Source organism: Belnapia arida, assembly GCF_016773205.1.
Lineage (GTDB): Bacteria > Pseudomonadota > Alphaproteobacteria > Acetobacterales > Acetobacteraceae > Belnapia > Belnapia arida.
This window is the reverse complement of record NZ_JAETWB010000020.1, coordinates 1-83780: the sequence shown is the minus strand read 5'-3', so window position 1 is coordinate 83780 and position 83780 is coordinate 1. Positions and strand designations below refer to the sequence as shown.

The window sequence follows — 83780 nt, the reverse complement described above, 5'->3', positions numbered from 1 at the left end:
GGTACTGCAGCTCAAGCTGCGGGAGAGTCGGTCGCCGCCGGGCCACCCAACAGGATCCCAGGATACTAACCATACCAAAGCCGCCGACCTCTTACAGGGTCGGCGGCTTTCGGCGTTTCAGGGCACTCCGCACGTCCACAACATCGATGGCCCAGCGTGTGCAACCTGCTGCATATCTCGCCGTTCGGCCCTTACGTCCCGGCGAAGGAGCCTGACATGCTGACTGCCCTCCTCGTCATTCTCGTAGCCGTCGTTGCATTGGTGCTGTTGCAGCGCCTTGAATTCCGGAGCGTCTTCTCCCGCCGCGACCGCCAGGACAAGCCCTAGGCAGGTTTGGAAGGGCTTCACGCTGCCATCGGGCTTCCCTGCGCGCGAAGTCATTGCCGATCTCGGCACAGCATCGGCTTCCTGATGGATCCTCGGGCGGATGCAGCTCTTCACCAAGCAGACCGTCGTCGCCGTCCTGCCGGTGATGGCGGCGCCCTTATGGCGGAAACTCAGCGGTGCGGCCCGGCTCTGGGGTTTCCTGATCGCTTCCGTCGCCTGGATCCGCGCCGGCGTCACCACTGGCGACTTCGCCATCATCTTGGTGCTGACCTATGCGATTGCCCATGGCGACTTCACGCATGTCATCGCCGGCGCCGCCGAGACCTTCCTGCCGCTCTTCGCCGGTGAGGTCGGCCTCGGCCAGGCGCTCGGCGGAATGATCCTGCCGGCGCTGATCGGCAACGTCCCCGGCGGCACGGGCCTCTTTGCCCTCCTCGTCCATGCCCAGGTGCGACGCGCGATGAAGGGCCGGGTCAGGGCTGCCCCGACCCACCCCCCGCGCCATAAATCTGGCCGGTCGCATAGCTGGCATCGGACGCCGCAAGCTGGACGTAGATCGAGGCCAGTTCCGCTGGCTGTCCCGGCCGGCCCATCGGCGTCGTGCCGCCGAACTTCTCCAGCTTCTCCATCGTGGCCCCGCCGCTGACCTGCAGCGGCGTCCAGATCGGCCCCGGCGCAACGCCGTTGACGCGGATGCCCTTCGGCCCGAGCTGCTTCGCCAGCGACTTCACGAAATTCATCGTCGCCGCCTTGGTCTGCGCATAGTCGTAGAGTTCGGCCGAAGGATCGTAGGCCTGCTCGGAGGTGGTGGCGATGATCGCCGCCCCCGGCTTCAGATGCGCCAGCGCTGCCTTGATGAGCCAGAACGGTGCGTAAATATTCGTTTTCATCGTCGCGTCGAAATCCTCCGTGCTCACGTCGAGGATCGAGGCCCGCGTCTGCTGCCGCGCCGCATTGCTGACGAGGATGTCGAGGCCGCCGAGCCCCCGCGCCGCATCGGCGATCAACCGGTTGCAGAAACCCTCGTGCTGCAGGTCACCCGGCAGGGCGAGGCCGAGCCGTCCCTCCGCCTTGATCAGTGCGATCACCTCCCCCGCATCCGCCTCCTCGCTGGGGAGGTAGTTGATGGCGACATCTGCGCCCTCGCGCGCATAGGCGATGGCCGCCCGTCCCATGCCGGAATCGCCGCCGGTGATGAGCGCCTTGCGCCCCGCCAGCCGGCCGGAGCCGCGATAGCTCGTCTCGCCATGATCCGGCCGCGGCTCCATGCGGCTGGCGAGGCCGGGCCAGGGCTGCGATTGCTTCTGGAAGGGCGGCTTCGGGTAGCGCGTCGTCGGGTCGGTCATCGGTTGCGCGGCGTCCCGCGGCTGCGCCTGCGCCGAGGCGGAGGCCGCTGCCACGGCGAGGCCGAGCCCGGCGCTGCCGACGGCCTTGCGCCGCGACATGGAAGTGTCGTCGTTCATGCTGATCTCGCTTTGCCGGGGGTTCGTCAGGCCGAACGTGTCAGGCGCCGCCCCAGTTCATCGTCAGCCCGCCATCCATCACCCAGGTCTGCCCGGTGACGTAATCCGCCGCGTCGGAGGCGAGGAAGACGGCAAGCTCCGCGATCTCCTCCGGCCGGCCCGGGCGGCGCCAGGGGATGGCCTTCATGCTCTCCTCGCGCGCCTTCGGGTCGTCCATCCGCTTCTGGGTCATCGGCGTCTCGATCAGGCCGGGCGCGATGGCGTTGACGTTGATCCGGTCGCCGGCCAGCTCCACCGACAGGCTGCGCACCAGCGAGTTGAGCCCTGCCTTCGCCATGCCGTAGGGGGCGCTGCCCGGCGTCGGCAGATGCCCGGCGACCGAGCCGGTGAAGACGATGCGCCCGGCCCCGCCGGCTGCGCGGCGCTGGCGGATGAAGGCGCGGGCGCAGAAGAGCGGGCCCATCAGGTCGGTCCGCAGCACCTGCTCCATCTTCGCGTCGTCCATGTCGGCGACGGGCATGCCGCTCATCCCCGTCCCCGCATTGGCGAAGAGGATATGCGGCACACCCAGCGCCCGCGCCGCGCCGTCGAACAGTGCCTGGACGGAGGCCGGGTCGCCCACATCCGCCTGCGCCACATGCGCACGCCGCCCCGCGGCCTCCACGCGCCGCCGCGTCTCGCCGGCGCCCTCCGCATCGCTGTGATAGGCGATGGCGACATCCGCCCCGGCCCGTGCGAAGGCCTCGGCCGCGGCCTGGCCGATCCCGCTATCGGCCCCCGTGATGACGGCGATCCTGTCCTGCAGCGTCATGGTCCGGCTCCTCTCTCGATCTGGAGAGAAGCAACTCGCGCCGCTCGCCGGGGCGCCATGACATGACGGAGAGGGCAGCGCTAACGCAAGCGGCCCAGCACCCGGTCGATGAAGGCCTCCGTGCTGCCGAGATAACCGCTGGGGTCGGTCAGCCGAGCGATCTCCTCCGCCGGCAGCCGGCCCTTGACCTCCGCCTCCGCCATCAGCGCCTCGGCCAGCGGGATGCCCTGGGCCAGCGCCACGTCGCAGGCCTGATTGACGGCATGATGCGCCGCCTCGCGCCCGAGCACCAGCGCGAGGCCCATCATCACCGCCTCGGCGACGATCAGCCCGCCGGTGCTCTCGAGGTTGCGCCGCATGCGCGCGGCATCGACCGTCAGCCCCTCGGCCAGCACCCGCGCCTGGGCCAGCGCCCCATGCGCCAGCAGGAAGGCCTGGCCGATCGCCAGCGGCTCCGCCTGCCAGGGTCCGGTGCCGCGCTCCTGGTCCTGCGCCATCGCCGCCTGCATCTGCGGCACCAGGGCGTGGACGCCGCGCGACTGGGCGATGATGTACTCGCAGGAGATCGGGTTGCGCTTCTGCGGCATGGTGGAGGACCCGCCACGCCCCTCCTGATGCGGCTCCGCGACCTCCGCCACCTCGGTCTGCATCATCAGGATCACATCGGTGGCGATCTTCAAGAGCGCGCCGCAGAGCAGGCCGAGGAAGGAGACCGCTTCGGCGATGCCGTCCCGCGCCACGTGCCAGGGGATGTCCGGCACGGCGAGGCGCAGCTCCCGCGCCAGCTCCTCCTGCACGGCGAGGCCCTGCGCGCCGAGCGAGGCCAGCGTCCCCGCCGCGCCGCCGAATTGAAGCCGCTCCAGCCGCGGGCGAAGCTGGTCCAGCCGCTCCACCATGGTGATGAGCGGCGAGAGCCAGACAGCGACCTTGTAGCCGAAGGTGATGGGCAGCGCGTGCTGGAGATGCGTCCGCCCTGCCATGACCGTGCCGCGATGCCGCACCGCCAGCGCTGCCAGCCCCGCATTCACCGCCAGCAGCTCCGCGCGGACCAGGTCGAGCCCCGCCCGCATCTGCAACACCACGGCCGTGTCCATGATATCCTGCGTGGTCGCGCCCCAATGCGTCCAGCGCCCCGCTTCCGCCCCTGCGAGCCGGCTGAGTTGCCGCACCAGCCCGACCACCGGATAGCCCGTGTTCCGTGTCGCTGCCGCCAGCGCCGCGAGATCGAGCCGTTCCGCCCGCGCCGCCGCCCTGATCGCCGCCGCGGCCTCCGCCGGGACGATGCCAAGCCGCGCCTGGGCGTGCGCCAGTGCCGCCTCCACATCCAGCATGTGCTGCAGCAGCGCCATCTCGCCCATGCAGGCGCGCATGGCCTCCGTCCCGTAGAGGGCGCCGAAGACGGGGCTGTCGGCCGGATTCACGGGCATCGCGTCAGACCTCGAAGAACACTGTCTCGCTCTCGCCCTGCAGGCGCAGGTCGAGCCGCCAGCTCCCGTCCGTCGCCCGCTGCGCGATGACGGTGCCGCGCCGCGCGGCCGGGATGGCGTTGAGGATCGCATCCTGCTCGTTCAGCTTCTCGCCGGCGAAGTAGAGCCGGGTGACGAGCTGCTTCAGCAGGCCCCGGGCGAAGAGCGAGATGGCGACATGCGGCGCCTGGAAGGCGTTCCCCTCCGCCCGCACCGGCCCCGGCTTCAGCGTGACGAAGCGGAAGCGCCCGTCCTTGTCCGTGCCGCAGCGGCCATAGCCATGGAACTCGCCCTCGTAGCTGCCTGCCGGATCGGCCTGCCAGATCTCCACCATGACATCGGCGCAGGGCGCGCCGTCGCCATCGGTGACCGTGCCCTCGATGGCGATGCGCTCGCCCTCGATCGCCGCATTCGGCCCGTTGGAGCGCAGCAGGTCGGCCCATTCCGGGAAGTCGATCAGGTGCCAGTAGGGGCCGGCTGTTTGGGAGGCCGTGGCGGGCAGGCTCATGCCGGGTTCTCCATCGGCGTGGCATCCCGCCCGCGCAGCACGATGTCGAAGCGGTAGCCGAGCGCATAGTCCGGCTCGGTCACGTCGAGGTCGAAGGCGGCCACCAGACGCTCCCGCGCCGCCGGGTCGGGGACGCAGTTGAAGATCGGGTCGAGCGGCAGCAGCGGGTCGCCCGGGAAGTACATCTGGGTGATCAGCCGCTGCGCGAAGCCGGCGCCGAAGAGGCTGTAATGGATATGCACCGGCCGCCAGGCATTGTGGTGGTTGCGCCAGGGATAGGCACCGGGCCGGATCGTCGTGTAGCGGTACCAGCCCTCCGCATCGGTGAAGACGCGGCCCTCGCCCTTGAAATTCGGGTCGAGCGGCGCGTCGTGCTGGTCGCGTTCATGGTTGTAGCGGCCGGCGGCATTGGCCTGCCAGACCTCGACCATGGCGCCGGGGATGGGCCGGCCATCCTCGTCCAGCACCCGCCCGGCGACGGTGATGCGCTCGCCCTGCGCCTCCCAGCCCGGCCCCTTGGCCAGGTTGTGCGTCGTCTCGTAAAGCGCCGGCCGCATGCGCGGCGCGCTGGTTTCGGTCAGCGTCTGCGGCACGCGCAGTAGGGGCTGCTTCGGGTGGCGCTTGTGCGTGCTGCCGTATTCGGGCGCGTCGTAGGGCGGCTGGGTGCCCGGCGCCGGCTGGCGGTAGCTCATCCCTCCATCTCCTTCAGGATGTCCTTGGCGAGGCGGAGGGCGGTGTTGGCCGTCGGCACGCCGGCATAGGCGGCGACCTGCAGCAGCACCTCGCCGATCTCCTCCGCCGTCACGCCGGTGTTGCGCGTCGCCCGCACATGCAGCCGGAATTCGTCGTGGTGGCCGAGCGCGGCCAGCACGCCGAGGCAGAGCAGGCTGCGGTCGCGGTGGGAGAGGCCCGGCCGCGTCCAGACCCGGCCCCAGACACCCTCCAGGATGAAGTCGCGGAAGGGAAGGTCGAGCGGCGTGAGCGCCGCCTCGGAGCGATCCACATGCGCATCGCCCAGCACCCGCCGGCGCACCGCCATCCCGGCCTCGGCGGCGGTCTCCGGCAGTGCCGTGGCGAGCTTCATATGGGCGAGGACGGCGCGCGTCATCGCCTCCTCCCGCTCGAGATTGGGGATGTGTCCCGCTTCGGCGATGACGACGAGCCTGCTCTCGGGTATCGCGGCATGGATCGCCTGCGCCGCCGCGACGGGCGTCGATTCGTCCCGGTCGCCGACGATGACCGTCGTCGGGCCGCGCACCCGCCACTCGGCAGGCGGGGCGAGGTCGCGCAGCGCCGCGGCGCAGCCGAGCCAGCCGGCGGGGTCGGTTGCCAGCAGCATCCGGCGGAGCCCCTTCGAGGAGGCGAGCGAGCGAGCCGTTACCCAGCGCCCGAGCGTCGCATCGGCGATGGCGGCCATCCCGCCCGCGGCGACCGCATCCATCCGCCCCTGCCAATTGGCCGGCCCGCCGAAATCCATCGCCGTGTCGCAGGCCATGACCGAGAGCACCCGCTCCGGCGCCTGCGCCGCCATGCGCAGCGCGATATGCCCGCCGATGGAGACGCCGCCCACATGCGCCGCGCCGATGCCGAGCGCCTGCAGCAGCGCCAGCGCATCCTTCACCAGCCGGTCCATCGTATAGGGGCCGGGCGTCGCCTCGGTCAGCCCATGGCCGCGCATGTCCATGCGGATGACGCGGTGGCGCCTGGCCAGCGCCTCCGCCTGCGGGTCCCACATATGCAGGCTGGTCCCGAGGCTGTGCAGCAGCAGCACCGGCGCTCCCGAGGCCGGGCCCGAAACCTCGGCATGGACGGCGATGTCGTCGAGCTGGATGAACATTCCTGCTCCCTCTCCCTTGGCCTCGAAACTCGCCTGCCGGTCCGGGCGGGTCAATGGCCGTCGCCATGCAATCAAACCCGGGTGAGCAAGGTGGGAAACCGTAACGGCGTATCAACCATGACATGACATGATCGGGCCATGCATTCCTCCATGACGACAGTTCTGGCACCCAGGACCTCCCGCGACACCGGTCCGTCCTGCGGCGGCTGCCGCGGCGGCACCGGGCTCGGCTTCGATCTGGCGATGGCCTTCCAGCCCATCCTCGACGCCGATCGCGGCGGCCAGGTCCTGGCGCAGGAGGCCCTCGTCCGCGGGCCGGAGGGCCAGGGCGCCGGCTGGGTGATCGACCAGGTCCCGCCCGAGGGGCTCTATGCCTTCGACCAGGCCTGCCGCGTCGCCGCCATCGAGGAGGCGGGCCGCCTCCGCCTGGCCGAGACCAGCGCCCGGCTTTCCATCAATTTCCTGCCGAACGCGGTCTACAACCCCCTTGCCTGCATCCAGGCGACGCTCCGTGCAGCGGAACGCACCGGCTTCCCGCCCAGCCGGCTGATCTTCGAGGTCAGCGAGCGGGAGCCGGTGCAGGACCCCTCCCACCTGCTGCGCATCTTCCAGGCCTATCGCCAGATGGGCTTCACCCTGGCGATCGACGATTTCGGTGCCGGCCATGCCGGCCTTGCCCTGCTGGCCGACCTGCCGGTCGATCTGGTGAAGCTCGATATGGGCCTCATCCGCGGCTGCGACACGCATCGCCCCCGCCAGGTGATCCTCGCCAGCATCACCGCCGCCTGCCGCGAACTCGGCGTACAGGTAGTGGCCGAGGGCATCGAGACGGCGGAGGAATGCGCCACCCTGCGCGGCATGGGCATCGGCCTGTTCCAGGGCTACCTCTTCGCCCGCCCGGGCTTCCGCAGCCTGCCCGTGCCCGCCGCGGTCGCCGCCCTCAGGCCAGCAGCCGCACCAGCCACAGGCTGAGCGCCGGGAATAGTACGCAGAGCGCCAGCCGGACGAGATCCGTCGCCAGGAAGGGCAGCACGCCCCGATAGGTCCGGGCGATTGGCACGTCCCGCGCCAGCGAGGAGACGACGAAGACGTTGAGCCCGATGGGCGGCGCCGTCAGCCCGATGCCCACCACGATCAGCACCAGGATGCCGAACCAGATCGCCGTCTCCTCCGTGCTGGCCAGGCCGAAATCCAGCGCCGTCACCACGGGGAAGAAGATCGGCAGGGTAAGCAGGATCATCGCCAGCTCGTCCATCACCGCGCCGAGCACGATGTAGGCGAAGAGCAGCAGCGCCAGCACGCCATAGGCCGGGTAGCTCTGCTCCGCGATCCAGAGCGCCAGCAGCTCCGGCGCCGAGGTCAGGGCGAGGAAGGCGTTGAACACCTCCGCCCCGAGCAGGATGACGAAGATCATCGCCGTTGTCTCAGCCGTCGCCAGCAGCGCCTCGCCCGCCTGGCGCAGGCTGAGCGTCCGCCGCGCCAGGCCCACGGCCAGCGTTGCGATGCAGCCGATGGCCGCGCTCTCGGTCGGGGTGAAGACGCCGCCATAGATGCCGCCCACCACGACGACGGCGATCAGCATCACCGGGATGACGCTGAGCAGCGCCGCCCGCCTTGCTGCGGGTAAGACGCGCGCTGCCGCCGGCATCAGCCCCGGCCGCAGCCGCGCCAGCGCGGCGATGGCGAGGATGTAGAACCCAGTCGCCAGCAAGCCGGGAACCAGCGCCGCCATGAACAGCTTGGCGATGTTCTGCTCCGTGCTGATCGCATAGACGACGAGGATGACCGAGGGCGGGATGAGGATGCCGAGCGTCCCGCCGACCGCAATCGTCCCCGTCGACAGCCCGGCATCGTAGCCGAAGCGCCGCAGCTCCGGCAGCGCCGCCCGGCCGAAGGTCGCCGTGGTGGCGACGCTGCTGCCGCAGACCGCGCCGAAGCAGGCGCAGGCGCCGATGACGCCCATCGCCATCCCGCCCGGCTTGTGCCCGAACAGCGCATTCGCCGCGGCGAAGAGGTCCCGCGCCAGCCCGCCCCGCTCCGCCAGCGCCCCCATCAGGATGAAAAGTGGGATGACGGAGAGGGTGTAGTTGGCGAAGAGGAAGTAGGGCGTCGTCTTCAGGTAGTTCAGCAGCGTCGCCGCATCGACGAGGGTGACGTAGCCGCCCATGCCGACCAGCAGCATGGCGAGCCCCACCGGGCAGCGCAGCGCGATCAACCCCAGCAGCGCGGCGAAGCCGAGCGCCGCCTGCAGGAATTCCGGCGCCATCACTCATCCCCCCGCGCCAGCCGCACCACCCAGATGGCCGCGACCACCGCCGTCAGCGCGAAGCCGAAGGCGCCGAAACCCACCGCCCACCAGGTCGGCAGGCCGAGCACCATCGTCGTCGTGCCTGAGCGAAGCGTCTCCCTCGCCCCGACCAGGAGCCGCTCCGCCAGCACCAGGGCGACCGCGGCCCAGACCAGCATCCAGAACGCATCGACGATCCGGGCAGCCCGCCGCGGCAGCCAGGTGGTGAAGCTGTCCACCAGGATGTTGGTCCGCCGCAGCGTGCCATAGGCGAGGAAGGCCAGCACCGCGAGGCCGGAGCCGAGCGAGACCAGCTCGAAATCCCCCTGCACCGGCTGGCTCGTCGCCCAGCGCCGCGCCACGCTGAAGCTGGTCAGCAGCGCCGTCGCCAGCAGGGCAAGGCCGCCCAGCGCCGCGACCAGGGTGGCAGCCCCGGCAACCACGCCCCGCCGGCCGGCCATGCGCGCCTCAGCCCGCGCCCTGGCCGTGCTGCGCAACCAGCGCCCGTGCCTCCTCGAGCAGCTTGCCGCCGTCGATGTTCCGCTCCTTCATCGCGGCGACCCAGGCATCGATGACGGGGGCGGTCTGCCTCTGCCAGCGGTTCCGCTCCTCCTCGGAGAGCTCGATGATGGCGTTGCCGCGCTTGCGGACCATCTCCTCGACCTTCGGCCCCTCCTCGTCCCAGGGCCTGGCCGCCATCCTCGCCGCCGCCATGCCGCTGTTGGCGTCGATGACGGCGCGGAGGTCGGCCGGCAGCCCCTCGTACTTCGCCTTGTTCATGGCGAGGACGAAGGTGGCGATGTAGAGCGTCGGCGAGCCGGTGATCTCGGTGTGGAATTTCGCCATCTCGTGCAGGCGGATGCTGGGCACCACCTCCCAGGGCACGACGGCGCCGTCGATGACGCCCTGGCTCAGCGCCTCCGGGATCTGCGGGACCGGCATACCCACCGGCGCGGCGCCGAGCGCACGCAGCGCCTCGCCCGTCTGCCGCGTCGGGAAGCGCAGCTTGAGGCCGCCCAGATCCTCCATCCGCCGCACCTCGCGCCGCGTATGGATGACGCCGGCATCATGCCCCCAGGCGGTGATGATCTGCGTTTCGGCGAATTCCTGCCGCATCTCCCGCTCGTAGAGCGCCTGCACCGCCTGCACGTTCACCGCCGCGCGGCGATGCGCGACGAAGGGCAGCTCGAAGACCTCGATCCGCGGGAAGCGCCCCGGCGTGTTCCCCGGCAGTGTCCAGACGATGTCGGCGACGCCATCCCGGGCCTGGTCGTAAAGCTGCGGCGGCGCCCCACCGAGCTGCATCGCCGGGAAGACCTGGATGCGGATGCGGCCCCCGCTCTCTGCCTGCACCTTCTGCACCCAGGGCATGATGAAGAAGCGGTGCACGTTGGAGACGGCGGGCAGGAAGTGGTGCAGCCGGAGTGTCACCTCCTGCGCCCGCGCCGCGCCGGGGCGCAGGAGAGCGGGCAAGGCAAGGGCGGCGGCGACCAGCGGGCGGCGTTGCAGCATGGACGTATCCCAGGGACGCAGTTCTTGGCCGGTATGGCGGGTTCGCCACCCTTGCCACGCTTTCCGCCGAAACCGAAGCCCCGATGTTACGGCCTCAGCCGATCGCCGCCCGCAGAGCCGCCGCCCGCTGGCCCACCACCGCCGCCGGATCGCCCGGCTTGTAGAGCGAGGAGCCGATGCCGAATCCCGTGGCCCCGGCCGCCCGCCAGGCCGGGATGGTCTCCACCCCCATGCCGCCGACCGGCAGCACCGCCGTGCCCTTCGGCAGCACCGCGAGCATCGCCTTCAGCACGGCGGGCGAGGCCGCCTCGGCCGGAAAGAGTTTCACTGCATCCGCCCCCGCCGCGAGCAATGCAAAGGCCTCCGTCGGGGTGAAGAAGCCGGGTGCCGCCAGCATGCCGAGGCGCTTCGCCTGCCGCACCAGCGCCACATCGGCATGCGGCGTCACCAGCAGACGCCCGCCGGCCCCGGCCACCTCGGCGAGCTGCCCCTCCGTCATCACCGTCCCGGCGCCGACCAGCGCGCGCTCGCCGCAATGCGCCGCCATGCGGCGGATGCTCTCGACCGGCTCCGGCGAGTTCAGCGGCACTTCGAGGATGGTGATGCCGGCGCCGACCAGCGCCTCCGCCACGGGCACTGCCTCGTCCGGCGTGATGCCGCGCAGGATGGCGACGAGCGGGCAGCGGGCCAACCAGTCTTTCAGCGTCATTGCAGCGTCTCCGCGATCAGCATCAGGCCGCGCAGGGCGAGGTCCGGGTCGTGCAGCCGGTGCTCCAGGCCGAAGGCGCCGAAGGCCAGCGCATAGGCCCGGGTGAGGGTTGCCGAGCCGGCCAGGTGGATCGGCCCGTCGGGCACGCCCTCGGCCAGCGCCGCCGTCACCTCATGCCCGATCAGCAGGCCGGAGAGGTAGCTGCCGGTCGCCTCGGCCGTCAGCTCGCCCATCAGCCCAAGCCCCCGCGTGCCGAAGAGGTGGTGCAGCAGCCCTCCCGGCTCCCGCGCCCGGGCCACGCCGCGCAGGAAGGCCGCCTCGTCCGTGGGCGCGTCCTTCGCCAGCCGGCCGAGGATGCTGTGCTCCAGCAGCACCGCGCGTACCTCGCCGGTCATCTGCGTGGCGAAATGCGCGATCCGCCCGCCGGAGAGCCGGGCCCATTTGGCATGCGTCCCCGGCAGGCAGGCCACCGCCTCCGCCGTGCCGAACTCCGCCAGCAGACCGATAAGCTTGGTCTCCTCGCCCCGCATCACATCCGGCACGCCGCCCGCATCGCGCGTGGTGAGGCCGGGGACGAGCAGGCACCGCGCGCCGTCGAAGGGAAGGGGGGTGAGGGCGCCGGCGATCTCGGCCGGACCGGCCGGGCAGGGGAGGTAGGGTGCCTCCACCCAGCCCTGCCGGCTGCCGACCATGCCGCAGAGCAGGACGAGGCGCTCGCCCTCGGCGAGCCAGGGCCCGATGGCGGCCGAGAGCGCCGCCGGGAAGCCGCCGGCCGGGACGGAGAGGATGCCCCCCTCGCTTTCCCGCCGGTCGAGGATGGTGCCGCCGGGGGCGAGGCGGTAGGCGCGGAAGGCGGTGGTGCCCCAGTCGATGCCGATCATGCGGGAGTCCTGCGCTGCCCTTGGCCGGGATGCAACGCAGAACTCCGCCCTGGACGCCGCCTAGCGCAGGACGATCTCGACCCGCCGGTTCTGCGGCTCGCGCACGCCGTCGGCGGTCGGCACCAGCGGCCGGCTCTCGCCATAGGCGGTGATGCCGATCTCGTTGCGGCTGATGCCCTGCCGCACCAGCTCCGCCGCCACCGCCTGCGCGCGCCGCTCGGAGAGGCGCTGGTTGTACTGCGGCGTGCCGGAGCGGTCGGCATGGCCGGCCACTTCGATCTTGGTCGAGGAGACGCGCCGCGCCGCGCCCGCCGCCTCGGTGATGATCTGGCGCGCGCGGTCGGTCAGGTCCGCCCGGTCCCAGTCGAAGAAGACGAGGTAGGTGCGGGCGACCTCGGGTTGCGCCTGGGTCACCGGGGCCTCGACCACCGGCGGCGGCGGCGCGGGCTGGTTGAAGGCATAGCGCAGGCCGAAGAGCAGGCTGTGGTTCTCGCCCTCCGGCCGGTACTTGCCGGGCACGCCCGGGGCGCCCGGCCCCGCCGTCCGCGCCACCCGCAGGTCGGGCTGCATGACGTCGAAGTAGCGATACTCGACCGTCAGCGCGAGGCCCGGCGCGACGCCGACCGCGCCGCCGAGGATCGCCTGCCAGGCGAAGGCGCCGCCGGTGTCGTCGATCAGGTAGCGGCTGCCGCCGGTGGCGAAGCTCGCCCGGCTGTACTCGGTCCAGGCATAGCCGGCGCCGGCGCCGAAATAGGGCATGAAGCGGCTCGGCGCGACGCCGAAGCTCGAGAGGTCGAAGTCGAAGAGCAGGTTCGCCATGGCGCCGTAGCGGTCGACATAGCCGCTGCGCCCGGCCTGCACGTCGTTGAAGGAGAGCCGCTTGATCTCCTGGTTGCGGTAGTTGCCCTCGACCTCCGCCCGCAGCCCGTTGCCGAAGCCCCAGCCGATGGAGGCGACCGCGGCCAGGCCAATGTCGTTATCATGGACATGGATGCCGCGGTTCTTGTTGTCGAGCCAGTTGTTGAGCCCCGCGCCGGCCCCGACATAAAGGCCCGAAACCGGCTGTGCCTGGCCGGCGGCGGGCACGGCGACTGCCGCCAGCAGGGCGGTGGCCAGCAGGGATTGGCGCAAGGTCATCGGTGACTCCGCAAGCAAGGGCAGTCCTGCCGAGCAGGCAGGGAAACGGTTCCTGCCTTTTTGCTTAATCCCGCTCCCGCTGCACATCAAATAACCGGGTGTAACTTTCTCTTCTTGGGCGATACCGCATTCAACGCCGCGGCCAGGTGCCGCACATCCTCGGCCGCGGACGTCAGCGGATGCCGCGTCAGCAGCGGCGCCTGATGGCGAATCGCTTCCGGCACGCGCTGGTCCCGCCGGACGATGCCGGCGAGCGGCACCCCGGCGCCGAGGAAGCGCAGGCAAGCCGTCTCCAGGCTGCGCCATACCCGCTCGCCCGCGGCCGCATCCTCCGCCAGGTTGACCACCACCCGCTGGTCGCCCGCCGGCCGGTCGCGGCGGTGCAGCTTCAGCACTGCATAGGCATCGGTCAGGCTGGTCGGCTCGCCCGTCGCCACCACCAGCAGCGTGTCGGCGAGCGCGGCGAGGCCGCGCACCGCCGGCTCGATCCCCGCACCGCAATCGAGCAGCACCGCATCCCACGCCGCCGCCGCTTCGCGCAGCATCGCCCCAAGCCGCCCGGCTGCCGCCTCGCCGAGCCCCGCCAGGCTGCCGCAGCCCGATCGCCCCGGCAGCAGGTCGAACCCTGCCGCATGCCGCCGCACCGCAGCACCAAGGCCGCACCGCCCGGCCAGCACCTCGCCCAGGTCCGGCCCCGGCGGCAGGCCGAGCTGCACGTCGATATTGGCGAGGCCGAAATCCGCATCGACCAGCAGCACGCGCTGCCCCGCCTCCGCCAGCGCCTGCGCCAGGCTGATGGCGAGCCAGGTCTTGCCGACCCCGCCCTTGCCCGAGGCGATGGCGATGATCCGGCTGCTCTCGTTTCCGCTCATGCCGCACTTTCCAGTCGAGGGGGGCCGGCCAGCCGCTGCGCCAGCCAGGCAGCATCAACCGGGGTCAGTCCATCGGCGACACCGGGCCCGGTGCCCGCCTCGCCGAGCGCCAGCCCCGCCGCGGCCGCGGCCAGCACGCCGCCGAGGCGCCGTGCCGCGTCCAGCCGCGTCGGCAGCAGGTGCCGCGCGCCGAGCGCCATGAAGGCAGCCGCCGTCTCCGCCGCCTCGGCGGGGTCGAGCCCGGCCGGCATCACCACCACCATCTCCGCCCCGATGGCGAGCGCCATCCCCCGCAGCCAGGCCGCCTGCACCGCATCGAAGGGGTCGCAGCCCGCGCTGTCGATCAGAACCGGCTGCGCCGGCCCCCGCCGCGCCAGCGCCCGCGCCAGCATCTCCGGCTCCGTCGCCATGGCGAGCGGAAGGCCGAGCAGCCGGGTGAAGGCTGCCAGCTGCTCCGCCGCCCCGGCGCGCAGCCCATCCGTGCTGGCCACCAGTGGCGGCGCCCCGGCGAGCACCAGCCGTGTCGCCAGCTTGGCGCAGCTCAGCGTCTTTCCCGCCCCCGGTGGCCCGACCAGCATCAACGGCCGCCCACGCCCGTCCGGCAGCGGAGCGAAGCGCAGGGCCGCCGCCAGCCCCTCGGCCAGCGGCCCCTCTGACAGCCGCGCCGCCAGCGCCGCCGGCAGGTTGTGCCGCGCGAGGCCGGGCGCGGGCGAGGGCGGTGCGGCCGGCGCCAGCACCACCGGCTCCGCCGCGCGGTCGAGCGCCGCCGTCACCTCCACCCCGCCCTTGACCCGGCGGCTGTCGAGGATGACGGCATCCGGCCCCAGCTCGGCCCGCACCGCCGCCATCGCCTCCGCCATGCCCGCCGCCTGGAAGAGCCTGAGGCGCATCGGCTATACCGTCGCCACGGTGCGGATGCGGCAGCGCGGATGGATCTCCGTCTGGCTCAGCACCGTCGTCGAGGGGCGGAAGCGCTCCACGATCGCCCGCACATGCGCCCGGATGCCGGCCGAGCAGACCAGCACCGGCGCCTCGCCCGCGGCGCTGTCCAGCACCTCCCGCACCCGCTGCATGAACTCCTGCAGCCGCGAGGGCGCCATGGCGAGCTGGCGCTCCTCCGGCGGCCCGGTCAGGCTTTCGGCGAAGGCCAGCTCCCATTCCGCCGAGAGCGGCACCAGCGGCACATAGCCCTGCGGCCCCCGCGCCGCCTCGGAGAGCTGCCGCGCCAGCCGCGCCCGGACGGCCGCGAGGATCGCGCCCATCCCCCGCGCCCCGCCGGAGACCGCCTCCTGCACCCCCTCAAGGATGGTCGGCAGGTCGCGGATCGACACTCGCTCGGCCAGCAGCGCCTGCAGCACCCGCTGCAGGGCACCGAGGCCGATCTGCGCCGGGATGACATCGGCGACGAGCTTCTTGTGCTCCGTGGGCAGCTCGTCGAGCAGCTTCTGCGTCTCGGCGAAGGAGAGCAGTTCCGGCATGTTGTCGCGCACCGTCTCCGTCAGATGCGTCGCCAGCACGCCCGCGCAGTCGACGACGGTGCAGCCGCGCGCTAAGGCCTCGTCGCGCAGCGCCTCCTCGATCCAGAGCGCGGGCAGGCCGAAGGTCGGCTCGTTGGTCCGCTCGCCCGGCATCGCCGGCACCTGGCCCGAGGGGTCGATGGCAAGGTGCAGGGGCGGCCGCAGCCGGCCCCGCGCCGCCTCGATCTCCTTCACCCGCAGCACGTATTCGTCGGGCGGCAGTTCCAGGTTGTCCTGGATGCGCACGCTGGGCAGCACGAAGCCCATCTCGCTCGCCATGGTGCGGCGGAGGCTCCTGATCTGCTCGGTCAGCCGCGGCGCCTCGCCGGCGGCCAGAGACAGCAGCCCATAGCCCAGCTCCAGCCGCAGCAGGTCGAGCCGCAAGGCCTCGGCCACCGGCGGCTCGCCGGGCGGCGGGGGCGGGGGAGGGGGCGCCTCGGCCGCGCGCCGCTCCGCTTCGCGCCGGTTCCAGGCCAGCGCCCCGCCGCCTGCCGCGAGCGCAAGGAAGGGCGCCAGCGGCATCCCCGGCATCAGCGCGAGGAAGCCAGCGGCGCCGGAGGCCAGCGCCATCGGCTTCCACCCGCCGCCAAGCTGCCGGCCCATCACTTCGTCCGCCCGCTCCCTGCCGGAGCCCTTGGTGACGACGATGCCCGCCGCCACCGAGATCAGCAGCGCCGGGATCTGGCTGATGAGGCCGTCGCCCACCGTCAGCGTGGCGAAGGTCGTCGCCGCCTCGCCGATCGGCATCCCATGCCGCAGCACGCCGATGCCGAGACCACCCAGCAGGTTGACCACGGTGACGATGAGCCCGGCGATCGCATCGCCGCGGACGAATTTCGCCGCGCCATCCATGGCGCCGTGGAAGGCACTCTCCTGCTCCAGCTCGCCGCGCCGGCGCCTGGCCTCCGCCTCGTCGATGATGCCGGCCGAGAGGTCGGCGTCGATCGCCATCTGCTTGCCCGGCATCGCATCCAGGCTGAACCGCGCCGCCACCTCGGCGATGCGGCCCGAGCCCTTCGTCACCACCATGAAATTCACGATGAGCAGGATGGCGAAGACGATCATCCCGACCATCACGTCGCCGCCCATCAGGAAGCCGCCGAAGGCCGCCACCACATGCCCCGCCGCCTCCGGCCCCTCATGCCCATGGCTGAGGATGGTCCGCGTGGTGGCGACGTTGAGCGCGAGGCGCAGCAGCGTCGTCAGCAGCAGCAATTGCGGGAAGGCGGTGAATTCCAGCGGCGAGCGGAGGAACAGCGCCACCATCAGCACCAGCACTGAGACGGTGATGGAGAGCGCCAGCCCGGCATCGAGCAGCAGCGTCGGCAGCGGCACCACCAGCACCGCGAGCAGCAGGGCGACGCCGACCGCCAGCGTCACGTCGCCCCCCGGCTGCAGCCGCCCGAGCCAGGCCGGAAACGCGATGCCGCCCATGCGTCAGCCCTCCATCGCCCAGGGCATGGCGGGATGCGCCGCCGGCACCGCGACGCCCTGCGCCCGGTACTCGTGCAGCTTGTTGCGCAGCGTGCGGATGGAGATGCCGAGGATCTCCGCCGCCCGCGTCCGGTTGCCGAGGCAATGGCTCAGCGTCTCGAGGATGAGGTCCCGCTCCACCTCGCCGACCTTCCGCCCGACCAGGCCGCCCACCCCCTTCGCCGCCGGCGCCGCAGCAGTTGGCTTCGCTTCCATGGCTGCCACGGCCGGCAGCGGCAGCGGCGTCAGCTCCACCGCCTCCGGCCCGATGGCGGGGCCCTGCGCGAGCAGCACGGCGCGGTGCAGCGTATTCTCCAGCTCCCGCACGTTGCCCGGCCAGGGATGCGAGAGCAGCAGCGCCTCCGCCGCCGGCGCCAGCGCCCGCACCGGCAGCCCGTTCGCCTCGGCGAAGCGCCGGGCGAAATGCGCGGACAGCGCCAGGATGTCGAGCGGCCGCTCGCGCAGCGGCGGGATGTGCAGCCCGAGCACGTTGAGCCGGAAGTAGAGATCGGCGCGGAACCGCCCCGCCTGCACCTCCGCCGCGAGGTCCCGGTTGGTCGCCGCCAGCAGCCGCACATCCACCTTCACCGGCGCCCCGCCACCGAGCCGGTCGACCTCCCGCTCCTGGATCACGCGCAGGATCTTCGCCTGCAGCCGCGGGTCCATCTCGCCGATCTCGTCGAGCAGCAGCGTCCCGCCATCCGCCTGCTCGAACTTGCCGCGCCTGGCCGCGACGGCGCCGCTGAAGGCGCCTTTCTCATGGCCGAACAGCTCGCTCTCCAGCAGCGCCTCCGGCAGCGCCGCGCAGTTGAGCGCGACGAAGGGGCCCTGCGCCCGCCGGCTGCTGCGGTGGATGTGCCGCGCCAGCACCTCCTTCCCCGTGCCGCTCTCCCCGGTGATGAGGATGCTGGCCTGCGCCACGGCGAGCTGCGCCGCCCGCCCGAGCAGCGCCGCCATGGTCGGCTCGCGATGCACCGGCGCCTCCGCCTCGCCCGCCGCCGCGGCGAGCATGGCGGCGATCAGCTCCGCATCGGGCGGCAGCGGCAGGAATTCCTTGGCCCCTGCGCGGATCGCCCGCACCGCGGCGGCGGCATCGGCATTCCGCCCGCAGGCGATTACCGGGCAGGCGATGCGCTCGGCGGCCAGCTGCTCCACCAGCCAGCCGATGTCGTGCGTCACCTCGCAGAGGATGAGGTCGGCCCCCTCCGCCCGCAGCCGCTCGAGCCCGGAGGAGACACCCTCCGCCTGCGCCAGCCTTGCGCCCTTCGCGGTCGCCATGCGCGCCGCGAGGCCGAGCTCGGCGGTCAGCGCGCCGATGATGAGGAGCCGTGCCATGCTCAGACCCCCCGATCGCCCTTGACGATCTCGGTCATGGTCACGCCAAGCCGGTTGTCCTCGACCATCACCACCTCGCCGCGCGCGACGAGCCGGTTGTTGACATAGATGTCGACCGCCTCGCCGAGCTTGCGGTCCAGCTCCACCACCGCGCCGCGGCCGAGCTTCAGCAGCTGCGAGACCTGCATCGTCGCGCGGCCGAGCACCGCGCTCACCTGCACCGGGATGTCATAGACCGCCTCCAGGTCCCGCCCGCCGCCAGCGGGGCGGGGCGCGGCGGCCTCCATCGGGTTCAGCGCCTCGAAACCGGCAGGATCCGCCATGCTCACTCCTCCTCCACCATGGATGACAACCCGAAGCCCCGCAGCAGATCGGCGATCACCGCCTGCTGCGTCTCGGGCGAATACGCCGCCCCGCCGCCCCGCCAGGCGGCCCGCACCGCGCCTGGCGCCAGCGCCGCATCCTCGGCGATGCGCAACCGCGGGTCGCCGAGATGCGCCGCCACCGCCTCGGCGCATCCCGGCGCCACATGCAGCGCGACCGCGACCCCCTCCTCCAGCAGCGGCGCCAACTGCCCGGCGAGCCAGGCCGCGGTCTCCGGAGCCAACCGCTCCGCCGCCGCCGGCAGCGCCGCGCCGAGCGCCGCCAGCAGCACCGCCGCCAGGGCCTCCGCCGCCTCGCCCACGGCCTCCGCCACGCCCGCTCCGGCCTCGGCCAGCCGCAGCGCGACGGCCTCCAGCGCCGCAGCCTCCCGCGCCGCCCGGCTCGCCGCCTCCGCCGCGCGCCCGGCCGCCTCGCCATCGGCGAAGCCTGCCTCCCGCGCCGCCTCTAGCATTGCCTCGCGCGCCGCCGCCTCGGCGGCCGCCTCGGCCGCGGCGATGGCGGCAAGGTCGGACGCCGGCTCCGGGTCCGACAGCGGGGGCGGCGGCGCGTCGAGATCGGGCACGTCGAACGGCATCTCGACGCGTGCGCTCGCCCGTGGCCGGACCAGCACCAGCACCGGCTCGAACCCGTCGGTCACGGCAGCATCTCCTCATCCCTGCCGTCCTGGAGGGTGATGGTCCCCTGCGCCGCCATGTCCTTGGCGACGGCGACAATCGCCGCCTGCGCCTCGTCCACGTCGCGCAGCCGCACCGGGCCGAGCGCCGCGATGTCGTCCCGCAGCAGCTTCGCCGCCCGTTCCGTCAGGTTCTTCATGAAGAGCTCGCGCAGGTTCTCCGAGGCGCCCTTCAGCGCCAGCGCCAGCTTGTCCTTCTCCACGCCGCGCAGCAGCGCCTGCAGCCCGCTGCCGCTGACGCGCTGGAGGTCCTCGAAGGTGAACATCAGCCCGCGGATGCGCTCTGCGCTGTCGCGGTTGCGCTCCTCGAGGGCGCCGAGGATGCGCGCCTCCGCCTGGCGGTCGAGGTTGTTGAAGATCTCGGCCATCATCTCATGCGCGTCGCGCCGCGCCGCACGGGCGAGGTTCGACATGAACTCCATCTTCAGCGTGCGCTCGACGCCCTCCAGCGCCTCCTTCTGCACGGTCTCCATGCGCAGCATCCGCATGACGACCTCCATGGCGAAGCCCTCGGGCAGCAGGGAGAGGACGCGCGCCGCGTGGTCCGCCTTGATCTTGGTCAGCACCACGGCGACGGTCTGGGGGTATTCGTTCTTCAGGTAGTTGGCGAGCACCGCCTCGCTGACATTGCCAAGCTTGTCCCACATGGTGCGGCCCGCCGGGCCGCGGATCTCCTCCATGATCTGCGCCACGCGGTCCGGCGGCAGCGTCTTGAGCAACAGCCGTTCGGTGCTTTCGAAGCTGCCGGTAAGCGAGCCCGCCTGGCCGAGCTGCTCGGCGAAGTCGACGCAGAGCTCCTCGATCGTCGCCGAGGGCACCGTGCCGAGCGTCGCCATGGCGATCGAGAGGTCGCGGATCTCGTCCTCGTGCATCCGGGCGAAGAGCCGCGCGGCATGCTCCTCGCCGAGAGCGCCAGCATCAGCGCGGCCGCCTTCTGTTGCCGGGTGAGAAGGGTCTTCGACATCAGGCCGGCTCCTTGGGCGTCAGCCAGCGGCGCAGCACGGAAAGGGCCTCATCCGGGTGCTGCTCCACCAGTTCGATCAGGTTGTTGATGGCCGAGGCGCGGACCTGCCCCTCGATTTGCGCCCGGTCGATCATCGCCTCGGCGCCGGACAGCCGCCCGACCTCGCCGCCCTCGACCGCCGCCTCGGCCTCGGCCGTGCCCTCGGCGGGCACCGGCGCCGGCGGTGCGAGGCTCGCCGCCACCCGCCCGATCATCGGCCTGCCGAGCAACAGGATGGCGACCACCGCCACCAGTGCGAGCAGCCCGCTCTCGATCAGCCGCGTCGCCAGCGCCGGCGCGATGGGCAGGCCGAGGAAGCCCGGCGGCTCGGCCGGCCCACCTGCCTCCTCGACGAAGCGCATGGAGACGACTTCCACCTTGTCGCCGCGCCGCTCGTCGAAGCCGATGGCGCTGCGCACTAGGGCAGCGATCCGCGCCAGTTCCTCCGGCGTCCGCTCGCGCCAGGTGCCGCCCTCGGCGAGGCCGTCCACCAGCACCGCGACGGAGAGGCGCTTCACCACCGGATGCTCCCGGAGCGTCGAACGGCTGGAGCGCCCGATCTCGAAATTCGTCGTCTCCTCCTGTCGGTTCTCGCTGCTCGCGCCGCCGCCGCCTTGCGCCTCCTGGCCCGGCAGGTTGGTGGCGACCGAGGTCGGCGGCGGCTCCGCCCCGCGATTCTGCTCGGTGACGCTCTGGGTGCTGCGCGCCACCTGGTTCTCCGGGTCGAAGCGCTCCTCGCGCGTCTCCACCCGCTCGAAATCCATCTCCACCGTGGCCTCGGCCCGCACCCGGCCGGGGCCGAGGCTCCGCTCCAGCAGCTCCTCCACCGCCCGGCCGATGCGCATCTCCTGCGTCCGCCGCAGCTCCTCCTGGTTGAGGGCCTGGGCGGCGGCGCCAAGCGCCTGGCCGCCGCGGGCCAGCAGCTCGCCCCGGCTGTCGACGATCGAGACATGCTGCGGCTTGAGCCCCGGCACCGCCGTCGCCACGAGATGCAACACCGCCTGCACGCCCTCCCTGTCCAGCCGCTGCGCCCCCTGCATGGCGAGCACCACGCTCGCCTGGGCCTCGCCCCGCTCACGGGAGAAGGCCTCCCGCCGCGGCAGCACCAGGTGGACGCGCGCCGTCCGCACCCCGGCGAGGCCGCGGATGGTCCGCGCCAGCTCCCCCTCCAGCGCCCGCAGCCGGTTCACATCCTGTTGGAAGGGGCTGGTGGTAAGCCCTTCCGACCGGTCGAAGATCTCCCACCCGACGCCGCCACCGGAGGGCAGCCCCTCCTTCGCCAGCATCAGGCGGAGCCGAGCCACCTGCTCGCTCGGCGCCAGCACCTGGGTGCCACCGGCCGAGAGGCGGTAGGGCACCTTCTGCCGCTCCAGCACCGCGACGACGGCAGCGGCATCCCGCCCTTCCAGCTCGCCGAAGAGGGGGCTCATCGGCACCTCCCCGGCGCGGAACGCCATGACCGCGAGGAGGGCCATGATGCCCGCGGCGACCGCGCCGAGCGCGATCAGGCGCCCGCGGCCGAGGCCCCTCAGCCCTTCGATGACCCCGTTCACCGGTCCAGCCCAGCCGCGCATGGCCGATGCATCGCTCATTCCCCGATCAGCCTTTTGCCGATGGGCAGAATTTGCCGGATGCCGCCTTACCGTCCGGTTAAGAACGCTCCCGGCTTATCCCCGGCCGCCTGTCATGGAAACGTCCCTGCCATGTCACCTGGGCGGAGCATGGCGATTTACACGCCTCCTCCCGCTTGGTATCTCCCGCCCGCCCGCCGCAAGGGCACGGGCGGCACACAGACAGGGGTCCGGCCGGGCATGAAGATCGTCGCCTGCAACAGCAACCGCCCGTTGGCCGAGGCGGTGGCCGCCTCGCTCGGCCTGCCGCTCACCAGCGCCTCCATCCGCCGCTTCGCCGACATGGAGGTCTTCGTCGAAATCAACGAGAATGTCCGCGGCGAGGACGTCTTCGTGGTGCAGAGCACCTGCTACCCGGCGAACGACAACCTGATGGAGCTGCTGATCACGCTCGACGCGCTGCGCCGCGCCAGCGCCCGCCGCGTCACCGCCGTGATCCCCTATTTCGGCTACGCCCGGCAGGACCGGAAATCCGGCTCCCGCACCCCGATCTCGGCCAAGCTCTGCGCCAACATCATCACCGCGGCCGGCGCCAACCGCGTGCTGACGATGGATCTCCACGCCGCGCAGATCCAGGGCTTCTTCGACATCCCCGTCGACAACCTGTTCTCGGCGCCGCTCTTCTCGCGCGACATCATGGAGCGCTACAAGGGCCGCGACCTCATGGTCGTCTCCCCCGATGTCGGCGGCGTGGTTCGCGCCCGCGCCATGGCGTCGCGCCTCAACACCGATCTCGCCATCATCGACAAGCGCCGCCCCCGGGCCGGCGTCTCCGAGGTGATGAACGTGATCGGCGAGGTCGAGGGCCGCCACTGCATCCTGGTCGACGACATCGTCGATTCGGGCGGCACGCTCTGCAACGCCGCCGAGGCGCTGATCAAGAATGGCGCCTCCGGCGTCTCGGTCTATGTGACGCACGGCGTCTTCTCGGGCGGCGCGGTGGCGCGCGTCGGCGCCTCGCCGATCGAGAACATGACGGTGACGGACAGCATCCTGGCGACGGAGGCGGTGCGCGTCTCCTCCAACATCCGCCAGGTGACCATCGCACCGCTGCTGGCCGAGGCGATGCGCCGCATCTCGGAAGAGAGCTCGGTCTCCTCCCTCTTCAACTGAGCTGACCGGGGCCCTTGGCAGGGCCCCGGCCTGGCCTCAGGCCGTGACGGGCGCCTCCACCGCGCTGGTCCAGCCATGCGGATCCTCGGCACGGCTATACTGGATGGCGGTGATGGCGTCATAGAGCCGCTGCGTCAGCTCGCCCGTCTGCCCGCCGCCGATGACGATCCGCTGGTCCTTGTAGCCCAGCTCGCCCACCGGCGAGACCACGGCAGCCGTCCCCGTGCCCCACATCTCGCGCAGCGAGCCGTCCTGTCCGGCCCGCATCACCTCCTCGATGGAGATGCGCCGCTCGGAGACGGTGAGGCCCCAGTCGCGCATCAGCGTCAGCGCCGAGTTCCGCGTGACGCCATCGAGGATGGTTCCGCCGAGCGGCGGGGTGATCACCTCGTCGCCGATGCGCAGCATGATGTTCATGGTGCCGACCTCGTCGATCCAGCGCCGCTCGATCGCGTCCAGCCAGAGCACCTGGGTATAGCCCTGCCGCTCCGCATCGCGCTGCGCCGAGAGCGAGGCGGCGTAGTTGGCCGCCGTCTTTGCCTCGCCGAGCCCGCCCTGCACGGCACGGACGTACTTGTCCGTCGCCAGGATGCGCACCGGCTTCACCCCCTCCTTGTAGTAGGAGCCGACCGGCGAGCAGATGACGAAGTAGGTGTAGCGGTGCGCCGGATGCACGCCGAGCATCACCTCCGTCGCCACCACCGTCGGGCGGATGTAGAGCGAGGTGCCGGGGCTGCGGGGAACCCAGTCATGGTCGGCGGCGACGATCGCCTCGAAGCTGCGGCGGATGAGGCCGGCATCCATCTCCGGGATGCAGAGCGCCGCGCAGGAGCGGTTGAGGCGCTCGGCATGCCGCTGCGCCCGGAACAGCCGCACCTGCCCGTCCGCCCCGCGGAAGGCCTTCAGCCCGTCGAACACCGCCTGGCCGTAATGCAGCACGGAGGTGGCCGGGTCCAGCGTCAGCGGGCCGTAGGGGACGACGCGCGGGCTGTGCCAGCCGCGCCCTTCCTCGTATTCCATCAGGAACATATGGTCGGTGAAGACCTTGCCGAAGGAGAGGGAGGCATCCTCCGGACGGCGCTGCGGCGTCCTGGTGCGGGTGACGCTGATGGTGGTCTCAGGAGAGGATGGCATTGCGCCCGTTCCGTTGTGGCTGGGGTCTGGCGTGCCACCATAGCGTAACACTCCGGTGGCCTGAACCCACCCCGAATCCCCCTTGCCGCGCGCCCGTGCCTCGGCTCATCTGCCGCCGACACGAATGCGGAGGAACCCCCCATGAAGCTCTACTACGCCCCCGGCGCCTGCTCCATCGGTATCCATGTGCTGTTGGAGGAGATCGGCAAGCCCTACGAGGCGGCGCTGCTGAACACCAAGGAAGGCGCCCAGTTCAAGCCCGAGTTCACCAGCATCAACCCGAAGTCCAAGGTGCCGACCCTGGTGCGCGACGACGGCTCGGTGCTGACCGAGTATCCCGCCATCGCCCTCTGGCTCGCCAGCAGCTTCCCCGAGGCGAAGCTCCTGCCGAAGGATGCCGAGGGCCTGGCCAAGGCGCTGGAATACACCGACTACGCCGTGGCGACGCTGCACATGCAGGGCTTCTCGCGCATGTTCCGCCCCGCCAACTTCGCCCCGAACGAGGCGGACCACGAGGCGGTGAAGGCCCGCGGCGCCGAGATCTTCGAGAAGGGCTTAGGCCTCTTCGACAAGGCGCTGGCCGGCAAGAACTACCTGCTCGGCGAGTTCTCCTTCGCCGACAGCGCGCTCTTCTACGTCTCCTTCTGGTGGTCCGCGCGGCTCAACAAGACCTTGCCGCCGAACGTCGCCGCGCATTACGAGCGGATGAAGGCCCGCCCCTCTGTGCAGCGCACCATGGCCGCCGAAGGCTTCGCCTGAGCATGCCAAGGGACATGGTGGCGAGCCTCAACCGCATCCCCTTCTGGTTCCTCCGCCATGGCGAGACGGACTGGAATGCGGAGGGGCGGTCCCAGGGCCGCACCGACATCCCGCTGAACGGCGTCGGCCTGGCCCAGGCCCGGCGCGCGGCGAAGACGTTGGCGGCGATCGGCGGCATCGCCACCGTCGTCGCCTCGCCCCTGGTCCGCGCGAAGGTGACGGCCGAGATCGCCGCCGAGGCGCTCGGCCTGCCGGTCGAGTTCGACGAAAGGCTGCAGGAGGTCAACTTCGGCGAGCAGGAAGGCCAGCCGATGGGGGACTGGTACGACGACTGGATCGCCGGCCACTACACCCCGGCCCGCGCCGAGCCCTTCGACGCGTTGTTGGCCCGCGCCGTCGACGCCATCAACCGCGCGACGGCCAGGCCCAGCCCGGTGCTGGTCGTCGCCCATGGCGCCCTGTTCCGCGCGCTGCGCCTCGCCTTCGGGCATGAGCCGAATGTGCGGACGCCGAACGCGCTGCCCATCCGCTGCGAGCCGCCCACGGATGGCGGCAGCAAGTGGGCCGTCACCCCGGCGGAGCTGGCGCCGGAGTGACCACGAACCGCCGGTAGACTGCGCCCAGCGCGATCAGCGCCAGGCCGAGCCCGAGGAAGCTGAGCACCCGCCACAGCCCCTCGAGCTCGGCCATGTCGATGAAGAAGGCCTTGAGGATGGTCAGGCCGATCACCCCGAGCGCCGCCAGCCGCAGCGATGCCACCCCCTGCCTTATGCCGAGCGCCAGCAGCGCCGCGCCGAAGCCGAGCCAGGCGATGCTGTAGGCATAGAGTTCCGAGCCATCGACATCGCCGAGCCAGAGCGGCATCGCCGTGGGGTGGAAGCGGTGCCGCACCTCCAGCGTCACCCAGGCGAAGCCCGCGGCCAGGGCGTAGAGCGCCAGCAGCCGCGCGATCCAGCGCGGCGCCAGCCCCCGCACCGCCAGCCCCGCCAGCGCCGCCGGCACCAGATAGGCAAGAGCCAGCTCGTTGAAGACCGGCACCGGCAGCAGGTCGCCCCAGGCATCGATGGCCGGGTTGTCCAGCACCAGCCCGGTGCCGAACCCCACCACGCCGAGGAAGAGCAGCCGCCACCCCCAGCCGAGCACCGGCCGTCCGCCGAGCCGCCGCTCCAGCCAGCGCGTGAGGCTCGCCAGCAGCGCCAGCGCGCTGAGCTGCAGCCCCGCCTCGGCGAGGCTCCACTCCGCGCCCCCGGCCCAGTCGCCTCCCGTCATCCCATGGCGGATCTCGAGCAGCACCAGCACGGTGAGGAAGGCGAGCGCCCCCGCCTCCAGGACGCCCACCAGCGCATCGTCCCGCCGCCGGCGGAACATCGCCGCCGCCAGTGCGAAGCAGGCGGCCGGCACGCCATAGGCCGGCAGCAGCCCGTTCAGCACCGGCGTCGTCCCGACCGGATACTCGGCGACATGCCAGTTGAGCAGCAGCCGCACCAGAACCACGCCCGCGACGGCCATCGCCACACGGCGCAGCGGATCGAGCCCGCTCCGGCCCTCGACCCAGGCGAGCGGCGGCAGGAAGAGCGCGACGGCAAGCGTCAGCCATTGGTCGGTAAGCACCATCGCCGCGCCGAGCGCCAGCGCCGCCATCGCCCCGGCCGCATGGGCGCCTGCGCGCTGCACCGCGCCCTCGCGCGCCGCCAGCCCGGCAAGCCCCGTCGAGGCCGCCGCCAGGGCGAGCGCCGCCAGCGCCCAGCGCCCATCCAGCGCGAAGCCCCGCACCCGCGCATAGGCGACCAGCAGCACCAGCACCGGCACGGCCGCCGGCAGCGCCGCCCAGGCGATAGGCCGCACGCCGCGCCGCTCCCGCCAAGCGCCCATCAACCCATGCATCGCGGCCAGCGCCGCTGCCGCGCCGAGGAAGGGCAGCAAGGCCTCCGGCGGCCAGGGGCGCGTCGGCAGCAGCGCCTGCACCACCCCGTCGATGGTCACCGCCTCCTCCGGCGCCAGCCATGCGGGGATGGTCCAGCTGAGCAGCATCAACAGTCCCACCAGCGCGGCGAGGAAGGGCAGGGGCATCAGCCGCCCCTCCCGCGCCGCCGCCGCCAGCCCGACCACGGAGAACAGCAGCACCCCGGTTGCCGGCCCGAGGCCCGTGGCCCCCGGCACCAAGACGAGCCCTGCCGCCGCCAGCAGGGCGAAGGGCAGCAGCGCCAGCCGCCGCCCGGCGCCGCTGTCCAGCGCCGCCCCCGGCAGCAGCCCGACATGCAGCGCCGCCGCCACGGGCGCGAACAGGGCAGGGGCCCAGACCGCCCCCGTATTGCCGGCGATCATCCCGCCGACCAGCACCCAGGCCGCCGATGCGACGGCCGCGCACCAGCCGAGCCAGGCCGCGCCCACCTGCCGCAGCACGCCGAGCGCCGCCACCGTCACCGCCAGCAGGTAGAGGAAGAGCCCCGGCAGCGACGGGTCCTGCGTCTCCACCAATGCCGGCGTCCCATAGGCGCCGGCGATGCCGATCGCCGCCACCACCGGCCCGAAGACCAGCGCCAGCGCGATCCCCCCCAACGCCACCGCCGCCAGCAGCCCGAAGCCGGGCAGCGGCGCGAGCAGCCCATACATCGGCCCCGCCGCATAGGCGGCGCCGAAGAGGATGGCGAGTCCGCCCGCCGCCAGCGCCGCCGGCGCCTGGTCCGGCCAGGGGAGGCCCGGCCGCTCCTCGGCCGGCCGCCGCCGCAGCCAGGCCGCGCCGCCGATCAGCGCCAGGCCGAGCAGCCCAGCCAGCACGCAGCGCGGCCCCGGCCCAAGCCAGCCCTCCTCCACCGCCGTCCGCACCAGGAAGACGCCGGCCAGAAGCAGCGCCGCGGAGCCGAGCCAGACACCCCAGCGAAGGGTCAGCAACTCCTCGATGCCCGGCCGCGGGGGCTTTGGCTCCGGCGCCGCGGCCGGCTCCGGCTCCGCCACAGGCTCCGGCGCGGGCGGTACCTCCTCCATGGGCTGCGGCGCCGGCGCCTCGGCGGGCCTGTCCCAGGGCGAGGGCGGCCGTGGCGCCGGCGCGGCAAGCGGCGCCCCGGTCCGCATCGCCTCCTCCAGCGCCACGACACGCCGTTGCAGCGCGCTCGTCTTGCGATACCCCGCGATACCGAGCCCCCAGCCCACAAAGAAGCCGAGCACGAGCAGAATCAGGAAGCCTTCCATCCCGGAACGCTCTCCGTCCGCACCGGACCGGTCAAGCCACAGCCTGTTGCGCCCGCGTCCCGGTCATCACGAAGCCGATGCGCCGTCACCACCTTGACGCAGTTGCGCCCGGCCCTTCGATCCGCTAAGGCCCGCTCCGTCGCGGGCACCCCTGGAGGCCCGCGCACTTGGCGTTGGGCGATCGGCCCCGCGCCGGGTCCATATCCTGAGCATACGGAGCACCGACCATGGTCCAAACCATCCGGATCGAGGCCGAGGCGCGTGAGCAGGCCGGTAAGGGGGCGGCGCGCGCAACTCGGAGGGGGGGTCTTGTCCCCGCAGTCATCTACGGCGCGAAGCAGGAGGCGACGCTGATCGCCCTCGACCCGCGTGACGTGATGAAGGAATTGCACAAGGGCGGCTGGCAGAGCCACCTGTACGAGGTCGCGGTCAAGGGCGGCGGGACGGAGCGCACACTGATGCGCGACATCCAGTTCCACCCGGTCACCGACCGGCCGATCCATGTCGACTTCCAGCGCCTCGCCGCCGGCCAGCGCATCCGCGTCCGCGTGCCGGTCGCCTTCCTGAACGAGGACACCTGCCCCGGCCTCAAGGCCGGCGGCGTGCTGAACCTCGTCCGCCGCGAGGTTGAGGTGCTGGCCGATCCGGACGCCGTGCCGGAAGCCTTCCAGATCGACCTGGCCGAGGCCGGCATCGGCGACAGCCTGCGCTGGTCCGCCGTGCAGGACAGCTTCGGCACCCAGGCCGTCCTCGACCGCGACTTCGTGGTGGCGACCATCGCCGCCCCGACCGTGGTGGAGGAGGTGATCGCCCCGGTCGCCGCCCCCGCCACCGAGACGGCGCCGAAGGGCAAGGCCGCCAAGGGTGGTGCCGCTGCCGCCCCGGCTGCCGCCAAGGCGCCCGCCAAGAAGAAGTAAGGCCAAGGGTAAGGACTGCAGGCGATGCTGCTCTGGGTTGGCCTGGGCAATCCCGAGCCCTCCCAGGCGCGGCATCGCCACAACATCGGCTTCATGGCGCTGGACGCGATCGCCCGGCGCCATGGCTTCTCCCCCTGGCGCAGCCGCTACAAGGGCCTCGTCGCCGAGGGCAGCATCGCGGGCGTGAAGGTCCTCGCCCTCAAGCCGCAGACCTACATGAACGGCTCGGGCGATTCCGTGCAGCCCGCCGCCGGCTTCCACAAGATCGCGCCCGGGGACATCTGGGCCTTCCATGACGAGCTCGACCTCGCCCCCGGCAAGGTGCGGGTGAAGCGTGGCGGCGGCGCCGCCGGCCATAACGGCCTGCGCGACATGCAGCGCGCGCTCGGCACGCCGGATTTCTGGCGCGTCCGCCTCGGCATCGGCCATCCCGGCCACAAGGACCGCGTGACGGGCCATGTGCTCGGCAATTTCGCCAAGGTCGACACCTGGCTGGAGCCGCTGCTCGATGCGGTGGCCGATGTCGCGCCCCTGCTCGCCGCCGGCAAGCCGGAGGAAGCCATGACCCGCATCGCCCTGCTGACCCAGGAGACGCGCTGATGCAGCCCGAGGACGAGGCCGACTTCGCTGCCGGGATGATGGGCGGCCCCGGGCCCGAGGATGTCGCCAACGGCGCCGCGGCGCTGGCCGCGGCCATGGTGCGCGAGGCCGGCGCCCTGGCCGCCGCCGCCGCCGCGCTCCGCAGCGCCGCGGCGGTGACGCCCGGCGACCCGATGGGCGGCCCGCTCTCCGACATCCGCCGCCAGCGCCTCGCCATGGCCGCCGCCGGCGAGGCCGCACTGAAGGCCGCGCTCCTGCTGGAGGCCGCCAATCTCGTCGCCCCCGGCGGCGATCCCGCCGAGGCCATCGCCGCCGCCGCCCGCCGCGCCGGCGCGGCCCCCGCCCTGCTGGCGCCGCCGATCCGCGCCGCCGCCCTGTCCCTCGCCACCGATGACGGCGCCGCCCGCATCGCCGCCGCCACCATCGCCGAGGCGCTGGCCCAAGCCCTCGCCGCCTAGGAGTTCATCATGGGTTTCAACTGCGGCATCGTCGGCCTGCCCAATGTCGGCAAGTCCACGCTCTTCAACGCCCTGACCGAGACCGCCGCCGCCCAGGCCGCGAACTACCCCTTCTGCACCATCGAGCCGAATGTCGGCCGCGTCGGCGTGCCCGACCCGCGCCTGCAGGCCCTGGCGAAGATCGGCAAGAGCCAGAAGATCGTCCCCACGACGCTCGAGTTCGTCGACATCGCCGGCCTGGTCCGCGGCGCCTCCAAGGGCGAGGGCCTCGGCAACCAGTTCCTCGCCAACATCCGCGAGGTGGATGCCATCGTCCACGTCCTCCGCTGCTTCGAGGATGGCGACATCACCCATGTCGAGGGCAGCGTCGACCCGGTGCGCGACGCCGAGACGGTCGAGACCGAGCTGATGCTCGCCGACCTCGACGGCCTCGAGAAGCGCCAGGTCGGGCTGCAGAAGCGTGCCCGCAACGGCGACAAGGAGGCGACGCAGCAGCTCTCGCTGATCGACCCCATCGTGAAGGCCCTGCAGGACGGCAAACCGGCCCGTACCGCGGTGTCGAAGGGCGAGGAGGAGGCGGCGAAGCGGCTGCAGCTGCTGACGACCAAGCCGGTGCTCTATGTCTGCAACGTGGAGGAAGCCTCGGCCGCCGCCGGCAACGCCCAGTCGGAGCGGGTCTTCGCCATGGCCCGCGCGCAGGGTGCCAGCGCGGTGATCGTCTCCGCCGCCATCGAGGCCGAGATCAGCCAGATGGCGCAGGAGGACCGCGGTGACTTCCTCGAGAGCCTCGGCCTGCACGAGGGCGGCCTCGACCGCGTCATCCGTGCCGGCTACGCCCTGCTCGGCCTGCTCACCTACTTCACCGTCGGCCCGAAGGAGACGCGGGCCTGGACCATCACCAAGGGGATGAAGGCGCCGCAGGCCGCCGGCGTCATCCATGGCGACTTCGAGCGCGGCTTCATCGCCTGCGAGACCATCGCCTATGACGACTACGTCGCCCTCGGCGGCGAGCAGGGCGCCAAGGAAGCCGGCAAGATGCGCGTCGAGGGCAAGGAGTACGTGGTGAAGGACGGCGACGTCCTGCTCTTCCGCTTCAATGTGTAGCATCACGGCGGATGCTGCCCGCCGATTTCCCCGCCAATGCGCTGGCCGTCGTCATCGCCTTCGGCCTCGGCGCGCTGATCGGGGCGGAGCGGGAGTGGCGCCGCCATCCGGGCGGCCTCCGTTCCTGCGCCATCGTCGCGGCGGCGGCCTGCGTCTTCGCCCGCATCGCGGTCGAGCATGGCGGCGCCAACCCTGCCCCGGCGCTCGGCGCCATCGCCACGGGCGTCGGATTCCTCGGCGCCGGCGTCATCCTGCACCATGGGATGGCGGTGCGCGGCCTCTCCACCGCCGCCACCTTCTGGGCGGTCGCCGCCATCGGCACCGCGGCCGGGCTCGGCGACTACGGCATGGCGCTCGGCCTCACCGCACTGGTCTGCTTCGCCCATGTGCTGCTGCGCCGAGCCTCCGCCTGGATCGAGCGCTGCGCCCCGCCGGCGGAGAACGGGCCGAAATAGCCGCGCTCAGTTCCGCTTCACCATTCGCACCGCATAGGCGCAGAGCCCGTTGCGGTACTCGCCCTGGAACACCCCATCGGCGAAGAGCCCCGTGGTGGCGATGGTCCGGTCGAGCGAATCCACCATGCGGATCGAGCCGTCGGCGCTGACGAAACCGCTCTGGCTCTGGCGGATCTGCGGGTTGAGGGTGAAGACCGCCTGCCCCTGCGTGACGGTGATCTCCCGCTCGCCCGAGGGCGCCCGTGGGCATTCCCGCGTCCGGTCCGGCTGGAGGGTGATGGTGCCGACCCAGCGCCCGTCGAAACTCGTCACCTTCGAAGGCGGCGCCGCGGGCCGCGCCGGGGGCGAGGCGTTGCGCGTCGTGACCGAGCTCGCCTCTGGCAAGGCGGTCTCGTTGGCGCAGGCGGCCAGCAGCAGCAGGCCTAAGGCGGGCAGGAAGGGACGCATGCGGATCCTCAGGTCGTGGCGTTGCGCGAGGAAAACCCTCAACCTTCCTCCTGGCAAGCCTCCGCCTCCCGCTGTGCGCCATCGAGCAATGCCTGCCGCCGCGCCTCGGCCCGCCGGTCATTGGCCTTCTCGGCCGCCGTCCGGCCATGCTTCGCGCGGTTTACCGCCGCCTCGGCCGAGGCCCGCTCGCGCGCCTGCCGTTTCTTCACCTGCTTCAGGTTGACGATCTCGCCCATCCCCGCAGCATAGAGGCAGCAGCCCAGAAGGGGAGGGTCCATCCATGCCGACCATCGAGCTCACCGCAGCCGACGGCCACGTCCTTGGCGCCTATACCGCCGGCCCGGCCGATGCGGCGCGCGGCCTGGTCGTCGTCCAGGAGATCTTCGGCGTGAACCGCCACATGCGCCGGGTCTGCGACGATTTCGCCAGGGAAGGCTACGCCGTCGTCTGCCCCACCCTGTTCGACCGCACCGAGCGCGGCGTCGAACTCGGCTACGAGGCCGCCGATGTCGCCCGCGGCCGCGACCTGCGCGGCACTATCGATGCCGGCAAGACCCTGCTCGACATCCTGGCCGCCGCCGCCGCCCTGCCGCGCCTGGCCCGGCGCGGCATCGTCGGCTATTGCTGGGGCGGCACCGTCGCCTGGCACGGGGCGACGCGCAGCAGCGCCTTCGCCGCCAGTGTCGGCTGGTATGGCGGCGGCATCGCCGCGGCGAAGGCGGAGCAGCCGGCCTGCCCCGTGCAACTGCATTTCGGCGAGACCGACGCCTCCATCCCGCTCGCGGATTTGGAGGCCATCCGCGCCGCCCAGCCCGGCGTCGAGGTCTTCGTCTATCCGGGCGCCGGCCACGGCTTCGGCTGCGAGGAGCGCGGCAGCTACGTCCCGGCCGATGCCGCGAAGGCCCAGGAACGGACGTTGGCCTTCCTCGCCCGGCATCTCGGCTGAGCGGCCGGGGGCTGTTCCCACTCCGGATTATCTGCGCTTAATCTCCCCTCCAGAGTCCGGCGCGAAGCCGGCCGTCCAAGGGAGAAAAGAATGCACCGCAGGTCCTTGTTCGGCGCGGCCCTCGCTGCGCCTGCCCTCCTCGCCGTCCCGGTCCGCGCCCAGGGCACCATCACCCTGAACGGCGCCTCCCAGTTCGGTGACGAGCACCCCTATACCAAGGCGCTCGTCCGGTTCGAGGAACTGGTGAAGCAGTATTACGGCAAGCCGATCAACTTCGTGCTGCACAAGAACTCGTCGCTCGGCCTCGAGAAGCAGTATTTCGAGTACATGGCGCAGGGCCGGGCGGTGGACTACGCCATCGTCTCCCCCGCCCACATGTCGACCTTCTCCAAGGCCGCCCCCTTCGTCGACGCGCCCTTCCTGTTCCGCGACGTCGCCCATTGGAATGCGGTGCTAGACCAGGACATGTTCAAGCCCGTCGCCGACGAGGTCGAGAAGCGCGCCCGCGTGGCGATGATCGGCTACGGCGGCGGCGGCGTGCGCAACATCTTCTTCAACAAGCGCGTGACCAACCTCGCCGCGCTGAAGGGCCTCAAGGTCCGCGTCCAGGGCGCGCCCATCTGGTCCCGCACCTTCTCAGCCATCGGCATGTCGCCGACCGTCATCGCCTATAACGAGATCTACAACGCCATCCAGAACAACGTCATCGACGGCGGCGAGAACGAGGCGGCCGGCGTCGAGCAGATGCGCTTCTACGAGGTGGCACCCCAGCTCTCCATGACGCAGCACGCCATCACCATCCGCCCGCTCTGCGTCTCGGTGCAGACCCTCTCGAAGCTGCCGAACGACCTCCAGGCCGCCATCAGGCGGGCTGGTAAGGAAGCCAGCGCCTTCCACCGCACCGCGGAGGCCGGCGCCGACAGCCAGATCCTCGAGACGCTTGAGAAGGCCGGCCGCCTGCACCGGGTCGAGTTCACCGACCGCGCCGAGATGAAGCGCCTGGTCGACCCGGTGATGGCCACCTATGCACGCGAGATCGATGCCGAGGGCATCCTCAACCGCATCAACGCCCTCACGGCCTGATCAAGGCCGCGGCGCCGGGCCTGCCCCCGGCGCCGCCTGCAAGGACTCCCCATGCCGACCACATCCCCCGGCGCGCCGGCCATGCTGCGCCGCGTCAACGACGCGCTCGCCAGCCTCATCGCCTTCCTGCTGATACTGAGCGTCGCCATCCTCATCATCCCGGTGACCTTGCAGATCCTCTCCCGCTACACGCCCCTCATCCCCGCCTATATCTGGACGGAGGAGCTGGCACGCTTTTGCCTGGTCTATGCGGTGATGCTCGGCGCCATGCTGGCCGTCCGCGAGGGCACGCATTTCGTCGTCGACGTCTTCCCCCGCCTCTCGACCGTCGGCGAGGCGCGGGTCGAGCTGATTGCCGGCAGCTTCGTCCTGCTCTTCGCCTTCGTCTTCCTCTGGTGGGGCTGGGAGTTCACGGAGTTCGCCATCTACCGCATCAGCGAACTGGCGGAACTGCCGCTCTGGATCATCCATGCCGCCTGGCCCATCGCCGGCGCCGTCTGGCTGCTCTTCGAGGCGGAGCGGATGCTGAACGCGCTTGCCGTGCTGCGGGCCACCGGGGAGGGCCGCGCGTGATGGGCGGCAATGTCCTCGACGCCGGCAGCGCGGCCGCCATCCTCTTCGGCATCTTCTTCACGCTGCTGGTGCTGCGCGTCCCCGTCGCCGTCTCGCTCGGCCTCGCCTGCCTGCCGATCCTGCTGGTCGAGCCGCGGCTGTCGCCCATGATGCTCGCGCAGGAGACCTTCAACGCCTACAATTCCTTCATCCTGCTGGCCGTCCCCTTCTTCCTGCTGACCGCCAACCTGATGAACATCGGCGGCATCACCGACCGGCTGATGACCCTCTCGCGCTCGCTCGTCGGGCATTTCCCCGGCGGCCTCGCACAGATCAACGTCGTGCTCTCCTTCTTCTTCGCCGGCATCTCGGGCAGCAGCACGGCGGATGCCGCGTCCCAGTCCAAGATCTTCATCGAGGCGCAGCGGAAGGAGGGCTATGACGACAGCTTCTCCGTCGCCATCACCGCTGTCTCCGCGGTGCTCGCCGTCATCATCCCGCCCTCCATCCTGATGATCGTCTGGGGCGGCGTGCTGACCGTCTCGATCGGCGCGCTCTTCCTCGCCGGCGTCATCCCCGGTGCGCTGATCGCCATTGTGCAGATGGGCACCGTCCACGCCTATGCGAAGGCGCGCGGCTACCCGACCTATCCGCGCGCGACGCTGGGGCAGATCGGCCAGGCCTTCCTCGTCTCCATCCCGGCCCTGCTGACGCCGCTCATCATCATCGGCGGCAAGATCTTCGGCTGGTTCACCGCGACGGAAAGTGCCTGCGTCGCCGTGCTCTATGCAGGCGTCCTCTCGCTGCTGGTCTATCGGGAGATGGATTGGCGCGGCCTGGTGAACGCGCTCGGCGAGACCGGGCGGCTGGCCGGCATCACCCTTTTCTGCGTCGGCACCGCCTCGGCCTTCGGCTGGCTGCTCGCCTTCTACCAGATCCCGGAATACCTGCTCTCCGGCGTGCAGGCCTGGGGGATGGGACGGATCGGCACCGGCTTCTTCATCGCCGCCGTCTTCCTCGTGGTCGGCTGCTTCCTCGATGCCATCCCGGCCATCATCATCGTCGGTGCCATCCTCCAGCCGCTGACCCAGGCCGTCGGGATGGACCCGGTGCATTTCGCCATGATCGGCATCGTCTCCCTGGCCTTCGGCCTGGTGACGCCGCCCTACGGCCTCTGCTTGATGATCGCCTGCTCGGTCGCCGGCATGCGCGTCGGCGATGCGCTGAAGGACACCTGCATCATGCTGCTGCCCATGCTCGGCGTGCTGGCACTGATCATCCTCTTCCCCTCGATCGTGCTGGTGCTGCCGAACCTCGTCTCACCGGAATTTCTGCGTTGACGTGATCGAAACCGGCCCCATGTCCCAACGTTCGCTCTCCGCACCGGCACGCTGCCGGACGGAGGGCAAGCGATGAACTCAACGATCCTTTTGATCATCCTGATCGTGGTGCTTCTGGGCGTGCTGCCGACCTGGCCCTACAGCTCGGGCTGGGGATACTACCCGAGCGGCATCCTTGGCATCATCGTCATCGTGCTGCTGGTCATGGCCCTGACCGGCCGCTTGTGACCAACCCCCGCGAGGCCGTGCCGCGGCCTCGCGGGTGCCGCCTCAGCCAGCCTTGGCGGCCAGCAGCCGCACCAGCGCGGCATCCCGCTCCGCCGCCAGGGCGGGGATCGGCCGTCCGTCGGTTTCCTGCGCGACGCCCTCGATCAGCGCCCGCTGCAATTCCGGCGTCAGCACCGGGTTGCCGAGGCTTTCCCACCAACTCGTCACCGCCGGCATCAGGTGGTGCATGAAATGCGCGTAGCCGCCCTCGCCACCCGCCAAGTGGAAGGTGGCATGCGGCCCCATCAGTGCCCAGCGTAGCCCGGGCCCCTGGGCGATCGCCGCATCCACATCGGCGACGCTGGCGACGCCCTCCGCCACCATGTGCACCGCCTCGCGCCAGAGCGCGGCCTGCAGGCGGTTCGCCAGGTGCCCCGGCACCTCTTTGTTCAGCACGATCGGATGCTTGCCGATGCCGCGGTAGAACCCGACCGCCGCTTGCACCGCCTCCGCGCTCGCCGTGCCGCCGCCGACCACCTCGACCAGCGGGATAAGGTGCGGCGGGTTGAAGGGATGCCCGATCACAACCCGCCCCGGATGCGTGCAGCCCTCCGACAGCCGGCTCACCAGCAGGCCCGAGGAAGAGCAGAGGATCAGCGCATCCTCCGGCAGCGCCGCGCTGATGGCGCGCAGCAGGGGCTGCTTCACCTCGTAGCGCTCCGGTGCGCTTTCCTGCACCGCATCGCAGCCGGCGACCGCCTTCACCGGGTCCGGCTCGAAGGACCATCGCCCCGGATCGGCCCCCGGCGCCGCGCCGAGCTGCTGCAGGATGGGCCAGGCCCCCTCCACCATGCGCCGGATCAGCTCCGGCGCCCCTGGCGAGGGGTCGCTCGCCACCACCTCCAGCCCACGGCTGAGGAACCACGCGGCCCAGCTCGCGCCGATCGTCCCGGCGCCGATGACGGCGATGCGACGGACGGGCCGCATCGCCTCAGCCCTTCTCGACCGGCCCGCCGCCTTCGGCCCAGTCCTTGAACCCGCCGAGGTTGCGGACATCGGCATAGCCGAGATCCTGCATCATCTGCCCGGCCAGCGCCGCGCGCCCGCCCGAGGCGCAATAGGTGATGACCACGGGCTTGCCGAGCGCCGGGTCGCGCGCCGGGCTCTCCGGATCGACGCGGAACTCCAGCAGCCCGCGCGGGATCGCCAGCGCCCCCGGCACCTTGCCGGAAGCGGCGATCTCGGCCGGCTCGCGCAGGTCGATGAACACGGCCTCGCCCTTGGCATGCAGCGCCTGCGCCTCGGCGGCGCTGATCCGCGGCACCGCGGCATTAGCGGCGGCGACCATGTCCTTCACGGTCTTCGGCATCGGCGTTCCTCCTCGTTGGAGGGGGGAGGCTAGCCCAACACGCGGGCCGCCGTAAGCGCCCGCCCCAGCACCGCGACGCTGGCCGCGATCAGCACCAGGAGCGTCAGCACCGCCCCGCCGCCCCGGGCCGGCCTGACATCCGGCTCCCGGCTGATGCCGATGGCGTGCAGCACCCGCGCAACGACCAGCGCCGCCCCGAGCAGGTGCAGCAGCAGCGAGGACAGCCGCATCCCCTCGCCGAGCGCCATCAGGATCAGGATCAGCGGCACGTATTCGGTGAAATTCGCATGCGCCCGGACCGCACGGAGAAGCCCTCGGTCCTCGCCGGTGCCGAGCATCACCCCGCTGCCGAAGCGCCCGCGCACCACCAGGAGGGTCAATGCCGCGTAGAGCAGGCCGAGCAGCGCGGCATAGAGGGCCGTGACCGGAAGCGCCATGAATGAGGTCCCCCATGGCCCCGCGTTCGACAAGCCGCCCGCGCATCGCCATATCGGGCCCATCATGGAACCCCTCGCGCTCTACATCCACTGGCCGTTCTGCCTGCGCAAATGCCCCTATTGCGACTTCAACAGCCATGTCCGCGAGGGGATCGACCAGGCCGCCTGGCGCGGCGCCCTGCTGCGCGAGCTGCGGCACGAGGCGGCACGGCTCGGCCCCCGCCCGCTCGCCAGCATCTTCTTCGGCGGCGGCACGCCGAGCCTGATGCCGCCCGAAACCGTCGCCGCCCTGGTCGAGGAGGCCTGCGACCTCTTTCCCGCCCCGCCCGACCTCGAGGTCACGCTGGAAGCCAACCCCACCAGCGTCGAGGCCGCACGCCTCGCCGAGATCAGGGCCGCCGGCGTCAACCGCCTCTCCCTCGGCATTCAGGCGCTCGACCCGGCGGCTCTCCGCTTCCTCGGCCGCGAGCACAGCGCGGCGGAGGCGGTGGCCGCGCTCGAGACCAGCCGCGCCATCTTCCCCCGCCTCAGCTTCGACCTGATCTATGCCCGCCCCGGCCAGCCCGAGGCCGCCTGGCGCGCCGAGCTTCGCCAGGCCCTCGCCTTGGCTGCCGACCACCTGTCGCTCTACCAGCTCACCATCGAGCCCGGCACGCGCTTCGCCACGGAATATGCCCGCGGCGCCTTCGCCCTGCCCGACCCGGACGAGGCCGCCCGCCTCTACTGGGCGACGGTGGAGGAGGCCGCGCGCTTCTCCCTCGCCCCCTACGAGGTCTCCAACTACGCGCAGCCCGGCGCCGAGAGCCGCCACAACCTCGCCTATTGGCGCTATGGCGACTATCTCGGCATCGGCCCCGGCGCCCATCAGCGCCTGCTGCTGGACGGCGCCATGATCGCCACCCGCCGCCACCGCGCGCCGGAGGAATGGCTCGCCCGCGTCACCCGGCAGGGCCACGGCACGGCCGAGGAGGAGGAACTCACCCCCGCCGACCGCGCCCGCGAGGCCCTGCTGATGGGCCTCCGCCTCGCCGAGGGCATCGACCCCGCCCGCATTGAGGCCCGCAGCAGCCTGCCGCTGGCCGAGGCGCTCGACCCCGCGATGCTCCTCGCCTGCATCGAGGAAGGCTATCTCGAATGGACCGGGGCCGGCCGCCTCCGCGCCACGGACGAGGGCCGCATGCGCCTCGACGCCATGCTCCCCGTCCTGCTGCGCTAACCCTTGGCCCGCGCCCGGCGCTTTGGCGCCGCCGTCGGCTCCCCCGGCACCGCCCGCGCCAGCCATTCCAGCGCCCCCGGTGCCGCCCGCCAGCCGGCCGCCCCGGTCCTGCAATAGACCGCCGCCTCATCCGCATCGCCCGGGCTGTAATACTCCGGCGACTCCGCCGGCATTGGCACCCGCCCGAGCAGCAGCCCCGGCACATGCGGGTTGGTCCCGAGCGCGGCCGGAAGCGCCTCCGCCGCCTTCGCCTCGCCACCCTGGCGGAAGGCGAGCAGCACCGCGCCGTAATGCCAGGCCGCGCTGCTGTCCTCCTCATAGGCCTGGTGCAGCGCCGCCGCTTCGGCCAGGGCATCGGCCTCCAGCAGCCAGTCGAGCAGGATGTAGCGCAGGCCCTGGTTGTCGTTCGGGTTCAGCGCCAGCGTGCCGCGCAGCGTGTCGATCGCCTCCGCCACCATCCCCTGCCGGCGCAGCTCGAAGGCGAGCCCCTGCCGCGCCCGCATATAGGGCCGGGTCTCGATGACGGACCAGAACTCGCCGCGCCAGGCCGTCATCCGCCAGGGACCGATGAACACCTCGCCCGCCGCCACCGCCTGGCGCCACAATTCCAGGGTGAAGGACAGCCCCTCCGGCGCCTCGCTCGCCAGGATGCCCCAGGCATCGACGCAGAGCGGGCTGGCCTGCAATGCCTTGGCGGCAAGGGCCAGGCGCTCCTTGCCGGTGGCCTCCATGGCGCCGAAGGCGATGTCCTGCGCCCCGTTGACCTGATGGTCGATCTCGGTGGTGCTATCCTCCAGCACCCGCATCACCCGGCGCTCCTGCGCCACCACGGCCGCCTTGCCGCCCTTAGCCTTCGCCATCGCCGCCTCCCAGCTCCAGCGCCCGCCGATAGACCTGCTTCCGCGGCAGCCCCGTCGCCGCCGCCACCGCCGCCGCCGCGTCCCGGAGGCTCATCCCCGCCGCCTGCGCATCGCGGAGCGCCCGGTCCAGCTCCGCCTCGCCGGTCGCCTCCTCCGGCGCCGGCCCGATCACGATCGCGATCTCCCCCCGCGCCGCCTCCGCCGCATAATGCCCGGCGAGCGCGGCGAGGCTGCCCCGCCTGACCTCCTCGAAGCGTTTCGTCATCTCCCGCGCGACCGCGGCCGGCCGCTCCCCCCCGAGCCCCTCCGCCAGCGCCGCCAGCGTCTCCGCCAGCCGGTGCGGCGCCTCGTAGAACACGATGCTGGCGCTAAGTCCGGCCCGCTCCGCCGCCCGCAGCCGCGCGATCTCCGCCGCCCGCGGCCCTGACTTCGACGGCAGGAAGCCGTGGAAGAGAAAGGGATGCGGCGGCAGGCCGGACAGCGTCAGCGCCATCACCGCCGCATTCGGCCCTGGCACCGCGCCCACCTTCAGCCCCGCCGCGATGGCCGCCCGCACCAGCCGGTAGCCAGGGTCGGAGACCAGCGGCGTCCCCGCATCGGAGGCGAGGGCGATCCGCTCCCCCGCCCGCAGCCGCTCCAGCACCCGTGGGGTCTGGTCATCCTCGTTGTGCTCGTGCAGAGGGATCAGGGTCACCGAAACACCATGCCGTGCCAGCATGGCGCCGGTTACCCTGGTATCCTCGCAGAGCACGGCATCGGCGCCGCGCAGCGTGGCCAGCGCGCGGGGCGAGAGATCGCCGAGATTGCCGATCGGCGTCGCCACCAGGGTCAGCCCCGGCAGCGCACCATCGGGGGAAGGGTCAGGAGGTTCGTTTGCCGGTTCCGTCACGCCGCACCCCGCTTCGCCACCTGTTGCGGCTCGCCTTGCTCTTTCCCCTTGCGGCCTGCGTCGCGCAAGCCCCGCCGGCCTATGTCACCCCCGGCTACCCGGCCCAGGCCGCGCCGTTGCCGGAGATTCCGCGCACGCGCGTCGGCCTGCTGCTGCCGCTCTCGGGCTCCAACCGCCCGCTCGGCCAAGCGATGCTGAACGCCGCCCAGCTCGCCCTCTTCGACCAGAACGACCCAGGCGTCGAATTCCTCCCCCGCGACACCGCCAGCACGTCCTCCGGCGCCGCCCAGGCTGCGCAATCGGCGCTGGGGGAGGGGGCCCGCGCGCTCGCCGGCCCGTTGACCCTGAACGAGACCGCCGCCGTCGCCGGCCAGGCCCGCGCCGCGGGCGCCCCGGTGATGGCCTTCACCAGCGATGCCGCCCAGGCCGGCAACGGCGTCTGGGTGCTCGGCACCACGCCCGCCGAGCAGGCCGAGCGCGTGGCCGCCGCCGCCGCCGAGGCCGGCGCGCGCCGCTTCGGCCTCATCGCGCCGGACGACGAGTTCGGCCGCCGCCTCGCCGCCGCGCTGCGGTCCCGCCTGCCCGCCCTCGGCCTGCCGGCGCCGATCGTCGTGCTTCAGGCCCGGCTCGGCGACAGCGCCGCCGCCGCCCGCGACCTCGCCGCGCAGGCCGGGCCGGAAGGGTTGGACGCGGTGCTGCTCGGGCTCGGTGGGGAGCGCGCCCGCGCCGCCGCCCAGACCCTCTCGACCGCGCTCCCCGCCAAGCCCCGCCTCCTCGGCACCGTGCTCTGGGCGCAGGACCCGGCGGTCGCCCAGGAACCCGCCCTCGCCGGCGCCTGGTTCCCCGGCCCCGACCCGGCGACGCGGGCCGGCTTCGACCAGCGCTACCAGTCGGCCTTCGGCGAGCGCCCGCCGCGCCTCGCCGGCGTTGCCTATGACGCGGCGGCGCTCGCCAGCCGCGCCGCCCGCGTCGGCATGACCCCGGTCGGCGAGGCGATGCTCGGCGCCGACGGTCCCGTCCGCCTCGGCCCGGACGGAATCGCCCAGCACGGCCTCGCCATCTTCGCGGTCGATCCCTCGGGCGAGCCCCGCCTCGTCCAGCCGGCTCCCATCCCCGGCGCCAGCTAGGCCGGGGATGCCCGCCCGCGCTCCGACCGGCCGGATCATCGCCGCCGCCGGCCTGATCGGTGCCGTGCCAGCGCTCACCCTGCTCCTGCTCCTGGCCGAGGGCGAACTCGCCATCGGCCCTGGCCTGCTCGCCCTCGTCACCTGCGGCCTCGGCGCGCTGGCCATCGCCCAGCTCTGGATCGGTAACCTCGCCCGCCTCGCCGAGGCGCTGCGCCGCGCCGCCGCCGCCGATGGCCGCCTCGTCCCACCCGACGGCACGCCCCTGCTGCCCGCCGTCGCCGAGATCGCCGAGGGCGTCGCCCGCCTCGCCCGGACGCTCGCCGACCAGGGCGAGCTGGTCGGCCGCCTCCGCCGCGCCGACGAGGCGATCGTCGAGCGCCTGCCCGACCCGCTGCTCGTGCTCTCGCCGGGCCGCCGCCCGCTGCGTGCCAATGCCGCCGCCCGCGCGCTCTTCGGCGCGGCCGACCAGGGCCCGCCGCGCGACGGCGACGTCGCCGCCCTGCTCCGCCACCCCATGCTCGCCGATGCCGTCGACCGGGCGCTGGCCGAGGGCCGCCCGCAGACCGCCGACATTGCCCTCCCCGTACGGGTGACACGGGAAATCGCCGCCCAGGTCATCCCGATGGACCCGCCGCTGGCCGATGGCGGCCGCATCGTCATCGTGCTCTCAGACCGCTCGCGCGAGCGCGCGGTGGAGCGGATGCGCGCCGATTTCGTCGCCAATGCCAGCCACGAGCTGCGCACCCCGCTCGCCAGCCTGATCGGCTTCATCGAGACGCTGCGCGGCCCGGCCGAGGACGACCCCGCCGCCCGCCAGCGCTTCCTCGGCATCATGGCCGAGCAGTCGGAGCGCATGCGCCGGCTGATCGACGACCTGCTTGGCCTCTCCCGCATCGAGATGGCCGAGCACCAGCCGCCGACCGGCCAGGCCGACCTCGCCACCATCGCCCGCGCCGAGGCCGATGCGCTGGAGCCCCTCTTCCGCGCCCGCAAGGCAAGCCTCGCGGCCGAGCTGGAGCCCGGCGCCCTCGCGGCGCCGGCCGACGCAGAGCAGCTGGCCCAGGTGCTGCGCAACTTGATCGAGAATGCCATTCGCCATGGCCGCGAGGGCGGCGCCGTGCGCCTCGCCGTCGCCCGCTGCACCGGCGGCCCGCGCCTGCCCAACCGTGCCGGCGTGCTCGTCTCCGTGCAGGACGACGGCCCCGGCATCCCGCCCGAGCACATCCCCCGCCTCACCGAACGCTTCTACCGCGTCGACCGCGGCCGCTCGCGCAGCGCCGGCGGCACGGGGCTTGGCCTCGCCATCGTCAAGCACATCGTCAACCGCCACCGCGGCCTGCTGCTGATCGAGAGCGAGCCGGGCAGCGGCGCCTGCTTCAAGGTCTGGCTGCCGGCTGGCCCTGCCGCCTGATACATGAAAACGCGTTGAAACCGTACCGACACGACCAGGGCCGACGACTAATGACTCGCCCTCCCACGCCGTAACGCCGGGTGGGCGGCTGGGAGATTCGCGCTCTCGCCTGAACCTGGCGAGGAGCAGCCATTGAACGAAGCGGCACTTCCCACTCCGTCGAACCGAATCCTCGCTGCCCTGCCGCCGGCCGACCTGCACCGTCTCTGGCCAAGCCTGAAGCCCGTCGAGCTCCCGTTCCGCCAAAGCATCCAAACGCCGGGCGGCATCATCACCGCTGCGCATTTCGTTGATTCGGGCTTCGTCTCCATGGTCGTCACCCTCCGAGACGGTGACGGCGCCGAGGTCGGCCTGGTCGGCAACGAGGGGATGCTTGGCCTGCCGCTGCTCTACGGCACCGACCGCTCCGACATCGAGGGCATCGTCCAGCACCCCGGCATCGCGTTGCAACTGGAAGCCGAAGCCTTCGCCGAGGCGTTGGAATGGAGCCCCACGCTGCGCCGCCAGGTGCTGCTCTACGCCATGGCGCAGTACCATCAGGTGGCACGCACCGCCGCCTGCAACGGCCGCCACCACACCGAGCAGCGCCTCGCCCGCTGGCTGCTGATGGCGCATGATCGCGTCGGCGGCGACCGTTTCGCCATCACCCATGAGCTGCTTTCGATGATGCTCGGCGTCCGCCGCGCCGGCGTGACGGTGGCGGCCGGCAGCCTGCAGCGCGCCGGCCTCATCCGCTACGAGCGCGGCCAGCTCGAGATCGCCAACCGTACTGGCCTCGAAGCCGCCGCCTGCGAATGCTACGCGGCAGTGCTGCAGGAAGCCGAGCGCCTGAGTGGCCTCGGCAGCCTTTAGAACCGCCGCGGTATTTAACCGTACAGACCGACGTGGCCGGATTGCGCTGTTGTCCGTCGCTTGCCCCGAGGGATGCACGATGACCGTGGCGTTTCCGGATGCTACCCAGGCTAGGCTTGGTGCGCTCCGCCTCCTCATCGTCGAGGATGAGGCTCTGGTCGCCATGCTGGTCGAGGATGAGCTGGAGGCAGCCGGCGCGACCGTGCTCGGCACCGCCAGCTCGGTCGAGGATGCGCTCTACCGCATCGAACTCGCCTGTGCCAATGGCGGGCTGGATGCCTGCCTGCTCGACATGAACCTCTGCGGCCGGAGCGCCCTGCCGGTGGCGGACCAGCTGGCCCGCCGCGCCGTGCCTTTCGTCTTCATGACGGGCTATGGCGACGATCCCGGCCAGGGGCGCCATACCGGCGTCCCCACCGTGCGCAAGCCGTTCGATCCGCAGAACCTGATTCAGGTCCTGCGCCGCACCGCGCTCCGCCCGCCGCTCGACCCAGCCCGCTAGATGTCGGGATTCAGGGTCGCGCTGCTGCCGAAGGGCCGGCTGTCCGGCAGGTTATCGCCACCGCGCGATCCATCCGGCGCCGGGTCGCCACCGCCCTCGCAAGCCGCCTTGATGGCGCCCAGGGTCCGCTCCATCGCAATCCGCATGGCATGGTCGACGGCACCCGACTCCCGCTCCATCCGCTCGGCCACCTTCGGCTCCGGCACGATGCTCAGGCGGATCGATACCTCGGCCCCGCCCTCGGCCTCGGTCACCACCATCTCCCCGCCGTAGTCCTTGAGACTGTCGGAGCCCCAGCGCATCCGCCGCGCCTCCGCCTCGACCTGGATCCAGCCCTCGTCGCGGTAGGCGTGCCCATGCGACTCGCCCTCCATGGCGATGCGCCCCGGCCCCTGCTGCTCGACGCGCTGCACGGTCTCGAGGTAGCGCGGCATGGCGGTCGGGTCGGAGAGGAAGGCGAAGACCTCCGCCGCGGGACGGTCGATCCTGATCCTGCCGGTGAACTCGCCCATTTGGGTTTCCTCCTGCCTGTGCCTGGCAAAACGTCAGGCAGGGCAGGGCCGTTCCCCGGCCTCAGGCGCGGGCGCGCTTCCGCCCGCCCCGCCGCTTCTCCGGGTCGTAGCCGCCGCCGCCGGGGCCAAGCGGCTTCGGCTTCCAGTCGGCCTTGGGCCGGCCTGGGCCCTTGGCCGGCGCCTTCGGCGCGCTCTCCTGCAGGCTGCGCCCGGCGAGGTTCGGCTCCAGCCCGAGATCGAGCGCCTCCATGCGCTTGATCTCGTCGCGCAGCCGGGCCGCCTCCTCGAACTCCAGGTCGGCCGCCGCCGCCCGCATCCGCTTCTCCAGGTCGGCGATGGTGGCCCGCAGGTTGCTGCCGATGAACTGCGCGGAGGCATCGCCCTCCACCGCCTCGACCGTCACGTAGTCCTGCTCGTAGACCGACTGCATGACATCGGCGATCTGCCGCTTGATGGTCGTCGGCGTGATGCCGTGCTCGGCATTCCAGGCCATCTGCTTGGTGCGGCGCCGCTCGGTCTCCTCCAGCGCCTTCCTGAGGCTGTCGGTCATTCGGTCGGCATAGAGCACCACCCGCCCCTCGGCATTGCGCGCGGCGCGGCCGATGGTCTGGATCAGCGAGGTGGCGGAGCGCAGGAAGCCCTCCTTGTCGGCATCGAGGATGGCGACCAGCGTGCATTCGGGGATGTCGAGCCCCTCGCGCAGCAGGTTGATCCCGACCAGCACGTCGAAGACGCCGCGCCTGAGGTCGCGGATGATCTCGATCCGCTCCAGCGTGTCGACATCCGAGTGCAGGTAGCGGACCTTGATGCCCGCCTCGGTCATGTAGTCGGTCAGGTCCTCCGCCATGCGCTTGGTGAGCGTCGTCACCAGCACGCGGCCGCCCTTGACGATCTGGTCGCGGCATTCGGCGAGCAGGTCGTCCACCTGCCCCTCAACCGGGCGGATCTCCGTCACCGGGTCGATCAGCCCGGTCGGCCGGATGACCTGCTCGGCGAAGACGCCGCCCGTCCGCTCCATCTCCCACGGCCCGGGCGTCGCGCTGACGAAGACGGTCTCGGGCCTATAGGTCTCCCACTCCTCGAATTTCAGCGGCCGGTTGTCCATGCAGGAGGGCAGGCGGAAGCCGAACTCGTTCAGCACGCTCTTCCGCGCGAAGTCGCCCCGGTACATGCCGCCGAGCTGGCCGACGGTCACGTGGCTCTCATCGACGACCAGCAGGGCATTCTCGGGCAGGTACTCGAAGAGCGTCGGCGGCGGCTCGCCCGGCCGGCGCCCGGTCAGGTAGCGGCTGTAGTTCTCAATGCCCTTGCAGGAGCCGGTGGTCTCCAGCATCTCGATGTCGAACTGCGTGCGCTGCTCCAGCCGCTGCGCCTCCAGCAGCCGCCCCTCCGCATGCAGCTCCGCCAGCCGCTGCTTCAGCTCCGCCTTGATGGAGATGATCGCCTGCTGCAGCGTCGGCCGCGGCGTGACGTAGTGGCTGTTGGCGTAGATGTGGACGCGCTCCATCTCCGCCGTGATCTCGCCGGTCAGCGGGTCGAATTCTTTCAGCCCGTCGATCTCGTCGCCGAAGAGGTTGATGCGCCAGGCGCGGTCCTCGAGGTGGGAGGGCCAGATATCCACCGTCTCGCCGCGGATGCGGAAAGTCCCCCGCGCGAAGAAGGCGTCGTTCCGCCGGTACTGCTGCTCGACCAGCCCCTTGACGAGCACGTCGCGCTCGATCCGCCCGCCGAGCTCGAGCTTCACCACCATCCGCGAATAGGTCTCGACCGAGCCGATGCCGTAGATGCAGGAGACGGAGGCGACGATCACCACGTCGTTCCGCTCCAGCAGGGACTGGGTGGCGGAATGGCGCATGCGGTCGATCTGCTCGTTGATCTGCGCGTCTTTTTCTATGTAGGTGTCCGTCCGCGGCACATAGGCCTCGGGCTGGTAGTAGTCGTAGTAGGAGACGAAGTACTCGACCGCGTTCTCCGGGAAGAAGCTCTTCATCTCCCCGTAGAGCTGGGCGGCAAGCGTCTTGTTCGGCGCGAGGATCAGCGTCGGCCGCTGCAGCTGCTCGATCACCTTCGCCATGGTGAAGGTCTTGCCCGAGCCGGTGACGCCGAGCAGCACCTGGTCCCGCTCCCCGGCCTTAAGACCGGCGGTGAGCTGCTTGATGGCCTCCGGCTGGTCGCCGTTGGGCTCGAAGGGGGAGACGACCTTCAGCCGCCGCTCCGGCGGCGGGGCGGGCCGCTTCGGCGGGTAGAACATAACGGGCGGGAGGATCTGGTTCATCGCCCCCTTAAATTGGACTTCGCGGCGGCTGAATCCAGCGAAAAACCTGCAACGAAGGGGGGCCGGAGCCCCCCTTCGAGCCTTACCGCCGACTGCGCAGCATCGCGCTGATCGCCCAGGTCGCCGCCACGGCGACGCCGATCGCCAGCAGCGGCCGCGACCGCGTCACTTCGCGGAGCTGGTCGGCCACGTCATAAGCCGCATCGCGCCCGTCGCGGGCGTAGTAGCCGGCGCGGTTGGCGACATCGCTCGCCGCCGGGCCGAGGCGCCGCTCGACGAGGTCTTCAAGCTGGCCCCAGAGGCGGGACAGCTCGCCGCGGGCGTCGTCGCCCCTGTCGCGGAGCGACCCGCCGACATCGCGGAGGCGCTCGCCGGTGCCGCGCAGGCTGCTGGACGCGCGGCGGCCATAGCGTTCGGCGTCGTCGCGCGCGTCATCGGCACGGGAACGGAGGCTGGACAGGAAACCATCGACCATCGGATCTCTCCATTTCGGTTGCGCCCTCTAACGGCGCTCGCCGCCGCGGGTTCACCGGCCATCCCCATGGCGTTACAAGCCGGTATGAACCCCAGTGAAGTCGCCGTCATCGGCGCCGGCCCGGCCGGGCTGATGGCGGCCGAGACGCTCGCTGCGGCCGGAGTGCCCGTCACCGTCTTCGACCGCATGCCGAGCCCCGGCCGCAAGTTGCTGATCGCCGGCGGGGGCGGGCTGAACCTGACGCATTCGGAGCCGCTGGAGCGGTTCGTCACCCGCTATGGCCCCGCCCGTGCGCGGCTCGAACCCGCCCTAAGCGCCTTTCCACCCGCGGCGCTGACGGCATGGGCCGAAGCCTTGGGCCAGCCCGTCTTCATCGGCAGCAGCGGCCGCATCTTCCCCCGCGCACTGAAGGCCTCGCCCCTGTTGCGCGCCTGGCTGGCCCGGCTGGCCGGGCAGGGGGTCACCCTCCGCCCCCGCCACCGCTGGGAGGGTTGGGACGAGGCCGGCGCCCTCCACCTCGCCAGCCCCGACGGTCCGCTGGCGCTCCGCCCGGCGGCGACGTTGCTCGCCCTCGGCGGCGCTTCCTGGCCCCGCCTCGGCTCCGACGGCGCCTGGACACGCTTCTTCCCGGGTGAGGTCGCCCCCCTCCGCCCCGCCAATTGCGGCTTCCTTTGCCTCTGGTCGGACATCTTCCGCCGCCGCTTCGAGGGCCAGCCGCTGAAGCGCGTCGCCCTCGAGTTCCGCGGCGAGCGGGTGAGGGGAGAGGCGCTGGTGACGGCGGCCGGCCTCGAAGGCGGCGCCCTCTACGCCCTCTCCGCCGCCCTGCGCGAGGCCATCATCGCCGAAGGCCATGCCACCCCATCCCTCGACCTCCGCCCCGACGATCCGCCCGAGATCCTGGCTGCCCGCCTCGACGGCCCCCGCGGGGGCCTCTCGTTCTCGAACCACCTCCGCCGCGCCGGCCTCCCGCCCATCGCCATCGGCCTGGTGCAGGAGGCGCTGCATGCCGGCGCCACCCAGCCGCTCTCCCGCCTGGTGAAGGCGCTGCCCCTCCGCCTGATCGGCACCGCCCCTATCGAGCGCGCCATCTCCACCGCCGGCGGATTGCGGTGGGAGGCGGTGGACGAGCATCTCATGCTCCGCTCCCGCCCCGGCACCTTCCTTGCCGGCGAGATGCTGGACTGGGAGGCGCCGACCGGCGGCTACCTGCTCCAGGCCTGCTTCAGCACGGGCGTGGCGGCGGCACGCGGCATCCTCCGCCACCTCGGCGGATGAGCCTCACTCGTCCAGCACGGCGAAGACCAGCAGCAGCGTCCGTTGCAGCATGTTCTCGTTGTCGTCGGAGACGAGCGCCACCAGCGTCCGCCCGCCGGCGCGGAAGACGGTGATCCCCTCGAAATTGTCCCGCGGAAGCGGCGCCTCCAGGCGGAGGACCTCCTCCCCCTCCAGCACGCCGGCCTCCAGCTGCGCGGCCGAGAGCCGCACCACCCGCCCGCCGAAGCCGCCGAAGATGGAGAAGCTCCGCTCCAGCACCAGCGCCCCGCCCTCCGGCAGTGCCGTCACATCCGCCGGGTCGAACCCATCCTCCGGCCGGTAGGCGATCCGCCGCCAATTCCCTGGCCCGCCGATCCAGCCGCGCCGCAGCGTCTCGTCCCTGCGGGGGTGGAATTTCTCGGCGATCGCCAGCCACCGCCCGTCACGGAGCACGGTCAGCGATTCCAGCCCGCCGTTCCGGGGCGCGAATTCCAGCCCCGGCGGCGCCTCGACATACTCGCCCGGCCCGTCGATCTCCCGGTAGCGCCTGATGCGCTGCCACCGCTCGAAGCCGATCAGCCAGCCCCCATCCGGCAGCCGGGCGAGGGACTCGGCATCCCCGCCATAGCCCCGCCGCAAGGGCACCCCGCTGCCATCGCGCAGCGGCCCGGTCCGCAGCTCGGCCAGATCCTGCGGCCGCCCCTCGCGCAGCACCAGCCGAGCCGTCACCCAATGACCAAGGTCGCTGATGGCGGTCAGCCGCAGCTCGTCGTCGATATGCAGCGCCGACAGCCCACCGAAGCCCAGTACCTCGTCGCTGAGCTGCAAGGCCCCGAGCGCTTCGAAGCGGCTGCCGGGCGGCAGCGGGTCGAGCGCCAGAGGCCGCGACACGGATTGCGCGCCACCGCTGGAGCAGCCGGCGAGGGCCAGCGCCGCCAGCAGCGTGCGACGGGAAAGGCGGTGCGGAGCCCGCGGGGGCATGGGGGTTCGGATCCTCAGGGAGCGCCTGGAGATAGTCCGAAACCCCGGCCGTTGTCACACAAGAACGGCGGAGCGCTCCGCCGAGGCCCGCTGCCAGGCCTCCGCCGCATCCTCGTCGAAGAGCTCGGCCAGCTTCTTCATCATGGTGCCGCCCAGCTCCTCGGCATCGACGATGGTCACCGCCCGGCGGTAGTAGCGCGTCACGTCATGGCCGATGCCGATGGCGATCAGCTCCACATCGCCGCGGCCCTCGATGTCGCCGATCACCTTGCGCAGGTGCCGCTCCAGGTAGTTGCCGGGATTGACCGAGAGCGTGCTGTCATCCACCGGCGCCCCGTCCGAGATGACCATGAGGATGCGCCGGTGCTCCGGCCGGACGCGCAGGCGCTTGTAGGCCCATTCCAGCGCCTCGCCGTCGATGTTTTCCTTGAGCAGCCCCTCGCGGAGCATCAGTCCAAGATTCTTCCGCGCCCGCCGCCAGGGGGCATCGGCGGCCTTGTAGATGACGTGCCGCAGGTCATTCAGCCGGCCGGGGTTGCGCGGCTTGCCCTCCTGCACCCAGCGCTCGCGGGATTGGCCGCCCTTCCAGGCGCGGGTGGTGAAGCCGAGGATCTCGGTCTTGACCGCGCAGCGCTCCAGCGTCCGGGCCAGGATGTCGGAGCACATGGCGGCAACCGTGATCGGCCGGCCGCGCATGGAACCGGAGTTGTCGATCAGCAGGGAGACGACGGTGTCGCGGAAATCCGCCTCGCGCTCGCGCTTGTAGGAGAGCGAGAGCATCGGGTTGGCGACGATGCGGGCGAGCCGCGCCGCGTCGAGCTGGCCCTCCTCGAGGTCGAATTCCCAGGCCCGCTGCTGCTGCGCCAGCAGGCGGCGCTGCAGGCGGTTGGCGAGCTTGGAGACGACGCCCTGCAGGTGGCTGAGCTGCTGGTCGAGCTGCTGGCGCAGGCGCCCCAGCTCCTCCGGGTCGCAGAGCTCGTCAGCGTCGGTGGTCTCGTCGAAATTGGTGGTGAAGGGGTGGTAGCGGCTGGCGTCGTCGGTCTGCGGCACCTCGCGGCGCTGCTGCGGCCCGCCAGGCTTGTCGTCGCCCTCGGCGGCGGCGCCTTCGTCCTCGGTCTCCTGCGCCTCCTCCTCGGCCGCCTCGCCCTGCATGGTCTCGGGCTGGGCGCCGAGCATGCTCTCCTGGTCCTGCGACTGCGCCTCGCCCTCGCCGGACTGGTCCTGCTGGCTGGACTGCTCGCCGCTCTCCTCGCCGTCCTCCTGCTCCTCCGCCTCGCTCTCCACCTCGGCCTCGGCCAGGTCGAGGGCGGTCAGCAGCTTGCGGGCGGCGCGGGCGAAGGCATCCTGGTCGTCCGTCGCGCGGGCCATCTCCTTGAGCGCGGCGTCGGCACCCTCGCCGAGGCTGTCGCGCCAGAGGTCGAGGACGCGATGCGCGGCCTGCGGCGCCGGCTCGCCCGAGATGCGCTCGCGGGCCAGGAGGGACAGCGCCGCCGGCAGCGGCAGCTGGTCCTTCCGGGTCATCCGGTCGTAGCCCTCTGTCTCGCAAAGGTCGTTCAGCCGCGCCCGGAGGTTGGCGGCGACGCCGGACATGTGCTTGCTGCCGACGGCCTCGACGCGGACATCCTCAAGCGCGTCGTAGACCTCACGGGCCTCGCGGCGCTGCGGCACCCGCGAGGCATGCACGGCCTCCGAGTGGTGGCGGATCTTGAGCGCCGCGGCATCCGCCGCGCCACGCAGCTTCGCCATCTCGGCGGGCGGCAGGGCACGGGTCGGCAGCGGCAACCGCACGCGCTTGCCCGCGACGCCGCCCGGCCCCGGCTGGAAGGCCACCTGGACCTCCGCATTGGCATGGGCGATGGCGCGCAGCGTCCCGGCCGTGGCGCGCTTGAACTCTTCCTGGCGGGTCAGGTCCTGTTTCGACATGTTCTATCGCTTCCGCTTCAGTCCCCGGCCTTCAGGGCGTGTCCGCAAAGGGCTGCGGCGCGTCTCGGCGGGTCTTTTCCGTCATGGCGGCGTCACCGGACTTGCCGATGCAACCGGCATCGGCTGCGTCCGCTTCCTGGCCCTGCCGAAAAATCCCTCGCCGATCCATCGCCGGTCCCTTCGCGGACACGCCCTGGTCGCTGAGAGGGCGGGGCTCAGCCCGCCTTCTTCAGCAGCCCCGTGCTCGGCAGGTCCTCGTTGAAGCAGCGCTGGTAGTACTCGGCCACCGTGCTGCGCTCCGCCTCGTCGCACTTGTTGAGGAAGGTGAGGCGGAAGGCGAAGCCGACATCGCCGAAGATGCGGGTGTTCTCGGCCCAGGTGATGACCGTGCGCGGCGACATCACCGTGCTGATGTCCCCGGCGATGAAGCCGGCGCGGGTGAGGTCGGCGAGCGCCACCATCGCCTCGACGCGCTTCTTCATCTTGGCGTCGGAAGCGTCGAGGCCGAGCTTCGCCATCACGATCTGCGTCTCCTGCGCATGCGGCAGGTAGTTCAGCGTGGCGACGATGTTCCAGCGGTCCATCTGGCCCTGGTTGATCTGCTGGGTGCCGTGATAGAGGCCGGTCGTGTCGCCGAGGCCCACCGTGTTCGCCGTGGCGAAGAGGCGGAAATAAGGATTCGGCCGGATCACCCGGTTCTGGTCGAGCAGCGTCAGCTTGCCCTCGACCTCCAGCACGCGCTGGATGACGAACATCACGTCCGGCCGGCCGGCGTCGTACTCGTCGAAGACCAGCGCGCAGGGGTGCTGGAGCGCCCAGGGCAGGATGCCCTCGCGGAACTCCGTCACCTGCTTGCCGTCCTTCAAGACGATGGCGTCCTTGCCGATCAGGTCGATGCGGCTGATGTGGCTGTCGAGGTTGACGCGGATGCAGGGCCAATTCAGCCGGGCCGCGACCTGCTCGATATGGGTCGACTTGCCGGTGCCGTGGTAGCCCTGGATCATGACCCGCCGGTTGTTGGCGAAGCCGGCGACGATGGCGAGCGTCGTCTCGCGGTCGAAGCGGTAGGTGTCGTCCACCTCCGGCACGTGCTCGGTGCGTTGTGAGAAGGCAGGCACCTGCATGTCGATGTCGAGGCCGAAGGCCTCACGCGCGCTCACGCTGGTGTCCGGGGCTTCGATCGCCGAGGTGGGACGGATTTCGGCGAGGTTGGCGACCTTGTTCATCGGCATCCGCTCAGGTTCTTGAGGAAAGTCTAGGACAGGGGAAGGCGGCAGGCTACCCGGCTTCCGGCGATTTCAAAACCGCGGGCCGGCTCATCGGGCAGCGCCCGCTTCGGCCGGCGCCGCCTGGAAGCCGCCCGAGCCGGCCCGCTGGCGCAGCAGGCTGTAGGCACGGTTGACATCCTTAAGACGGTCCTCCGCGCCGCGGTCGCCGCCATTGGCATCCGGGTGCAACTGCTTGGCCAGCGCGTGGTAGCGGGCGCGCAAGGTCGGCTGGTCCAGCGGCCACTCGAGGCCCAGAACGTCGAGCGCGGCCCGTAGTTCGGGCGGCGCCTGCGGCCTTTCGGGCTGTTTCGTCCGCTTGGCATGCAGCGGCGTCGCATAGAGCAGGCCGAGCGGATCGCGCAGGAACTCGGCGCTGATGCGCTGGCTGCCGCCGAGCCTGCCGAGCGGCCAGGTCGGCCGCTGCCAGGCGGTATCGTGGCGGAGATTGGCCTCGATCTCGTTCGGGCCCATGCCTTTGTAATAGTCCCAGGAGGCATTGTACTCCCGGATATGCGGCAGGCAGAACCAGCGGTACTCGTTGAGGGTCGTGCGGGATTTCGGCGCCCGGTACTCGGCTTGCGCCTCGCATCCCGGCATCTCGCAGGGGCGGGGCGGGCTCAGGGGCTCGGGCTTGGCACCACGTCGGGGGGGCATCGGTGATTTATGGGCGCCCACCCCCGGGTCTGCAAGCCGAGGCGGCCCCGCTTGCCCGATCGGGCGAAAGGGGTGAGAACCCGCCAATGCAGACCCGCGCCAGCCGTATCGAGGCCAGCCTCGCCGCCGCCTTCCCCGGCGCCTCGATCACGGTCGAGGACGACAGCCACCGCCATGCCGGCCATTCCGGCGCCCGCCCCGGCGGCGAGACGCATTACAGCCTGCTGGTGGTCAGCGACCGCTTCGCCGGCATGGGGCGCCTGGCCCGCTCGCGCGCCGTCCATGCCGCGCTGGAGGCCGAGTTCCAGGGCGGCATGCATGCCCTCTCCCTCCGCCTGCTGACGCCGGAAGAAGCCGAATCAAAGGGGTAGCGCCATCGAAGGGGTAGCGGTGGGGCGCCGGTGGGTCTATGCCTCCGCGCTCCCGTCTTTGTCAGGATTTACCAGAATGACCCCAGCCGAACTCGCCGCGGTGCAGGCGCATCTCCGCCGGCTGCTGGGCAACGACAAGATCAAGCTCACCACGCCGCAGCGCAAGAATGCCTCGGTGGAGCTCTTCGTCGGCTCGGAATTCGTCGGCACCGTCCACCGCGACATGGAGGATGGCGAGGTCTCCTATGCCATCCAGATCGTCGTGCTGGCCGAGGACCTGTCGCAGATCAACTGAACCCTGCCCAGCCTCGCGCATTGAGGCCGGCATGAGCGACAGCGCCCCCCCGCCCGCCTCCCCGCGGCTCGAAGCCATCCAGTGTCCGCATTGCGAGGAGGTGACGATGCCGAACCTGCTGCCCGACGGCAGCACGGTCTGCTCCTGCACGGCCGAGCGGGCCATCCCGCTTGCCGAGGACGGGCCCCTTCAGGCAGTCCCCGTGCAGGCCGCGCCGATGGATACCGCCGGCGAGAGCCAGCGCGGTCCGCTGCCCGAGGACAAGGGGCAGTTCGGCGAGGACATCGCCACCGAGGACTACAAGCGGATGTAGCTCAGAGCACCTGCGCCGCCTTCAGCACCTCGGCCGCATGCGCCTCCGGCTTCAACTTGCGCCAGACCTTCGCCACCTTGCCTTCGGCATCGACGAGGAAGCTGCTCCGCTCCATCCCCATGTACTTCTTGCCGTACATGGACTTCCCGACCCAGACCCCATAGGCCTCGGCCACCGTGTGGCCCTCGTCCGAGGCCAGCGGGAATTCCAGGCCGAATTTGGCGGCGAATTTCTCGATCGGCGGCAGCTTGTCCGGGCTCACCCCGATGACCGTCAGCCCCAGCTTGCCGAGCTGCGGCAATGCCTCCTGGATGCCGCAGGCCTGCTTCGTGCAGCCGGGCGTATCCGCCTTCGGGTAGAAGTAGAGCAGGAATGGCGCCCCCTTCAGCCCGTCGAGGCTCACTGTCCGCCCTCCGCTCGCCGGCATGCTGAACGCCGGGGCCGCCTGCCCCTCCACCGGTCCCGCCTCGCTCATCCTGCGCCCCCCAGCACGCCGACCCGCCGCTCGAAGATCGCGCGGACCGTTCCGGCCATGTCCTGCATCTGAGCGCGGAGCGCGGCGAGGTCAAGCGGCCGCGGATCGAGCAGCGGCGTCACGGCCCGCAGCAGGGCCGCCTCCGCCGGGGCCGGCAGCGCCACGTCGCGCGACTTGCCGATGGTCAGCCTCACCAGCCCCAACACGGTCCGCCACAGCCGGTCGGCGGCGATCAGCGTGGCGGCCTCCTCCGCCGGCAGGACGCCGTACTGGCCGAGCCGGGCGAGCGCCGTCCGCGTCGTCGTCGCCAGCACCCGTGGCTCGCGCGGCGCATGGGCCAGCTGGAGGGCCTGGGCGATGAACTCCACCTCGATCAGCCCGCCCGGCATCGCCTTCACGTCCCAGGGACCTTCGGCCGGCAGATCCCGCAGCATCCGCGCCCGCATGGCCGTCGCATCGACCAGCGCCACCTCGGCCGCGCCGGGCTTCAGCATCGCCGCCCGCAGCACCTCGTTGATGCGGCGCTTCAGGGCCGGCGGCCCGGCCACCGGCCGCGCCCGGGTCAGCGCCATCCGCTCCCAGGTCCAAGCATTCTCCCGGTGGTACTGCTCAAGCCCGGCCAGCCGGATCGCCACCGGCCCCTTGTTGCCCGAGGGGCGGAGCCGCATGTCGACCTCCCACAGCCGCCCCTCCGCCCCCGGCGCGGTGATGGCGCCGACGACCTGCGGCGCGAGGCGGATGAAGTATTCGGAAGGCGCCAGGCCCTTCCGCCCGCCCACGCTCTCGGTGGCGTCCGGGTCGTGGTCGTAGAGCAGGACGAGGTCGAGGTCGGAGCCGGGCAGCATCTCCCGCCCCCCGAGCTTGCCGAAAGCGACGACGGCCAGCGCACCGCCCGGCACCCGCCCGTAGCGCTCGGCGAAATCCGCCGAGACCCGCGGCAGCAGCGCCGCGATGGCCGAATCCGCCAGGTCCGCCCGCAGCTCTCCCGCCGCATCTCCGTCGAGCTGGCCCTCCAGCTCCGCCGCGTCGATCTCGAATTTCCGCTCAGTGGCCAGCCGCCGCGCCGCCTCCAACGCCTCCTCCAAGTGACGGGCATCCTTCACCAGCGCCGGCAGCCCAGCCGAGGGGTCGGCCCCGGCGGGCGACAGGCTCCCGGCCAGCAGCCCGTCGAGCGCCGCCGCGTTGTGGGCCAGATGATCCGCCAGCTGCGGCGCCGCGCCGAGCAACCCCGCCACCCGATCCAGCAGCGCCGGATTGCGCCGGAACAGGCTCAGCACCTGCACCCCGGCCGGCAGCCGCGCCAGCACCCGGTCGAACCGCGCCAGCGCCTGGTCGGGGTTGGACTGCTTCGAGAAGGCGGTGAGCAGCGCGGGCATCAGCTCGGTCAGCAGCTCCCGCGCCCGCTCGCTCCGCGTCGCCCGCGGCCTTCCGTGGTGCCAGGCCCGGATCATGGCCGAGACCGAGGCCGGGTCGGCGAAGCCCATCCGCTTCAGCGTCGCCGAGGTCCCCGGGTCGTCCTCCACCCCGGTGAAGACCAGGTCGCCTTGCTGCGCCTCCTCGCCGGCGAGCGAGAGCGAGGGCGAGGTCTCGAAGAAATCGCCGTAATGCCGCCCCACGCGCTCCAGGTGCCCCATGAAGGCGGCCGAGAATTCGGCAAGCGAGGGATAGCCCATGAAGGAGGCGATGCGCGCGAGCCCCGGCTCGTCCTCCGGCAGCCTGTGCGTCTGCCGGTCCGCCACCATCTGCAGCCGGTGCTCGAGGTTGCGCAGGAAGACATAGGCATCGGCGAGGTCGGCCGCCGCCCGCCGGTCGATGCGCCCGGCCCCTGCCAGCGCCGCCAGCGCGCCGAGCGTCGTCGGGTCGCGCAGCCCCGGGTCGCGCCCGCCCCAGATCAATTGCAGCACCTGCGCGGTGAACTCGATCTCGCGGATGCCGCCCCGCCCGAGCTTCACGTCATGCCCGGCCAGCGCGATGGTGGCGCCGGCGCCCTTCGAGCCCTTGTGCGCGTGGATCTGCCGCTTGATCGAATGGATGTCGGTGACGGCGGCGAAGTCGAGGTGCCGGCGCCAGACGAAGGGCCGGATCTCGCGCAGGAATTGCTCGCCGAGCGCCCGGTCGCCCGCCACCGGCCGCGCCTTGATCATGGCGGCACGCTCCCAGTTTTGGCCCATGCTCTCGTAATAGGTGATCGCCGCCTCCAGCGAGACGGCGAGCGGCGTCGCCGCCGGGTCGGGCCTGAGCCTGAGGTCGGTGCGGAAGACATAGCCCTCCGCCGTCCGCTCCTCCATCAGCCGCACCAGGTCGCGCGCCAGCCGGACATAGGAGGCACCCGCCCGGTCGCTGTGATAGGCTGCCGCCTCCGGGTCATAGAGCACCATGAGGTCGACATCCGAGGAGTAGTTCAGCTCCCGCCCCCCGAGCTTCCCCATCCCCAGCAGGACGAGGCCGCTACCCGAGGCCGGGTTCTTCCCCGCAATGCGCAGCTCCCCGCGGGCGGCGGCGGCGAGCAGCAGATGGGTGCAGGCGAAGTCGATCACCTGTTCGGCCACGGTGGAGAGCGCCCCGGTCACCCGGTCGAGCGTCCATTGCCCCGCGATGTCCGCGACGGCCGCGATCAGGGCTGCCTGCCGCTTCGCCTGGCGCAGCAGCACGCCGACCGCCTCCCGCGACGCCGCCGGGTCGGCCCTGCCCAGCGGGTCGAGGGCGAGGGCGAAGGCCTCGTCCGGCCCGCGCTCCACGAGCCACAGCAGGGTAGGGGCCTCGCGCACCGCGAGATCGGCGAGATAGGGGCTGTGCCCGCCCAGCGCCCCGAGCAGCGCCGCGCCCTCGGCGCTGGCGGCGAAGGCGCGGCAGGCGGCATCCCGCTCGGCGAAGCGTTCCACCAGCCGGGCGGCGGCCTCGGGGTCGAAGGGGCGGGGCAGGCGATCCAGGGTCAGCATCACCCCCGAGGGAAGGCGTGACCGCCCCCGCAGGTCAAGCACCGCGTCGCATCGGCTGGCGCTGGCTGGGGTCCGCCTGCCGCATGGTGCTCGCCGCCCTGCTGCTGCTGGCCCTCGCCCTCGGCGCGCTGGCCTGGCGCCTCGGCGAGGGACCGCTCGAGATCCCCTTCCTCGCCCGGCAGATCGAGGCCGGGGTGAACGACCGTAGCGACGGCCTCCGCCTTGAGATCGGCCGCGCCGCCATCGCCTGGGAGGGCTTCCGCAACGGCTTCTCCGCGCCGCTCGACATCCGCCTCGACGATGTCCGCCTGCATGGCCTGGCCGGCGCCCCGGTGGTCGACCTGCCGGACGCCGCGGCGACGCTCTCCCTCCGCGCCCTGCTCCGCGGCACCGTCGCCCCCTCCGCCATCACCCTGCTGAATCCACGCCTCGAGGCCGTGCTCGGCCCCGACGGCAGCATCGCCATCGGCCCACCCGGCGAGGCGCAGGCGAGCGGCGGCGACCCGCTCGCCCCGCTGCGCGACCTGATGCGCCCAGCCTCGGACCGCAGCGCCGCCACCTCGCTCCGGCGCCTGCGCATCCGGGACGGCAGCCTTTCCCTGCTCGACCCGGTAAGCGGCCGCCGCTGGACCCTGGCCGGGTGGCAGCTCGACCTCCGCCGCGCCGCCGCCGGCGGGCTCGCCGGCGAGGGCGCCGCCCGCCTGGAGTCAGGCGATGCCTCCGTCCAGGTCCGGCTCGAGGCCCGCGCCGAGGGCGAGCCGATGCGGCTCAGCGCCAGCATCAGCCTGCCCGCCCTCCGCCCGCCCGAACTGGCCGCGCTCTGGCCGCCGCTCGCCCCGCTCGGCCTGGTCGATGCGCTGGTCAGCCTCACCGCCCATGCCGAATTCGACGCCGAGGGCCGGCCGCAGCGCCTGCGCGCCGCCCTCGGCGCCGGCGCCGGCGCCTTCGACCTCGGCCCCGGCCCCGGCCCGGACGGCACCCCCCGCCGCCTGCCCTTCGCCAGCCTCGCCATCGCGACCAGCGGCAGCGGCCGCGCCCTCCGCCTCGAGACCGCCCGCCTGACGCTCCCCGGCCCAGGCCCCTCCCTTACCGCCCGGGGCGAGCTGCTGAACCGCGACGGCGCCTGGCACGCCGCGCTCGACCTTGCCGCCGAGCCCATCGAGGCCGCCGATCTGCCACGCGCCTGGCCCGCCGGCCTCGCCCCCGAGGCCCGTGCCGCGACGCTCGCCGCCCTGCCCGCCGGGCTTCTGCAGGAGGCCCGCCTCCAGGCCCGCTTCCGCGTTCCCGAGGCGATGGACGACCTGATGCTGGAGGATGCCCAGCTGGCGCTCGCCATCCGCAACGCCGTGGTCGATCTCGGCCGCGGCCGCCGCATCGCCGCCGAGGGCGCCGAGGTCGCCCTCTCCGGCACCCCCGACCATCTCCGCCTCGACCGCGCCACGCTCCGCCTGCCCCGCCTGCCGCGCGGCGGCCCCGCCCCCATCCTCCAGGCGAGCGGCGCCGCCACGCGCGAGGCCGGCCTCTGGCGCGGCGCGCTCGACCTCTCGCTCGACCGCCTCGCCTTCGCCGACCTTCCGGGCTATTGGCCGCGCGGCCTCGGCAGCCCCAAGGGCGGCGAGCGCGACTGGATCACCCAGAACATCACCGCCGGCGAGGTCCGCAACGGCCGCTGGCATGTCGAGGCCGAAGCCCCCGCCGGCACCCCCGACGACCTCCGCGTCACCGCCCTCTCCGGCACGGCGGAGGCGAGGGACGCGACGGTCCATTGGCTCCGTCCCATCCCGCCTGCCACCGGCGTCGCCGGCACCGCCGAATTCTCGCTCAGCGCCATCACCCTCCGCGCCCGCGCCGGCCGCCAGGGCATCGCCGAAGGGGGCCGCGCCGGCCTCGACCTGCGCGAGGGCACCGTCCGCTTCCTCAACCTCGACAGCGAGCCGGGCAATGCCGAGATCAGCCTCGGCGTCGCCGGCGCCCTGGCCGATGCGCTGGTGCTGCTGAAGCACCCCCGCCTCAAGCTCTTCGAGCGCCAGCCGCTGAAGCTCCAGGTGGCCGGCGGCACCGCCGAGGCCCGCGTGGAGATCGCCTTCCCCCTGCTTGAGGACCTCCCCGTCGACTTGCTGAAGATCAAGGCCACCGCCCGCATCGCCGATGCCCGGCTGCCCGGCCTGATCCTCGACCAGGACCTCGACCGCGCCGCCATCGAGCTCTCGGTCGATACCGACGGCCTTCGCGCCAGCGGCCAGGGCAGCCTGCTCGGCAGCCCGGTGAGGGTCACGGCCGAGCTCGATTTCCGCCGTGGCGCGCCTAACCAGGTCAGCGAACGCGCAACCCTCGCCGGCCGGCTCGATGCCCGCCAGATCGCGGTGCTGGGCTTCGACGCCATGCCCATCCTCACCGGCCCCGTCGCCCTCGAGGCCCGCAGCGAGCGCCGCCGCAACGGCCAGGGCCAGGCGACCGTGCGGGGCGACCTCACCGAGGCCCGCCTCGGCATCGAGGCGCTGAACTGGGCCAAGCCCCCCGGCACCCCCGGCACTGCCGAGGCCACCCTCCGCCTGCAGGGCGAGGCGCTCGTCGCCGCCGACAGCTTCCGCGTCGAGACCAGGGGCCTCTCGCTCCGCGGCGCCGTCCGCTTCGCCGCCCAATCCCGCCTGCAACGGGTGGAGATCACCGAGAGCCTCTTCGCCGGCTCCCGCCTCACCGGCGAGGTGCTGCCGCCAGAGCGGGGCGGCGCCCCCTGGACCATCGCGCTGCGCGGCCCGCTGCTCGACCTGCGCACCGCGCTCGGCCCGCCAGACCCGGCCGCCCAGTCGCCGCCCACGGCCGCGGACCCGCAAGGCCCGCCCCTGCTGCTCGACCTCCGCTTCGACCGTGTGACGATGGGCGAGGACCGCAACCTGCTCGGCCTGCAGGCCCGCGCCCGCACCGATGCGCGCGGCGTGGTGCGCGAGGCCCGCGCCACCGGCCGCACCGCCCCGCGCGGCCTCGGCCCCGCCGCCGGCCGCGCCCCGCCCGGCGCCTTCGAGGCCTCGCTCACCCCGCGCGGCGGGCAGCGCGTGCTCAGCCTCGTCGCCGAGGATGGCGGCGGCCTGCTCAACGCCCTCGACCTGGTGAACGAGATACAGGGCGGCCGCCTCACCGTCACCGGCCTCTATGCCGAACCCCGCCCCGGCGCGGCCCTGACCGGCACGGCGGAGCTGACGGGCTTCGTCCTGCGCGACGCTCCGGCCGCGGCGAAACTGCTCCAGGCGATGACGCTCTACGGGCTGGTGGATGCCGCCCGCGGCAATGGCGGCCTGGTCTTCAGCCGCCTCGTCGCCCCCTTCGCCCTGACGCCGGAGGCGCTGACGCTGACCGATGCCCGCGCCTTCTCCGCCTCGCTCGGCGTCACGGCGAAGGGCCGCATCCTGCGCGAGCGCGCAGTGGCCGAGATCGAGGGCACCATCGTCCCGGCCTATGTCTTCAACACGCTGCTCGGCAACCTGCCGCTGGTCGGCCGGCTGTTCAGCCCCGAGGCCGGGGGAGGGGTCTTCGCCGCCACCTACCGCATCCAGGGCCCGCTGACCGACCCCTCCGTCACGGTGAACCCGCTCGCGGCGCTGACCCCGGGCTTCCTGCGTGGCCTCTTCGGCCTGTTCGACAGCGGCAGGGAGGACACGGCCCGCAGCGGCGGCGCCCCGCCCGAGCCCGCCTGGGACGGCCGCGGCCCGCCGCCACGCTGACCGGACTGGCCGCGCCCGGCGGCACCGCGCCCGCCGCCGCATCGCCGGTCGTTCCGCTGCGCCATACGGATCGGGATGCAACCCTCGAGCGGCCCGTGATTTTTCGTCCCCATGCCGGGACAGTCCGAAGCCGATCAGACCCAACTCCTCGAGCAACAGCGCGTGCTCGCCCGCTTCGGCGAGTCGGCGCTCGCCTTGGAAAATCTGGACCAGATTCTCACCGAGGCGTGCCGGCTCGTCGGCACTGCCCTCGGCACCGAACTTGCCAAGGTGGTCGAGGTGCAAGCGGACGGGCACACGCTCCTGGTGCGCGCCGGCATCGGCTGGCGGCCGGGCATCGTCGGCCATATGCGGACGGAGCTGGACGACCCCGCCCCCGAAGGCCTGGCCCTCCGCACCAAGGGCCCGATCGTCTCGCCCGACCTCGACCGGGAGGACCGCTTCGGCGTGCCTCCCTTCGTCGCCGAGCACGGCGTGCGCGCCACCGTCTGCGTCCCGATCATCGGCGCCGACGGCCAGCCTCCCTACGGCGTCCTGCAGGTGGATGCCCGCGAGCCCCGGCCCTTCGGCGAGGCCGAGGTCGACTTCCTGCGCACCTATGCCAACATGCTGGCCTCGGCCGTCACCCGGCTGCGCGCGAATACGGAGCTGCGCCGCCGCGCCGAGGACAATGAGCGCCTGCTGCGCGAGCTGCAGCACCGGGTGAAGAACAACCTCCAGGTCATGGTGGGCCTGGTCGAGGTGCAGGCGCGCCAGGTGCATGCGGCCTCGGCCAAGGCCGCCCTGCGGGCCGTCGCCCGCCGCATCGAGGCGCTGCGCCTGCTGCACGACAAGCTGCACCTCGCAGGCGAAGTCGACCGGCTGGATCTCGGCGACTACCTCGGCCAGCTCGCGGGCGGGCTGCTGCGCTTTCACGAGGGCGAGGCGGCGCGGATCCAACTGATCCTGGAGGTCGAGCGGGGAATCGTCACCTCCCCCGACGCCGCCGCGCCGCTCGGCCTCGTGGTGAACGAATTCGTCACGAACAGCCTCAAGCACGCCTTCGGCACCGGCCCTGGGACGGTCGGCATCCGGCTTGGGCAAGCTGCGGGCGGTGTCGGGCTCGAGTTATGGGATGATGGCCAGGGCCTGCCCGCGGAGGCGCCCAGGGGGGCGATGACCGCCGGGCAGGACACCCCCGGCACCGGCATGCGGATGATCGGGAACCTCGCCCGCCAGGTCGGCGCAGTCCCGGTCTGGGGCATGAGCGAGGGCGGCCGGGGCACGCGGCTCGCCCTCACCTTCTACCGGCAGCCCTCCCCACGCCTCGACGGGACCTGACCCGCGCGACCCCCGGTGTCCTGCCCCTGAAGTTTGTGGAAAGGCAGGTGGCCTAAGGGCGAAGCCCGAAGAACTGCGGGGTCAGGAGACCGGAGCAAACCCCGATCGGATGGAATGATCCGATCGGAGTGGTTTGCTGGGCCAGCAATAGGTCGGAGCGTCGTCCGCGAGCCCGTGCGACCCGGAAACCGCTCTAGGCCGCGGCCACCTCCACCCGGTTCCGTCCCCGCTCCTTCGCCGCGTAGACCGCCGCATCGGCCCGCCGCATCAGCCCATCGAGCGTGCGGTCCGCCGGCCCCGCCTCGGCCACGCCGAAGCTGGCGCTCAGCCATGACTCGCCGTCGTCCCAGGGCATGTCGCGGATGGCGGCCCGCAGCCGCTCCGCCACCTGCGCCGCCTCGGCAAGGCCAGCCCCCGGCAGCAGCACGGCGAATTCCTCGCCCCCCATGCGGAATAGCAGTGGCGCTTCGCGCAGCACGGCCTTGCAGGCGCGGACGACGCCGCGCAACGCCGCGTCCCCCGCCTCATGGCCGGCGCGGTCGTTCAACGCCTTGAAGTGGTCGAGGTCGAAGAGGAGCATGGAGAAGGCCTCCCCCCGCTGCCGCGCGCGGTAGAGCGCCGCGCCGCCCGCATGGTCGAAATGCCGCCGGTTGCCGGCGCCGGTCAGCGGGTCGGTCAGCGTCTCGCGCGCCAGGGTCTCGGTCCGCACCATGCTGCGCGCCAGCGTGCCCCGCGTCTCGGCCAGCCGCGCCCGTGCCTCGCGCCCCTCGCTGGTAAGCGCGATCAGCGTCAGCGCATCCATGGCGAAGAGCACCGTCATCAGCCCGACCGATTGCAGCGGGTTGGCGACGCCATGCCCCTGGAACGGCCCTTCGCGCATCACCGTGCCCACGGTCGCCGTGATGCAGATCGCCGTCAGCAGCGTGTAGGCCGCCCGCAGCGAGATCCGCAGCGTGATCCAGGACAGCGGCACGGTCAGCAGGAAGACGGCATCCGGCCGCACCAGCAGCCCGGCCCCCGGCACCGCGAAGAGCGCCGCCGCCCCCAGCACCGTCGCCGCCAGCACGAGGTGATCGACCACCCCCGGCCCCCGGTCCACCGGCGCCGCCCGCCGCTCCGCCCCGAGCCAGAGCAGCAGGGCGGGCGCGAAGAAGAAGGTCCCGCCGCTGTCGCACAGCCACCAGGCGGAGAAGACGGCATAGGCCTGCCCCGCCGTCATCGGCCCCGCCAGCGACAGCACCAGCGTCCCCACCGTCGCCGTCACCGCCGCATGCAGCAGCACGCCGCCCAGGATGAAGCCGAGCACGCCGATGAAGCGCGTGAACAGCCCCGTCTGCGGCCGCATCGCCCGGGTCAGCGCCACGCCCGCCCAGGGCCCGAGCGTATTCCCCGCCGAAATGGCGAGGGTCAGCCAGGGCCCGCTGCCGAAGAACAGCCCGTTGACCAGGCAGGAGCCGAGGAAGATGCCCGGCAGCAGCCCCGCCCCGCCCACCATGGCGGCGACGCAGGCGATGCCGGAGGGCAGCCAGATCGGCGCCGGGAACAACCCGTAGGCTCCGAAGAACCGCCCCACCACCACGCCGAGCCCGGCATAGAGCAGCGCGACGACGAGGTTCCCGGCTACCCACCGCGCAGCCCCGCCGCGGGCCAGCCAGGGCGACATCCAGGGATTGGCAGGCGCCTGTTCCTCGGCCGGGAGGCCATAGTCGGGAACCGCAGCAGACTGAGCCAGTGAGATCAACGCTGCCGCATTCCCGGGTTCACGCTGGCGTGAACCTAAGCCAGATGCCGCTCCCGCTCAAGCGAATGGCATCGCGCCCCTCAGCCCGGCCGCACCAGCACATGCCGCTTCCGCCCGAGCGAGAGCTTCGCCGCCCCGTCCCGCAGGTCGCCGGCCGTGACCTCGCGCGCGGGATCGTCGACGGGGGCATCGTTCAGCCGCACCCCGGCCTGGGCGATGAGCCGCCGCGCCTCGCCCTTGCTCTTCACCAGATCGGCCGCCAGCAGCAGGTCGAGCAGGCCCGCCGGCAGCGCGGCCGTGACGGAGGGCAGCGTCTCCGCCGCCTCGCCCTGCTCGAAGGCGCGCCGCGCCGTCTCCGCCGCCGCCTCCGCCGCCTCGCGCCCATGCAGCAGGGCGCAGGCCTCCGTCGCCAGTACCTTCTTCGCCTCGTTCACCTCCGAGCCCGCGAGCGCGCCGAGCCGCCGAACCTCGTCCATCGGCAGCTCGGTGAAGAGGGCGAGGAAGCGGCCGACATCGGCATCCTCGGTGTTCCGCCAGAATTGCCAGTAGTCGTAAGGCGAGACCCGCTCCGCGTTCAGCCAGGCGGCGCCGGCGGCGGTCTTGCCCATCTTGGCCCCCGACGCGGTCGTCAGCAGCGGCGTCGTCACGCCGAAGGCCTCGGCGGCATCCATCCGCCGGCACAGCTCCACCCCCATGACGATATTGCCCCACTGGTCGGAGCCGCCCATCTGCACCGTCACGCCATGCCGCCGCCGCAGCTCGGCGAAGTCGTAGCTCTGCAGCAGCATGTAGTTGAACTCAAGGAACGAGAGATTCTGCTCCCGGTCCAGCCGCAGCCGCACGCTGTCCATGGTCAGCATCCGGTTCACGCTGAAATGCCGCCCCACGTCGCGCAGGAAGGGGATGTAGCGCAGCCCGTCCAGCCACTCGGCATTGTCGAGCATGATCGCATCCGACGCGCCCTCGCCGAAGCGGAGGAACCGGTCGAAGACGCGGCGGATGCCCGCCTTGTTGCGCTCGATTGCCGCGTCGTCGAGCAGCGGCCGTGCCTCGTCGCGGAAGGAGGGGTCGCCCACCTTGGTCGTCCCGCCCCCCATCAGCACCACCGGCCGGTGCCCCGAGCGCTGCATCAGCCGCAGCAGCATGATCGAGACCAGGTGGCCGACATGCAGGCTGTCGGCGGTGCAGTCGAAGCCGATATAGCCCGAAACCACCCCCTCCCTGAGCCGCGCCGAGAGCGCTTCGGCATCGGTCACCTGGTGGATGTAGCCGCGCTCCTGCGCCTGGCGGAGGAAGTCGCTGTCCGGGCCGGTCATGGGGCTTTGCGTCACATTCGGGTCTTGTGGAGGGGGCCGCCCCCGTAGCACACGATCCGGATGCTGAGAACGATCGGGCTGATGAGCGGCACCTCCCTCGACGGCGTGGACGCCGCCTGGGTGGAGACGGATGGCGAGGCGATCGGCCGCATCGGCCCCACCGTCACGCTCCCCTACGACCCAGGCCTGCGCCGCGACCTCCGCCGCCTGCTCGACCTTGCCCCGGCCCTCGCGCCGGACGACGCCTTCCTCGCCGATTGCGTCCGCCGCCTGACCGACCGCCACGCCAATGCCGTCGCCCGCATCCGGGAGCTGGCCTGGGAGAGCTTCCGCGAGGGCGCCGACCTCATCGGCTTCCACGGCCAGACCATCCTGCACCGCCCGCCGCCGATCCGCCCCGGCCGCAACGCCGCGACGGCCGCCGAGGCGCTGCGCCAGCCCGGCTCCACCTGGCAGGTCGGCGATGCCGCGCTGCTCGCGCGCCTGACCAACCTCCCCGTCGCCCACGACTTCCGCTCCGCCGATGTCGCCGCCGGCGGCCAGGGCGCGCCCCTCGTCCCCATCGTCCACGCGGCGCTGGCCGCGGCCCTCCCCAAGCCGCTCGCCGTGCTGAATCTCGGCGGCGTCGGCAACGTCACCTGGATCGGCGAAGGGGATGAGCTGATCGCCTTCGATACCGGCCCCGCCAACGGCCCGCTCGACGACTGGGCGCGGAAATCCACCGGCCGCGACTACGACAAGGACGGCCACCTGGCGCTCGCCGGGGAGCCCGACGCCGCCGTGCTCGGCCGCCTGATGGCCCACCCCTACCTGGAAGCCCCGCCGCCCAAGTCCCTTGACCGGCTCGATTTCAGCCGCGCCCTGCACGAGGCCGGCGCCGACCGCCTCACGCCTCAGGACGGCGCCGCGACGCTGGCGACCTTCTGCGCCCTCTGCGTCGCCGCCGCCGGCCGCCACTTTCCGGCGCCGCCGCTGCAATGGCTGGTCGGCGGCGGCGGGCGGCGCAATCCGGCGATCATGCGGGCGCTATCCGGCGCGCTCGAGGCGCCGGTGCGGCCGGTGGAGGTCGCCGGCTGGAACGGCGATGCGCTGGAGGCGCAGGCCTTCGGGGTACTGGCGGCGCGGGTGCGGCGGGGGTTGGCGATTACCTTCCCCGGGACGACGGGGGTGGCGGAGCCGATGGCGGGGGGGAGGGTGGTCGAGCCATAGAGATCATTCGAACGACCTGGAGCCCGCTGCACAATAAGGCCGGGAGGTCCGCTTCCGACCCAAAGCGGACCTAGCCCTTGGCAAGCCGTGATGAATGATGTGGCCCAGCGATCATGCGGCAGGGCGCTTTGCCAGAGCGAGGCCGATGCCGAGCGCGACCATCGCGGCACCGGATGCCTCTCGGAGGCGCCGGATCAGCGTGGGACGTGCTGCGGCGCCCTCTCGGATGCCCCCAGCGGCGAAGGCAACCACGATGTCAGCTAGGGTGTTGAGTACAACCGATACGGAGCCCAGGACCACAAACTGTAGGGCGATGCTGCCTTGAGCCGGGTCCACAAACTGCGGCACGAAGGCCAGGAAAAAGGCTGCTGTTTTCGGGTTCAGCGCCTCGACAAGCACGCCTTCGCGGAACGCACGATGTGGTCCAACCGGCGGAGCCATGGCTGCGCCATTCAAAATTGTCGACGCGTCCCTGCGGGCGGACTGGATGGTGCGGAAGCCAATCCAAAGGAGGTAGGCGGAGCCAATCAGCTTGAGCGCAGTGAAGAGTTCTGCGCTGGCAAGTACGATGGCGGATACGCCCAAGCTGCCTGCCAGGACGTGGACCATACCGCCTAAGCCGGTACCGAAGCTGGAAGCCACACCTTCTGCACGGCCGCCAGCAAGCGTCCGCGCAGCGACGTAGAAGATGCCCGGACCGGGCGTGATGGCGAGTAGCAAAGCCGCGGCCACGTAGAGGGCGAGTTGGGTCAGTTCAGGCATGGCGTGACCTCCTATAAGATCGCAAGCCCATCGCCCAGGCAGAAACGGGCCGTTGCGCTGCTCACAGCAATCGCCGGAGGTCCGCACCCCGCCCCTCGCAGCCGTTTTCAACCCGCTACGAAACCGGCTTCTTCCCCTTCCGAATCTCCAGCCACCGAAACCGTCCTAAACCCCCACTTGCCCCCTCAACTGCTGCTCCCGCATGAAGATGAACAACCCCGCCCCGATGATGACCGCCGCCCCCGCCAGGGTCAGCGGCCCGACCATCTCGCCGAAGAACAGATACCCGAACAGCATCCCCCAGAGGATCAGCGTGTACTGGTAGGGCACCACCACGGAGGCCGGCGCCATCCGCAGCGCCTGGTTCACGCAGAGATTGCCGCTCAGCGAGCCGAGGCCGAGACAGAGCATCAGCACGAGGTCGAGCGCCCCGGGCGGCGTCCAGCCCTGCACCAGCACCAGCACGCCGCCGAAGAGCACCGCGGCGACGAGCTGCGCCGTCATCAGCACCGTCCCCGGCGTGCCCGCCAGCTTGCGCGTGGCGACCATGAAGCAGGCATAGCTGAAGCTGCCCACCAGCGCGCAGACCGCCCCTGCCGAAAAGGAGCCGGGCGAGGGATCGAGCGCCAGCACCACCCCGCCGAACCCGACCGCAACCGCCGTCCAGCGCCGCCAGCCCACCCGCTCGCCGAGCAGGAAGGGCGACAGCGCGGTCACGTAGATCGGCCCGGCCATGTAGTAGGTCATGACCTCCGCCAGCGGCAGCTCCGTCAGCGCCCAGAAGAACAGCGAACCCTCGAGCGTCGAGAAGGCCACGCGGAGCAGCTGCAGGCCGGGCCGCGGCGGCCGCAGGAAGGGCTCGGGGCCGGTGCGCCAGATGAAGGGCGCCATGAAGCAGAGCCCGGCGATGCTCCGCACCAGGAAGAGCTGCCCCACCGTGTAGGCGCCGACCAGCCACTTCCCGAGCGTGTCGTTGACGGCGAAGAGCAGCACGCCGAGCAGCATCATGGCGATGCCGCCCGTGGCGCGCACGGGCCCCGCGCCCGCGCGCAGGAAAGCGGTTATGGCGATGTTCCACCCCTCGCGGCCCGTTCATCCCGGCAAGGAGAGGCCGCCCCGCACCAGTAGCCACGCGGCGCCCGGCTGCAAAGCCCCCGCGGGGGGCGGGCCCTCAGCCCTGGCCGGACCCCGCCTCCTCCTTCAGCCAGGGCCACCGCGCCTGCGCCACCGGGCTGTCCGCCGCATAGGCGAGGCAGCTCCCGAGCATCGCCGGGCGGCGCCGCTCGGCCGCGCCGCCCGCGGCCATGATCCGCGCCACCTCCTCCCGCTCGCGCCTGGCCCTGATCGGGTAGAGCGTCTGGAAGGCGACCGTCGCCATCTGCCCCAGCACCTCCCGCAGGTGCGTGCAGCCCTCGACGCCGCCGACCCGCTCCTGCACCGCCCGGTTGAAGCCGGGCCCGATGCGCAGCCCCGCCAGCCGGGCGAAATTCGGCGCCGCCTGCGGGCAGACCGCATAGGGCGTGAAGTCGGAGGCGGCCTCGCAGGCGACGATCTCCATGTCCTCCCGCAAGGTCAGCCGCAGCCACATCCCGTGCAGCGCCTTGCCCGGCTCGATCGTGCCGCGGTCGTCATTGACGAAGGGGTAGGATTTCGTATCGACCAGATGCGCCTCGACATCGAACAGCCCGTCCTCCCGCCGGTAGCCGCGGATGTCGATGGCGCGCCGGTGCAGCGGCTCGCGCGGGGCAGGGGAGGGCAGGGGCATCGGCGCCAATTCCATTGTGCAACGCGGCATCATGCCATGAACCGGCCGGGGCGGAAAACCTAGCAGGCTAAGGAAAGCCCCTGCCGCCCCCCTTGCCCCCCCGCCGCCGCGCAGTCCAAAACACCCCCCATCCCGGAGCCCACGCTTGCCCGCCACCCCGCCCCGCCACCACCGATGAGCAGCACCCTCCGCTTCGCCATCGGCAGCGTCGTCGTCGCCGCCCTGGTGCTGGCGCTGAAGCTCGGCGCCTGGGCGCTGACCGGCAGCGTCGCCCTGCTGGCCGATGCGCTGGAGAGCGTGGTGAACGTCGCCGCCGCCGCGGCCGCCCTCATCGCCGTCCACTACGCGGCGATGCCGGCCGACGCCAACCACCCCTACGGCCACACCAAGGCGGAATACTTCTCCGCCGTGCTCGAGGGCGCGCTGATCGTCATCGCCGCCGTCGCCATCCTGAATGAGGCCTGGGGCGCCTGGCGCAGCCCGGTGGGGCCGGAGCAGCCCTGGCCCGGCCTCGCCATCTCGGCGCTGGCCACCGCGATCAATGCCGGCTGGGCCAGCCTCCTCTTCCGCCAGGGCCGCCGCTCCCGCTCGCCCGCGCTGCTCGCCGATGCCCGCCACCTGGTCGCCGATGTCGTCACCTCCCTCGGCGTGCTCGTCGGCGTCACCCTGGTCGCCCTCACCGGCCGCCTCTGGCTCGACCCGCTGCTCGCCGCGCTCACCGCGCTCAACATCCTCTGGTCCGGCAGCAGGCTGGTGCGCGAGAGCGTCGGCGGGCTGATGGACGAGGCGGTGGAGCCCGGCCTGCTCGCCCGCATCCGCGGCGCCGTCTCAACCCATGCCGAGGGCGCGATCGAGGCGCACGACCTCCGCACCCGCCATGCCGGCCGCCTTACCTTCATCGAATTCCACCTGGTCGTGCCGGGGACGATGACGGTCGACGCGGCGCATGCCATCTGCGACCGCATCGAGGCGGCGCTGAAGGCGGAGATCGAGGGCGCCACCATCACCATCCATGTCGAGCCCGAGGGCAAGGCCAAGCACCACGGCGTCCTGGTGCTGTGACCCTGGACGGGTCCCGGCTCGGCCGCGCCGCCGCCGCCTCCCTCACGCTCCATGCCGCGGCGCTGGCCGCGATGCTCCTGTTCCTCAACCGCCCCCGCCAGCCCGCCCCGTCCGCCGAGCAATCGGTCGAGGTCGTCTGGCAGGAGCAGACCGGCACGACCGAGGGCGAGCCGGCGCCGCCCGCCGCCCCCGCCCAGTCGGAGCCGCCACCGCCACCCCCGCCGGCCGCCCCCGCCCCGCCGCCGCCGAGCCTCGCCCCGCCGCCACCGCCGCTTGCCGCGCTCCTGCCGCCCCCCGCGGCGCCGGATGCCCTCACCCTGCCGCCCCCGCCGCCCGAGGACCGCCCGCCGCCTGCGGTCCTGCCGGCCCCGCCCGCGCCGCCGCAGCCCCAAGCCGAGCCCGAGCCGGAGCCGTTGCCCATCCCACCACCCGAGCCGTCCCTCCCTCCGCCGCCCCAGCCGCGCCCCCGCACCGCCCCCGCGCGTCCGGCCCCTTTCGCCCAGGCTGCCGCGCCACCCGCCGGCCCGGCGAGCCAGCAGCCGCTGACCACCGGCGCCGCCCCCGCCCTCGGTGCCATCACGCCCCCAGGCCTTGCCGAGGGCATCCGCAACCCCACGCCCGAATATCCCGACGAAGCCCGCCAGCGCGGCCAGCAGGGCGTCGTCGGCCTCGTCATCCGCGTCACCCCGAACGGCACCGTCGAGGAGGTCGAGGTCGTCGCCAGCTCCGGCTTCCCCGCCCTCGACGACTCCGCCAGGCGCGCCGTCCGCCGCTGGCGCTTCCGCCCTGCCATGCGCGACGGCATCCCCATATCGGGCAATATCCGCACCTCCATCCATTTCCAGCTGAACCGGTAGAAGGACGCCCCATGGTCAGGCTCGACGTCATCACCACCCGCGGCGGCGATGCCGGCGAGACCTCGCTCGGCGACGGCACCCGGCTGCGCAAGGATTCGCTCCGCATCGAGGCAATCGGCACGGTGGACGAGACCAATGCCGTGCTCGGCCTGCTCCGCCTGCACACCGCCGGCGACGCGGAGGCCGACGCCATCCTCGCCCGCATCCAGAACGACCTGTTCGACCTCGGCGCCGATCTCTGCGTGCCCGGCGAGGCCGGGGGGCGCCTCCGCCTGGCCGCCGCCCAGACCGCCCGGCTGGAGGCGGAGGCCGCCGCGCTGAACGCGCTGGTGCCGCCGCTGACGAGCTTCGTCCTCCCCGGCGGCACCCCCGGCGCCGCCGCCGCCCATCTCGCCCGCACGGTCGCCCGCCGTGCCGAGCGCGTCACCGTCGCCCTTGCCGCGGCGGAGCCGGTGAACCCGGAGGCGATCCGCTACCTCAACCGCCTCTCCGACCTGCTCTTCATCCTCTCCCGCCGCCTCAACGGCAACGGCGCCGGCGACGTGCTCTGGGCCCCCGGCGCCACCCGCTGAGCCGGGCTCAGTCGAGCGCCCGGCCCGGCACCGGCGCCATCGCCTCGAACACCCCGTCGCGCCGCACCAGCGCATGGAAGAGCGCGGCGCCGAGATGCGCGAGGATCACGGCGAAGAAGGCATAGCCGAGCAGCCCATGTGCCTGCCGCAGCAGGGCATAGGCCTCGAGGCTCTGCGGCAGGATCGGCGGCAGCCGCAGCCCCTGCCACAGCACCACCGGGTAGCCCTCGGCCGAGAGCATCGCCCAGCCCAGCAGCGGCATGGCGATCATCAGCCCATAGAGCGCGACATGCGAGACATGCGCCGCCAGCCGCATCGGCTCGGGCAGGTCGGACGGCAGCGGCGGCGCCCCCCGCCGCAGCCGGAGCCCCAGCCGCAGCAGCGCCAGCAGCAGGATGGCGATGCCAAGCGGCTTGTGGATGGAGACGAGCGCCAGGTAGCGCGTCGATAGGGTCGAGACCATGCCGACGCCGATGAACAGCATCGCCAGGATGCAGGCCGCCATGAGCCAGTGGAGCAGCCGCTGCATCGGGCTGAAGCGTGCGGCGGTCATGGGCGGCCTCCAGGGGCACTGTGGGGATAGGCCGCCGCCTCGGCGGCGCGGCGCTCATAGGACAGGGCATAGGCGGAGGACCGCGCGGCGGGGAAGGGGTCCGCCGAGGGCCGCATGCCGGGCGGCAGCACCGTCGGGTCGTAATTGATGTCGCGGCACGGTCCGTCCTGCTCCTCCTGCACCGCCTCCGCGGTCAGCGTGCCGACCTCGACGGTGCGGCGCTCCTCCGGCCACGCCTTGCTCGGGTCCGCCACCGGGTCGCCCGGCCCGGCCTCCGTCACCGTCATGGTCCAGCGCACCGGCCCCGCGGCGATGCGCGCCTTGATCTCGTCGTTGAGGAAATCCGGCGGCTTTGCTGTGAGCTGCTCGTGCGGCACCGGCACCGGCCTCGCCTCCGGCCGCACCGACCAGCGCACCGCATGGTCGCGCCCCCCGGCATCCGTGAAGAGGAAGGCGTTGAGCGCGTTGTAGCGCTCCTCCGCATAGCTGCCGGTCCAGGGCGCGCTGCCCGCCCAGGCGCCGAAGGCGGCGATCTCGGGATGGGCCGCGGCGAAGGCCCCCATCGCCCCCGGCTCCTTGCTCCTCGCCGCCATCTGCAGGGCGTAGAAGGCCTCCACGTTGGAGACGGGGAAGACCGGCGCGGTGATCATGGCCGTCCGCCACTCCGACCCGTCCGGGCCGGTGATGCTGAGGCTCAGCCCGCGCACCCGCGCCTGCCCGTCCGGCTGCGCCAGCACGGCCGAGGCGAGGTTGAACCGGCCGATGACCGGGTAGCGGCCCGCCGCCAGCACCGGCGCGCGGGAGAGGGCGGCGCCCGCCCCGTTCGCCTCGAAGCTGCCGGTGAAGCAGAGGCCCTTGGTGTGGTTGCGCCGATGGCCAGGCGCCGGCCCTCCCGGCGGGCTCAGCGCCGCCAGCACCCGCTCGCGCGACAGGCGCTCGGGCGAGAGCCAGCCGGCGGTATAGGCGAAGGCCGCCGCGCCCCCGCCCAGCACGGCCGCGATGACGACGAAGGAACCCAGGGGGAAACGCGACGGGCGGGATGGCTGCGCCATGGACACCTCTCATGCATGATCCGGCGGGCTATTCGCCGGACCATTCCCGTCCGTTACCGCGCAATCCGCACCGGCCGCATGACAATGGATTCACGCTGGGGATTCACGCTGGGGATTCACGCTGGGGATTCACGCCGGCTCGAACCCCAGCGCCCTGAGCCTCGCCTTGCCTTCCTCGCTGGCAAGCGCCCGGAGGAAAGCCCGAACCGCCGTCCGCTCCGCCCGCGCCTCGGGCAGGAAGAAGTCGTAATGCTCGTCCGCCAGCGGCGCGAAGCCCAGCCCATAGGCCTCGGCGACGCTGCGGATGGCGACCCCCCAATCCGCCCGCCCCTGCGCCACCGCCGCCGCGACGGCGTTGTGCGATTTCGGCTGGTTGGCATAGCCCGCCGGCCTCGCTCCTCCGAGCAGCCCGTCGAGCAGGATCCGCGTGCCCGACCCCGCATTGCGGTTGACCAGCAGCAGCCCCGGCCCCGCCGCGCCCCGTTCGACCGCCGCCCGCCCATCCAGCCCCCCGAACCGGGCATCCCCCGGGCGGTAGACCACCCCCTGCACCCGCCGCCAGCCCGGCACCAGCCTGAGCCCCTCGGCGAGGAAGGGCCGGTTGTACGCCCCGCTCGCCGCGTCCAGCAGATGCGCCGGCGCCAGGTCGCACTCCCCCCGCCGCGCCGCCGCCAGCCCACCGAGGCTGCCCACCGCCAGGCTCCGCCCCCTGATCCCCTCCGCCGCCAGAAGGTCGAGGATCGCATCCAGCCCCGTGCAGTGGCTGCCGATGATGGTGAGGTCCGGCAACGGATGCGCCCCCCCGATCAGCCGCACCCGCTGCACCGCCCCCGCCGCGGCTGCCTGCTCCTCCGCCGGGATGGCGAAGAAGCCGTCGGCCTGCGAGAAGGCGGTGACGCTCCCCGAACCCTTGCCCAGCGGCCAAGCCAGCAGCCGCCCCGCCGGGTCCTCGCCGAGCGAGGCCATCACATACTCCGTCCGTCCGGCCTCGCTCGGCGTGCGGACGGCGAGCCTCGCCTCCACCGCCGCCTCGGCCCTGGGCGGCAGCCCCGCCATCGCCCGGATCACCGGCACCGCGAATTCCTGGAAGGTGAAGACCGCGCTGGTCGGGAAACCCGGCAGCACCACCACCGGCGTCCGACCCACGGCGCCGAGGCAGAGCGGCTTGCCCGGCTTCAGCGCCACCCCGTGCACGAGGACGCCCGGCCCCGGCAACCGCCCGAGGATGCGGTGCGACACATCCCCCGCCCCCTTCGAGGTGCCGCCCGACATCACCACCATGTCGGCCAGCTCCAGCGCCCGCCGCAGCGCCGCCTCCAGCTCTGGCTCGTCGTCGCGGAAGATGCCGAGCGGCACCGCCTCGCCGCCATTCTCCGCCACCGCCGCCGAGAGGATCGCCGCGTTGCTGTCGTAGATGCCGCCCGGCGGCAGCGCCTCGCCCGGCGCCACCAGCTCATCGCCCGTCGAGAGCACCGCCACCCGCGGCCGCCGCACGACGGCCAGGGTGGCGAGCCCCGCCGCGGCCAGCATCCCGATCTCCCGGCTGGTGACGACCATGCCGGCCCGCAGCACCGTCTCGCCGCGGGCGATGTCGCTGCCCGCATAGGCCACCGCCTGCCCCGCCGCCACCGGCCGGCAGACGAGCACCACCGGCCCCTCCGGCCCCTCCTCCGCCTCGGTGCTCTCGACCATGACGACGGCATCCGCCCCACGCGGGATGACGCCGCCGGTGGCGATCGCCGTCGCCGTGTCCGGCGCCACCTCGATCGCCGGCGCCACCCCGCAGGCCAGCAGCTCGGCATTGAGCAGGAGCCGCCGCGGCGCCGCCTCGCTCGCCCCGAGCGTGTCCGCCGCCCTGACCGCGAAGCCGTCCATCGAGGCCCGGTCGAAGGGCGGCGCATCCGCCGCCGCCGCCACCGGACGCGCCGTCACCCGCCCGAGCGCCTGCGCCAGCGCCACCTCCTCCGCCGGCAGGGGCGCGAGGTCGAGCGCCGCCCGGAACCGGGCGGTGGCGTCCTCGGCCGTGATGACGTCGAGGAATTGCTCCTGCCGCGCGGCGCGGCGGATGCGGTCGAGAAGGGACATGGCGCGAGGTCTAGCAGGCGGCAGAAGGCAGGGGGAGTTGGTCAACCGGGCCATCGGTCACACCGCTTCCACCTCCACCTCGGTCCCTGCCTCATACCCCTCCCGCCCCGGCGGCACGACCAGCACCGCCACCGCCGCGCCGAGCGCCGTCACCGCATCGCCCGCCGCCCCCAGCATCACCACCTCGGTGAGGCCGACCGGCGAGGCCAGCTTCCGCGCCAGGGTCATCCGCCGCCGCGCCACCGGCCCGCGCCCCGCCAGCGCGCGGACCACCGGCCGCCCGAGCAGCCACCATCCCGCCAGCGCCCCCGGCAGGTCCCCCGGCAGCAGCACCGCCGGCACCCCGCCGATGATCCCGACCCCGACCCCATCCCCCGGCCGCGCCGCGATGCCCGGGCAGAGCACCCGCTCCGCCCGCAGCCCCGCCGCCAGCACCAGCTCGGCTCCCTCCTCGACCAGCTCGGCCCCCTCCGCCCGCACCATCCCGGCGAGCCAGTCCGCCCCGTGCAGCGCGACGCGCGGCACCCGCACCGCCACTTCCGCCACGCCGGCCGCCGCCAGCACAAGGTCGAGCGGCCCGAGCCGGTGCCCCGCTCCCCGCAGCACCGCCCCCGCCGCCGCATCCTCCCCGGCCGGGCGGACGCCCTCGCCCGGCGCCACCGCCTCCAGCACCATCGCCCCGTCCCGCGCGAAGGCGGGCAGCACCGCATCCGTCCCCGCCGGCAGCGCCTCGCCCGGCGCCACCCGCGCCAGCCCCGGCAGCAGCACCGGCGCATAGGGCCCCGCCCCCTCGGTCGCAGCGGCCGCGACCGCCCAGCCCTCCCGCGCCGCCTCCGCCCGCGCCGGCACCGCGGCCGCCGCCCGCACCGGCTCCGCCAGCACATGGCCGATGGCGCGCCCGAGCGGCAGGCGCCGCGCCGCCACCGGCGCCGCCGGCAGCAGCGCCCGCGCCTCCGCCACCGGCGCCAGCCGCCAGCCGCCGCTCATCCCGGCCCCGCATGGTCGAAGGCGATCGACTTCACCAGGGCGAAGACCGCCATCCCCGGCGCCAGGCCCAGCCGCCCGACGCTGTCCCGCGTCACCCGCGCCAGCAGCGCCGTCGGCCCGACCCGGAGCCGCAGCATCGCCTCGGCCTCCCCGGCGGAGACCACCACCTCCAGCCGCGCCGGCAGGATGTTGTGCATGGAAATCCCCCGCGGCGCCTCGGTGGCGACGGCCACGTCGCGCGCCCGCAGCCGCAGCCGGAGCCGCGCCCCCACCGCCAGCCCCGGCCGCTGCGCCACCACCAGCTCGCCTCCCTCGAAGCCCAGCCGGGTCAGCCCCCGCGCGGCATCCTGCCCCAGCACGGTGCAGCCGATCACCGCCCCCGCATCCCGCCGCCGGGCCAGCGCTGGGAGGTCCGCCCGCGCCGCCAGCGCCTCCACCGTCCCGGCGGCGAGCACGCGTCCCGCCTCCAGCAGCACCAGCCGGTCGGCCAGCGCATCCACCTCGTCCAGCGCATGGGTGACGTAGAGGATCGGCAGCCCCGCCGCGTCGCGCAGCCGGGCGAGGAAGGGCAGCACCTCCGCCCGCCGCCCGGCATCGAGCGCCGCCAGTGGCTCGTCCATCAGCAGCAGCCTTGGCCGGGCGAGCAGCGCCCGCCCCAACGCCACCCGCTGCCGCTCCCCGCCCGAGAGCCCCAGCGGCCTTCGCCCCAGCAGCCCGCCGAGCCCCAGCAGCTCCACCACCTCGCCGAAGCCCGGCCCTTCGGCATCCCTCGTGGCCCCGCGCGGCGCCCGCCGCAGCCCGTAGCGCAGGTTGGACGCGACGCTCAGATGCGGGAACAGCCGCGCATCCTGGAACACCACCCCGCAGCGCCTCCGCTCCGGAGCGACTGAGACCCCGCGCGCCGTATCCAGCAACACCTCGCCCCCGGCGACGACCCGCCCCGCCTCCGGCCTGAGCAGCCCGGCGACCGCCGCCAGGATGGTCGACTTCCCGCAGCCCGACGGCCCGAACAGCGCCGTCACCCCCGCCCCCGGCGAGCCGAACTCCGCTTCCAGGGCGAAGCCGGGAAAGCGGTGCCGCACCGCCACCTCCAGCATCACGCCCGCCCCAGCCAGCGCCCGAGCCGCCGCCCCAGCAACTCCGCCAGCAGCAGCCCCGTTAGCGCCAGGGCGAAGGAGACCAGCGCCAGCCGCCCCGCCGCCGCCTCGCCCCCCGGGCTCTGCGTCGCGCTGTAGATCGCCAGCGGCAGGGTCTGCGTCTCACCGGGGATGTTGGAGGCGAAGGTAATGACCGCTCCGAATTCCCCGAGCCCGGCCGCGAAGGCCGTCACCGCGCCCGCCAGGATCCCCGGCGACATCAGCGGCAGGGTGACGGTGAGGAACCGGTCGAGCCACCCCGCCCCCAGCGTCCGCGCCGCCTCCTCCAGCCCCGGGTCCAGCCCCTCCAGCCCAAGCCTTACGCTGCGCACGATCAGCGGGAAGGACATCACGGCGGTGGCCAGCGCCGCCCCCTCGGTGGTGAAGACCAGCCTGACCCCGAACCAGTCGTTGAGCGGCCCGCCGATTGGCCCCCGCACCCCGAACAGCATCAGCAGCCCCCAGCCGACCACCACCGGCGGCACCACCAGCGGCAGGTGGACCACCGCATCCAGCAGCATCCGCCCGGGGAAGCGCCCGCGCGCCAGCGCCCAGGCCACCAGCACCGCCGGCAGCAGCGAGACCAGCACCGAGCGCCCCGCCACGGCGAGGCTCAGCCGCACCGCGTCCCATTCCTCCGCCGACAGCATCCGTGCCCATGCCCCCGAAATCGCCGTCAATTCCGCATCCGTATCCCCCCGCCTGGCCGTAGCGCCAATGGAGTTCGGCATTACATGGAATCCAGCATGACCCAGCCGGCCAGCCTTGCCTTAGTTCGCCCCTCGCTTCCGGGCCTCGCCCTGCTCCGCCACGCCTTCCACCGCGCCGCCGACCATGTCGGCTGGCTCGACCGGCTGCGCATCGCCCGCCGCCTGCGCCGGATGATGCGCGCCTCCCTCGGCTATGAGCCCGACCTCCGCAACCCGCGCAGCTTCAACGAGCGGATCGCCTGGAAAATCCTCCACGACCGCAATCCGCTGATCCCGCTGACGCTCGACAAGGCCGCCGTCCGCCCCTGGGTCGCGGGGCGGATCGGCTGGCGCTACCTCGTCCCGGCCCTCGGCCTCTGGGACCATCCGGGCGAGATCCCGTGGGAGAGGCTGCCGCGCCGCTTCGTCCTCAAGGCCAATCACGGCTCCGGCTACAACGCCTTCGTCACCGACCGCGACGCCGCCTGCCGCCCGGCGATCCTGGCCACCGCCGCCGGCTGGCTCGCCGAGGATTACGGCCGGCGCACCGGCGAATGGGGCTACCGGCCGATCCGCCCGCGCCTGCTCGCCGAGGAATACCTCCCCGGCACCGGCGCCGGCGGCGTGCCGGAGGACTACAAGCTCTACGTCTTCGGCGGCCGCCCCCGCCTGCTGCAGGTCCATCTCGGCCGCTACACCGACCGGCGGCGCGAGCTGTTCTACGACCCGCTGACCCTCGCCCCGCTCGCCTTCGGCCGCCACCGCCAGGCCGACTGCCCGGACTATCCGGGCCCCCCGCCCGAGGCTGCCCTGCTGCACGACCTCGCCGCCCGGCTCGGCGCCGGGTTCGATGCCGTCCGCGTCGATTTCTACCTGATCGGCGGCGAGCCCCGCTTCGGCGAGATGACGCATTATTCGGGCGGCGCGGTCGTCCCGCTCGGCTCCGTCGCGGAGGACTTCGCCCTCGGCGCCCTCTGGGCGGAGGCCCAGCGGAGGGGCCCCGCCGCCCCCGTCCCCGCCACGCCGGGCTGACAAGCGCCGCCGGCCCGTCCACTCTCCGGTGGAGGAGGACCGCCACCGTGAAACTCGCCCCGCTCGACACGCTCAGCCTCGAAACCCCCGCGCCCCATGTGCTGGTGGTGCGCCTCAACCGCCCCGAGGTTTCGAACGCGCTGAACACCCAGATGGGCCTCGACCTCCACGCGGTCTGGACCGGCCTCTTCCAGGACCCGGGCGACATCCGCTGCGTCGTCTTCGCCGCGGCCGGGGAGCGCGCCTTCTGCGGCGGCGGCGACTTGAAGGAGCGCAACGGCATGACCGACGAGGCATGGCGCCGGCAGCACGAGATCTTCGAGCGCGCCTTCTGGGCCCAGATCGACTGCCCCATCCCCGTCATCGCCGCCGTCTCCGGCCATGCCTATGCCGGCGGCCTCGAGATGGTCCTCGCCTCCGACTTCGCCTATGGCGCCGACCACGCCCGCTTCGCCCTGACCGAGGTGACGATCGGCATCATGCCCGGCGCCGGCGGCACCCAGACCCTGCCCCGCGTGGTCGGCGAGCGCCGCGCCAAGGAGATCATCCTCGCCGGCAAGCCCTTCACCGCGCAGCAGGCCGCCGACTGGGGCATCCTCAACCGCGTCTGCACGAAGGACGAGCTCTGGCCCGCCGTGATGGAGACGGCGACGGCCATTGCCGGCAACGCCCCGCTCTCGGTCCGCCAGGCGAAGAAGTCGATCCATTTCGGCCTGCAGATGGACATCCGCACCGCACTCCGCTTCGAGATCGAGGCCTACAACCACCTGGTCGGCACCGAGGACCGGATCGAGGGCATCCGCAGCTTCAACGAGAAGCGCAAGCCGGTCTTCAAGGGACGCTGACCACTCCCCACGACACCGCTGCGCGGCGCCGCGGGGGCCCCGGTCTTCCGCGCGGTCCCTGACGCCTCGCACGCCTTCCCGAAAGGCCACCCGGAATGACCGAGAAGCACCCCGCCACCGCCGCCCGCGGTATGGTCGTCACCAACCACCCGCTCGCCTCGGCGGCGGGGGCGGAGATGCTGGCCGCCGGCGGCAACGCCATCGATGCCGGCGTGGCCGCCCTCTTCGCGCTGACGGTGGTGGAGCCGATGATGGTCGGCCTGCTCGGCGGCGGCATGATGCATCTCCGCCTGCCCGACGGCAGCCACACCGTCCTCGACGGCCTCTCCGCGGTCCCCGCCGCCGGCCGCCCCGACATGTACCGGCCCGTGTCGCAGGACTGGCCCGCCGCGCTCGAGACCGAAGGCCGCGCCAACACCCTCGGCCCGCTGGCCATCGCCACCCCCGGCAACCTCCTCGCCTGGGCCGAGGCGCTGCGCCGCCACGGGCGCCTCTCCCTCGCCGAGGTGATGCAGCCCGCGATCCGCCTCGCCGAGCGGGGCTTCCAGGTCACCCCCTACCTCGCCGAGTGCATCGCCGAGGTCGCCCCGGACCTCGCCCTCGACCCCGCGATCAGCGCCGTCTTCCTGCCCGGCGGCCAGCCGCCTGCCGCCGGCACCCGCCTCATCCAGGCCGAGGCCGCCGCCTCCCTCCGCCGGATCGCCGCCGACGGCCCCGCCGCCCTCCATGGCGGCCCCCTCGGCGCGACGATCGCCGCCCATATCCAGCGCCTCGGCGGCCTGCTGACGGAAGCCGACCTCCGCGCCGCCCGCCTCGTCGAGCGCGCCCCCGTCCGCGGCACCTATCGCGGCCTGGAGGTGGTCGGCCCGCCGCCCCCCTCCTCCGGCGGCGTCCATGTCATCCAGATGCTGAACATCCTCGAAGGCTTCGACCTCCGCGCCTCCGGCTCCGGCACCCCCGAAACCTGCCACTTCCTCGCCGAGGCGCTGAAGATCGCCTTCGCCGACCGCGCCGCCGCGACGGCCGACCCGGATTTCGTCGCCGTCCCCGTCGATCGCCTGCTCTCCAAGGACTATGCCGCCGAGCGCCGCGCCCTCATCGACCCGCACCGCGCCCGCGCCTGGAGCGCCGGCGTCGCGGCGGGCGAGAGCCCCAACACCACCCACCTGACCGTCGCCGATGCCGAGGGCCACATCCTCTGCGCGACGCACACCATCAACAGCCTCTTCGGCGCCCGCCTCATGGTCCCGGGCACCGGCCTCATCCCCAACAACTACATGGCCCTCTTCGACCCGCGCCCCGGCCATGCCCTCTCCATCGCCCCGGGCAAGCGGATCACCACCAGCCAGGCCCCGCTGATCGCGCTTCGTGACGGCAAGCCCCTGGTCGCCCTCGGCCTCCCCGGCGGCCTGCGCATCTTCGGCAGCGCCATGCAGGCCCTGATCGCCCTCATCGACCACGGCATGAGCCTGCAGCAGGCGGTCGAGGCCCCCCGCCTCTGGACCCAGGGCCAGGCGCTGGAGGTCGAGCCCGACATCCCCGGGCCGACCCGCGCCGCCCTCGCGGCGATGGGCCATGAGGTGCTGCCGCTCCCCCATGTCGGCGGCGGCATGGCCGCGATCCGCTTCCACCCGGACGGCATGCTGGAAGGTGCCGCCTGCTGGCGCGCCGACGGCACCGCCATCGGCCTCGGCGGCGGCCTTGCCCGCCCCGGCGCCCGCTTCTGGCCCGACGCGCCACGACGATAGGGCAGGGGAGGTCCGTGACGCCGGGCCTCGTTTCACGCAGGATGCGTGCATGACGATCCTCCACGGCATGGCCCCTTCCGGCAATTGCTGGAAGGCGGCCCAGATCCTCCGCCTCGCCGGCCGTCCCTTCCACTGGGTCGAGGTGGACACGAATGGCGGCGAGACCCGCAGCCCTGCCTTCCTCGCCCGCTTTCCGATGGGCAAGGTGCCCGTGGTGGAGCTGGACGACGGCACGGTGATCGCGGAGTCGAATGCGATCCTCGCCCATTTCGCCGAGGGTACGCCCTGGCTGCCGCCCGCCGGCCTCGCCCGCACCCGCGTGCTGGAATGGCTGTTCTGGGAGCAGTACAGTCATGAACCCTTCATCGCCGTCGCCCGCAACATCCGCGCCTTCCTCGGCACGGCGGAGGCTGAGGCGGAGCGGCTGGAGCGCTGCCGCCTGGGCGGCGAGCGTGCGCTCGACATCATGGAGGGGCGGTTGTCCCGCCATGACTGGCTGACCGATGCGGGCCCGACGATCGCCGACCTCGCCCTCTTCGCCTACACGCACGTCGCGGATGAGGGCGGCTTCGACCTGGCCCGCTGGCCGGGTGTCTCCGCCTGGGTCGCAAGGCTGCGGGCGCTGCCGGGGATCGTGCCGCTGCGCTGATTCCAGGGCCAAAGATCTTGCGTTTACGTATCGTTCCTGTTATGTTTACGGCTCCATCGCGGAGCCTAACCCCATGCGCCGCAAGCCCCGCCGCCCCGACCCCATCCCCGCCGGCCTCGTCCCGCCCGACTTCCTGACCCGGCACGACATCCT

Annotated in this window: 83 protein-coding genes; 33 read left to right on the top strand and 50 right to left on the bottom strand. The window is 72.5% G+C overall.

What is annotated here, in order from left to right:
• Window positions 1-484: 484 nt before the first annotated feature.
• From JMJ56_RS23985 to pcaDC, 7 genes are all read right to left on the bottom strand, one after another.
• A complete protein-coding gene (locus JMJ56_RS23985) occupies window positions 485-769 on the bottom strand; it encodes a hypothetical protein (RefSeq protein WP_202834296.1) in 285 nt (94 codons plus the stop codon).
• A 31-nt stretch (window positions 770-800) separates the two neighbouring features.
• A complete protein-coding gene (locus JMJ56_RS23980; protein ID WP_202834295.1) occupies window positions 801-1790 on the bottom strand; it encodes an SDR family oxidoreductase in 990 nt (329 codons plus the stop codon).
• A gap of 40 nt (window positions 1791-1830) precedes the next feature.
• Complete coding sequence (locus JMJ56_RS23975; protein WP_202834294.1) at window positions 1831-2601, bottom strand: SDR family NAD(P)-dependent oxidoreductase; 771 nt, start codon at window positions 2599-2601, stop codon at window positions 1831-1833.
• Window positions 2602-2681: 80 nt separating this feature from the next.
• Window positions 2682-4028: a 3-carboxy-cis,cis-muconate cycloisomerase gene (pcaB, locus tag JMJ56_RS23970; RefSeq protein WP_202834293.1), complete on the bottom strand. Its 1347-nt coding sequence runs from the start codon at window positions 4026-4028 to the stop codon at window positions 2682-2684.
• Between the two features lie 4 nt (window positions 4029-4032).
• Window positions 4033-4575 carry a protocatechuate 3,4-dioxygenase subunit alpha gene (gene pcaG / locus JMJ56_RS23965; protein WP_202834292.1) on the bottom strand — a complete coding sequence of 181 codons (543 nt, stop codon included), beginning with the start codon at window positions 4573-4575 and terminating at the stop codon, window positions 4033-4035.
• Window positions 4572-5267 carry a protocatechuate 3,4-dioxygenase subunit beta gene (gene pcaH / locus JMJ56_RS23960; RefSeq protein ID WP_202834291.1) on the bottom strand — a complete coding sequence of 232 codons (696 nt, stop codon included), beginning with the start codon at window positions 5265-5267 and terminating at the stop codon, window positions 4572-4574. The genes pcaG and pcaH overlap by 4 nt, the downstream gene beginning before the upstream one ends.
• Window positions 5264-6412 carry a bifunctional 3-oxoadipate enol-lactonase/4-carboxymuconolactone decarboxylase PcaDC gene (pcaDC, locus tag JMJ56_RS23955; RefSeq protein ID WP_202834290.1) on the bottom strand — a complete coding sequence of 383 codons (1149 nt, stop codon included), beginning with the start codon at window positions 6410-6412 and terminating at the stop codon, window positions 5264-5266. The genes pcaH and pcaDC overlap by 4 nt, the downstream gene beginning before the upstream one ends.
• A 138-nt stretch (window positions 6413-6550) precedes the next feature.
• Here pcaDC and JMJ56_RS23950 point away from each other — a divergent pair, with 138 nt between their 5' ends.
• Window positions 6551-7384 carry an EAL domain-containing protein gene (locus tag JMJ56_RS23950; protein ID WP_328702460.1) on the top strand — a complete coding sequence of 278 codons (834 nt, stop codon included), beginning with the start codon at window positions 6551-6553 and terminating at the stop codon, window positions 7382-7384.
• Here JMJ56_RS23950 and JMJ56_RS23945 read toward each other — a convergent pair.
• From JMJ56_RS23945 to fliF, 14 genes are all read right to left on the bottom strand, one after another.
• Window positions 7353-8678 carry a TRAP transporter large permease gene (locus tag JMJ56_RS23945; protein WP_202834289.1) on the bottom strand — a complete coding sequence of 442 codons (1326 nt, stop codon included), beginning with the start codon at window positions 8676-8678 and terminating at the stop codon, window positions 7353-7355. The genes JMJ56_RS23950 and JMJ56_RS23945 overlap by 32 nt on opposite strands.
• A complete protein-coding gene (locus JMJ56_RS23940; RefSeq protein WP_202834288.1) occupies window positions 8678-9160 on the bottom strand; it encodes a TRAP transporter small permease in 483 nt (160 codons plus the stop codon). Before JMJ56_RS23940 ends, JMJ56_RS23945 begins: the two co-directional genes overlap by 1 nt.
• A 7-nt stretch (window positions 9161-9167) precedes the next feature.
• Window positions 9168-10211 (bottom strand): TRAP transporter substrate-binding protein, encoded by a 1044-nt coding sequence (locus tag JMJ56_RS23935; protein ID WP_202834287.1) that lies wholly within the window; start codon window positions 10209-10211, stop codon window positions 9168-9170.
• A 94-nt stretch (window positions 10212-10305) separates the two neighbouring features.
• Complete coding sequence (locus JMJ56_RS23930) at window positions 10306-10920, bottom strand: 2-dehydro-3-deoxy-6-phosphogalactonate aldolase (RefSeq protein ID WP_202834286.1); 615 nt, start codon at window positions 10918-10920, stop codon at window positions 10306-10308.
• On the bottom strand, window positions 10917-11801 hold the full coding sequence (locus tag JMJ56_RS23925; protein ID WP_202834285.1) for a 2-dehydro-3-deoxygalactonokinase: 885 nt from the start codon (window positions 11799-11801) through the stop codon (window positions 10917-10919). The genes JMJ56_RS23930 and JMJ56_RS23925 overlap by 4 nt, the downstream gene beginning before the upstream one ends.
• Window positions 11802-11861: 60 nt before the next feature.
• Window positions 11862-12938: an OmpA family protein gene (locus tag JMJ56_RS23920; protein ID WP_202834284.1), complete on the bottom strand. Its 1077-nt coding sequence runs from the start codon at window positions 12936-12938 to the stop codon at window positions 11862-11864.
• A gap of 86 nt (window positions 12939-13024) precedes the next feature.
• Window positions 13025-13810 carry a nucleotide-binding protein gene (locus JMJ56_RS23915; protein ID WP_202834283.1) on the bottom strand — a complete coding sequence of 262 codons (786 nt, stop codon included), beginning with the start codon at window positions 13808-13810 and terminating at the stop codon, window positions 13025-13027.
• Complete coding sequence (locus JMJ56_RS23910) at window positions 13807-14700, bottom strand: flagellar biosynthesis protein FlhF (protein WP_202834282.1); 894 nt, start codon at window positions 14698-14700, stop codon at window positions 13807-13809. The genes JMJ56_RS23915 and JMJ56_RS23910 overlap by 4 nt, the downstream gene beginning before the upstream one ends.
• Before the next feature lie 3 nt (window positions 14701-14703).
• Complete coding sequence (gene flhA / locus JMJ56_RS23905; protein WP_202834281.1) at window positions 14704-16761, bottom strand: flagellar biosynthesis protein FlhA; 2058 nt, start codon at window positions 16759-16761, stop codon at window positions 14704-14706.
• A gap of 3 nt (window positions 16762-16764) precedes the next feature.
• Window positions 16765-18135, bottom strand: a complete 1371-nt coding sequence (locus JMJ56_RS23900) for a sigma-54 interaction domain-containing protein (RefSeq protein ID WP_202834280.1) — start codon at window positions 18133-18135, stop codon at window positions 16765-16767.
• Between the two features lie 2 nt (window positions 18136-18137).
• Entirely contained in the window at window positions 18138-18422 is a 285-nt protein-coding gene (gene fliN, locus JMJ56_RS23895; protein ID WP_236038380.1) for a flagellar motor switch protein FliN, read from the bottom strand.
• Between the two features lie 38 nt (window positions 18423-18460).
• The gene (locus JMJ56_RS23890) at window positions 18461-19156 is read right to left on the bottom strand and encodes a hypothetical protein (protein WP_202834278.1); all 696 of its coding nucleotides are present in this window, start codon (window positions 19154-19156) and stop codon (window positions 18461-18463) included.
• Window positions 19153-20064 (bottom strand): flagellar motor switch protein FliG, encoded by a 912-nt coding sequence (locus JMJ56_RS23885; protein WP_456318800.1) that lies wholly within the window; start codon window positions 20062-20064, stop codon window positions 19153-19155. Before JMJ56_RS23885 ends, JMJ56_RS23890 begins: the two co-directional genes overlap by 4 nt.
• 91 nt (window positions 20065-20155) lie before the next feature.
• The gene (gene fliF, locus JMJ56_RS23880; protein ID WP_236038368.1) at window positions 20156-21787 is read right to left on the bottom strand and encodes a flagellar basal-body MS-ring/collar protein FliF; all 1632 of its coding nucleotides are present in this window, start codon (window positions 21785-21787) and stop codon (window positions 20156-20158) included.
• Window positions 21788-22006: 219 nt separating this feature from the next.
• Here fliF and JMJ56_RS23875 point away from each other — a divergent pair, with 219 nt between their 5' ends.
• On the top strand, window positions 22007-22939 hold the full coding sequence (locus JMJ56_RS23875; RefSeq protein ID WP_043340567.1) for a ribose-phosphate pyrophosphokinase: 933 nt from the start codon (window positions 22007-22009) through the stop codon (window positions 22937-22939).
• Window positions 22940-22975: 36 nt separating this feature from the next.
• Here the strand turns inward: JMJ56_RS23875 and JMJ56_RS23870 are convergent, their stop codons facing one another.
• Window positions 22976-24073: a branched-chain amino acid aminotransferase gene (locus JMJ56_RS23870; RefSeq protein ID WP_202834277.1), complete on the bottom strand. Its 1098-nt coding sequence runs from the start codon at window positions 24071-24073 to the stop codon at window positions 22976-22978.
• A 141-nt stretch (window positions 24074-24214) separates the two neighbouring features.
• Here JMJ56_RS23870 and JMJ56_RS23865 point away from each other — a divergent pair, with 141 nt between their 5' ends.
• Both JMJ56_RS23865 and JMJ56_RS23860 read left to right on the top strand, forming a co-directional pair.
• A complete protein-coding gene (locus tag JMJ56_RS23865) occupies window positions 24215-24832 on the top strand; it encodes a glutathione S-transferase family protein (RefSeq protein WP_202834276.1) in 618 nt (205 codons plus the stop codon).
• Between the two features lie 2 nt (window positions 24833-24834).
• Window positions 24835-25428, top strand: coding sequence for a histidine phosphatase family protein (locus tag JMJ56_RS23860; RefSeq protein WP_202834275.1), 594 nt, complete (start codon window positions 24835-24837; stop codon window positions 25426-25428).
• Here JMJ56_RS23860 and JMJ56_RS23855 read toward each other — a convergent pair.
• Window positions 25400-28021 (bottom strand): DUF2339 domain-containing protein, encoded by a 2622-nt coding sequence (locus JMJ56_RS23855; RefSeq protein WP_202834274.1) that lies wholly within the window; start codon window positions 28019-28021, stop codon window positions 25400-25402. The two genes, JMJ56_RS23860 and JMJ56_RS23855, sit on opposite strands and share 29 nt — an antisense overlap.
• 227 nt (window positions 28022-28248) lie before the next feature.
• On the opposite strand from JMJ56_RS23855, the gene JMJ56_RS23850 reads away from it, so the two are divergent.
• Genes JMJ56_RS23850 through JMJ56_RS23830 form a run of 5 tightly spaced genes read left to right on the top strand, consistent with a single transcriptional unit; the run spans window position 28249 to window position 31555 of the window.
• On the top strand, window positions 28249-28938 hold the full coding sequence (locus tag JMJ56_RS23850; RefSeq protein ID WP_202834273.1) for a 50S ribosomal protein L25/general stress protein Ctc: 690 nt from the start codon (window positions 28249-28251) through the stop codon (window positions 28936-28938).
• A 24-nt stretch (window positions 28939-28962) separates the two neighbouring features.
• A complete protein-coding gene (pth, locus tag JMJ56_RS23845; RefSeq protein ID WP_202834272.1) occupies window positions 28963-29538 on the top strand; it encodes an aminoacyl-tRNA hydrolase in 576 nt (191 codons plus the stop codon).
• Window positions 29538-29996 (top strand): hypothetical protein, encoded by a 459-nt coding sequence (locus tag JMJ56_RS23840; RefSeq protein ID WP_202834271.1) that lies wholly within the window; start codon window positions 29538-29540, stop codon window positions 29994-29996. The genes pth and JMJ56_RS23840 overlap by 1 nt, the downstream gene beginning before the upstream one ends.
• A 9-nt stretch (window positions 29997-30005) precedes the next feature.
• A complete protein-coding gene (gene ychF, locus JMJ56_RS23835) occupies window positions 30006-31100 on the top strand; it encodes a redox-regulated ATPase YchF (RefSeq protein ID WP_202834270.1) in 1095 nt (364 codons plus the stop codon).
• Window positions 31101-31111: 11 nt separating this feature from the next.
• Entirely contained in the window at window positions 31112-31555 is a 444-nt protein-coding gene (locus tag JMJ56_RS23830; protein WP_202834269.1) for an MgtC/SapB family protein, read from the top strand.
• Window positions 31556-31561: 6 nt separating this feature from the next.
• On the opposite strand, the gene JMJ56_RS23825 is transcribed toward JMJ56_RS23830, so the two are convergent.
• On the bottom strand, window positions 31562-32002 hold the full coding sequence (locus JMJ56_RS23825; protein WP_202834268.1) for a hypothetical protein: 441 nt from the start codon (window positions 32000-32002) through the stop codon (window positions 31562-31564).
• 38 nt (window positions 32003-32040) lie between these two features.
• Window positions 32041-32280, bottom strand: coding sequence for a DUF4169 family protein (locus tag JMJ56_RS23820; protein ID WP_236038366.1), 240 nt, complete (start codon window positions 32278-32280; stop codon window positions 32041-32043).
• A gap of 2 nt (window positions 32281-32282) precedes the next feature.
• Between JMJ56_RS23820 and JMJ56_RS23815 the strand changes: the two genes are divergently transcribed.
• From JMJ56_RS23815 to JMJ56_RS23795, 5 genes are all read left to right on the top strand, one after another.
• Complete coding sequence (locus tag JMJ56_RS23815) at window positions 32283-32948, top strand: dienelactone hydrolase family protein (RefSeq protein ID WP_202834267.1); 666 nt, start codon at window positions 32283-32285, stop codon at window positions 32946-32948.
• 90 nt (window positions 32949-33038) lie between these two features.
• Window positions 33039-34031 carry a TRAP transporter substrate-binding protein gene (locus tag JMJ56_RS23810; RefSeq protein ID WP_202834266.1) on the top strand — a complete coding sequence of 331 codons (993 nt, stop codon included), beginning with the start codon at window positions 33039-33041 and terminating at the stop codon, window positions 34029-34031.
• A gap of 51 nt (window positions 34032-34082) precedes the next feature.
• On the top strand, window positions 34083-34604 hold the full coding sequence (locus JMJ56_RS23805) for a TRAP transporter small permease (protein WP_202834265.1): 522 nt from the start codon (window positions 34083-34085) through the stop codon (window positions 34602-34604).
• On the top strand, window positions 34604-35923 hold the full coding sequence (locus JMJ56_RS23800; protein WP_202834264.1) for a TRAP transporter large permease: 1320 nt from the start codon (window positions 34604-34606) through the stop codon (window positions 35921-35923). Before JMJ56_RS23805 ends, JMJ56_RS23800 begins: the two co-directional genes overlap by 1 nt.
• A 72-nt stretch (window positions 35924-35995) precedes the next feature.
• Entirely contained in the window at window positions 35996-36151 is a 156-nt protein-coding gene (locus JMJ56_RS23795) for a DUF3309 domain-containing protein (protein WP_043359027.1), read from the top strand.
• 42 nt (window positions 36152-36193) lie between these two features.
• Here JMJ56_RS23795 and JMJ56_RS23790 read toward each other — a convergent pair whose 3' ends face one another.
• The 3 genes from JMJ56_RS23790 to JMJ56_RS23780 are packed head-to-tail and all read right to left on the bottom strand — an operon-like array spanning window position 36194 to window position 37936.
• Window positions 36194-37117: a 3-hydroxyacyl-CoA dehydrogenase NAD-binding domain-containing protein gene (locus JMJ56_RS23790; RefSeq protein ID WP_202834263.1), complete on the bottom strand. Its 924-nt coding sequence runs from the start codon at window positions 37115-37117 to the stop codon at window positions 36194-36196.
• 4 nt (window positions 37118-37121) lie between these two features.
• Window positions 37122-37499 (bottom strand): rhodanese-like domain-containing protein, encoded by a 378-nt coding sequence (locus JMJ56_RS23785; RefSeq protein WP_202834262.1) that lies wholly within the window; start codon window positions 37497-37499, stop codon window positions 37122-37124.
• A gap of 29 nt (window positions 37500-37528) precedes the next feature.
• Window positions 37529-37936, bottom strand: coding sequence for an MAPEG family protein (locus tag JMJ56_RS23780; protein ID WP_202834261.1), 408 nt, complete (start codon window positions 37934-37936; stop codon window positions 37529-37531).
• A gap of 64 nt (window positions 37937-38000) precedes the next feature.
• Here JMJ56_RS23780 and hemW point away from each other — a divergent pair, with 64 nt between their 5' ends.
• On the top strand, window positions 38001-39152 hold the full coding sequence (gene hemW / locus JMJ56_RS23775) for a radical SAM family heme chaperone HemW (RefSeq protein WP_202834301.1): 1152 nt from the start codon (window positions 38001-38003) through the stop codon (window positions 39150-39152).
• Here the strand turns inward: hemW and JMJ56_RS23770 are convergent.
• Window positions 39149-40012 carry a hypothetical protein gene (locus JMJ56_RS23770; RefSeq protein WP_202834260.1) on the bottom strand — a complete coding sequence of 288 codons (864 nt, stop codon included), beginning with the start codon at window positions 40010-40012 and terminating at the stop codon, window positions 39149-39151. The genes hemW and JMJ56_RS23770 overlap by 4 nt on opposite strands.
• On the bottom strand, window positions 39999-40901 hold the full coding sequence (rsmI, locus tag JMJ56_RS23765; RefSeq protein ID WP_202834259.1) for a 16S rRNA (cytidine(1402)-2'-O)-methyltransferase: 903 nt from the start codon (window positions 40899-40901) through the stop codon (window positions 39999-40001). The genes JMJ56_RS23770 and rsmI overlap by 14 nt, the downstream gene beginning before the upstream one ends.
• Between rsmI and JMJ56_RS23760 the strand changes: the two genes are divergently transcribed.
• From JMJ56_RS23760 to JMJ56_RS23745, 4 genes are all read left to right on the top strand, one after another.
• Window positions 40886-42028: a penicillin-binding protein activator gene (locus JMJ56_RS23760; RefSeq protein WP_202834258.1), complete on the top strand. Its 1143-nt coding sequence runs from the start codon at window positions 40886-40888 to the stop codon at window positions 42026-42028. The two genes, rsmI and JMJ56_RS23760, sit on opposite strands and share 16 nt — an antisense overlap.
• A gap of 7 nt (window positions 42029-42035) precedes the next feature.
• Window positions 42036-43439: an ATP-binding protein gene (locus JMJ56_RS23755; RefSeq protein WP_202834257.1), complete on the top strand. Its 1404-nt coding sequence runs from the start codon at window positions 42036-42038 to the stop codon at window positions 43437-43439.
• 132 nt (window positions 43440-43571) lie between these two features.
• A complete protein-coding gene (locus JMJ56_RS23750) occupies window positions 43572-44291 on the top strand; it encodes a Crp/Fnr family transcriptional regulator (protein WP_202834256.1) in 720 nt (239 codons plus the stop codon).
• A gap of 79 nt (window positions 44292-44370) precedes the next feature.
• Complete coding sequence (locus tag JMJ56_RS23745; RefSeq protein WP_202834255.1) at window positions 44371-44793, top strand: response regulator; 423 nt, start codon at window positions 44371-44373, stop codon at window positions 44791-44793.
• Here the strand turns inward: JMJ56_RS23745 and JMJ56_RS23740 are convergent.
• The 3 genes from JMJ56_RS23740 to JMJ56_RS23730 form a co-directional block, all read right to left on the bottom strand.
• The gene (locus JMJ56_RS23740; protein WP_202834254.1) at window positions 44790-45305 is read right to left on the bottom strand and encodes an SRPBCC family protein; all 516 of its coding nucleotides are present in this window, start codon (window positions 45303-45305) and stop codon (window positions 44790-44792) included. The two genes, JMJ56_RS23745 and JMJ56_RS23740, sit on opposite strands and share 4 nt — an antisense overlap.
• 61 nt (window positions 45306-45366) lie before the next feature.
• Window positions 45367-47580 carry an excinuclease ABC subunit UvrB gene (gene uvrB / locus JMJ56_RS23735; protein WP_202834253.1) on the bottom strand — a complete coding sequence of 738 codons (2214 nt, stop codon included), beginning with the start codon at window positions 47578-47580 and terminating at the stop codon, window positions 45367-45369.
• An 82-nt stretch (window positions 47581-47662) separates the two neighbouring features.
• The gene (locus tag JMJ56_RS23730) at window positions 47663-48055 is read right to left on the bottom strand and encodes a hypothetical protein (protein ID WP_202834252.1); all 393 of its coding nucleotides are present in this window, start codon (window positions 48053-48055) and stop codon (window positions 47663-47665) included.
• An 84-nt stretch (window positions 48056-48139) separates the two neighbouring features.
• Here JMJ56_RS23730 and JMJ56_RS23725 point away from each other — a divergent pair, with 84 nt between their 5' ends.
• A complete protein-coding gene (locus JMJ56_RS23725) occupies window positions 48140-49330 on the top strand; it encodes a BaiN/RdsA family NAD(P)/FAD-dependent oxidoreductase (protein ID WP_202834251.1) in 1191 nt (396 codons plus the stop codon).
• Between the two features lie 3 nt (window positions 49331-49333).
• Here JMJ56_RS23725 and JMJ56_RS23720 read toward each other — a convergent pair whose 3' ends face one another.
• The 4 genes from JMJ56_RS23720 to JMJ56_RS23705 form a co-directional block, all read right to left on the bottom strand.
• Window positions 49334-50290 (bottom strand): esterase-like activity of phytase family protein, encoded by a 957-nt coding sequence (locus JMJ56_RS23720; RefSeq protein WP_202834250.1) that lies wholly within the window; start codon window positions 50288-50290, stop codon window positions 49334-49336.
• Window positions 50291-50344: 54 nt separating this feature from the next.
• Entirely contained in the window at window positions 50345-52213 is a 1869-nt protein-coding gene (gene cobT, locus JMJ56_RS23715; protein WP_202834249.1) for a cobaltochelatase subunit CobT, read from the bottom strand.
• 215 nt (window positions 52214-52428) lie between these two features.
• Window positions 52429-53439: a cobaltochelatase subunit CobS gene (gene cobS / locus JMJ56_RS23710; RefSeq protein WP_202834248.1), complete on the bottom strand. Its 1011-nt coding sequence runs from the start codon at window positions 53437-53439 to the stop codon at window positions 52429-52431.
• A gap of 90 nt (window positions 53440-53529) precedes the next feature.
• On the bottom strand, window positions 53530-54135 hold the full coding sequence (locus tag JMJ56_RS23705) for a J domain-containing protein (protein ID WP_202834247.1): 606 nt from the start codon (window positions 54133-54135) through the stop codon (window positions 53530-53532).
• 86 nt (window positions 54136-54221) lie between these two features.
• On the opposite strand from JMJ56_RS23705, the gene JMJ56_RS23700 reads away from it, so the two are divergent.
• From JMJ56_RS23700 to JMJ56_RS23690, 3 genes are all read left to right on the top strand, one after another.
• Complete coding sequence (locus JMJ56_RS23700; RefSeq protein WP_202834246.1) at window positions 54222-54506, top strand: BolA family protein; 285 nt, start codon at window positions 54222-54224, stop codon at window positions 54504-54506.
• Between the two features lie 76 nt (window positions 54507-54582).
• Entirely contained in the window at window positions 54583-54801 is a 219-nt protein-coding gene (locus tag JMJ56_RS23695; protein ID WP_202834245.1) for a DUF3126 family protein, read from the top strand.
• 31 nt (window positions 54802-54832) lie between these two features.
• Window positions 54833-55114, top strand: coding sequence for a hypothetical protein (locus tag JMJ56_RS23690; RefSeq protein WP_202834244.1), 282 nt, complete (start codon window positions 54833-54835; stop codon window positions 55112-55114).
• A gap of 1 nt (window position 55115) precedes the next feature.
• On the opposite strand, the gene bcp is transcribed toward JMJ56_RS23690, so the two are convergent.
• Window positions 55116-55589, bottom strand: coding sequence for a thioredoxin-dependent thiol peroxidase (bcp, locus tag JMJ56_RS23685; protein ID WP_202834243.1), 474 nt, complete (start codon window positions 55587-55589; stop codon window positions 55116-55118).
• Window positions 55586-58528 carry a bifunctional [glutamine synthetase] adenylyltransferase/[glutamine synthetase]-adenylyl-L-tyrosine phosphorylase gene (locus tag JMJ56_RS23680; protein ID WP_202834242.1) on the bottom strand — a complete coding sequence of 981 codons (2943 nt, stop codon included), beginning with the start codon at window positions 58526-58528 and terminating at the stop codon, window positions 55586-55588. The genes bcp and JMJ56_RS23680 overlap by 4 nt, the downstream gene beginning before the upstream one ends.
• 17 nt (window positions 58529-58545) lie before the next feature.
• Here JMJ56_RS23680 and JMJ56_RS23675 point away from each other — a divergent pair, with 17 nt between their 5' ends.
• Window positions 58546-62247: a YhdP family protein gene (locus tag JMJ56_RS23675; protein WP_202834241.1), complete on the top strand. Its 3702-nt coding sequence runs from the start codon at window positions 58546-58548 to the stop codon at window positions 62245-62247.
• Window positions 62248-62358: 111 nt separating this feature from the next.
• Window positions 62359-63567 carry a sensor histidine kinase gene (locus JMJ56_RS23670; RefSeq protein ID WP_202834240.1) on the top strand — a complete coding sequence of 403 codons (1209 nt, stop codon included), beginning with the start codon at window positions 62359-62361 and terminating at the stop codon, window positions 63565-63567.
• Window positions 63568-63760: 193 nt separating this feature from the next.
• On the opposite strand, the gene JMJ56_RS23665 is transcribed toward JMJ56_RS23670, so the two are convergent.
• Together JMJ56_RS23665 and tyrS are read right to left on the bottom strand one after the other, a co-directional pair.
• Window positions 63761-65308 (bottom strand): GGDEF domain-containing protein, encoded by a 1548-nt coding sequence (locus JMJ56_RS23665; RefSeq protein ID WP_202834239.1) that lies wholly within the window; start codon window positions 65306-65308, stop codon window positions 63761-63763.
• Between the two features lie 80 nt (window positions 65309-65388).
• Entirely contained in the window at window positions 65389-66624 is a 1236-nt protein-coding gene (gene tyrS, locus JMJ56_RS23660; RefSeq protein WP_202834238.1) for a tyrosine--tRNA ligase, read from the bottom strand.
• Between the two features lie 63 nt (window positions 66625-66687).
• Between tyrS and JMJ56_RS23655 the strand changes: the two genes are divergently transcribed.
• The gene (locus JMJ56_RS23655; RefSeq protein ID WP_202834300.1) at window positions 66688-67833 is read left to right on the top strand and encodes an anhydro-N-acetylmuramic acid kinase; all 1146 of its coding nucleotides are present in this window, start codon (window positions 66688-66690) and stop codon (window positions 67831-67833) included.
• A gap of 111 nt (window positions 67834-67944) precedes the next feature.
• On the opposite strand, the gene JMJ56_RS23650 is transcribed toward JMJ56_RS23655, so the two are convergent.
• The 3 genes from JMJ56_RS23650 to JMJ56_RS23640 all read right to left on the bottom strand — a co-directional run bounded on the left by JMJ56_RS23650 (window position 67945) and on the right by JMJ56_RS23640 (window position 70360).
• Window positions 67945-68595, bottom strand: a complete 651-nt coding sequence (locus JMJ56_RS23650) for a LysE family translocator (protein WP_202834237.1) — start codon at window positions 68593-68595, stop codon at window positions 67945-67947.
• A gap of 165 nt (window positions 68596-68760) precedes the next feature.
• Complete coding sequence (locus tag JMJ56_RS23645; RefSeq protein ID WP_328702458.1) at window positions 68761-69627, bottom strand: DMT family transporter; 867 nt, start codon at window positions 69625-69627, stop codon at window positions 68761-68763.
• A 139-nt stretch (window positions 69628-69766) separates the two neighbouring features.
• Complete coding sequence (locus tag JMJ56_RS23640) at window positions 69767-70360, bottom strand: DUF2889 domain-containing protein (protein ID WP_202834236.1); 594 nt, start codon at window positions 70358-70360, stop codon at window positions 69767-69769.
• Between the two features lie 174 nt (window positions 70361-70534).
• Between JMJ56_RS23640 and JMJ56_RS23635 the strand changes: the two genes are divergently transcribed.
• From JMJ56_RS23635 to JMJ56_RS23625, 3 genes are read left to right on the top strand one after another with little or no spacing between them, the layout of a single operon-like run.
• The gene (locus JMJ56_RS23635) at window positions 70535-71422 is read left to right on the top strand and encodes a cation diffusion facilitator family transporter (RefSeq protein ID WP_202834235.1); all 888 of its coding nucleotides are present in this window, start codon (window positions 70535-70537) and stop codon (window positions 71420-71422) included.
• On the top strand, window positions 71419-72279 hold the full coding sequence (locus JMJ56_RS23630; RefSeq protein ID WP_202834234.1) for an energy transducer TonB: 861 nt from the start codon (window positions 71419-71421) through the stop codon (window positions 72277-72279). Before JMJ56_RS23635 ends, JMJ56_RS23630 begins: the two co-directional genes overlap by 4 nt.
• 11 nt (window positions 72280-72290) lie before the next feature.
• A complete protein-coding gene (locus JMJ56_RS23625; protein ID WP_202834233.1) occupies window positions 72291-72851 on the top strand; it encodes a cob(I)yrinic acid a,c-diamide adenosyltransferase in 561 nt (186 codons plus the stop codon).
• Between the two features lie 7 nt (window positions 72852-72858).
• Here JMJ56_RS23625 and JMJ56_RS23620 read toward each other — a convergent pair whose 3' ends face one another.
• The 6 genes from JMJ56_RS23620 to modB form a co-directional block, all read right to left on the bottom strand.
• Entirely contained in the window at window positions 72859-73404 is a 546-nt protein-coding gene (locus JMJ56_RS23620; RefSeq protein WP_202834232.1) for a cytochrome b, read from the bottom strand.
• Window positions 73401-74456 (bottom strand): catalase family peroxidase, encoded by a 1056-nt coding sequence (locus JMJ56_RS23615; RefSeq protein ID WP_202834231.1) that lies wholly within the window; start codon window positions 74454-74456, stop codon window positions 73401-73403. Before JMJ56_RS23615 ends, JMJ56_RS23620 begins: the two co-directional genes overlap by 4 nt.
• A 129-nt stretch (window positions 74457-74585) precedes the next feature.
• The gene (locus JMJ56_RS23610) at window positions 74586-76541 is read right to left on the bottom strand and encodes a molybdopterin biosynthesis protein (RefSeq protein ID WP_202834230.1); all 1956 of its coding nucleotides are present in this window, start codon (window positions 76539-76541) and stop codon (window positions 74586-74588) included.
• A gap of 57 nt (window positions 76542-76598) precedes the next feature.
• On the bottom strand, window positions 76599-77528 hold the full coding sequence (locus JMJ56_RS23605; protein WP_202834229.1) for a hypothetical protein: 930 nt from the start codon (window positions 77526-77528) through the stop codon (window positions 76599-76601).
• Window positions 77525-78625 (bottom strand): molybdenum ABC transporter ATP-binding protein, encoded by a 1101-nt coding sequence (gene modC, locus JMJ56_RS23600; protein WP_202834228.1) that lies wholly within the window; start codon window positions 78623-78625, stop codon window positions 77525-77527. The genes JMJ56_RS23605 and modC overlap by 4 nt, the downstream gene beginning before the upstream one ends.
• Window positions 78625-79344: a molybdate ABC transporter permease subunit gene (gene modB / locus JMJ56_RS23595; RefSeq protein ID WP_456318799.1), complete on the bottom strand. Its 720-nt coding sequence runs from the start codon at window positions 79342-79344 to the stop codon at window positions 78625-78627. The genes modC and modB overlap by 1 nt, the downstream gene beginning before the upstream one ends.
• A gap of 66 nt (window positions 79345-79410) precedes the next feature.
• On the opposite strand from modB, the gene JMJ56_RS23590 reads away from it, so the two are divergent.
• From JMJ56_RS23590 to JMJ56_RS23575, 4 genes are all read left to right on the top strand, one after another.
• Window positions 79411-80385, top strand: a complete 975-nt coding sequence (locus tag JMJ56_RS23590) for an ATP-grasp fold amidoligase family protein (RefSeq protein WP_202834227.1) — start codon at window positions 79411-79413, stop codon at window positions 80383-80385.
• Between the two features lie 47 nt (window positions 80386-80432).
• On the top strand, window positions 80433-81230 hold the full coding sequence (locus tag JMJ56_RS23585) for an enoyl-CoA hydratase-related protein (RefSeq protein ID WP_202834226.1): 798 nt from the start codon (window positions 80433-80435) through the stop codon (window positions 81228-81230).
• Window positions 81231-81325: 95 nt separating this feature from the next.
• Window positions 81326-82978, top strand: a complete 1653-nt coding sequence (gene ggt / locus JMJ56_RS23580; RefSeq protein ID WP_236038364.1) for a gamma-glutamyltransferase — start codon at window positions 81326-81328, stop codon at window positions 82976-82978.
• Window positions 82979-83027: 49 nt separating this feature from the next.
• Window positions 83028-83627 (top strand): glutathione S-transferase family protein, encoded by a 600-nt coding sequence (locus JMJ56_RS23575; RefSeq protein ID WP_202834225.1) that lies wholly within the window; start codon window positions 83028-83030, stop codon window positions 83625-83627.
• Window positions 83628-83780 lie beyond the last annotated feature (153 nt).

Coding starts and splice junctions, on each gene's coding strand:
- JMJ56_RS23985 (WP_202834296.1), bottom strand. CDS start 769: ATGGACGAGGAGGGCAAAGAGGCCCGTGCCGCCGGGGACGTTGCCGAT.
- JMJ56_RS23980 (WP_202834295.1), bottom strand. CDS start 1,790: ATGAACGACGACACTTCCATGTCGCGGCGCAAGGCCGTCGGCAGCGCC.
- JMJ56_RS23975 (WP_202834294.1), bottom strand. CDS start 2,601: ATGACGCTGCAGGACAGGATCGCCGTCATCACGGGGGCCGATAGCGGG.
- pcaB (WP_202834293.1), bottom strand. CDS start 4,028: ATGCCCGTGAATCCGGCCGACAGCCCCGTCTTCGGCGCCCTCTACGGG.
- pcaG (WP_202834292.1), bottom strand. CDS start 4,575: ATGAGCCTGCCCGCCACGGCCTCCCAAACAGCCGGCCCCTACTGGCAC.
- pcaH (WP_202834291.1), bottom strand. CDS start 5,267: ATGAGCTACCGCCAGCCGGCGCCGGGCACCCAGCCGCCCTACGACGCG.
- pcaDC (WP_202834290.1), bottom strand. CDS start 6,412: ATGTTCATCCAGCTCGACGACATCGCCGTCCATGCCGAGGTTTCGGGC.
- JMJ56_RS23950 (WP_328702460.1), top strand. CDS start 6,551: ATGCATTCCTCCATGACGACAGTTCTGGCACCCAGGACCTCCCGCGAC.
- JMJ56_RS23945 (WP_202834289.1), bottom strand. CDS start 8,678: ATGGCGCCGGAATTCCTGCAGGCGGCGCTCGGCTTCGCCGCGCTGCTG.
- JMJ56_RS23940 (WP_202834288.1), bottom strand. CDS start 9,160: ATGGCCGGCCGGCGGGGCGTGGTTGCCGGGGCTGCCACCCTGGTCGCG.
- JMJ56_RS23935 (WP_202834287.1), bottom strand. CDS start 10,211: ATGCTGCAACGCCGCCCGCTGGTCGCCGCCGCCCTTGCCTTGCCCGCT.
- JMJ56_RS23930 (WP_202834286.1), bottom strand. CDS start 10,920: ATGACGCTGAAAGACTGGTTGGCCCGCTGCCCGCTCGTCGCCATCCTG.
- JMJ56_RS23925 (WP_202834285.1), bottom strand. CDS start 11,801: ATGATCGGCATCGACTGGGGCACCACCGCCTTCCGCGCCTACCGCCTC.
- JMJ56_RS23920 (WP_202834284.1), bottom strand. CDS start 12,938: ATGACCTTGCGCCAATCCCTGCTGGCCACCGCCCTGCTGGCGGCAGTC.
- JMJ56_RS23915 (WP_202834283.1), bottom strand. CDS start 13,810: ATGAGCGGAAACGAGAGCAGCCGGATCATCGCCATCGCCTCGGGCAAG.
- JMJ56_RS23910 (WP_202834282.1), bottom strand. CDS start 14,700: ATGCGCCTCAGGCTCTTCCAGGCGGCGGGCATGGCGGAGGCGATGGCG.
- flhA (WP_202834281.1), bottom strand. CDS start 16,761: ATGGGCGGCATCGCGTTTCCGGCCTGGCTCGGGCGGCTGCAGCCGGGG.
- JMJ56_RS23900 (WP_202834280.1), bottom strand. CDS start 18,135: ATGGCACGGCTCCTCATCATCGGCGCGCTGACCGCCGAGCTCGGCCTC.
- fliN (WP_236038380.1), bottom strand. CDS start 18,422: ATGGAGGCCGCCGCGCCCCGCCCCGCTGGCGGCGGGCGGGACCTGGAG.
- JMJ56_RS23885 (WP_456318800.1), bottom strand. CDS start 20,064: ATGCACGAGGACGAGATCCGCGACCTCTCGATCGCCATGGCGACGCTC.
- fliF (WP_236038368.1), bottom strand. CDS start 21,787: ATGAGCGATGCATCGGCCATGCGCGGCTGGGCTGGACCGGTGAACGGG.
- JMJ56_RS23875 (WP_043340567.1), top strand. CDS start 22,007: ATGAAGATCGTCGCCTGCAACAGCAACCGCCCGTTGGCCGAGGCGGTG.
- JMJ56_RS23870 (WP_202834277.1), bottom strand. CDS start 24,073: ATGCCATCCTCTCCTGAGACCACCATCAGCGTCACCCGCACCAGGACG.
- JMJ56_RS23865 (WP_202834276.1), top strand. CDS start 24,215: ATGAAGCTCTACTACGCCCCCGGCGCCTGCTCCATCGGTATCCATGTG.
- JMJ56_RS23860 (WP_202834275.1), top strand. CDS start 24,835: ATGCCAAGGGACATGGTGGCGAGCCTCAACCGCATCCCCTTCTGGTTC.
- JMJ56_RS23855 (WP_202834274.1), bottom strand. CDS start 28,021: ATGGAAGGCTTCCTGATTCTGCTCGTGCTCGGCTTCTTTGTGGGCTGG.
- JMJ56_RS23850 (WP_202834273.1), top strand. CDS start 28,249: ATGGTCCAAACCATCCGGATCGAGGCCGAGGCGCGTGAGCAGGCCGGT.
- pth (WP_202834272.1), top strand. CDS start 28,963: ATGCTGCTCTGGGTTGGCCTGGGCAATCCCGAGCCCTCCCAGGCGCGG.
- JMJ56_RS23840 (WP_202834271.1), top strand. CDS start 29,538: ATGCAGCCCGAGGACGAGGCCGACTTCGCTGCCGGGATGATGGGCGGC.
- ychF (WP_202834270.1), top strand. CDS start 30,006: ATGGGTTTCAACTGCGGCATCGTCGGCCTGCCCAATGTCGGCAAGTCC.
- JMJ56_RS23830 (WP_202834269.1), top strand. CDS start 31,112: ATGCTGCCCGCCGATTTCCCCGCCAATGCGCTGGCCGTCGTCATCGCC.
- JMJ56_RS23825 (WP_202834268.1), bottom strand. CDS start 32,002: ATGCGTCCCTTCCTGCCCGCCTTAGGCCTGCTGCTGCTGGCCGCCTGC.
- JMJ56_RS23820 (WP_236038366.1), bottom strand. CDS start 32,280: ATGGACCCTCCCCTTCTGGGCTGCTGCCTCTATGCTGCGGGGATGGGC.
- JMJ56_RS23815 (WP_202834267.1), top strand. CDS start 32,283: ATGCCGACCATCGAGCTCACCGCAGCCGACGGCCACGTCCTTGGCGCC.
- JMJ56_RS23810 (WP_202834266.1), top strand. CDS start 33,039: ATGCACCGCAGGTCCTTGTTCGGCGCGGCCCTCGCTGCGCCTGCCCTC.
- JMJ56_RS23805 (WP_202834265.1), top strand. CDS start 34,083: ATGCCGACCACATCCCCCGGCGCGCCGGCCATGCTGCGCCGCGTCAAC.
- JMJ56_RS23800 (WP_202834264.1), top strand. CDS start 34,604: ATGGGCGGCAATGTCCTCGACGCCGGCAGCGCGGCCGCCATCCTCTTC.
- JMJ56_RS23795 (WP_043359027.1), top strand. CDS start 35,996: ATGAACTCAACGATCCTTTTGATCATCCTGATCGTGGTGCTTCTGGGC.
- JMJ56_RS23790 (WP_202834263.1), bottom strand. CDS start 37,117: ATGCGGCCCGTCCGTCGCATCGCCGTCATCGGCGCCGGGACGATCGGC.
- JMJ56_RS23785 (WP_202834262.1), bottom strand. CDS start 37,499: ATGCCGAAGACCGTGAAGGACATGGTCGCCGCCGCTAATGCCGCGGTG.
- JMJ56_RS23780 (WP_202834261.1), bottom strand. CDS start 37,936: ATGGCGCTTCCGGTCACGGCCCTCTATGCCGCGCTGCTCGGCCTGCTC.
- hemW (WP_202834301.1), top strand. CDS start 38,001: ATGGAACCCCTCGCGCTCTACATCCACTGGCCGTTCTGCCTGCGCAAA.
- JMJ56_RS23770 (WP_202834260.1), bottom strand. CDS start 40,012: ATGGCGAAGGCTAAGGGCGGCAAGGCGGCCGTGGTGGCGCAGGAGCGC.
- JMJ56_RS23755 (WP_202834257.1), top strand. CDS start 42,036: ATGCCCGCCCGCGCTCCGACCGGCCGGATCATCGCCGCCGCCGGCCTG.
- JMJ56_RS23745 (WP_202834255.1), top strand. CDS start 44,371: ATGACCGTGGCGTTTCCGGATGCTACCCAGGCTAGGCTTGGTGCGCTC.
- JMJ56_RS23740 (WP_202834254.1), bottom strand. CDS start 45,305: ATGGGCGAGTTCACCGGCAGGATCAGGATCGACCGTCCCGCGGCGGAG.
- uvrB (WP_202834253.1), bottom strand. CDS start 47,580: ATGAACCAGATCCTCCCGCCCGTTATGTTCTACCCGCCGAAGCGGCCC.
- JMJ56_RS23730 (WP_202834252.1), bottom strand. CDS start 48,055: ATGGTCGATGGTTTCCTGTCCAGCCTCCGTTCCCGTGCCGATGACGCG.
- JMJ56_RS23725 (WP_202834251.1), top strand. CDS start 48,140: ATGAACCCCAGTGAAGTCGCCGTCATCGGCGCCGGCCCGGCCGGGCTG.
- JMJ56_RS23720 (WP_202834250.1), bottom strand. CDS start 50,290: ATGCCCCCGCGGGCTCCGCACCGCCTTTCCCGTCGCACGCTGCTGGCG.
- cobT (WP_202834249.1), bottom strand. CDS start 52,213: ATGTCGAAACAGGACCTGACCCGCCAGGAAGAGTTCAAGCGCGCCACG.
- cobS (WP_202834248.1), bottom strand. CDS start 53,439: ATGAACAAGGTCGCCAACCTCGCCGAAATCCGTCCCACCTCGGCGATC.
- JMJ56_RS23705 (WP_202834247.1), bottom strand. CDS start 54,135: ATGCCCCCCCGACGTGGTGCCAAGCCCGAGCCCCTGAGCCCGCCCCGC.
- JMJ56_RS23700 (WP_202834246.1), top strand. CDS start 54,222: ATGCAGACCCGCGCCAGCCGTATCGAGGCCAGCCTCGCCGCCGCCTTC.
- JMJ56_RS23695 (WP_202834245.1), top strand. CDS start 54,583: ATGACCCCAGCCGAACTCGCCGCGGTGCAGGCGCATCTCCGCCGGCTG.
- JMJ56_RS23690 (WP_202834244.1), top strand. CDS start 54,833: ATGAGCGACAGCGCCCCCCCGCCCGCCTCCCCGCGGCTCGAAGCCATC.
- bcp (WP_202834243.1), bottom strand. CDS start 55,589: ATGAGCGAGGCGGGACCGGTGGAGGGGCAGGCGGCCCCGGCGTTCAGC.
- JMJ56_RS23680 (WP_202834242.1), bottom strand. CDS start 58,528: ATGCTGACCCTGGATCGCCTGCCCCGCCCCTTCGACCCCGAGGCCGCC.
- JMJ56_RS23670 (WP_202834240.1), top strand. CDS start 62,359: ATGCCGGGACAGTCCGAAGCCGATCAGACCCAACTCCTCGAGCAACAG.
- tyrS (WP_202834238.1), bottom strand. CDS start 66,624: ATGACCGGCCCGGACAGCGACTTCCTCCGCCAGGCGCAGGAGCGCGGC.
- JMJ56_RS23650 (WP_202834237.1), bottom strand. CDS start 68,595: ATGCCTGAACTGACCCAACTCGCCCTCTACGTGGCCGCGGCTTTGCTA.
- JMJ56_RS23640 (WP_202834236.1), bottom strand. CDS start 70,360: ATGCCCCTGCCCTCCCCTGCCCCGCGCGAGCCGCTGCACCGGCGCGCC.
- JMJ56_RS23635 (WP_202834235.1), top strand. CDS start 70,535: ATGAGCAGCACCCTCCGCTTCGCCATCGGCAGCGTCGTCGTCGCCGCC.
- JMJ56_RS23625 (WP_202834233.1), top strand. CDS start 72,291: ATGGTCAGGCTCGACGTCATCACCACCCGCGGCGGCGATGCCGGCGAG.
- JMJ56_RS23620 (WP_202834232.1), bottom strand. CDS start 73,404: ATGACCGCCGCACGCTTCAGCCCGATGCAGCGGCTGCTCCACTGGCTC.
- JMJ56_RS23615 (WP_202834231.1), bottom strand. CDS start 74,456: ATGGCGCAGCCATCCCGCCCGTCGCGTTTCCCCCTGGGTTCCTTCGTC.
- JMJ56_RS23610 (WP_202834230.1), bottom strand. CDS start 76,541: ATGTCCCTTCTCGACCGCATCCGCCGCGCCGCGCGGCAGGAGCAATTC.
- JMJ56_RS23605 (WP_202834229.1), bottom strand. CDS start 77,528: ATGAGCGGCGGCTGGCGGCTGGCGCCGGTGGCGGAGGCGCGGGCGCTG.
- modC (WP_202834228.1), bottom strand. CDS start 78,625: ATGCTGGAGGTGGCGGTGCGGCACCGCTTTCCCGGCTTCGCCCTGGAA.
- JMJ56_RS23590 (WP_202834227.1), top strand. CDS start 79,411: ATGACCCAGCCGGCCAGCCTTGCCTTAGTTCGCCCCTCGCTTCCGGGC.
- ggt (WP_236038364.1), top strand. CDS start 81,326: ATGACCGAGAAGCACCCCGCCACCGCCGCCCGCGGTATGGTCGTCACC.
- JMJ56_RS23575 (WP_202834225.1), top strand. CDS start 83,028: ATGACGATCCTCCACGGCATGGCCCCTTCCGGCAATTGCTGGAAGGCG.